Source organism: Pseudomonas brassicacearum, from assembly GCF_000585995.1.
GTDB classification, from domain to species: Bacteria; Pseudomonadota; Gammaproteobacteria; order Pseudomonadales; family Pseudomonadaceae; genus Aquipseudomonas; species Aquipseudomonas brassicacearum_A.
Map to the genome: position 1 here is coordinate 2,110,020 of NZ_CP007410.1, position 114,126 is coordinate 2,224,145.

102 protein-coding genes, 5 tRNA genes and 1 pseudogene (2 of these 108 running past the window's edge) are annotated in these 114,126 nt (G+C 60.5%); 58 read left to right on the forward strand and 50 right to left on the reverse strand.

The window, feature by feature from the left end; all coding sequences use genetic code 11:
* On the reverse strand, window positions 1-924 hold the 5' portion of the coding sequence (gene ccoG, locus CD58_RS09155; protein ID WP_025212722.1) for a cytochrome c oxidase accessory protein CcoG. 492 nt of this gene lie to the left of the window's left edge; 924 of the gene's 1,416 nt are visible here — the first part of the coding sequence; the start codon lies at window positions 922-924; the stop codon falls past the left edge of the window.
* A gap of 326 nt (window positions 925-1,250) precedes the next feature.
* On the opposite strand from ccoG, the gene CD58_RS31395 reads away from it, so the two are divergent.
* Window positions 1,251-1,424, forward strand: a complete 174-nt coding sequence (locus CD58_RS31395; RefSeq protein WP_235195296.1) for a hypothetical protein — start codon at window positions 1,251-1,253, stop codon at window positions 1,422-1,424.
* 162 nt (window positions 1,425-1,586) lie between these two features.
* On the opposite strand, the gene CD58_RS09160 is transcribed toward CD58_RS31395, so the two are convergent.
* From CD58_RS09160 to ccoN (CD58_RS09220), 13 genes are all read right to left on the reverse strand, one after another.
* Complete coding sequence (locus tag CD58_RS09160) at window positions 1,587-1,946, reverse strand: DUF6124 family protein (protein WP_025212723.1); 360 nt, start codon at window positions 1,944-1,946, stop codon at window positions 1,587-1,589.
* A gap of 665 nt (window positions 1,947-2,611) precedes the next feature.
* Entirely contained in the window at window positions 2,612-3,622 is a 1,011-nt protein-coding gene (locus tag CD58_RS09165; protein ID WP_025212724.1) for a hypothetical protein, read from the reverse strand.
* Between the two features lie 6 nt (window positions 3,623-3,628).
* Window positions 3,629-8,026, reverse strand: a complete 4,398-nt coding sequence (locus tag CD58_RS09170) for an RHS repeat-associated core domain-containing protein (protein ID WP_025212725.1) — start codon at window positions 8,024-8,026, stop codon at window positions 3,629-3,631.
* A gap of 85 nt (window positions 8,027-8,111) precedes the next feature.
* Complete coding sequence (locus CD58_RS09175; RefSeq protein ID WP_025212726.1) at window positions 8,112-8,522, reverse strand: type II toxin-antitoxin system VapC family toxin; 411 nt, start codon at window positions 8,520-8,522, stop codon at window positions 8,112-8,114.
* Complete coding sequence (locus CD58_RS09180) at window positions 8,522-8,776, reverse strand: type II toxin-antitoxin system Phd/YefM family antitoxin (RefSeq protein WP_025212727.1); 255 nt, start codon at window positions 8,774-8,776, stop codon at window positions 8,522-8,524. The genes CD58_RS09175 and CD58_RS09180 overlap by 1 nt, the downstream gene beginning before the upstream one ends.
* Window positions 8,777-8,924: 148 nt before the next feature.
* On the reverse strand, window positions 8,925-9,908 hold the full coding sequence (ccoP, locus tag CD58_RS09185; RefSeq protein ID WP_025212728.1) for a cytochrome-c oxidase, cbb3-type subunit III: 984 nt from the start codon (window positions 9,906-9,908) through the stop codon (window positions 8,925-8,927).
* Window positions 9,905-10,090, reverse strand: a complete 186-nt coding sequence (locus tag CD58_RS09190; RefSeq protein WP_003175465.1) for a CcoQ/FixQ family Cbb3-type cytochrome c oxidase assembly chaperone — start codon at window positions 10,088-10,090, stop codon at window positions 9,905-9,907. Before CD58_RS09190 ends, ccoP (CD58_RS09185) begins: the two co-directional genes overlap by 4 nt.
* Before the next feature lie 4 nt (window positions 10,091-10,094).
* A complete protein-coding gene (gene ccoO, locus CD58_RS09195; RefSeq protein ID WP_018925301.1) occupies window positions 10,095-10,703 on the reverse strand; it encodes a cytochrome-c oxidase, cbb3-type subunit II in 609 nt (202 codons plus the stop codon).
* Window positions 10,703-12,145, reverse strand: coding sequence for a cytochrome-c oxidase, cbb3-type subunit I (gene ccoN, locus CD58_RS09200; protein WP_025212729.1), 1,443 nt, complete (start codon window positions 12,143-12,145; stop codon window positions 10,703-10,705). Before ccoN (CD58_RS09200) ends, ccoO (CD58_RS09195) begins: the two co-directional genes overlap by 1 nt.
* A 495-nt stretch (window positions 12,146-12,640) precedes the next feature.
* Window positions 12,641-13,594 carry a cytochrome-c oxidase, cbb3-type subunit III gene (ccoP, locus tag CD58_RS09205; protein ID WP_025212730.1) on the reverse strand — a complete coding sequence of 318 codons (954 nt, stop codon included), beginning with the start codon at window positions 13,592-13,594 and terminating at the stop codon, window positions 12,641-12,643.
* Window positions 13,591-13,794, reverse strand: coding sequence for a cbb3-type cytochrome oxidase subunit 3 (locus CD58_RS09210; protein WP_025212731.1), 204 nt, complete (start codon window positions 13,792-13,794; stop codon window positions 13,591-13,593). Before CD58_RS09210 ends, ccoP (CD58_RS09205) begins: the two co-directional genes overlap by 4 nt.
* Before the next feature lie 3 nt (window positions 13,795-13,797).
* Window positions 13,798-14,406: a cytochrome-c oxidase, cbb3-type subunit II gene (ccoO, locus tag CD58_RS09215; protein ID WP_025212732.1), complete on the reverse strand. Its 609-nt coding sequence runs from the start codon at window positions 14,404-14,406 to the stop codon at window positions 13,798-13,800.
* Window positions 14,407-14,416: 10 nt separating this feature from the next.
* A complete protein-coding gene (gene ccoN / locus CD58_RS09220; RefSeq protein ID WP_025212733.1) occupies window positions 14,417-15,841 on the reverse strand; it encodes a cytochrome-c oxidase, cbb3-type subunit I in 1,425 nt (474 codons plus the stop codon).
* 96 nt (window positions 15,842-15,937) lie between these two features.
* Here ccoN (CD58_RS09220) and CD58_RS09225 point away from each other — a divergent pair, with 96 nt between their 5' ends.
* Window positions 15,938-16,624: an alpha/beta family hydrolase gene (locus CD58_RS09225; RefSeq protein ID WP_025212734.1), complete on the forward strand. Its 687-nt coding sequence runs from the start codon at window positions 15,938-15,940 to the stop codon at window positions 16,622-16,624.
* Window positions 16,625-16,799: 175 nt separating this feature from the next.
* Here CD58_RS09225 and CD58_RS09230 read toward each other — a convergent pair whose 3' ends face one another.
* From CD58_RS09230 to acnA, 3 genes are all read right to left on the reverse strand, one after another.
* Entirely contained in the window at window positions 16,800-18,365 is a 1,566-nt protein-coding gene (locus tag CD58_RS09230) for a methyl-accepting chemotaxis protein (protein WP_025212735.1), read from the reverse strand.
* Window positions 18,366-18,442: 77 nt separating this feature from the next.
* The gene (locus CD58_RS09235) at window positions 18,443-19,231 is read right to left on the reverse strand and encodes a CPBP family intramembrane glutamic endopeptidase (protein WP_025212736.1); all 789 of its coding nucleotides are present in this window, start codon (window positions 19,229-19,231) and stop codon (window positions 18,443-18,445) included.
* A 124-nt stretch (window positions 19,232-19,355) separates the two neighbouring features.
* Window positions 19,356-22,097 (reverse strand): aconitate hydratase AcnA, encoded by a 2,742-nt coding sequence (gene acnA, locus CD58_RS09240; RefSeq protein ID WP_025212737.1) that lies wholly within the window; start codon window positions 22,095-22,097, stop codon window positions 19,356-19,358.
* Window positions 22,098-22,269: 172 nt separating this feature from the next.
* On the opposite strand from acnA, the gene rlmM reads away from it, so the two are divergent.
* Both rlmM and tusA read left to right on the forward strand, forming a co-directional pair.
* Entirely contained in the window at window positions 22,270-23,343 is a 1,074-nt protein-coding gene (gene rlmM / locus CD58_RS09245; protein ID WP_025212738.1) for a 23S rRNA (cytidine(2498)-2'-O)-methyltransferase RlmM, read from the forward strand.
* Between the two features lie 186 nt (window positions 23,344-23,529).
* Window positions 23,530-23,781: a sulfurtransferase TusA gene (gene tusA / locus CD58_RS09250; protein WP_003183455.1), complete on the forward strand. Its 252-nt coding sequence runs from the start codon at window positions 23,530-23,532 to the stop codon at window positions 23,779-23,781.
* Here tusA and CD58_RS09255 read toward each other — a convergent pair.
* Window positions 23,778-25,181 (reverse strand): MATE family efflux transporter, encoded by a 1,404-nt coding sequence (locus CD58_RS09255; protein ID WP_025212739.1) that lies wholly within the window; start codon window positions 25,179-25,181, stop codon window positions 23,778-23,780. The two genes, tusA and CD58_RS09255, sit on opposite strands and share 4 nt — an antisense overlap.
* A 324-nt stretch (window positions 25,182-25,505) precedes the next feature.
* Between CD58_RS09255 and pdxB the strand changes: the two genes are divergently transcribed.
* A complete protein-coding gene (gene pdxB / locus CD58_RS09260; protein ID WP_025212740.1) occupies window positions 25,506-26,648 on the forward strand; it encodes a 4-phosphoerythronate dehydrogenase PdxB in 1,143 nt (380 codons plus the stop codon).
* A 191-nt stretch (window positions 26,649-26,839) separates the two neighbouring features.
* Here pdxB and CD58_RS09265 read toward each other — a convergent pair whose 3' ends face one another.
* Window positions 26,840-27,019: a PA1571 family protein gene (locus CD58_RS09265; RefSeq protein ID WP_003199629.1), complete on the reverse strand. Its 180-nt coding sequence runs from the start codon at window positions 27,017-27,019 to the stop codon at window positions 26,840-26,842.
* Between the two features lie 250 nt (window positions 27,020-27,269).
* Here CD58_RS09265 and CD58_RS09270 point away from each other — a divergent pair, with 250 nt between their 5' ends.
* Entirely contained in the window at window positions 27,270-29,051 is a 1,782-nt protein-coding gene (locus tag CD58_RS09270) for an ABC transporter transmembrane domain-containing protein (RefSeq protein ID WP_162178155.1), read from the forward strand.
* 169 nt (window positions 29,052-29,220) lie between these two features.
* On the opposite strand, the gene CD58_RS09275 is transcribed toward CD58_RS09270, so the two are convergent.
* Window positions 29,221-31,149, reverse strand: coding sequence for a transglycosylase SLT domain-containing protein (locus CD58_RS09275; RefSeq protein ID WP_025212742.1), 1,929 nt, complete (start codon window positions 31,147-31,149; stop codon window positions 29,221-29,223).
* A gap of 213 nt (window positions 31,150-31,362) precedes the next feature.
* Between CD58_RS09275 and CD58_RS09280 the strand changes: the two genes are divergently transcribed.
* Entirely contained in the window at window positions 31,363-33,276 is a 1,914-nt protein-coding gene (locus CD58_RS09280) for an ATP-binding cassette domain-containing protein (RefSeq protein ID WP_025212743.1), read from the forward strand.
* A gap of 133 nt (window positions 33,277-33,409) precedes the next feature.
* Here the strand turns inward: CD58_RS09280 and CD58_RS09285 are convergent, their stop codons facing one another.
* Window positions 33,410-33,850, reverse strand: coding sequence for a universal stress protein (locus tag CD58_RS09285; RefSeq protein WP_025212744.1), 441 nt, complete (start codon window positions 33,848-33,850; stop codon window positions 33,410-33,412).
* A gap of 102 nt (window positions 33,851-33,952) precedes the next feature.
* Here CD58_RS09285 and CD58_RS09290 point away from each other — a divergent pair, with 102 nt between their 5' ends.
* From CD58_RS09290 to CD58_RS29145, 7 genes are all read left to right on the forward strand, one after another.
* A complete protein-coding gene (locus CD58_RS09290; RefSeq protein ID WP_025212745.1) occupies window positions 33,953-34,390 on the forward strand; it encodes a hypothetical protein in 438 nt (145 codons plus the stop codon).
* A 488-nt stretch (window positions 34,391-34,878) separates the two neighbouring features.
* Window positions 34,879-37,026, forward strand: a complete 2,148-nt coding sequence (gene fadB / locus CD58_RS09295; protein WP_025212746.1) for a fatty acid oxidation complex subunit alpha FadB — start codon at window positions 34,879-34,881, stop codon at window positions 37,024-37,026.
* A gap of 30 nt (window positions 37,027-37,056) precedes the next feature.
* The gene (fadA, locus tag CD58_RS09300) at window positions 37,057-38,232 is read left to right on the forward strand and encodes an acetyl-CoA C-acyltransferase FadA (protein WP_025212747.1); all 1,176 of its coding nucleotides are present in this window, start codon (window positions 37,057-37,059) and stop codon (window positions 38,230-38,232) included.
* Window positions 38,233-38,339: 107 nt separating this feature from the next.
* On the forward strand, window positions 38,340-38,576 hold the full coding sequence (locus CD58_RS09305; RefSeq protein ID WP_025212748.1) for a DUF1653 domain-containing protein: 237 nt from the start codon (window positions 38,340-38,342) through the stop codon (window positions 38,574-38,576).
* A 115-nt stretch (window positions 38,577-38,691) separates the two neighbouring features.
* Window positions 38,692-41,304, forward strand: coding sequence for a type I DNA topoisomerase (gene topA, locus CD58_RS09310; RefSeq protein ID WP_025212749.1), 2,613 nt, complete (start codon window positions 38,692-38,694; stop codon window positions 41,302-41,304).
* A 237-nt stretch (window positions 41,305-41,541) separates the two neighbouring features.
* A complete protein-coding gene (locus CD58_RS09315; RefSeq protein ID WP_025212750.1) occupies window positions 41,542-42,066 on the forward strand; it encodes a DUF6586 family protein in 525 nt (174 codons plus the stop codon).
* Between the two features lie 106 nt (window positions 42,067-42,172).
* Window positions 42,173-42,406 carry a hypothetical protein gene (locus CD58_RS29145; RefSeq protein WP_003183419.1) on the forward strand — a complete coding sequence of 78 codons (234 nt, stop codon included), beginning with the start codon at window positions 42,173-42,175 and terminating at the stop codon, window positions 42,404-42,406.
* A gap of 73 nt (window positions 42,407-42,479) precedes the next feature.
* Here the strand turns inward: CD58_RS29145 and sulA are convergent, their stop codons facing one another.
* Both sulA and lexA read right to left on the reverse strand, forming a co-directional pair.
* Complete coding sequence (gene sulA / locus CD58_RS09325; protein WP_003199648.1) at window positions 42,480-42,953, reverse strand: SOS-induced cell division inhibitor SulA; 474 nt, start codon at window positions 42,951-42,953, stop codon at window positions 42,480-42,482.
* Between the two features lie 10 nt (window positions 42,954-42,963).
* Window positions 42,964-43,572, reverse strand: coding sequence for a transcriptional repressor LexA (gene lexA, locus CD58_RS09330; RefSeq protein WP_003199651.1), 609 nt, complete (start codon window positions 43,570-43,572; stop codon window positions 42,964-42,966).
* A gap of 241 nt (window positions 43,573-43,813) precedes the next feature.
* On the opposite strand from lexA, the gene CD58_RS09335 reads away from it, so the two are divergent.
* The 3 genes from CD58_RS09335 (at window position 43,814) to CD58_RS09345 (ending at window position 46,449) form a co-directional block, all read left to right on the forward strand.
* Entirely contained in the window at window positions 43,814-44,521 is a 708-nt protein-coding gene (locus CD58_RS09335) for a TetR/AcrR family transcriptional regulator (protein ID WP_025212751.1), read from the forward strand.
* Window positions 44,522-44,695: 174 nt separating this feature from the next.
* On the forward strand, window positions 44,696-45,694 hold the full coding sequence (nagZ, locus tag CD58_RS09340) for a beta-N-acetylhexosaminidase (protein WP_200868922.1): 999 nt from the start codon (window positions 44,696-44,698) through the stop codon (window positions 45,692-45,694).
* An 11-nt stretch (window positions 45,695-45,705) separates the two neighbouring features.
* Window positions 45,706-46,449, forward strand: coding sequence for an S-methyl-5'-thioinosine phosphorylase (locus CD58_RS09345; RefSeq protein WP_025212753.1), 744 nt, complete (start codon window positions 45,706-45,708; stop codon window positions 46,447-46,449).
* A 165-nt stretch (window positions 46,450-46,614) separates the two neighbouring features.
* Here the strand turns inward: CD58_RS09345 and CD58_RS09350 are convergent, their stop codons facing one another.
* Genes CD58_RS09350 through mfd form a run of 3 tightly spaced genes read right to left on the reverse strand, consistent with a single transcriptional unit; the run spans window position 46,615 to window position 53,346 of the window.
* Window positions 46,615-49,308 (reverse strand): DEAD/DEAH box helicase, encoded by a 2,694-nt coding sequence (locus tag CD58_RS09350; protein WP_025212754.1) that lies wholly within the window; start codon window positions 49,306-49,308, stop codon window positions 46,615-46,617.
* Between the two features lie 11 nt (window positions 49,309-49,319).
* Entirely contained in the window at window positions 49,320-49,886 is a 567-nt protein-coding gene (locus CD58_RS09355) for a CsiV family protein (RefSeq protein WP_025212755.1), read from the reverse strand.
* A 10-nt stretch (window positions 49,887-49,896) separates the two neighbouring features.
* Window positions 49,897-53,346 (reverse strand): transcription-repair coupling factor, encoded by a 3,450-nt coding sequence (gene mfd, locus CD58_RS09360; protein WP_025212756.1) that lies wholly within the window; start codon window positions 53,344-53,346, stop codon window positions 49,897-49,899.
* A 168-nt stretch (window positions 53,347-53,514) separates the two neighbouring features.
* Between mfd and CD58_RS09365 the strand changes: the two genes are divergently transcribed.
* Complete coding sequence (locus tag CD58_RS09365) at window positions 53,515-54,978, forward strand: glyceraldehyde-3-phosphate dehydrogenase (protein WP_025212757.1); 1,464 nt, start codon at window positions 53,515-53,517, stop codon at window positions 54,976-54,978.
* A gap of 154 nt (window positions 54,979-55,132) precedes the next feature.
* Here the strand turns inward: CD58_RS09365 and CD58_RS09370 are convergent, their stop codons facing one another.
* Window positions 55,133-56,431, reverse strand: a complete 1,299-nt coding sequence (locus tag CD58_RS09370; protein ID WP_025212758.1) for an MFS transporter — start codon at window positions 56,429-56,431, stop codon at window positions 55,133-55,135.
* Between the two features lie 225 nt (window positions 56,432-56,656).
* Between CD58_RS09370 and CD58_RS09375 the strand changes: the two genes are divergently transcribed.
* Window positions 56,657-57,646: an FAD:protein FMN transferase gene (locus CD58_RS09375; RefSeq protein WP_025212759.1), complete on the forward strand. Its 990-nt coding sequence runs from the start codon at window positions 56,657-56,659 to the stop codon at window positions 57,644-57,646.
* Between the two features lie 211 nt (window positions 57,647-57,857).
* Window positions 57,858-59,252: a Si-specific NAD(P)(+) transhydrogenase gene (gene sthA, locus CD58_RS09380; protein WP_003183399.1), complete on the forward strand. Its 1,395-nt coding sequence runs from the start codon at window positions 57,858-57,860 to the stop codon at window positions 59,250-59,252.
* A 42-nt stretch (window positions 59,253-59,294) separates the two neighbouring features.
* On the opposite strand, the gene CD58_RS09385 is transcribed toward sthA, so the two are convergent.
* Both CD58_RS09385 and CD58_RS09390 read right to left on the reverse strand, forming a co-directional pair.
* Window positions 59,295-60,017: a glycerophosphodiester phosphodiesterase gene (locus CD58_RS09385; protein ID WP_025212760.1), complete on the reverse strand. Its 723-nt coding sequence runs from the start codon at window positions 60,015-60,017 to the stop codon at window positions 59,295-59,297.
* Complete coding sequence (locus tag CD58_RS09390; RefSeq protein WP_025212761.1) at window positions 60,014-60,610, reverse strand: PilZ domain-containing protein; 597 nt, start codon at window positions 60,608-60,610, stop codon at window positions 60,014-60,016. Before CD58_RS09390 ends, CD58_RS09385 begins: the two co-directional genes overlap by 4 nt.
* Before the next feature lie 94 nt (window positions 60,611-60,704).
* On the opposite strand from CD58_RS09390, the gene CD58_RS09395 reads away from it, so the two are divergent.
* The 3 genes from CD58_RS09395 (at window position 60,705) to CD58_RS09405 (ending at window position 63,954) form a co-directional block, all read left to right on the forward strand.
* Window positions 60,705-61,955 (forward strand): lipoprotein-releasing ABC transporter permease subunit, encoded by a 1,251-nt coding sequence (locus CD58_RS09395; protein ID WP_025212762.1) that lies wholly within the window; start codon window positions 60,705-60,707, stop codon window positions 61,953-61,955.
* 7 nt (window positions 61,956-61,962) lie between these two features.
* A complete protein-coding gene (lolD, locus tag CD58_RS09400) occupies window positions 61,963-62,646 on the forward strand; it encodes a lipoprotein-releasing ABC transporter ATP-binding protein LolD (protein ID WP_200868909.1) in 684 nt (227 codons plus the stop codon).
* A 63-nt stretch (window positions 62,647-62,709) separates the two neighbouring features.
* Window positions 62,710-63,954, forward strand: a complete 1,245-nt coding sequence (locus CD58_RS09405; protein WP_025212764.1) for a lipoprotein-releasing ABC transporter permease subunit — start codon at window positions 62,710-62,712, stop codon at window positions 63,952-63,954.
* A gap of 161 nt (window positions 63,955-64,115) precedes the next feature.
* Here the strand turns inward: CD58_RS09405 and CD58_RS09410 are convergent, their stop codons facing one another.
* Both CD58_RS09410 and CD58_RS09415 read right to left on the reverse strand, forming a co-directional pair.
* A complete protein-coding gene (locus CD58_RS09410) occupies window positions 64,116-65,474 on the reverse strand; it encodes a heavy metal sensor histidine kinase (RefSeq protein ID WP_025212765.1) in 1,359 nt (452 codons plus the stop codon).
* Window positions 65,471-66,151, reverse strand: coding sequence for a heavy metal response regulator transcription factor (locus CD58_RS09415; RefSeq protein WP_025212766.1), 681 nt, complete (start codon window positions 66,149-66,151; stop codon window positions 65,471-65,473). Before CD58_RS09415 ends, CD58_RS09410 begins: the two co-directional genes overlap by 4 nt.
* A 157-nt stretch (window positions 66,152-66,308) precedes the next feature.
* Here CD58_RS09415 and CD58_RS09420 point away from each other — a divergent pair, with 157 nt between their 5' ends.
* Together CD58_RS09420 and queF are read left to right on the forward strand one after the other, a co-directional pair.
* Window positions 66,309-66,830, forward strand: coding sequence for a cupredoxin domain-containing protein (locus tag CD58_RS09420; protein WP_025212767.1), 522 nt, complete (start codon window positions 66,309-66,311; stop codon window positions 66,828-66,830).
* A 61-nt stretch (window positions 66,831-66,891) separates the two neighbouring features.
* Entirely contained in the window at window positions 66,892-67,722 is an 831-nt protein-coding gene (gene queF, locus CD58_RS09425) for an NADPH-dependent 7-cyano-7-deazaguanine reductase QueF (protein ID WP_025212768.1), read from the forward strand.
* Window positions 67,723-67,894: 172 nt separating this feature from the next.
* Here queF and CD58_RS09430 read toward each other — a convergent pair whose 3' ends face one another.
* The gene (locus CD58_RS09430; protein ID WP_025212769.1) at window positions 67,895-68,158 is read right to left on the reverse strand and encodes a DUF4404 family protein; all 264 of its coding nucleotides are present in this window, start codon (window positions 68,156-68,158) and stop codon (window positions 67,895-67,897) included.
* A 109-nt stretch (window positions 68,159-68,267) separates the two neighbouring features.
* A complete protein-coding gene (locus CD58_RS09435) occupies window positions 68,268-68,888 on the reverse strand; it encodes a hypothetical protein (protein WP_025212770.1) in 621 nt (206 codons plus the stop codon).
* Between the two features lie 203 nt (window positions 68,889-69,091).
* Between CD58_RS09435 and CD58_RS09440 the strand changes: the two genes are divergently transcribed.
* From CD58_RS09440 to rssC, 3 genes are all read left to right on the forward strand, one after another.
* Entirely contained in the window at window positions 69,092-69,781 is a 690-nt protein-coding gene (locus CD58_RS09440) for a VacJ family lipoprotein (RefSeq protein ID WP_025212771.1), read from the forward strand.
* Window positions 69,782-70,126: 345 nt separating this feature from the next.
* Complete coding sequence (gene rssB / locus CD58_RS09445; protein WP_025212772.1) at window positions 70,127-71,308, forward strand: two-component system response regulator RssB; 1,182 nt, start codon at window positions 70,127-70,129, stop codon at window positions 71,306-71,308.
* Window positions 71,308-71,790, forward strand: a complete 483-nt coding sequence (gene rssC / locus CD58_RS09450) for an anti-sigma factor antagonist RssC (RefSeq protein ID WP_025212773.1) — start codon at window positions 71,308-71,310, stop codon at window positions 71,788-71,790. The genes rssB and rssC overlap by 1 nt, the downstream gene beginning before the upstream one ends.
* A gap of 216 nt (window positions 71,791-72,006) precedes the next feature.
* Here the strand turns inward: rssC and tal are convergent, their stop codons facing one another.
* Both tal and dusA read right to left on the reverse strand, forming a co-directional pair.
* Window positions 72,007-72,933, reverse strand: coding sequence for a transaldolase (gene tal / locus CD58_RS09455; protein WP_025212774.1), 927 nt, complete (start codon window positions 72,931-72,933; stop codon window positions 72,007-72,009).
* 178 nt (window positions 72,934-73,111) lie between these two features.
* A complete protein-coding gene (gene dusA / locus CD58_RS09460) occupies window positions 73,112-74,107 on the reverse strand; it encodes a tRNA dihydrouridine(20/20a) synthase DusA (protein WP_025212775.1) in 996 nt (331 codons plus the stop codon).
* Window positions 74,108-74,381: 274 nt separating this feature from the next.
* On the opposite strand from dusA, the gene CD58_RS30165 reads away from it, so the two are divergent.
* The gene (locus CD58_RS30165; protein WP_144238530.1) at window positions 74,382-74,573 is read left to right on the forward strand and encodes a hypothetical protein; all 192 of its coding nucleotides are present in this window, start codon (window positions 74,382-74,384) and stop codon (window positions 74,571-74,573) included.
* A gap of 239 nt (window positions 74,574-74,812) precedes the next feature.
* Here CD58_RS30165 and CD58_RS09465 read toward each other — a convergent pair whose 3' ends face one another.
* The 3 genes from CD58_RS09465 to CD58_RS30170 all read right to left on the reverse strand — a co-directional run bounded on the left by CD58_RS09465 (window position 74,813) and on the right by CD58_RS30170 (window position 76,408).
* Window positions 74,813-75,547, reverse strand: a complete 735-nt coding sequence (locus tag CD58_RS09465) for a metallophosphoesterase (RefSeq protein ID WP_025212776.1) — start codon at window positions 75,545-75,547, stop codon at window positions 74,813-74,815.
* Between the two features lie 91 nt (window positions 75,548-75,638).
* A complete protein-coding gene (locus tag CD58_RS09470) occupies window positions 75,639-76,238 on the reverse strand; it encodes a putative adenosine monophosphate-protein transferase Fic (protein ID WP_025212777.1) in 600 nt (199 codons plus the stop codon).
* Complete coding sequence (locus CD58_RS30170) at window positions 76,238-76,408, reverse strand: YhfG family protein (protein WP_144238531.1); 171 nt, start codon at window positions 76,406-76,408, stop codon at window positions 76,238-76,240. The genes CD58_RS09470 and CD58_RS30170 overlap by 1 nt, the downstream gene beginning before the upstream one ends.
* 170 nt (window positions 76,409-76,578) lie before the next feature.
* Between CD58_RS30170 and CD58_RS09475 the strand changes: the two genes are divergently transcribed.
* Window positions 76,579-77,796 (forward strand): putative DNA modification/repair radical SAM protein, encoded by a 1,218-nt coding sequence (locus CD58_RS09475; protein WP_025212778.1) that lies wholly within the window; start codon window positions 76,579-76,581, stop codon window positions 77,794-77,796.
* Window positions 77,790-78,626: a TIGR03915 family putative DNA repair protein gene (locus CD58_RS09480; protein ID WP_025212779.1), complete on the forward strand. Its 837-nt coding sequence runs from the start codon at window positions 77,790-77,792 to the stop codon at window positions 78,624-78,626. Before CD58_RS09475 ends, CD58_RS09480 begins: the two co-directional genes overlap by 7 nt.
* A 15-nt stretch (window positions 78,627-78,641) precedes the next feature.
* Here the strand turns inward: CD58_RS09480 and CD58_RS09485 are convergent, their stop codons facing one another.
* Window positions 78,642-80,795, reverse strand: coding sequence for a WG repeat-containing protein (locus CD58_RS09485; protein WP_025212780.1), 2,154 nt, complete (start codon window positions 80,793-80,795; stop codon window positions 78,642-78,644).
* Window positions 80,796-81,055: 260 nt separating this feature from the next.
* Between CD58_RS09485 and CD58_RS09490 the strand changes: the two genes are divergently transcribed.
* The 5 genes from CD58_RS09490 (at window position 81,056) to CD58_RS09510 (ending at window position 84,940) form a co-directional block, all read left to right on the forward strand.
* Window positions 81,056-81,742 (forward strand): cysteine hydrolase family protein, encoded by a 687-nt coding sequence (locus tag CD58_RS09490; RefSeq protein WP_025212781.1) that lies wholly within the window; start codon window positions 81,056-81,058, stop codon window positions 81,740-81,742.
* A 6-nt stretch (window positions 81,743-81,748) separates the two neighbouring features.
* Window positions 81,749-82,636 (forward strand): LysR family transcriptional regulator, encoded by an 888-nt coding sequence (locus CD58_RS09495; RefSeq protein WP_025212782.1) that lies wholly within the window; start codon window positions 81,749-81,751, stop codon window positions 82,634-82,636.
* 644 nt (window positions 82,637-83,280) lie between these two features.
* The gene (locus tag CD58_RS09500) at window positions 83,281-83,556 is read left to right on the forward strand and encodes a hypothetical protein (protein ID WP_025212783.1); all 276 of its coding nucleotides are present in this window, start codon (window positions 83,281-83,283) and stop codon (window positions 83,554-83,556) included.
* 246 nt (window positions 83,557-83,802) lie between these two features.
* Window positions 83,803-84,090, forward strand: a complete 288-nt coding sequence (locus CD58_RS09505; protein WP_025212784.1) for a metal-sensing transcriptional repressor — start codon at window positions 83,803-83,805, stop codon at window positions 84,088-84,090.
* 7 nt (window positions 84,091-84,097) lie between these two features.
* Entirely contained in the window at window positions 84,098-84,940 is an 843-nt protein-coding gene (locus tag CD58_RS09510; protein ID WP_025212785.1) for a nickel/cobalt efflux protein RcnA, read from the forward strand.
* 12 nt (window positions 84,941-84,952) lie between these two features.
* On the opposite strand, the gene CD58_RS09515 is transcribed toward CD58_RS09510, so the two are convergent.
* Complete coding sequence (locus CD58_RS09515) at window positions 84,953-85,906, reverse strand: LysR substrate-binding domain-containing protein (protein ID WP_025212786.1); 954 nt, start codon at window positions 85,904-85,906, stop codon at window positions 84,953-84,955.
* A 226-nt stretch (window positions 85,907-86,132) separates the two neighbouring features.
* Here CD58_RS09515 and CD58_RS09520 point away from each other — a divergent pair, with 226 nt between their 5' ends.
* Window positions 86,133-87,428, forward strand: coding sequence for a dicarboxylate/amino acid:cation symporter (locus CD58_RS09520; protein WP_025212787.1), 1,296 nt, complete (start codon window positions 86,133-86,135; stop codon window positions 87,426-87,428).
* A 10-nt stretch (window positions 87,429-87,438) separates the two neighbouring features.
* The gene (locus CD58_RS09525; protein WP_025212788.1) at window positions 87,439-88,962 is read left to right on the forward strand and encodes an amino acid racemase; all 1,524 of its coding nucleotides are present in this window, start codon (window positions 87,439-87,441) and stop codon (window positions 88,960-88,962) included.
* 63 nt (window positions 88,963-89,025) lie between these two features.
* On the opposite strand, the gene codA is transcribed toward CD58_RS09525, so the two are convergent.
* The 5 genes from codA to CD58_RS09550 all read right to left on the reverse strand — a co-directional run bounded on the left by codA (window position 89,026) and on the right by CD58_RS09550 (window position 94,415).
* Window positions 89,026-90,273 (reverse strand): cytosine deaminase, encoded by a 1,248-nt coding sequence (gene codA, locus CD58_RS09530; protein ID WP_025212789.1) that lies wholly within the window; start codon window positions 90,271-90,273, stop codon window positions 89,026-89,028.
* A gap of 12 nt (window positions 90,274-90,285) precedes the next feature.
* On the reverse strand, window positions 90,286-91,557 hold the full coding sequence (gene codB / locus CD58_RS09535; protein ID WP_025212790.1) for a cytosine permease: 1,272 nt from the start codon (window positions 91,555-91,557) through the stop codon (window positions 90,286-90,288).
* Window positions 91,558-91,832: 275 nt separating this feature from the next.
* The gene (locus CD58_RS09540; RefSeq protein WP_025212791.1) at window positions 91,833-92,663 is read right to left on the reverse strand and encodes an alpha/beta fold hydrolase; all 831 of its coding nucleotides are present in this window, start codon (window positions 92,661-92,663) and stop codon (window positions 91,833-91,835) included.
* 232 nt (window positions 92,664-92,895) lie between these two features.
* Entirely contained in the window at window positions 92,896-93,252 is a 357-nt protein-coding gene (gene queD / locus CD58_RS09545) for a 6-carboxytetrahydropterin synthase QueD (protein WP_025212792.1), read from the reverse strand.
* Between the two features lie 83 nt (window positions 93,253-93,335).
* Window positions 93,336-94,415, reverse strand: coding sequence for a hypothetical protein (locus tag CD58_RS09550; RefSeq protein WP_025212793.1), 1,080 nt, complete (start codon window positions 94,413-94,415; stop codon window positions 93,336-93,338).
* Window positions 94,416-94,581: 166 nt separating this feature from the next.
* Here CD58_RS09550 and CD58_RS09555 point away from each other — a divergent pair, with 166 nt between their 5' ends.
* The 7 genes and pseudogenes from CD58_RS09555 to CD58_RS31810 all read left to right on the forward strand — a co-directional run bounded on the left by CD58_RS09555 (window position 94,582) and on the right by CD58_RS31810 (window position 100,641).
* The gene (locus tag CD58_RS09555) at window positions 94,582-94,890 is read left to right on the forward strand and encodes a PepSY domain-containing protein (RefSeq protein ID WP_025212794.1); all 309 of its coding nucleotides are present in this window, start codon (window positions 94,582-94,584) and stop codon (window positions 94,888-94,890) included.
* Complete coding sequence (locus CD58_RS09560; RefSeq protein ID WP_025212795.1) at window positions 94,890-95,201, forward strand: PepSY domain-containing protein; 312 nt, start codon at window positions 94,890-94,892, stop codon at window positions 95,199-95,201. The genes CD58_RS09555 and CD58_RS09560 overlap by 1 nt, the downstream gene beginning before the upstream one ends.
* Entirely contained in the window at window positions 95,201-95,869 is a 669-nt protein-coding gene (locus tag CD58_RS09565) for a response regulator transcription factor (protein ID WP_025212796.1), read from the forward strand. The genes CD58_RS09560 and CD58_RS09565 overlap by 1 nt, the downstream gene beginning before the upstream one ends.
* A complete protein-coding gene (locus tag CD58_RS09570) occupies window positions 95,866-97,179 on the forward strand; it encodes a sensor histidine kinase (protein ID WP_025212797.1) in 1,314 nt (437 codons plus the stop codon). Before CD58_RS09565 ends, CD58_RS09570 begins: the two co-directional genes overlap by 4 nt.
* Window positions 97,180-97,418: 239 nt before the next feature.
* Window positions 97,419-98,735 carry a Na+/H+ antiporter family protein gene (locus tag CD58_RS09575; RefSeq protein ID WP_162178166.1) on the forward strand — a complete coding sequence of 439 codons (1,317 nt, stop codon included), beginning with the start codon at window positions 97,419-97,421 and terminating at the stop codon, window positions 98,733-98,735.
* A 226-nt stretch (window positions 98,736-98,961) separates the two neighbouring features.
* Window positions 98,962-99,783 (forward strand): annotated as a pseudogene (locus CD58_RS31805) (cache domain-containing protein); the annotation flags it as partial.
* A gap of 102 nt (window positions 99,784-99,885) precedes the next feature.
* On the forward strand, window positions 99,886-100,641 hold the full coding sequence (locus tag CD58_RS31810; protein WP_405045646.1) for a methyl-accepting chemotaxis protein: 756 nt from the start codon (window positions 99,886-99,888) through the stop codon (window positions 100,639-100,641).
* A gap of 172 nt (window positions 100,642-100,813) precedes the next feature.
* Here CD58_RS31810 and yegQ read toward each other — a convergent pair whose 3' ends face one another.
* A complete protein-coding gene (gene yegQ / locus CD58_RS09585) occupies window positions 100,814-102,139 on the reverse strand; it encodes a tRNA 5-hydroxyuridine modification protein YegQ (protein WP_025212800.1) in 1,326 nt (441 codons plus the stop codon).
* A gap of 146 nt (window positions 102,140-102,285) precedes the next feature.
* Between yegQ and CD58_RS09590 the strand changes: the two genes are divergently transcribed.
* Entirely contained in the window at window positions 102,286-103,347 is a 1,062-nt protein-coding gene (locus tag CD58_RS09590; RefSeq protein ID WP_025212801.1) for an AI-2E family transporter, read from the forward strand.
* Here the strand turns inward: CD58_RS09590 and CD58_RS09595 are convergent.
* From CD58_RS09595 to CD58_RS09605, 3 genes are all read right to left on the reverse strand, one after another.
* The gene (locus CD58_RS09595) at window positions 103,344-103,526 is read right to left on the reverse strand and encodes a hypothetical protein (protein ID WP_025212802.1); all 183 of its coding nucleotides are present in this window, start codon (window positions 103,524-103,526) and stop codon (window positions 103,344-103,346) included. The genes CD58_RS09590 and CD58_RS09595 overlap by 4 nt on opposite strands.
* Window positions 103,527-103,614: 88 nt before the next feature.
* Entirely contained in the window at window positions 103,615-103,809 is a 195-nt protein-coding gene (locus CD58_RS09600; protein ID WP_025212803.1) for a hypothetical protein, read from the reverse strand.
* A 245-nt stretch (window positions 103,810-104,054) separates the two neighbouring features.
* Window positions 104,055-104,130: transfer RNA gene (locus CD58_RS09605), tRNA-Asn, on the reverse strand.
* Between the two features lie 233 nt (window positions 104,131-104,363).
* Here CD58_RS09605 and CD58_RS09610 point away from each other — a divergent pair.
* The gene (locus CD58_RS09610) at window positions 104,364-104,591 is read left to right on the forward strand and encodes a hypothetical protein (protein WP_025212804.1); all 228 of its coding nucleotides are present in this window, start codon (window positions 104,364-104,366) and stop codon (window positions 104,589-104,591) included.
* A 214-nt stretch (window positions 104,592-104,805) separates the two neighbouring features.
* On the opposite strand, the gene CD58_RS09615 is transcribed toward CD58_RS09610, so the two are convergent.
* Entirely contained in the window at window positions 104,806-106,002 is a 1,197-nt protein-coding gene (locus CD58_RS09615) for an amino acid aminotransferase (RefSeq protein WP_025212805.1), read from the reverse strand.
* A gap of 332 nt (window positions 106,003-106,334) precedes the next feature.
* Between CD58_RS09615 and uvrB the strand changes: the two genes are divergently transcribed.
* The 11 genes from uvrB to CD58_RS09670 all read left to right on the forward strand — a co-directional run.
* Window positions 106,335-108,350, forward strand: coding sequence for an excinuclease ABC subunit UvrB (gene uvrB, locus CD58_RS09620; protein WP_025212806.1), 2,016 nt, complete (start codon window positions 106,335-106,337; stop codon window positions 108,348-108,350).
* A gap of 224 nt (window positions 108,351-108,574) precedes the next feature.
* On the forward strand, window positions 108,575-110,056 hold the full coding sequence (gltX, locus tag CD58_RS09625) for a glutamate--tRNA ligase (protein ID WP_025212807.1): 1,482 nt from the start codon (window positions 108,575-108,577) through the stop codon (window positions 110,054-110,056).
* Window positions 110,057-110,202: 146 nt separating this feature from the next.
* Window positions 110,203-110,278, forward strand: a tRNA-Ala gene (locus CD58_RS09630).
* A gap of 79 nt (window positions 110,279-110,357) precedes the next feature.
* Window positions 110,358-110,433, forward strand: a tRNA-Glu gene (locus tag CD58_RS09635).
* 53 nt (window positions 110,434-110,486) lie between these two features.
* Window positions 110,487-110,562 (forward strand) — tRNA-Ala (locus tag CD58_RS09640).
* A gap of 77 nt (window positions 110,563-110,639) precedes the next feature.
* A tRNA-Glu gene (locus CD58_RS09645) sits at window positions 110,640-110,715 on the forward strand.
* Window positions 110,716-110,897: 182 nt separating this feature from the next.
* Window positions 110,898-111,437 (forward strand): TetR/AcrR family transcriptional regulator, encoded by a 540-nt coding sequence (locus tag CD58_RS09650; protein WP_025212808.1) that lies wholly within the window; start codon window positions 110,898-110,900, stop codon window positions 111,435-111,437.
* A gap of 28 nt (window positions 111,438-111,465) precedes the next feature.
* Window positions 111,466-112,299 carry an alpha/beta fold hydrolase gene (locus CD58_RS09655; protein ID WP_025212809.1) on the forward strand — a complete coding sequence of 278 codons (834 nt, stop codon included), beginning with the start codon at window positions 111,466-111,468 and terminating at the stop codon, window positions 112,297-112,299.
* A gap of 45 nt (window positions 112,300-112,344) precedes the next feature.
* Entirely contained in the window at window positions 112,345-112,794 is a 450-nt protein-coding gene (locus CD58_RS09660) for an acyl-CoA thioesterase (protein WP_025212810.1), read from the forward strand.
* 244 nt (window positions 112,795-113,038) lie between these two features.
* On the forward strand, window positions 113,039-113,998 hold the full coding sequence (locus CD58_RS09665; protein WP_025212811.1) for a tRNA dihydrouridine synthase: 960 nt from the start codon (window positions 113,039-113,041) through the stop codon (window positions 113,996-113,998).
* Between the two features lie 117 nt (window positions 113,999-114,115).
* Window positions 114,116-114,126, forward strand: the beginning of a protein-coding gene (locus tag CD58_RS09670) for an Hsp20 family protein (protein WP_025212812.1). The gene runs 442 nt beyond the window's last position; the window shows 11 of its 453 coding nt (coding positions 1-11); its start codon is at window positions 114,116-114,118; the stop codon falls past the right edge of the window.

Consider the following 114,126-nt stretch of genomic DNA (forward strand, 5'->3'; position numbering starts at 1 on the left):
CATGATGTTGTCGCACGCGTCGATGCAGGCTGCGCAACCGATGCATTCGATCTGCAGGCCATCGCGAATGTCGATGCCGGTAGGGCAGACCTGGACGCACATGGTGCAGTCGATGCAATCGCCCAGGCCCAGGGCTTTGTAGTCAACGCCCTTCTTGCGCGGGCCACGGCTTTCGCCGCGACGCGGATCATAGGACACGATCAGCGTGTCTTTGTCGAACATGACGCTCTGGAAGCGGGCGTAAGGGCACATGTAGATGCACACCTGCTCACGCAGCCAGCCAGCGTTGCCGTAGGTGGCGAGGGTGAAGAAACCGACCCAGAAATACGACCAACCGTCGGCCTGGCCAGTGAAGAACTCGAACACCAGTTCGCGGATCGGTGTGAAGTAACCGACAAAGGTCATGCCGGTGACGAAACCGATCAGCAGCCACAGGCTGTGCTTGGCGAGCTTGCGCAGGAGCTTGTTGGCGCCCATGGGCGCCTTGTCGAGCTTGATGCGCTGGTTGCGGTCGCCTTCGGTGACTTTCTCGCACCACATGAAGATCCAGGTCCACACGCTTTGCGGACAGGTGTAGCCGCACCATACCCGCCCGGCATAGACCGTAATGAAAAACAGGCCGAAGGCTGCAATGATCAACAGCCCGGACAGCAGGATGAAGTCCTGGGGCCAGAAGGTCGCGCCGAAAATAAAGAATTTACGCTCCGGCAGGTTCCACCAGACGGCTTGATGGCCGCCCCAGTTCAACCAGACCGTACCGAAATACAGCAGGAACAATAACCCGCCGCCTACCATCCGCAGGTTGCGGAACAGGCCGGTGAAGGCGCGGGTGTAGATTTTTTCCCGAGAGGCATAAAGGTCGACGGTTTTGTTCGCGTCCTTGGCAGGCGGGGTAACGTCATGTACCGGAATCTGGTTACTCATCAATTGCATCCCACGGCAGTGGAAAGTGCCAAGGCCAGTACGTGCCGACCACGGTCACAAGGGTTGTTGCAGTGGCGCAATGATACGCCTGTCGCTCTAACTCAAGGGTGCGACCTTTGGTCGCGTTGGGGGTAAGGGCACAATGGTGTAGTGGGATGTAACAAGTCTTGACCCAAGTCAATTGACTATAGACATTCCATGCGCTGGAGGACAAATGTGAGGGCGTGCTGACTGATTCCGCGCGCCCTTTTAGGCCAGATCAATCACACATCCAGGAAAGCCACAGGCCCCAACGCGTCAGCTTTATGGAGTAGAGGCGGTTCCAATTGGCCATCGGGCAGTTGGGTCTGGATCAGGTGGCCGAGTTCGTCGTAGTGGTGCTGCAGGCTGTCGATGGCACTGTTTTCGGCGAGCAACTGGCCGAGGGCGTCGTAGGCGAAGCTCAGGGTTTGCGCGTTGCTTTGCCGGTTGGTAAAGGCGGGTTACACGCCTGCTTTTGAGGTGTAGGCGATCCGTGGCGAGGGAGCTTGCTCCCGCTCGGCGGCGCAGCCGTCGTAAACCGGCTGATGCGGTTTATCTGGAGAATGCGTCAGCCTGTTTTGGGGCGGCTTCGCCACCCAGCGGGAGCAAGCTCCCTCACCACGGGATTGATGCTGTAGCGGCTAACGTGGGTCGACGTTATCGAGCACTCGGTTGGCCAGCAATGAACTCAGTTCAATCAGTTGCTGGATGCCGAGGGCGATGTGGCGGCGGGGGCCTTCCAGGTCGAAGGCCAGGTTGCTGATCATCGCGTCCGCGGATGCCAGGTTTTCGCTGAGGTTGGCGAGCAGGCATTCGTTGTCGGCGTTTTTTGCCACGGTGAAGAGCTGGTCCGGTTTGGATGCATCTTCGGACTTTTCCGGTTTGGGTAGCAGGTAGTGATCCAAGACGCGTTTGGTGGTTTCGTCGTGCTTTTTGGCTTTGGATTTGGTTTGCGAGGAAGTGTTGTCTGTTTCCGGAGGGTTTGGAGTTACTTTGAACATAAGCTGGAATCCTCGAGTTAGGCCGCGACCCATTCCCTACTAAAAGAAGGGTGGCGGCTGTACGCAGGTTAGTAGACCGGGGATTCCAGCATTGCCGGCGCGCCGAAGCGCCCTGCGCACAGCCACCATCAAGGACAGGAATTGGAACACCTGCCTGAGTGGAGAGCTCATGCATCTTGCGGAAAACCTCGGGCTACTAAACCCGACCACTGATGGGCAGTGGCAGGGAAACGATAGAACCCATGGGCAAGGCGCACAAGCGGGCGGATTCTGGCGTAGTTGTAGGCAATGGCGCAAGGATTCGTAGCTGGGTGGAAGTGTTGCGGAGGGAGAATAAACAAGCCTTTGTAATGCCCCAGGATCCGTGGCGAGGGAGCTTGCTCCCGCTCGGCGGCGCAGCCGTCGTAAATCGGCTGATGCGGTTTGTCTGTAGGAATGCGCCGGCCGTTTTGGGGCGGCTTCGCCACCCGGCGGGAGCAAGCTCCCTCGCCACGGGGATTTGTACTTAGCCTGCGCCTGGTCATGTGTTCGCAGGCGCCAGGTGGAATGGCTTGTTGCCAATTTGATCTAGCTGCCAGGGTTTTCCTGAGCACAGCCGAATCCAGGCTCTGATTATTTTTGTGCGCTGCAAGAAGAGGTGTCAGGACCACGCATGCATCAAGTTTCTACTGGCTGTACAAGATGTTGTAGAACGAGGTTTGCTCATCGTTGATCAAGGCAAGATCCTGCCCCGTGGTAATTTTTTTGAACAGCGCTTTGTCGACCACCATCCGACGCCTGATGATCACCTCCAGCAATTGGCCGAACAACGCTTCATCACGGACGTGTTTTTTCAGTTTTAGAACGTCGCGAGGTTTGTCTTTCAGGATGTGAAAGGCGTAATTCATCACAACCATATTGGAGACGAACAGGTTTGCCGTTGACTGAAGCGGATTGACCGCGTCGATCAAAGCGTCAAATATTTTTTTTCGGTCATGAGCGTACACGAGCAGAAATACATCGGGGTACATAAGCTCGCTGTGACGATCATTGATCGCGAAGCGGTAATGAGTCTCGTCGGGCTCGGTGAGTAATCTGACGGTGCTTGTTTGAAAGGTTTTCAACGTACTGAGCAGCTCATGCTCTTTCCTGCTGTCGGCCTTGATCGTTTTGTAGACCCGATCAATCACATCCAGAAAAGCCACGGGCCCCAGCCCGTCGGTCGCCATCATCAGTTGATTACCTTCGATGCTGAACCGGCAATAAGCCTCGTCATCAATGCTCAATTCAAAAAGCAGAAACCTGAGCATGTAGTTCCTCAGGTGCGCATGCGCATCCAGGGCGCAGTTCTTCAAGCTGATCAGCTGGATCAGGTAGAAGAAAATAAAGTATTGCTTGTTGGTTCGTTGGCGGTTATCGATTTCAAGCAGGTAGCCAAAACGCGACAGGACCAGCAGGAGGGCGTAGCAGTCGGGTTCCGTGAAGCCGTTCTTCAACATGGCTTTTTCGAAGGCGCTGACGGAAAACAAATCATGCCAGCGGCTAACGCTGAAGGGAGCGCCATTGCGTTTTCTGGCGACAACGGTCAGCAGCGCAGGCTCGTCTTCTTCGTAAAAAACAGCACCCAACGCCTTCGGATACGGCCGGGCGTTCAGGAAGTTCTCAAGCTTGTAGGAGAGAAGATCGAATATGTCCATCTGGTGTTATCCGCAGGTCTTCCATTTTCCGTTCGGGCCTTTCTTCTCGACACGAAATGACGTAATGGTTTTATTGAATTTATCCAACATTCGGAAACCGATGCCTCTGGCCTTGGGCTCATTCGTCTTGGACAGCACACCATCTTTCAGGCCCGTCTCTTTATAGTCAACGGTTGAGATGTCCTTGTGATTGTTTAGCATGCTCACACCTTCGTTATTGACGGTGGCCACTACCCGATACTTTTCATTGCCTGGGTTGAATCCCGGGTTACTGTCCTGGTTGACCCAGACCGCTTTCTCTCCTCGGATATTCGGAACCAGGCCACCTTTGCCTCCGTTGGCAGCCTTGGACGAGACGGTTTCGCTCTCGCCCATGTACCGGATAATCTCATTCTCTTTGAGCCCCAGCGGGTCGATCCAGGTAAATGGATTCGGTGCGTAGCGATAAAGATTCAGGCTTGCGGCCAGGCCCAACGGGTCGGGCGTGGTAAAGCGGCCTATGTCGGGATCATAGAAGCGGAAGGTGCTGTAGTGCAGGCCCGTTTCCCGGTCCAGGTACTGCCCCTGAAACCGCAGGTTCTGTTCTTCGATGTAGTACGGTTCACGGACTTCATCGGCGGTGTTGCCCCATACATGGTAGAGAGCGTGCCATAGCGGATGGCCGTCACTTTCCGTCAAGGCTTGTGGCAAACCATTGGGGTCGTTGTGGTAATAGCGGATGCGTTGATGTTCATCGATGCCGTCGACGCGGGCCAAGGGCTCGTGACTGTCGCCGATGTAAAGGTACAGGCTGGTCAGGCTATTTTTATGTTCCTTGAGTAATTGCAGGCCATCCCAGTCGAAACGCGTGCAGGTGATGAGACGTCCGTTGTCATCGTGTTCGGTTTTCTCGATCCTTCGACCCAACGGGTCATAGCGCATCCTGACGATGCTTTCACCGTCGGATTTGTGTGTTCGAACTTCAACCAACCGATGATCCGAGTCGTAGCTGAAACGCTGCAGGCCATGCCGGCTGCTGCGCTTTTCAATCATTCGGCCAAAGCCATCGTAGCGATAGTGCTTGTTCTGATAGCGCTTGAGTTGGTTGTGCGTAACCCGCCCACCTGTACCCGGTGAACTGTCGAGGAGATTGGCGGCGGCATCGAAGGAAAATGTTTCATTCTGGCCTTGTCGAGTGCTCTGACTTGCCAGGATCCGGCCCGTCACATCGTAGTGCAGCAATTGGCGTTGTTGACCTTTTGGCAGCCGCTCAAGGCGCCCCACCAGGTGGTCACCAAGATCAAACTCGAAATGGGTCTGATCGGCTGCCGGGATCAACGCTGGTTGGCTGGTATGCCGACGTTGGCGGCTGCGTAAGCGCCCGCTACGGTCATACTCACTCCGTGTGCTGATTTGGCCTTGGGTGCGCAGTACCTCTCGATGCAGCCTATCGCGTTCGAAGTCGCTGATGACCTGTCCATCGAGGTTGATTTGGTGCAGATGACCACTGCCGTAGTACAGACGGTTGACCCAACGGCCATCGGGTAGGTGGGTCTGGATCAAGTTGCCGAGTTCATCGTAGTGATGCTTCAGAACACCTGCTGAACTCTGCTCCTCAATCAGATAACCCAGAGCGTCATAGGCAAAGCCCAGTCGTTGTTCGTTGCCGTCGTTATCGATGACCGTGGCTTCGATTAGCTGATTCAACGGGCTATAGCTGTACCGAGACTGTCCATCAGGGGTGATTCGGGTTGTCAGCCGGCCGATGGCATCACGTTCTAACTGATGAACAAGGGGCTTTTCACTGGGCTGATAATCACCTCGCGGCGCGGCGACGGTTTCGACTCGTTTTACGTTGTTGAGGGCGTCGTATGTGTAGCCCTTGGCGCTGCCATCAAGGTTGCGCTGTTCGGCCAACCGATCCCCGGCATCCCAGGCAAACCGATAACTCTCGCCATTCTCGTTGGTCAGCGCCTGCAGCCGGCCGAAGCTGTCGTAGGCGAACTGCACCTGCCGGCCCTGGGCGTCGGTGCGTTGGCGGACCTGGCCGCGGCGGTTGTGCTGGTAACGGGTGGTATGTCCGGCCGGGTCGGTGTAGCCGATCAACTGGCCGGCGACGTCGCGCTGGTACTGCTCTGTGCGACCGTCCGGCAACTGGCTGCTGAGCAGCCGGCCTTGGGCGTCGTAGCTGAACTGGGTGCGCTCGCCGAGGGCGTCGGTGATGGTTTGCAGGTAGCCGCGCGGGTCATAGCTGAACCGGGTCGGGTAACCCGAGCAATCGACGTGCTCCACCAATTGCCCGAACGGGTTCCAGCGCAGCTGCTTGCTTTTGCCGGTGGCGTCGATGATTTCGATGACCTGGCCGTGGGCGTCGTAGCGGTAGCGGGTGACGTGGCCCAGCGGGTCGGTCTCGGCGATGCAGTTGCCGCGTTGATCGTAGCGGTACTTCCAGCTATTGCCGACGGCGTCAGTGTCCACCAGCGGTAAGGACCAATGCTCGAGCCAGAGGGTGGAATCGCTGCGGCCCAGGGGGTCGGTTTCGCTGATCAGGTTGCCGGCTTCGTCGTAGCTGTAGGCGTAGCGTCCGCCCTGTGGGTCGGTGGCGTTGAGCAACTGGCGTTCGTCATTCCACTCGAACAGCCAGGTCTGGCCGACGTTGTCAGTGTATTGGGTGATCTGGTGCTGGTGGTTCCACTGCCGTGTGCTGACGCGTTGCAGGCTGTCGGTGATACGCGTGGTGCCGGCCTTGAGGTCGTAGTCGAACTGGTAGGCGTCGCCCTCGTCGGTCCAGTGGCGAACCACGCGCCATTCCTGATCCTCGATCAAGGCCCAGTCATAAAAGCAGCGCAGGCCGGTGGGCAATTGGTGTTCGACCATGCGCCGCCCGGCGTCGTAGCTGAAGCGCCGTTGCACCTGGCCGCTGGCGTCGCGTACTTCGGCGAGATTGCCGGCGGAGTCGTAGGCATAACTGACCAGCACTTCGCGCGGTTGGTCCGGGTAGAGGCGTTCGATCTGGCTGACGTGGTCGTGCTCGCGGACCAACTCGACTTGCACCAGATCGAAGGTATCGCGCAGCCGCACCAAGCGTCCGGCCTCGTCGTAGTCGAGGTAGATGCGGTTGTCGTTGCGGTCACCCAGTTGGCCCAGGCGCAAATGCGAGGGGTTGGCCGGCGTGGGCTCGAACAAACGGTACAGGCCGTCGTCGCTTTCGATCAGCAACTGTCCGTTGACGTGGCGGCGCACGGCCAGGCCTTCACCGGCACTGAACACCGCACCGCCCAAGGGGATCGACCCCATATCGATGGGCCGGCCCTGTTCATCGGTGTACACCAGCGTTTCGCCGCCCTCGGGATGGGGCAGGATTTGCACCTGGACTTCGTAGGCCACGCTCCAGCCAGCCCCGAACAAGCTGTCGCGGCGTTCGTCGCGGCTGTTGTAGACGCGTTGCCAATCGATGGGCAGCAAGCCCGGCAAGACGAAGTCCAGTTCTTCATTGCCGCCCAGCACCTTGGCGCCGGTGGCGGCGTGCACCGGGTTCGACGATCCCAGCGCCGCGTTGGCCGCGGCGTTCGCGGCACTGCTGGCAGCCATGGACACCGCGCCGCCGACCAGCATGCACGGCAGCTTGCTGAAGAATTTGCCCTTGCCACCCTTGAGCATCAGCAGCGCGGTGACCGCCAGGCCCACGCCTGGGGTCTTGCCGCTGCGGATCTCGCGCACCACCACCGAACCGCCGCCGATGATCACGTTTGGGGAGATCAGTCCGGCCGATACCACCGTCGCATCGCAGGTGCTACGGTCGCCGCTGCGCACGGCGGGCTGGCCGTTGATGGTGACCTTGTCCGAGCCTTCAGCCAGGAACTGCGGCGGCATCGGCGGGTGTTTCATGCAGACGATCATGTCCAGCGGCTTGGGCACGGCGCCGGGGGCAGGCGTGGCGACGGTGGGGCGCCACATCTGCGAGAAGAAGTTTTCGGCCATGTCCAGGTAGCTGGGCTCGGCTTCCGGCTCGGGTGCCTCAAGCTCGGTGCCGGCCGGGGCGACATGGGATTCAATCGCCCCGGCGGCGCGGGCCGCGGGGATGTTGTTGGTGAGGGTGTTGGTGGAGCCGGTGAGAATGTTGGCCTGCACCGTGGGCGGAAAGAGGGCGTTGCCGATGCCCTCGCATAAATTACTTAAACCTTTGTCGGCTCCGGTCTTGCTCATGGCCAGGCCGACAATGGTGCCGACCACCAGGCCAAGCACGACGCAGCCCAAGCCGCCGGTGACGACAGTGATGCCAGTGGCGGCTACGACGGCAGCGGTGGCCACGGCGGTGATCGCGATATTCGCCGCCACCTCCAGCACGCCGCCAAGGATGTCGGCCATCATCGAGGTGTGGTTGAGTGCATCGCCCAGGCGGGCCGCCCAGAGCGCGTCAGACATGGCGGGGGCTCATGCCGGCAGATGTGTTGCCTTCCATTGCGCCTATCTCCTTGGCAATGTATTGAGGAACTGTCGCTAGGATGTCTCAGCTAGACCACGGATCAAGCAACGCCACGCCGCAGCCCTGGAAATCCGTCACATTGCGGGTGACTACGGTCAGTCCATGAACCAGCGCGGTGGCAGCAACCAATGCATCGCATTCATTGCTGCGATCCGGAACGTGCAGGCGAGCGCAGCGTAGCGCGACGGCGCGGTCGACCGCCAGGATTCTTCCGGCGAATGCGGGCATGACATGGTTGTCCAGCCATGCGCGCAGACGGCTGCCTTGCGCCGGGTCCTTGCGTTCGAAGCGCAACACGCCTGTTTCCAGTTCCAATACGGTAATTGCCGAGAGGTAAAGGCTGGGGGCGGGCACGCTACGCGCCCAGGCCTGTACGTTCTTATCGGCTTGAGGCTTGCGCAGTTCCGAAATGACGTTGGTGTCGAGCAGGTACATCAGGACAGGTCCACCGATCGAGGAGAGATGACGGCACGTTCGGTATCGAAATCAATATCCGGCGTGTCGGGCATGACCAGCAACTCGACAATGCTGGTGCCGATGCCGGTCAGTTTCTGGTACTCCTCAATGCTTAGCAGCACATGGGACGGCTTGCCACGGTCGGTGATGATGACCGGCCCCTGGCGGGTGGCTTTTTTGGCACCACTTGTGTCGTGGTTGAATTCGCGGCTGGAAATGGTGGTGATGGACATGGCGGCGTCCTCGATAAAACTAAATGTAGGCACGTTACTACCGCTGCTGATTGCGGGCAAAGATAAAACCATTGCCCTGTCGCACCGGCAAATAAAAAGGCCCCGTCAACGTTGGTTGACGGGGCCTTTGGTACATCAGGCGTTGGCTTTACTGGGCGTCAGCCGCAGGAGCCTTTTCTCCGTGAGACAGGCTGTAGACATAGGCGGCCAGCAAGTGGACCTTGTCGTTGCCTTGCAGATCGGCCTGGGCAGGCATCTGGCCCTGGCGACCGTAGCGGATGGTCTGCTGCAGCTGGGCGAAACTCGAGCCGTAGATGAACGCAGCCGGGTGCGTCAGGTCAGGTGCGCCCATGGCTGGCGTGCCTTTGCCGGCAGGGCCGTGGCAGGCCACGCAGTTGGCGGCAAACAGTTTCTGGCCATTGGCTGGATCGGCCTTGGCGCCTTCCGGCAGTTTGCGGCTGTGCAGGCCGGTCACCAGGTAGGCGGCCACGTCGGCAACGCCTTGCTCGCCGACCACGGCAGCCCAGCCTGGCATCACGGCGTGACGACCGCCCATGATGGTGGTCTTGATGGTTTCCGGCTCACCGCCCCAGCGCCAGTCGGCATCGGTCAGGTTGGGGAAACCATAGGCACCCTTGGCGTCGGAACCGTGGCAGACCGAGCAGTTGGAGGCGAACAGGCGGCCACCCATCTTCAGGGCCTGCGGGTCCTTGGCGACTTCTTCAATCGGCATGGAAGCGAATTTGGCGAAGATCGGGCCGAACTTGGCGTCCGAGCGAGCCATTTCCTTTTCCCACTCGTGGACGCCCGTCCAGCCGGTCTGGCCGTTGGCGAAGGCGGTCTGCTTTTCGTTGTCCAGATAGTTGTAGCCCGGCAGCAGGCCTTTCCAGTTGCCCAGGCCAGGGTAGAGCACCAGGTAACCGAGAGCGAACACAATGGTGCCCACGAACAGCATGAACCACCATTTCGGCAGCGGGTTGTCGTACTCTTCGATGCCATCGAACGAGTGACCAACGGTCTCGTCCGTTTGTTCGGCGCGCTGGCCCTTGCGGGTCGACAGCAGCAGCCAGGTCAGGGCGAAGATCGTACCCAGACTGAGGACTGTGACGTACAGACTCCAGAACGTAGTCATTCTTTGTTACTCCTAGAAGCTTGCTCGACGTGCTTGATGGCTTCGGGATCATCCGCGAACGGCAGCAAGGTCGCGTCTTCAAACTCCGACTTGCGCTTGGGGCTGAACACCCACAGGGCCAGACCGATAAAGGCCACCATCACGACGACGGTGCCCAGGCCACGAATCATCCCGATATCCATCAGATCACCGTTTGCTTTTGATGATGGTGCCCAGGCCTTGCAAATAGGCCACCAGCGCGTCCATTTCAGTCTTGCCCTTCACGGCATCCTTGGCACCGGCGATGTCTTCGTCGGTGTAAGGCACGCCCAGGGTGCGCAAGACTTCCATTTTCTTGGCGGTGTCTTTGCCGTCGAGCTTGTTTTCTACGAGGAACGGGTAGGCCGGCATTTTCGACTCAGGCACCACGTTGCGCGGGTTGTACAGGTGCGCACGCTGCCAATCGTCGGAGTAGCGGCCGCCAACGCGGGCCAGGTCCGGGCCGGTACGTTTGGAACCCCACAGGAACGGGTGGTCCCAGACGCTTTCACCGGCGACCGAGTAGTGGCCGTAGCGTTCGGTCTCGGCGCGGAACGGACGGATCATCTGCGAGTGGCAGCCGACACAACCGTTGGCGATATAGATGTCGCGGCCTTCCAGTTCAAGGGCGGTACGCGGCTTCATGCCTTCGACCGGCTTGTTGGTCACGTCTTGGAAAAACAGCGGAACGATCTGGGTCAGGCCGCCGATACTGACGGCGATGACCATGAAGAAGGCCAGCAGGCCGATATTCTTCTCTACTGCTTCGTGCTTCATCAGTGAGCTCCAACTACGGCGATCTTGGCGGCGGCTTCAGCTTCAGCCGGGTCAGAGGCACGAACGGTGCGATACACGTTGTAGGCCATGAACAGCATGCCGCTGGCGAAGAACGCGCCGCCCAGGGCACGCACGATGAAGCCAGGATGGCTGGCTTGCAGCGCTTCGACGAACGAGTAGGTCAGGGTGCCGTCGTCGTTGATCGCACGCCACATCAGGCCCTGGGTGATGCCGTTGACCCACATCGAGGCGATGTAGAGCACGGTACCGATGGTCGCGAGCCAGAAATGCGCGTTGATCAGGCCGGTGCTGTGCATCTGCGCACGACCGAACAGTTTCGGGATCATGTGGTAGATGGCGCCGATGGAAATCATCGCGACCCAGCCGAGTGCACCGGCGTGTACGTGGCCGATGGTCCAGTCGGTGTAGTGGCTCAAGGAGTTGACGGTCTTGATGGCCATCATCGGGCCTTCGAAGGTCGACATGCCGTAGAACGCCAGGGAAACCACCAAAAAGCGCAGGATCGGGTCGGTGCGCAGCTTATGCCAGGCGCCCGACAGGGTCATCATGCCGTTGATCATGCCGCCCCAGCTCGGGGCCAGCAGGATGATCGACATCGCCATGCCCAGGGACTGCGCCCAGTCCGGCAGTGCGGTGTAGTGCAGGTGGTGCGGGCCAGCCCAGATGTACAGGGTGATCAGCGCCCAGAAGTGCACGATGGACAGGCGATAGGAATAGATCGGACGCTCGGCCTGTTTCGGCACGAAGTAGTACATCATCCCCAGGAAGCCAGTGGTCAGGAAGAAGCCCACGGCGTTGTGGCCGTACCACCACTGGATCATCGCATCGGTCGCGCCCGAGTAGGCCGAGTACGACTTGAAGAAGCTGACCGGCAGGGAGGCGTGGTTGACGATGTGCAGCATGGCGGTCACGACGATGAAGGCACCGTAGAACCAGTTACCGACATAGATGTGCTTGGTGTTGCGCTTGACGATGGTGCCGAAGAACACCAGACCGTAGGTCACCCAGACGATGGCCAGCAGGATAGCCAGGGGCCATTCCAGCTCTGCGTATTCCTTGGTGGTGGTGTAACCCAGCGGCAAGGTAACGATGGCGCCGACGATAACCGCTTGCCAACCCCAGAAGGTGAAGGCCGCGAGGCTGTCGGAAATCAGTCGCGTTTGGCAGGTTCGCTGCACGACGTAATAGGAAGTGGCAAACAATGCACAACCACCGAAGGCGAAGATCACCAGGTTGGTGTGCAGCGGGCGCAAGCGTCCAAACGTCGTCCATGGCAGACCGAAATTCAACTCCGGCCAGACCAGTTGCGAGGCGATGAAGACACCGAGCCCCATGCCAAGGATCCCCCAGACCACCGTCATGATGGCGAACTGGCGGACTACCTTATAGTTATAAGCAGTCGGACTGATTGCTGTGCTCATTCTAAGGTTCCACGGTTTGGGTGTTTTATTAGGATAAAAATCGGTCGCAAGTATGGAGAAAGCGGGGGGTCATTGCAACGCGCCATGACCTGAGTCAATGCTTTCTAAAGCTGATTCTGCGGCCTTTCCATGTTCCGTGTAGGGACAAAATTGGCCCTCGGCAAAATGTCGCAACGAAGGAAAGCGGCGAGGGGGTCGGGTCGGTTGTAACGGGGTGTGTTCGAACACGACGTTCGGGAGATGCCAGGCGATTGTCACAACACCCGGTATCTACCTGCCTTTGCGGCCTTTTTTGCCGAACGGATTGTCGAACACAACGGGTCGGGTCGACCTCAGACCGGCAATCGCCAGTGCACGAAGGGTCAGCTTAGACCCGATTCCGGAGAACCGAAAGGAGAGGGGGCAGAGGGTGCGACAATGCGTCGCAAAGGGGCAGCTACGAGCTTCAAGCTGCAAGCTACAAGGGGTACTCGTCGCTTGCAGCTTTTGCTTTGACTAGCGGCTCACAGCTTGCGGCTTGCCGCTCAACTGCTCATCACTTTTCGAAAGGCTGTACACGTACGCAGCGAGAAGTTGCACCTTGTCATTGCCAAGCAGTTCATTCTGCGCCGGCATATGCCCCTGGCGGCCATGGCGAATGGTCTGCTGCAACTGGGCCAGGCTGGTGCCGTAGATGAAGCCGGCCGGTTGCGTCAGGTTCGGCGCACCCATGGCTTCAGTGCCCTGGCCGTTGGCGCCGTGGCAGGCGACGCAGGTGGTGTTGAACGCTTGCTGACCGGCTTGCAGGTCGGCACCGCTGTCTGCCGGCAGCGGCAGGCCGGCCAGGTCGTGGCGTACATAGGCGGCTACGTTCTTGACCCCAGCGTCCCCCAGTACTTCGCCCCAGGCTGGCATCGCCGCCATGCGGCCGCCCAGGATGGTGGTCTTGATGGTGTCGGCAGCACCGCCCCAACGCCAGTTGCTGTCGGCCAGGTTCGGGAAGCCAAAGGCACCCTTGGCGTCCGAGCCATGGCAGACCGAGCAGTTGGAGGCAAACAAGCGGCCGCCCATCTTCAGCGCCTGTGGATCCTTGGCGACTTCTTCCACTGGCATGGCGGCGAATTTGGCGAAGATCGGTCCGAACTTGGCATCGGCCTTGGCCATTTCCTTTTCCCATTCATGGGCGCCGGTCCAGCCGTTCTCGTAGCCCGGCAGGATGCCTTTCCAGTTGCCCAGGCCCGGATACAGGACCAGGTAGCCGACGGAAAACACCAGGGTGCCGGCGAACAACAGGAACCACCACTGCGGCAGCGGGTTGTCGTACTCCTCGATGCCGTCGAAGCTGTGGCCCATGGTCTGGTCGACGCTGCCCTTGGTTTCGCCCTTGCGGGTAGCAATCAGCAGCCAGGTCAGGCCGATCAGGCTGCCGATGGTCAGTACGCAGATCCACGTACTCCAGAAGGTGGTCATGGCCGGGTACTCCTTGTTGCAGGGTCTTGGGGGGTGGCGATGTCGGCGGGAGGCTCGTCGGCGAACGGCAGCAGGCGCGCTTCGGCGAACTCCGAACGGCGCTTGCTGCTGAATACCCACAGGGTCAGGCCGATGAAGGCCACGAACACCACGACCGTGCCCAGGCCGCGGATCATTCCAGTACTCATTTCAAGAACCATGGCTCACCTCTTGCTCTTGATGGCAGTGCCGAGCACTTGCAGGTAGGCCACCAGGGCGTCCATTTCGGTCTTGCCCTTGAGCGAGGCCACGCTGCCGGTGATGTCGTCGTCGGTGTACGGCACGCCCAGGGTGCGCATGGTGCGCAGCTTGGTTTCGGTGTGGCTGCTGTCTACCGCCTGGGTCACCAGCCATGGATAGGCCGGCATTTTCGACTCGGGCACGACGTTGCGCGGGTTGTACAAGTGGGCGCGGTGCCAGTCATCGGAGTAACGCGCGCCAACTCGGGCCAGATCCGGCCCGGTACGTTTGGAACCCCACAGGAACGGGTGGTCCCAGACGCTTTCACCGGCGACGGAGTAGTGGCCGTAACGCTCGGTCTCGGCACGGAACGGACGGATCATCTGCGAATGGCAACCAACGCAGCCTTCGCGGATGTAGATGTCGCGGCCTTCCAGTTGCAGGGCGGTATAAGGCTTCATGCCGTCCACCGGTTTATTGGTCACGTCCTGGAAGAACAGCGGCACGATCTGGGTCAGGCCGCCAATGCTCACGGCCAGGACCATCAGCAGCATCAACAGGCCGACGTTTTTTTCGATTGTTTCGTGTTTCATGGTGGACTCCTCAGGCCATCTGCGCAGCAGCGGCGGCTTCGGCAGGCTGGTAGACCCGCACGGTGCGCCAGGTGTTGTAGGCCATCAGCAGCATGCCCAGAAGGAAGATCGACCCGCCCGCGAGCCGCACGACGAAGCCCGGGTGGCTGGCCGCCAGGGTTTCGACGAAGGAGTAGGTGAGCGTGCCGTCCTCGTTCACCGCACGCCACATCAGGCCCTGGGCGATGCCGTTGACCCACATGGAGGCGATGTACAGCACGGTGCCGATGGTCGCGAGCCAGAAGTGCGCGTTGATCAGGCCGATGCTGTGCATCTGTGGCCGGCCGAAGACTTTCGGGATCATGTGATAAAGCGCGCCGATGGAAATCATCGCCACCCAGCCGAGGGCGCCGGCGTGTACGTGGCCGATGGTCCAGTCGGTGTAGTGGGAGAGGGCGTTGACGGTCTTGATCGCCATCATCGGACCTTCGAAGGTCGACATGCCGTAGAACGCCAGGGACACCACCAAAAAGCGCAGGATCGGGTCGCTGCGCAGCTTATGCCAGGCGCCCGAGAGGGTCATCATGCCGTTGATCATGCCGCCCCAGCTTGGCGCCAGGAGGATCAGCGACATCACCATGCCCAGCGACTGCGCCCAGTCCGGCAGCGCGGTGTAGTGCAGGTGGTGGGGACCGGCCCAGATGTACAGGGTGATCAGCGCCCAGAAGTGCACGATGGACAGGCGATAGGAATACACCGGACGCTCGGCTTGCTTGGGCACGAAGTAGTACATCATCCCCAGGAAGCCTGCGGTGAGGAAGAAGCCCACGGCGTTGTGGCCGTACCACCACTGCACCATCGCGTCCGTGGCCCCGGCGTAGACCGAGTAGGACTTGGTGAAGCTCACGGGCAATTCCAGGTTGTTGACGATGTGCAGGATCGCCACGGTGAGGATGAACCCGCCGAAGAACCAGTTACCGACGTAGATGTGCTTGGTGTTGCGTTTGGCCACGGTGCCGAAGAACACGATGGCGTAGGCGACCCAGACGATGGTGATGAGAATGTCGATCGGCCATTCCAGCTCGGCGTACTCCTTGGAACTGGTGTAGCCCAGCGGCAGGCTGATGGCCGCCAGCAGGATCACCAATTGCCAGCCCCAGAAGCAGAACGCCGCCAGTTTCGGGGCGAACAATTGAGTCTGGCAGGTGCGTTGCACCGAATAGAACGAACTGGCGAACAATGCGCAGCCGCCAAAGGCGAAGATCACCGCGTTGGTGTGCAGTGGGCGCAGACGGCCGAAGCTGGTCCATGGCAAATCGAAGTTGAGTTGTGGCCAGACCAATTGGGCGGCGAGAAAAACCCCGAGCCCCATGCCGACGATGCCCCACACCACCGTCATAATGGCGAATTGGCGGACCACCTTGTAGTTGTAGGCGGTACTGATAGAAGTGTTCATGGTTCCCCATCCACGGTTCAGCCGAAGTGAGCGCCTGCGCAAGGCAGTGCGGCGTCCTTCGCCTGGAGTTATAGGCAGACTAAAAGCGAGGTCAGCATGGACAAACAGCACAAGGCCAGTATTGATAGAGATCAATGGGCGCGATGTGTGGCCGAACACGGCTGGCTCTGGACCGCCGGGCAATCGGGCGTTGGCACCGAGCCACCGACCCTGATCCTGGCCCACGGCGCGGGTGCGCCGATGGACAGCGGCTTCATGGAGGAAATGGCCGCGCGCCTTGCCGCGCATGGCATCAACGTGTTGCGCTTCGAGTTTCCCTACATGGCTCAACGACGTTTGGATGGGGGCAAGCGCCCACCCAACCCGGCGCCGAAGCTGCTGGAGTGCTGGCGTGAGGTGTACGCCACGGTGCGGCCTTATGTCGCTGGGCGGCTGGCCATTGGCGGCAAGTCCATGGGCGGGCGCATGGCGAGCCTGGTAGCCGATGAGTTGAGCGTCGATGCGCTGGTGTGCCTGGGCTATCCCTTCTATGCGGTGGGCAAGCCAGAGAAGCCACGGGTCGAGCACTTGGCGGGACTGAGGACTCGAACCTTGATCGTCCAGGGCGAGCGCGATGCGTTGGGCAACCGGGAAGCGGTGCAGGGGTATGATTTGTCACCGGAAATCGAGGTGATGTGGCTGGTGGCGGGGGATCATGATTTGAAACCGCTGAAGGCTTCGGGGTTTAGTCATGAGCAGCATTTGGAGGCTGCGGCGCAGAAAGTGGCCGGGTTTCTTCTGTAGAACGATGTTGTTTGACCGGGCCTCTTCGCGGGCAAGCCCGCTCCCACATGGGAATGCATTCGCGTGAACGCCTACGGTCCCCTGTGGGAGCGAGCTTGCTCGCGATAGCGGTCTCTCAAGCAATAAAAAACCCGGAAGCTTTCGCTGTCCGGGTTTTTTATGAGGCAGGCATCTGTCAGCGGTTAAACCGCTCCACCAACGAATACTGGGTATTGGCCGTTCGGGTCAGTTCTTCGCTCAGCAGCGCCGAGCTGTGGGCCTGCCCCGAGGTCTGGTCAGCCAGTGCCGAGATGTTGCTGATGTTGCGGCTGATCTCCTCGGCCACTGAGCTTTGTTCCTCGGTGGCAGCGGCGATCTGTGTGGTCATGTCGGTGATGTGGGCCACCGCTTCGCTGATCCCCACCAATGCCTGGTCCGCTTCCATGACCCGCGCCACGCCTTCTTCAGCTTGGCGATGGCCGGCGTCCATGGTCTGCACGGCGTTGGTGGCGGTTTGCTGGAGCTTGGCGATCAGGGCATGGATCTGCCCGGTGGATTCGCTGGTGCGTTGCGCCAGTTGCCGCACTTCGTCGGCCACCACGGCGAAGCCGCGGCCCATTTCCCCGGCGCGGGCCGCTTCGATGGCGGCATTGAGGGCCAGCAGGTTGGTCTGGTCGGCGATGCCTTTGATCACATCTACCACGCCACCGATCTCGTCGCTGTCTTTGGCCAACTGGGTCACGGTCTGGCCGGTTTCGCCGACCACTACTGAAAGGCGCTCGATGGCTTCGCGGGTTTCCCCAGCGATGTCGCGGCCGCGACGGGTCAGGCGATTGGCTTCCTGGGTGGCATCGGCCGTGCGCTGCACGTGACTGGCGACTTCCTGGGTGGTCGCGGCCATCTGGTTGACCGCAGTGGCGACCTGTTCGGTTTCTATCCGCTGGCGCTCCAGGCCACTGGAGCTGTTGTGGGCCAGGGTGTTGGACTGGCGGGCCTGGTCGTTAAGGTGCTCGGCGGTGTCCTGCAGGCGGGTCAGGCAGGTTTTCAGGCGCGCTTCCTGGCTGAGGATCGACATCTCCAGGCGTGCCTGGGCGCCGCGACTGTCGGTGTACATTTGGGCGATCAGCGGGTCGGAGGTGGTTTGCTCGGCCAGGCGCAGCAGGCGCTTGACTCCGCGTTGCTGCCATTGCAGGCCCATCAGGCCCAACGGCACCGATAACACAGCAGCCAGGGCAAAGCCCCAATGGGAGTTGAAGAAGGCTCCCACGACGAAACTCAACTGGCTGACCAGGATAAACGGCAGCCAGTCCTGCAGCATCGGCAACCATTTGTCGCTGCTGGGGACCGCGGATTTGCCCTTGTTGATACGTTGATAAAGCGCTTCGGCCCGGGCGATCTGCTCGGCGGAAGGCTTGACTCGCACCGATTCGTAGCCGACCACCTGATTGCCTTCGAACACTGGCGTGACGTAGGCGTTGACCCAGTAATGGTCACCGTTCTTGCTGCGATTCTTGACGATGCCCATCCATGGCAAGTCTTGTTTCAGCGTGCTCCACATGTGCGCAAACACGGCAGGCGGGACATCGGGGTGACGCACGAGATTGTGCGGTGAACGGATCAGCTCTTCCTTTGAATACCCACTGATTTCAACGAACGCGTCGTTGCAGTAGGTGATCACGCCCTTGGCATCGGTGGTGGAAATCAATCGTTGCTGGGCCGGGAAGGTCCTTTCTCGTTGTGTGACGGGCTGGTTGTTACGCATGGTGTGGTCAATCCGCAAGGCTTTGAAAGGTTGTCGGCGCCGTCAGGTTTTTATTGAAGTTATTTTTCCCGTCGCTATCACGCCAGCATTGGGTAGGTAAATAGGGCGAAATGAAGCAGGTTGAGGCCGAAGTGGGTGGCAATCGCCGCACCCAGACCGCCAAAGCGATAGGCAAGGCCGTAACCGATACCCGCCAGGCCCGACAGCAGCACCCACTCCCAGCCAGCCCCGACGTGCACCAGGCCGAACAGCAGCGAAGCCAGCAGTAACGCCAGATTGTCGCCGTAGCCCAGATGTTTGAAGTATCGGCTCAGGCCTCCTTGAATGTAGCCACGAAACAGTGCTTCCTCCACCAGGGTGACCAATAAAAGATTATTAAATACCCACAACCAGGCGTGATCCGGCCACTTCGGCGCCCAATGGATCATGCCCAGCAGCAGCGCCCCGCCGAGGGCCAGCACCGCGCTCAGCGCCAGCCCCAGGGCCGTGGCGTAGACCGCCAAACGCAACGAGCGCCGGCCGACGATCCAGGGGCAGGCCAGCAGCAGCCAGAAGCCGATCAGCGCCTTGTCCTGGTTCAGGTACATGGCAAACGGCACAGCGTCATCGGTCAAGCGTTGCGCCGGGATCGCTCGCCCATTGAAGAAGCCCGGCATCCAGTGCAGGGCCAGCGCCAGCGCCATCACCACGAACAGGACATGGCCGAGAAACCGCCCTACCGGCATCTGCTGTTGACGAACGGCATACCCGGCGAGTAGCAACAGTGCTATCGAAATGACCGCGGTCCAGGCCAAATGGCCGAAGATCAGGGCCAGGCCATAGCCGATGGAGAGGAGGGCCAGGTAGGGCCAGGGTAGGGCAGGCATATCACATCCTTTTGAGGCGGGTGAGCGGTTGAGGCGGGCAGGCAGGCTGAGTCGGCGGGATTATAGGCAGGCTGATACAAAAACACCGCCCTTAAGCGGCGGTGTTTTCGTAGGACGGGTCTTTTTAAGCTGCAATCAATTGCCGTAGGACATAGTGAAGGATCCCGCCGGCCTTGAAGTACTCCACTTCATTCAAGGTATCGATCCGGCACAACACTTCAATCCGCTCCTGGCGGCCGTCCTCCCGGGTGATCACCAGCGGCAGGTTCATGCGGGGTGTCAGTTCGACGTTGTCCAGTCCGAGGATGTCCAGGGTTTCCTTGCCCGTGAGGTTCAGGCTCTTGCGGTTCTGGTCGAGCTTGAACTGCAAGGGCAGCACGCCCATCCCCACCAGGTTGGAGCGATGGATACGCTCGAAGCTTTCCGCGATCACTGCCTTGACCCCCAGCAGGTTGGTGCCCTTGGCCGCCCAGTCCCGGCTGGAGCCGGTGCCGTATTCCTGGCCCGCGATCACCACCAACGGCGTGCCTGCAGCCTGATACAACATGGCGGCATCGTAGATCGGCATTTTTTCGCCACTGGGAATGTAGAGCGTATTGCCGCCTTCTTCACCGCCGAGCATTTCGTTGCGGATACGGATATTGGCGAAGGTGCCGCGCATCATCACCTGGTGGTTGCCGCGCCTTGAGCCGTAGGAGTTGAAGTCCCGGGGCTCCACGCCCTGCTCGCGCAGGTAGCGGCCGGCCGGGCTGTCGGTCTTGATGTTGCCGGCCGGGGAGATGTGGTCGGTGGTCACCGAGTCCCCCAGCAGGGCCAGGACGCGGGCGCCCTTGACGTTTGTGACGGCCGGTGGCGGACCGGCGATATCATCGAAAAACGGCGGATGCTGGATGTAAGTCGAGTCGGACTGCCATATATAAGTCGCCGCCTGCGGCACCTCGATGGCCTGCCATTGCTCGTCACCGGCAAACACGGCGGCGTACTCCTTGTGGAACATGCTGGTGTTCACCTGGGCCACGGCATTGGCCACTTCCTGGCTGCTGGGCCAGATGTCCCGCAAGTACACCGGGTTGCCGTCGCGGTCGTTGCCCAGCGGCTCGCTGCTGATGTCGATGCGCACCGTGCCGGCCAGGGCATAGGCGACCACCAGGGGCGGCGAAGCCAGCCAGTTGGTCTTCACCAGTGGATGGACCCGGCCTTCGAAGTTGCGGTTGCCCGACAAGACGGAGGCTACGGTCAGGTCGGCTTTCTGGATGGCTTTTTCGATCGGCTCCGGCAGCGGTCCGGAGTTACCGATGCACGTCGTGCAACCGTAGCCCACCAAGTCGAAACCGAGTTTGTCCAAGTACTCGGTCAGGCCGGCGGCCTTGTAGTAATCGGTGACCACCTTGGAGCCCGGCGCCAGGGAGCTCTTGACCCACGGCTTGCGAGTCAGGCCTTTTTCCACGGCTTTTTTGGCCAATAGTCCGGCGGCCATCATCACGCTGGGATTGGAGGTGTTGGTGCACGAGGTGATGGCGGCGATCACCACCGCGCCGTTTTTCAGGCGATGGGTGTGGCCTTCGAATTCGTACTCGGTTTCCCCCACCTGATCGGCATTACCCACCGCGACGCCACCGCCACCTTCGCTTTCCAGGCGACCTTCTTCTTTGCTGGTGGGTTTGACTTGCAGCCCCAGGAAGTCACTGAAGGCCTGGCCAACGTTGGGCAGCGAAACCCGGTCCTGGGGGCGTTTCGGCCCGGCAAGGCTGGCTTCGACACTGCCCATGTCCAGCTCCAGGGTATCGGTGAACACCGGTTCCTGGCCGGGCAAGCGCCACAGGCCCTGGGCTTTGCAATAGGCTTCCACCAGCTTCACGGTTTCCGCCGGGCGTCCGGACAGACGCAAGTAGTCCAGGGTCACGTCGTCCACCGGGAAGAAGCCGCAGGTGGCGCCGTACTCCGGAGCCATATTGGCGATGGTGGCGCGGTCGGCCAGGGGCAGGTCGGCAAGGCCGTCGCCATAGAACTCGACGAATTTGCCCACCACGCCTTTTTTTCGCAGCATTTGCGTGACCGTCAGCACCAGGTCGGTGGCCGTGATGCCTTCGCGCAGTTTGCCGATGAGCTTGAAGCCGATGACTTCGGGAATCAGCATCGACACCGGCTGGCCGAGCATTGCCGCCTCTGCCTCGATCCCGCCGACACCCCAGCCCAGCACGCCGAGCCCGTTGATCATGGTGGTGTGGGAGTCGGTGCCCACCAGCGTGTCGGGGAACGCGTAGGTGCGGCCGTCCTCTTCGCGGGTCCACACGGTGCGGCCCAGGTATTCGAGGTTGACCTGGTGGCAGATGCCGGTGCCCGGCGGTACCACGCTGAAGTTGTCAAAGGCGCTCTGGCCCCAGCGCAGGAAGGCGTAGCGTTCGCCGTTGCGCTGCATTTCGATGTCGACGTTCTGCTCGAACGCCTGGCTGCTGGCGAATTTGTCCACCATCACCGAATGGTCGATGACCAGGTCCACGGGCGACAGCGGGTTGATCCGTTGGGGATCGCCGCCGGCCTTTTCCACGGCGGCGCGCATGGCGGCCAAGTCGACCACGGCGGGGACACCGGTGAAGTCCTGCATCAACACCCGTGCCGGGCGGTATTGAATCTCGCGGTCGGAACGACGGTCCTTCAGCCAACCGGCCAGGGCCTTGAGGTCGGTGCCGGTAACGGTTTTTTCATCTTCCCAGCGCAGCAGGTTTTCCAGCAGCACTTTCAGGGACATGGGCAGCTTGTCCAGGTCTCCCAGGCTTCGGGCGGCTTCCGGCAGGCTGAAATAGTGGTAGGTCCTGGCGTCGATTTGCAGCGTTTTAAGGGTTCTCAGGCTATCGAGAGACGGCATTGAAATAACTCCTTTGAGTCCGCACGGCTACGGACTGACGGGACGGGCAGAGCCTTTAACCTAGCCCTGTTTTAAGCGTATGACTAATCACTGGACTCTATGGGCAGGTCCGGGGTTCCGAACTCCGCTATCATGCGGCGGTTTTCGTGACAGGCTTTGCTACGGAGTTTCAATGAACACGCTTTTTATGCACTGTCGGCCGGGCTTCGAAGGCGAGGTCTGTTCCGAGATCGCCGAGCACGCCGCGCGGCTCAACGTGGCCGGCTACGCCAAGGCCAAATCGGCCAGTGCCTGCGCCGAATTTGTCTGCACCGAAGACGACGGCGCCGAACGGTTGATGCGCGGCCAGCGTTTCGCCGAGTTGATTTTTCCGCGCCAGTGGGCCCGCGGTACCTTCATTGATTTGCCGGAAACCGACCGCATCAGTGTCATTTTGGCCCACATGGCCGATTTCCCGACCTGCGGCAGCCTGTGGCTGGAAGTCGTGGACACCAACGACGGCAAGGAGCTGTCGAACTTCTGCAAAAAGTTCGAAGGGCCGCTGCGCAAAGCGCTGAGCGCTGCCGGCAAGCTGCTGGACGACCCACGCAAGCCGCGTCTGCTGCTGACGTTCAAGAGTGGCCGCGAAGTGTTCCTGGGCCTGGCAGACCCTGATAATTCGGCGATGTGGCCGATGGGCATTCCTCGCCTGAAATTCCCCCGGGAGGCGCCGAGCCGCTCCACCCTCAAACTCGAGGAAGCCTGGCACCATTTCATCCCGCGGGACCAATGGGACGAGCGCCTGCACGGTGACATGACTGGCGTGGACCTCGGCGCGGCACCCGGTGGCTGGACCTGGCAACTGGTGAACCGTGGGATGCTGGTGACCGCCATCGACAACGGTCCGATGGCTGAAAGCCTGATGGACACCGGCCTGGTGCAGCACCTGATGGCGGACGGCTTTACCTTCAAGCCGAAACAACCGGTGGACTGGATGGTCTGCGACATCGTCGAGAAGCCGGCGCGTAACGCGGCGATGCTGGAAGAGTGGATCGGCGAGGGCCATTGTCGCGAAGCGGTGGTCAATCTCAAGCTGCCGATGAAGCAACGGTACGCCGAGGTCAAGCGCCTGCTCGAACGCATTGCCGACGGTTTCAAGGCCCGGGGCATCAAGGTCGAGATCGGTTGCAAGCAGCTGTACCACGACCGTGAGGAAGTGACCTGCCATTTGCGGCGGTTGGACACGAAGAAGCCGAAGTCCCGTTGATGCTGCCTTGGGCAGTTTTGTGGCGAGGGAGCTTGCTCCCGCTGGGTTGCGAAGCAACCCCGATCCAAAGAGCGACGACTGCTGCGCAGCCGAGCGGGAGCAAGCTCCCTCGCCACAGGTATGGATACAGGTCTGTTAAGGGCGCCGACATTGCGCGACAATGCCGGCCAGTTTCAGGAGTAGAACATGAGTGAAATGAACGACACGCCGGTCGACGGCACGCTGGATGCCACCGGCCTCAATTGCCCGGAGCCGGTGATGATGCTGCACCAGCATATCCGTGACCTGGCTCCCGGTGGCCTGCTGAAAGTCATCGCCACCGACCCCTCGACCCGCCGCGACATCCCCAAGTTTTGCGTGTTCCTGGACCACGAACTGGTGGCCCAGCAGGAAGAGGCGGGCACCTACCTCTACTGGATCCGCAAGAAGCTCGCTTAACCCGTCGAGCGGCTGATGCGGATCTGCTTGCGCGCGCTGCGGGCCAGGCGAATCGACAGCATCAGCGCCGCGCAGCTCAGGCCCACGATCAAGCCTTGCCACAACCCGCTCGGGCCGCTGGCCGCGCCGAGCCAATCGGTCAGACCCAGGGCATAACCCACTGGCAGGCCGATGCCCCAATACGCGAACAGCGTCAGGATCATCGTCACCCGGGTGTCCTGATAGCCGCGCAACGCGCCCGCCGCCGTGACCTGGATCGCATCGGAAAACTGAAACAGCGCCGCATAGACGATCAGCATCGACGCCACCTCGATCACCACCGGATCGGCGGTATAGATCGCCGCGATGGGCCCGCGCAGTGCGAACATCAGGCTCGCCGACAGGCAGGCGTAGGCCAACGCCGTGCCCATGCCCACACCCGCGGCGAAACGCGCTTCACGGGGCTGAGCGCGCCCCAGGGCCTGGCCGACCCGCACCGTCACGGCCATGCCCAGGGAGTAGGGGATCATGAACACCAGGGAACTGAAGTTCAGCGCGATCTGGTGCCCGGCAACCACGGTGGCGCCGAGGCTGCCGATCAGCAGGGCAATCACTGCGAAAATACTCGACTCGGCAAACACCGCGATGCCAATCGGCAGGCCGATGCCCAGCAGGCGCTTGATGACCGCCCACTGCGGCCAGTCGAAACGCCTGAACAACCGGCTCGATTGATAGGCCGGTGCCCAGCGGGCCCAACCCGCCATGCCCAGGGCCATGACCCACATCACGATGGCCGTGGCCCAGCCGCAACCGACGCCGCCCATGGCCGGCACGCCGAGGTGGCCGTAGATGAAGATGTAATTGAGTGGAATGTTCAGTGCCAGCCCGCACAAGCCCAACACCATTGCCGGACGCGTACGACCCAGGCCGTCGCTGAAGCAGCGCAGCACGTGATACAGCGCCACGGCCGGCAGGCCGGTGCCGATACCCCGCAGGTATTCCATGCACGGACCGATCAGTTCAGGGTCGACCTTCATGATGTGCAGGATCGGCTCGGCACTGAACAGCGCCAGCGTGGCGATCAACCCCACCACCAGCGCCAGCCACAGCGCCTGGCGTACCAATGGACCGATCTGGTCGAACGTGCCGGCGCCGAAGCGCTGGGCGACTTTCGGGGTGGTGGCCAGCAGCGTGCCGGTCATCAACAGGAACACCGGCACCCAGATCGAGTTGCCCAGCGCCACCGCCGCCAAGTCCCGCGGGCCGACGCGCCCCGCCATCACGGCATCGACAAAGCCCATGGCGGTGGTCGCCAATTGCGCCACCATGATCGGCAATGCCAAGGCCAGCAGCGTTCTGAGCTCCAGGCGTACCCGGGCTGGGCGGGAGAGGGGGGTGGGGGTGTCGATCACAGGGTTCACAGGCGAAGCGTCCGAAAAGATTAAGCGCGAGGCGGCGGATTCTACGCCTTGACGCAGTGGTCAGGAAAAAACCTGTGTTGTGGATTTGTAATCGCTTGCTCCCGCGTGTCCAGCCTGTACTGTTTGGACCGGGGACAGGGTGACCCGTGGCGAGGGAGCTTGCTCCCGCTCGGCTGCGAAGCAGTCGTCGCTCTTTGGATTGGGGTTGCTGCGCAACCCAGCGGGAGCAAGCTCCCTCGCCACAACATCGTCCACTGAAGTAATGCGCTGGCCCATCAAGGCGCGTAGCGCCTACACTGCCTACCCCGCCAAAGGAGCTCTGCCATGCTGATCGTCGCTGACGAAAACATCCCCCTGCTTGATGCGTTTTTCCAAGGTTTCGGCGAAATCCGCCGGGTGCCCGGGCGGGGCATCGACCGGGCGACGGTCGAGCAGGCCGACGTGTTGCTGGTGCGCTCGGTCAGCCAAGTCAATCGGGCGCTGCTGGAAGGCAGCAAGGTGCGCTTCGTCGGTACCTGCACCATCGGCACCGATCACCTGGACCTGGATTATTTCGCCGAGGCCGGTATCCGCTGGGCCAGCGCGCCGGGCTGCAATGCCCGTGGCGTGGTGGACTATGTGCTGGGCAGCCTGATGACCCTGGCTGAAATCGAAGGCGCGGACCTCCAGCAGCGGACCTTCGGCGTGGTGGGTGCCGGCCAGGTAGGCGGGCGGTTGATCGAGGTGCTCAAGGGGCTTGGCTGGACCGTGAAGGTCTGCGATCCGCCACGCCAAGTCGCCCAAGGGGGCGAGTATGTGAGCCTGGAACAGATCATCGAGCAGTGCGATGTGATCAGCCTGCACACACCGTTGACCCGCGACGGTGAACACCCGACCTGGCACCTGTTTGACGAAACACGTCTGAACCAGCTCAAGCCCGGCACCTGGTTGATCAACGCGGCCCGAGGCCCGGTGATCGATAACGCCGCGCTGCGCGAGGTGTTGCTGGAGCGGGAGGACTTGCAAGCGGTGCTGGATGTCTGGGAGCAGGAGCCGACCGTGGACGTTGACCTGGCCGACCTGTGCGTGGTCGCCACACCGCACATTGCCGGTTACAGCCTCGATGGTCGCCAGCGCGGCACGGCGCAGATCTACGAAGCCTTGTGCGTTTTCCTGGAACGACCGGTTGAAGTGCGCCTGAGTGACCTGTTGCCTCGGCCTTGGCTGGCGGGCATCACCCTCGACGCCGAAACCGATCCGGCCTGGGCCCTGGCAGCGCTGTGCCGGAGTGTGTACGACCCACGTCGCGACGACGCGGATTTTCGCCGCAGCCTGGTGGGAACGGCCAGTGAGCAACGCAGTGCGTTTGATGCCCTGCGCAAGCACTATCCACCACGCCGGGAAATCGACAGCCTGAAGGTTCGCATCGTAGGAGAGGCCCCGGCTTTGCAACAGATCGTGACAGCGCTGGGTGCCACTGCCCTTTAAGGGGGATGCGTTCTTGTGGCGAGGGAGCTTGCTCCCGCTCGGCTGCGCAGCAGTCGTCGCTTCTGGGCCCGCAGGAATGGGGTTGCTTCGCAACCCAGCGGGAGCAAGCTCCCTCGCCACGGAATTTCGGCCAGACGGACAGGCATAAAAAACCCGACATCAGCGTCGGGTCCAATTGAAGACGGGCTGTATCACTTTTGTTCGGCAGGTTTGACCAGGCGTTTTTCCAGTTCGCTGCACGCCTTCTGGATCATGTCTTCAGTGATCGGTACTTCGCGCCCTTGGGCGTCGATAAACGAGCAGCCCAGGGACTGGTCCGGTTGCGTGCGGATCACTTGAATCTTGTCGTCGCTGCTGTGTTGCAAGGACATGGCCTGTCTCCTCATCAGGTTGTGTGCCTACTTTAATGTCGCCAGGTGACCGAGCCATGACACTCCTTGTAGGTTCATGGCGACACCTCCACTCAATCAGAAACACCGTTGCGTTTCCAGCCAGACTTTAGACCGATAACATCTATACGCTAGTCGCTGCGGTCATATTTAACCTGACTCATTCTGATTCAACCCTGGTTGCGCTGCGTTTCGGTACCGCTGGCCGGTTTTTTTCCTGTTGTTTTATCGGATGCTCCTGATGCTTTCTTCCCAGCAACGCCGCGCCATACGCCTGGCCAGCGGTTTCATCGCCCCTTATCGCAAGCAGGTTGTCGGCGCTTTACTGGCCCTGATTGTCACCGCCGGTATTACCTTGTCCATGGGGCAAGGCATCCGGTTGTTGGTGGACCAGGGGTTCATGACCCGCTCACCGCACCTGCTCAATCAATCCATCGGCCTGTTCATGGTGCTGGTGGTGGGGTTGGCGATCGGTACCTTTGCCCGTTTCTACCTGGTGTCGTGGATCGGCGAGCGGGTGGTGGCCGATATCCGGCGGCAGGTCTTCAACCATCTGGTGTACTTGCACCCCGGTTTCTACGAAAACAACCGCAGTTCGGAAATCCAGTCGCGACTGACCACCGACACAACCTTGTTGCAGTCAGTGATCGGTTCGTCGCTGTCGTTGTTTTTGCGCAACGCCTTGATGGTCATTGGCGGCATCGTGCTGCTGTTCATCACCAATCCCAAACTCACCAGCATCGTGGTGATCGCATTGCCGCTGGTGCTGGCGCCGATCCTGATCTTCGGCCGGCGGGTGCGCAGCCTGTCGCGTCAGAGCCAGGACCGTATCGCCGACGTTGGCAGCTACGTCTCCGAAACCCTCGGCCAGATCAAGACCGTGCAGGCCTACAACCATCAGGTCCAGGATGAACAGCGTTTTTCCGTGACTGTGGAGCAGGCCTTCGACACCGCCCGCAAGCGTATCGCCCAGCGGGCCTGGCTGATCACGCTGGTGATCGTGTTGGTGCTGGGGGCGGTGGGTGTGATGCTCTGGGTCGGCGGCATGGATGTGATCGCCGGGCGAATTTCCGGCGGTGAACTGGCGGCTTTTGTGTTCTACAGCCTGATCGTCGGTAGCGCCTTTGGCACCCTGAGCGAAGTGATCGGTGAGTTGCAACGTGCGGCCGGTGCGGCGGAGCGCATTGCCGAGTTGCTGCGTTCGGAGAACATCATCCAGCCGCCGGTTTCAGGCCTGGTGACGTTGCCGGAGCGGGTTCGCGGCGATTTGCGCCTCGAAGGCGTGCGGTTTTCCTATCCTACCCGACCGGAAAGCTATGCGGTCGACGGCCTTGACCTGACCATCCACGCGGGTGAAACCCTCGCCCTGGTCGGGCCCTCCGGCGCCGGAAAATCAACGGTGTATGACCTGCTGCTGCGTTTCTACGACCCGGTGCAAGGGCAGATTCTCATCGACGATGTGCCGTTGACCCAGCTCGATCCGCTGGACCTGCGCCGTCATTTCGCCCTGGTTTCGCAAAACCCGGCGCTGTTTTTCGGCACGGTCGAAGAGAACATTCGCTACGGTAATCCTGAAGCGACTTCCGAGCAGGTGCGCGAGGCCGCACAGATCGCCCATGCCCACGACTTCATCGAAAAAATGCCCGATGGCTACCAGACCCATCTGGGCGATGGCGGCCTGGGGTTGTCCGGCGGCCAGCGCCAACGCCTGGCCATCGCCCGGGCCCTGCTAGTGGACGCACCGATCCTGCTACTGGACGAAGCCACCAGTGCCCTCGACGCGCAAAGCGAACACCTGATTCAGCAAGCCCTGCCCAGCCTGATGAAAAACCGCACCACCCTGGTCATCGCCCACCGCCTGGCGACGGTGAAAAACGCCGACCGGATCGCGGTGATGGACCAGGGCAAGGTGGTTGCCGTGGGTACCCATCAGGAGCTGGTCGCCAGCAATGCGCTGTATGCGCGGTTGGCGGCGTTGCAGTTCAATGTGGGTCGGGGCGCGGAAATCGACTAATACAGCGCCCGCATGGGATGTTCAGTAGATAAGGATTTTGTGTTTGATGCATGCCCCTGTGGGAGCGAGCTCGCGATAGCGGTGAGTCAGCTTGCATTCATGTTGCAGGTTCCGACGCCATCGCGAGCAAGCTCGCTCCCACAGTAAGAGGGCTTTGTGGGAGAGTTAATCACTGATCATCGAAATACCGCTCATGCCAGTCCACCAACGGCTGCGGCGAGTTGAGTTTCTGGCCGTAGATCACCGAATATGACAATACGTTCTGCACGTATTGGCGGGTTTCGTCGAAGGGAATGCTCTCGACCCAGACGTCGAAGCTCAAGTGGTCGGCGCCGCGCAGCCACTGGCGCACGCGACCGGGGCCGGCGTTGTAGGCGGCGGAGGCCAGGACGCGGTTGCCGTTGAACTGGCTGTGGACCTGGCTCAGGTAGGCCGCGCCGAGCTGGATGTTCTTGTCCGGGTTCAACACTTGCTGCGGCGAGGCCAGGGGAATGCTGAACTTGCGCGCGGTTTCCTTGGCAGTGCCTGGCATCAATTGCATCAGGCCGGCGGCACCGACGCCAGAGCGGGCATCATCCATGAAGGCACTTTCCTGGCGGGTGATGGCGAACGCCCAACTTGGATGCAAGCCGCGGATCTTGGCTTCGCGCACCAGGGTGTCGCGGTGGGCCATTGGGAAACGGATGTCCAAGTCGTCCCAGTACTTGGCCTGGCTGATGGTACGGATCGCCGGGAAATACCACTTCAGGTCGTAGGCCAGTTTCGCCTGGGCGACCATCTCGTCCCGACTGAAATGCCGGCTGACGTGATACCACTCGCGGCGTCCGTCGACAATGTCGCCGCGGGCGTGAAACTCCAGGGCCCGACGCACGCCGGGGGTGTTGCGCACCTTGTTGACCAGCGCCTGGCTCATCACCAGCGGCTTGTTGACCAGCGAGTACGGCGACTGGGAGCGGTCGGCGGCGAGGAAGCCATAGAAGTCTCGCTCACGGGCCAGATGCTTGTAGAGCGTCAGCGCCTCGGGGTTCTGCGGCTGTGCCAGCTCGAGCGTACGGGCCTGCCAGTAGCGCCAGCGGTTGGTGCTGGCCAGCGTCTCGGGCAGGCGGCGGGTCAGCTGGTAGGCGTCGTCCCAACGAGCCAGGCGCAGCAGTAGGCGCAAGCGCCATTCCGAAACGGTGTCGTCCCGCAGTTCCGGGTCGTATTTGGTCATGACGTCGAGCGCGCGGCTGTCGAAGCGCTTGGCCAGGGTCAGGCCGATTTCCCGGGCAATCGCGACTTTTTCATCCCGGGAAAAATGCATGGTGCTGGCGTAGCCGTCCAGCAGCGCCATGGCTTTTTCCGGGTCTTGGCGGGCCAGCCGGCGCAGGCCGAGGCTGACGATATCGGACATCGGTTCATCGGCCGGGGTGAAGCGCGAGGGTTGGTTGAGCAGTTCGGGCTTTTGCGCCACGTCCACCAGCAATTGGCCACGAGGGGCGAGGGAGGTCAGGCCGCTGACCAGGCTGTTGGCCAGCGGGTAATTGCGTGCCTGGGCAGCCAACTTGGCGCGCTCCCAGCGCTTCTGTTCGGTCAACTGACCCTGGGAAGCCCATAGGCCAAACAGTGCGTCACACGCTGTCGGCTGGGACTTGCCGGTAAGCCAGAGTTTCTCGGTGTTGGCGTAACCCTCGGCCTTGAGGCCGTGGCTGAGCTGATATTGGGCGTTGAGGCAGTCCAGTTCGGTGAAATTGAGCTTGGGGTCGTAATACTTGACGAAGGTTTCCCAGTCGCCGCGCTCGGTCAGCCAACGCAGCCAGCGCAGTTTCATCCAGTTGGCCTGGGGCAGATCACCGTGTTCGGCGAGGAATTTCTCGATTTCGGCGTTACTGGCGCTCTTGAGGCGAGCGGTCAGTTCGTCATAAGCGAGGTACGGCTCCAGCGGATAATCGCGAAGGGCCTGGCTGTAGCGAAAATAGGGACCGGAATCACCCTTGGCCAAGGCGCGCTTGGCCTCATCGTAATACTGACGCTGGGTGGAAATATCCACCGCCTGAGCGGTTTGAAAGGCAGTGGCACACACGAAAAGACAAGACAAGACACTAAAAAGGCGACTGCGCATGATACGTCCGGGCAGAAAAAACATGACAAGCCCAAGGGTTAACCCAGGGTAACTGTCTGTAGCTTAGCCTTTTGCCAGCAACCGGCGAAAGCTTTGCGGGGCCGCAGGTGCAAGTTCGCAACATTTGTTGTGCAGAGTGCTTCCATGGCGAAATTGGCGGACTCTTGAAGCCTCATCTCAGGTAGAATGCGCGCCCGGTTTTTGGAGAAGCTCATGACCCTGCTCAAATTCAGCGATGTGTCCCTTGCTTTCGGCGCTATGCCGTTGTTGGACAAGGTGTCCTGGCAGATCGCCCGTGGTGAGCGGGTGTGCATCATCGGCCGCAACGGCACTGGCAAGTCCAGCATGATGAAGCTGGTCAAGGGCGACCAGAAGCCCGATGACGGCTCGGTCTGGCGCGCGCCAGGCCTGAAAATCGGCGAATTGCCCCAGGAACTGCCGGTGGCCGACGAGCGGACCGTGTTCGACGTGGTTGCCGAAGGCCTGGACGGTGTTGGCGCGCTGCTGGCCGAGTATCACCACCTGAGCCAGAACATCGTCACCGACGCTGACCTGGACAAGTTGATGCACGTGCAGCACGACCTTGAAGCCCGTGATGGCTGGCGGTTACAGCAACTGGTCGACAGCACCCTGAGCCGCCTGCAACTGCCGGCCGACAAGACCCTCGCCGAGTTGTCCGGCGGCTGGCGTCGCCGTGTCCTGCTGGCCCAGGCCCTGGTGTCCGAGCCGGACTTGCTGCTGCTCGACGAACCGACCAACCACCTGGACATCGGCGCCATCGCCTGGCTTGAAGAGGCCTTGAAGGACTTTCAGGGCGCGGTGCTGTTCATCACCCACGACCGTTCTTTCCTGCAAAACCTGGCAACGCGCATCCTCGAACTGGACCGCGGCGGCCTGATCGACTGGAACGGCGACTACGCCAGCTTCCTGGTGCACAAGGAAGCGGCGCTGGCAGCTGAAGAAACCGCTAACGCGCTGTTCGATAAGAAGCTGGCCCAGGAAGAAGTCTGGATTCGCCAGGGAATCAAGGCCCGTCGCACCCGCAACGAAGGTCGTGTGCGGGCGCTGAAAGCCTTGCGCATGGAACGCAGTGAGCGTCGCGAGCGCACCGGCAAGGCCAACATTCAGTTGGATACCGCTGACAAGTCCGGCAAGCAGGTGATGGTCCTGGAGAACGTGAGTTTCGCGCACCCTGGCGGCCCGTTCCTGATCAAGGACTTCTCCATGGTGCTGCAGCGTGGTGATCGCATTGGTCTCCTGGGTGCCAACGGTACCGGCAAGACCACCTTGCTCAAGTTGATGCTCGGCGGCCTGGTGCCGACCAGTGGCAAGGTGGAAGAGGGCACGAAGATCGACGTTGCCTACTTCGACCAGCTGCGCCATCAACTGGATCTGGAAAAGACCGTGATCGATAACGTGGCCGAAGGCCGCGATTTCATCGATATCGATGGCCAGAGCCGGCATGTGCTGAGCTACCTGGGCGATTTCCTGTTCAGCCCTCAGCGCGCTCGTACGCCAGTCAAGGCGCTGTCCGGCGGTGAACGTGCCCGTCTGTTGCTGGCCAAGCTGTTTAGCAAGCCGGCGAACCTGCTGGTGCTCGACGAACCGACCAACGACCTGGACGTGGAAACCCTCGAATTGCTGGAAGAGGTGTTGTTGACCTTCAACGGCACCGTACTGATGGTCAGTCACGACCGGGCATTCCTCGATAACGTGGTCACCAGTACCTTGGTATTCGAAGGCGAAGGCCTGGTGCGCGAATACGTCGGTGGTTATCAGGACTGGCTGCGCCAGGGCGGCTCGCCGCGTCTGCTGGGCGTGACCGAGAGCAAGTCCGGCAAGGCCGACCTGAATTCGGCAGTGGTCAAGGCCGAGCCTGTCCCGGTCGCCGCAGCAGCAGCGCCAGCGAAGAAAAAGCTCAGCTACAAGCTGCAGCGCGAGCTGGAAGCGCTGCCGGGTGATATCGACGCCAAGGAAAAGCAGATCGCCGCGGTGGAAGCTGAAATGGCCGACGCTGGGTTCTACCAGCGGCCTGCTGCCGAGACCGCCAAGGTGATTGCTCACCTGGAGCAGTTGCAGGCCGAGCTGGATGCACTGGTCGAGCGCTGGGCTGAACTGGACGCTTGAGCCCGCACGCTCAATGACTGTGGCGAGGGAGCTTGCTCCCGCTGGGCTGCGAAGCGGCCCCTGGCGGTGAGTGCTTCGCACTCAAGCGGGAGCAAGCTCCCTCGCCACAGGTTCAGTGAGTTCCTTGGGGGAATCAGCTGCGCTTGACCAGGTGCACCGCCAGCACATCGCAAGGCGCGCCATGCAGCACGTCGTTGGCGGTCGAACCCAGCAACAGCGCCAGGCCATGGCGGCCATGGCTGCCGACGATGATCAGGTCGCAACCCTGTTCCTTGGCCAGGTGATGGATCTCCTGGCGCGGCTGGCCGTAGGTCAGGTGGCAGTTCTCCTTTTTCAGGTCCGGGTACTTCACGATCAGTCGGTCAAGGCGTTCCTTGGCTTGATCGAATTGCTGCTGCTGCAACTGGGAAAGGTCCATTGGCACATCACCACCAAAGGCCATGGCCATCGGCTCGACGATATGCACCAGCGACAGTTTGGTGTCTCTGCCGTCGCACAGGGCGCGGGCGCGTTTGACGACGGGATCGCATTCTTCAGTGAGGTCGACGGCGACCAGGACGTTTGTGTAGTACATGGAAAGCACTCCAGAGAATTGCGATACGGTAAGTATGGCTGGTTTCAAGCGCATTGAAGGTGAGGTGGCTCAATGGGCTCATCAGAATTCGGGAGTACAGATATGACGGTCTGGATAGTGGTGTCAATCCTATTAGTGGTGTTAAGCCCCTTGGCATGGTTGCGGCCGTCCCGTGTTCAGAGCGGTCGCATGGCCCTGCGCATGGAGGCGCGACGCCTGGGATTGGCCATGCAGCTGGCGCCGCAGGAGTGGCCGCACTGGCTCGGCCAGCAGCCGCCAAACCCCTGTGCCCAGTACCACCGACCCCGGCGCGGCAAGCAGCCGGCTGTCTGGAGTTATTGGCAAACTGCGCCGGGCGTCTGGGTCAACCAATGGCGGGAAGTCTGCCAGGATGAGGCGTTGCTCAATCATTTCGAAAAACTGCCGGCCAACGTCTACAAAATCGAAGCCGACCGGCAAATGATCGCCTTGTACTGGGGCGAGAAGGGCGAAGCCAGTGTTTTGCAGGACATTACCGACGTGCTCAAGGCGCTGGCCTGAGGCGTAAAAAAGCCCGACAGTCTCATCGGGCGGGTTGGCCAGGCAGGCCGGTAATCAATCTCATGTCAGGGCGTGCGTTCGTAACGTCCTTCGTTCCCAAATATTCATTCGCGCTTCCGACAGCGTAGTCGGCTGGATCCGGTATGTCTGGAATTAGGGCGATTTTTCTAATTATTGATTCTATGAATAGCTGCTCATGCGGTGCGGTGTTGTGGATCCGTATGGTTCGGAAATGACCGTAAAGTCGTGCTCAGCCCCCTGTTTAGGGCGATTGACAATTGTCGGAAATTCCGTGAAGGTGACGTACCCAAATCAAACGGGCGTATGAATTGAGCGTTTGTATTTTCAGAATGCTCCTACAGAACCCGACTATCGCGTTGACGGGTGTGCCCGGCGGATTGGCGTAGCATCGACGGTAACGTCAATGCCGAACCAGCAGCCAGCGTCCAACGTGTACTGTTCAGCTTCCATATCGTGGAGATCAGTTGATGATTTACGAAGGTAAAGCCATCACGGTTAAGGCTCTTGAAAGTGGCATCGTCGAACTGAAGTTCGATCTCAAGGGTGAGTCCGTCAACAAGTTCAACCGTCTAACCCTGAATGAATTGCGTCAGGCCGTGGACACTATCAAGGCAGATGCTTCGATCAAGGGTGTGATCGTCAGCAGCGGCAAGGACGTCTTCATCGTCGGCGCCGATATCACCGAATTCGTCGATAACTTCAAGCTGCCCGATGCCGAACTGATCGCTGGCAACCTCGAAGCCAACCGTATTTTCAGCGACTTCGAAGACCTCAACGTACCGACCGTCGCGGCCATCAACGGTATCGCCCTGGGCGGCGGCCTGGAAATGTGCCTGGCCGCGGACTACCGCGTCATGTCCACCGTCGCCAAGATCGGCCTGCCGGAAGTCAAGCTGGGCATCTACCCAGGCTTCGGCGGTACCGTGCGCCTGCCGCGCCTGATCGGTGCCGACAACGCCATCGAGTGGATTGCCGCTGGCAAGGAAAACCGTGCTGAAGACGCCCTGAAAGTCGGCGCGGTGGATGCCGTGGTCGAGCCTGGCAAACTCCAGGAAGCGGCCCTTGAAATGATCAAACGCGCCATCAGCGGCGAGTTTGACTACAAGGCCAAGCGTCAGCCGAAGCTGGAAAAGCTCAAGCTCAACGCGATCGAGCAAATGATGGCCTTCGAGACCGCCAAGGGTTTCGTCGCCGGTCAGGCAGGCCCGAACTACCCGGCGCCGGTCGAAGCGATCAAGACCATCCAGAAAGCCGCGAACTTCGGTCGCGACAAGGCCCTGGAAGTCGAGGCCGCAGGCTTCGTCAAGCTGGCCAAGACCTCGGCTGCGCAAAGCCTGATCGGTCTGTTCCTCAATGACCAGGAGCTGAAGAAAAAGGCCAAGGTCTACGACGAAATCGCCCGTGACGTGAAGCAGGCCGCGGTACTCGGTGCCGGCATCATGGGTGGCGGTATCGCCTACCAGTCGGCGTCCAAAGGCACGCCGATCCTGATGAAAGACATCAACGAACACGGTATCGAGCAAGGCCTGGCCGAAGCGGCCAAGCTGCTGGTCGGCCGCGTTGATAAAGGTCGCATGACTGCGGCGAAGATGGCCGAAGTGCTCAACGGCATTCGTCCAACCCTGTCCTACGGCGATTTTGGCCATGTCGACCTGGTGGTCGAAGCGGTTGTCGAGAACCCGAAGGTCAAGCAGGCGGTACTGGCTGAAGTCGAAGACAAGGTTAAAGAGGACACTATCCTCGCCTCGAACACCTCGACCATTTCCATTTCGCTGCTGGCCAAGGCCCTCAAGCGTCCGGAAAACTTCGTCGGCATGCACTTCTTCAACCCGGTGCACATGATGCCGCTGGTGGAAGTGATCCGGGGTGAGAAGTCCAGCGAACTGGCCGTAGCCACCACCGTGGCCTACGCCAAGAAAATGGGCAAGAACCCGATCGTCGTCAATGACTGCCCGGGCTTTTTGGTCAACCGCGTGCTGTTCCCTTACTTCGGCGGTTTCGCCAAGTTGGTCAGCGCTGGCGTGGATTTCGTGCGCATCGACAAGATCATGGAGAAATTCGGCTGGCCCATGGGCCCGGCGTACCTGATGGACGTGGTCGGCATCGACACCGGCCACCACGGTCGCGACGTCATGGCTGAAGGCTTCCCGGACCGCATGAAGGACGACCGTCGTTCGGCTATCGATGTGCTCTACGAAGCCAAGCGCCTGGGTCAGAAGAACGGCAAGGGCTTCTACGCCTACGAGACCGACAAGCGCGGCAAGCAAAAGAAAGTCGCCGATTCGTCGGTGCTGGAAGTGCTCAAGCCGATCATCTACGAGCAGCGTGAAGTCACCGACGAAGACATTATCAACTGGATGATGATCCCGCTGTGCCTCGAGACCGTTCGTTGCCTGGAAGACGGCATTGTCGAAACCGCCGCCGAAGCCGACATGGGTCTGGTCTACGGTATCGGTTTCCCTCCATTCCGTGGCGGTGCGCTGCGTTACATCGATTCGATCGGTGTGGCCGAGTTCGTTGCCCTGGCTGACCAGTACGCTGATCTGGGCGCGCTGTACCACCCGACCGCGAAGCTGCGTGAGATGGCCAAGAACGGCCAGCGTTTCTTCGGTTAAGCGCCCAACGACTAGAGCGAGAGAACATTTATGAGCTTGAATCCTAGAGACGTCGTGATTGTCGACTTCGGTCGTACGCCGATGGGCCGCTCCAAGGGCGGCATGCACCGCAATACCCGCGCCGAAGACATGTCGGCGCACCTGATCAGCAAACTGTTGGAACGCAACGTCAAGGTCGACCCCAACGAAGTCGAGGACGTGATCTGGGGCTGTGTGAACCAGACCCTGGAGCAGGGCTGGAACATCGCCCGCATGGCTTCGCTGATGACCCAGATCCCCCACACTGCGGCCGGCCAGACCGTCAGCCGCCTGTGTGGTTCGTCCATGAGCGCGCTGCACACCGCCGCCCAGGCGATCATGACTGGCAACGGTGATGTATTCGTCGTCGGTGGTGTCGAGCACATGGGCCACGTGAGCATGATGCACGGTGTCGATCCGAACCCGCACATGTCGCTGTACGCGGCAAAAGCCTCGGGCATGATGGGCCTGACTGCGGAAATGCTCGGCAAAATGCACGGCATTACTCGCGAACAGCAGGACGCCTTTGGCGTGCGCTCCCACCAGCTCGCCCACAAGGCGACCGTGGAAGGCAAGTTCAAGGACGAGATCATCCCGATGCAGGGCTACGACGAGAACGGCTTCCTGAAGCTGTTCGACTACGACGAAACCATTCGTCCGGAAACCACCCTGGAAAGCCTGGCGGCCCTCAAGCCGGCATTCAATCCGAAGGGCGGCACCGTGACAGCTGGTACTTCGTCGCAGATCACCGACGGTGCCTCGTGCATGATCGTGATGTCGGCCCAGCGTGCCCAGGACCTGGGCATCCAGCCGATGGCGGTGATTCGTTCGATGGCCGTGGCAGGTGTGGACCCGGCGATCATGGGCTATGGTCCAGTACCGGCTACGCAGAAAGCCTTGAAGCGTGCAGGCCTGAGCATTTCCGATATCGACTTCTTCGAACTCAACGAAGCTTTCGCCGCACAGGCCCTGCCAGTGCTGAAAGATTTGAAAGTGCTCGACAAGATGAACGAGAAGGTTAACCTGCACGGCGGCGCGATCGCCTTGGGTCACCCGTTCGGTTGCTCCGGCGCGCGCATCTCTGGCACCCTGCTCAACGTCATGAAGCAGAACGGCGGCACCTTTGGGGTGTCCACCATGTGCATTGGCCTTGGCCAAGGCATCGCCACTGTCTTCGAACGCGTCTAAGCGTTACGTCGATGGAAGCCGGGGCCAAGTGCCCCGGTTTTTGTTTTTTCCGGGTTTAGTAAAAAAAATTGTTTTTATTTTGAAAAGATTTGAGAGAGGGCCAAGACATGCCGATACAACCTGGGCTCTACCAACATTACAAAGGTCCGCAGTACCGCGTATTCAGCATCGCGCGGCATTCCGAGACCGAGGAAGAAGTGGTCTTCTATCAAGCCCTGTATGGCGATTACGGCTTTTGGGTGCGTCCCTTGAGCATGTTCCAGGAGTCCGTCGAGGTTGACGGCGAACAGGTGCCACGCTTTGCTTTGGTGCAGGCCGAGGAGAGCATTTTTTCCAAGCCTTGAGGCCAACATGTGGGTAACCCTGCGCTTGACCTCACCTTGCAGCCACTATATATAGCGGTGCCGCGTCAGGCGCCAACCGCCTTTCACTTTTTAGAATTCAGGAATTTTCTGATCCATGGGCAAATCGCTGGTCATTGTGGAATCCCCGGCTAAGGCCAAGACCATCAACAAGTATCTGGGCAACCAATACGTGGTGAAGTCGAGTATCGGCCATATCCGAGACCTGCCCACCAGCGGTTCGGCTAGCGCCAGCAAGGAGCCTGCCGCCAAGCGCGGCAAGGCTGCGGCTGGTGAAGCGCCGGCGCTGTCGCCGAAAGACAAGGCGCGCAAGCAGCTGGTCTCGCGCATGGGGGTCGATCCGGAACACGGCTGGAAAGCCAAGTACGAGATCCTCCCAGGCAAGGAAAAGGTCATCGAAGAGCTGCGCCGGCTCGCCAAGGATGCCGACACCATCTATCTCGCGACGGACTTGGACCGCGAAGGGGAAGCCATTGCCTGGCACCTGCGCGAAGCCATTGGTGGGGATGACAGCCGCTACAAGCGCGTGGTGTTCAACGAAATCACCAAGAAGGCCATCCAGGAAGCCTTCTCCCAGCCAGGCGAGCTGGACATCGATCGGGTCAACGCCCAGCAGGCGCGCCGCTTCCTTGACCGCGTGGTGGGCTACATGGTCTCGCCACTGCTGTGGGCCAAGATCGCCCGCGGCCTGTCTGCCGGTCGCGTGCAGTCGGTTGCGGTGAAGCTGGTGGTGGAGCGCGAGCGCGAGATCCGCGCATTCATTCCTGAAGAGTACTGGGAAGTCCATGCCGACCTCGGCACCGCGAAGGGCGCCACCGTGCGCTTCGACGTGGCGCGGGAAAAGGGCGAAGCCTTCAAGCCGCTCAACGAAGCCCAGGCCATGGCGGCGCTGGAAAAGCTCAAGGCTTCCAGCTACAGCATCGTCAAGCGCGAAGACAAGCCGACCAGCAGCAAGCCGTCGGCGCCGTTCATTACTTCTACCCTGCAACAGGCCGCGAGCAACCGCCTGGGCTTTGGTGTGAAGAAAACCATGATGATGGCCCAGCGTCTGTACGAAGCCGGCTACATCACCTATATGCGTACCGACTCGACCAACCTTTCGGTCGATGCCGTGGCGATGGCGCGCACTTATATAGAAAGCGAGTTCGGCAAGAAATACCTGCCGGAAACGCCGAACGTCTACAGCAGCAAGGAAGGCGCGCAAGAGGCGCACGAAGCGATTCGTCCGTCCGACGCCAACACCGAGCCAAGTAAGTTGTCGGGCATGGAACGCGATGCCGAGCGTCTCTACGAGCTGATCTGGCGCCAGTTCCTGGCCTGCCAGATGCTGCCGGCGCAATACCTGTCGACCACGGTCAGCGTCGGTGCCGGCGACTTCGAGTTGCGCGCCAAGGGCCGCATCCTGAAGTTCGACGGCTACACCCGTGTCATGCCGCAAATCACCAAGCCTGGGGATGACGACGTCCTGCCGGACATGGCCCAGGGCGATGTGATGAAGCTGATCAAGCTTGATCCGACGCAGCACTTCACCAAGCCGCCGGCCCGTTATTCGGAAGCCAGCCTGGTCAAGGAAATGGAAAAGCGTGGCATCGGTCGTCCTTCGACCTACGCGGCGATCATTTCCACCATCCAGGATCGTGGCTACGTGGCGCTGCACAACCGTCGTTTCTATTCGGAAAAGATGGGGGACATTGTTACCGAGCGTTTGTCCGAGAGCTTCTCGAACCTGATGGACTACGGCTTCACCGCCGGCATGGAAGAGAACCTCGACGATGTGGCCCAGGGTGAGCGGGACTGGAAAAACGTCCTCGACGAGTTCTACGGCGATTTCAAGAAAAAACTCGAAGTGGCCGAAAGCCCGGACAACGGCATGCGGGCCAACCAGCCGGTCATGACCGACATTCCGTGCCTGACCTGCGGACGTCCGATGCAAATCCGCACCGCCTCGACCGGTGTCTTCCTCGGTTGCTCGGGCTACAGCCTGCCACCCAAGGAACGCTGCAAGGCGACGGTCAACCTCGTGCCGGGCGATGAAATCGCAGCCGACGACGAGGGCGAGTCGGAATCCCTGGTATTGCGCGGCAAGCATCGCTGCCCGATCTGCAGCACGGCGATGGATGCCTACCTGCTGGATGAAAAGCGCAAGCTGCACATCTGCGGTAACAATCCGGATTGCGCCGGTTACGAGATCGAAGAAGGCACCTACCGCATCAAGGGCTACGAAGGTCCGAGCCTGGAATGCGACAAGTGCGGCAGCGAGATGCAGCTCAAGACCGGTCGTTTCGGCAAGTTCTTCGGTTGCACCAACCCAACCTGCAAGAACACCCGCAAACTGCTCAAGAGCGGTGATGCGGCGCCGCCGAAGATGGATCCGGTGAAGATGCCGGAGCTCAAGTGCGAGAAGGTCAATGACACCTACATCTTGCGCGACGGTGCTTCCGGCCTGTTCCTGGCGGCCAGTCAGTTCCCGAAAAACCGCGAGACCCGTGCACCGTTGGTGATGGAGATCCTGCCGCATAAGAGCGAGATCGATCCGAAGTACCATTTCCTCTGTGAAGCGCCGCAAAAAGATCCGGAGGGGCGCCCGGCGGTGATTCGCTACAGCCGCAAGACCAAGGAGCAGTATGTGCAGACCGAAGTCGACGGCAAGCCTACCGGCTGGAAGGCGTACTACGATGGCGGTAAATGGACCGTTGAAGACAAGCGCTGATCGCCAGGGCTTGTCTGGAGGGCGGGGTTGAGGCTCTTGTAGCGAGGGAGCTTGCTCCCGCTGGCGGCGCAGCCGCCCTCTACAATCGCTAAATCCGCATAGACCTAACAAAAAGGCCGCATGATCACCCAAGGGTTTTCATGCGGCCTTTTTGTTTTTGGCTTGCAGTGGCCTCGGTTGATCCACGACACTGTCGCCCTTGCATGAAGCTTTTATTTCGTTGGGGAGAATGCCGCCATGGCCCACGAACTCTACACCCGCACCAACCAGAAGATTTATTTCGCCGGCCTGTCGCTCGAAGCGCTCGCCAAGGCGGAGGACGGGCGTGCGATGAATTCCCCGGCGCTGATCCAGGCAGGACGCGAATCAGCGTTGTTTCATTTGTACGGTGCGTTGTTGGGACTGTGTCATGAAATTGCAGGTTTCTATCGCCTGCCACAAGCGAATGCGCCCCGGGCCGAACTGCTGCTGACCCACGAAGTGCTGGACACCATCGCCATCCCGGAGTTGGCCGAGATGGTGGAGCTGGCCCATAACCCGGAAACCTGGCTGGCCCAGCTGTTGGCAGCCCACGCGGCGCTGTTCCAGCCGCCACGGGCTCCTCGCAAGCCCAAGGGGGACGTGACTCAACCGTTGATCGTTGCGGTCAACCTGGACGAGCAAGACCCTGAACAGGAGCTGAGCCAGGAGGAGCTGGAGAGCTGGCGCCAGAACTTGAAAAGCCTGGCGATCCGCTTTCGCGAAGGTTTGAACGAGTGCTGAATTTTCCTTCAGCCCGGTCTGTTTGTTGATAACGCTTGGTCAAGATCCCGAGCGAAGCCTGGCCGATGACTATATAATCCTCGCCTTTCGTGGAGAACAGACTTTTATGCCTACGTCCTTTCTAGAAATTGTCGAACTTCCTGATGGCCGCATCGAGCTGCGCAGGGCTGAGGACGAAGGTTCTCTGGTTACCCTGAACTTCTCCGAAGATGCCAAGGTATTCCTTCAAGGCCAACACGTCGAAGTCGCGAAGGCGATGCTGAGTGTGGGCGTTCAGATGGCGGGTCGCCTGGTTGAAGGCGAATTCAACAAGGAAGAGGGGCCGCGGGTTCTTCATTGATTCCGTCGGTCGGTTTCTTCGGAAGTTTGCATGACTGGCCGGCTTCTCTGCCCTGGAGAAGCCCTGCGTTTGTTTAGCCCAATCGAATATTCAGGCTTTGTGCGTCCCCGGTGCGGGCGGCGCTGATCAATTGTTGCCGCGCGGTCGCGGTCAACGGATTGAGCCAGCTGACCACCGTATGACTGCGGCCCAGGCGCAAGGCTTCACAAGTCAGTTGTTGGGCGCTTTGGGTGCCCCGTGGTTGCAGCAGCAGGATGCGTTCACGGTTCAGGCCGGCGTCTCGCAGCCAGGCCTGGGTCACGCTGGCCGGCGGTGCAATCAGGGTCAACCAGCGAGCGTCCTGGTCCTGGCTGAGCTCTCGCAGAATCGGCGCCAGCAGGTTCAGGCAGTTCCCGGCCGCACCACGTAACGACAGTTCACTGAAAGCCTCGGGTTCGACGCCCCAGGGTGACTCGATCACTTCTTTCAGGACTGGAACCAGCGGTTGGGCCATGAACGCCTCGAACAGCGGAAGTTGCGTGTGCTGTGGTGTGTGTGGGAACTGCATAAAGCCTCCTTTAGCGGCGAATGACGCCAACACTCAAGCCTTCGATGACCAGGTCCTGATCTTTCAGGTTCACTTCGATAGGGGCGAACTCGGGGTTCTCGGCGATCAGCCAGACTTTGCTGCCGTCGCGCTTGAAGCGCTTGACGGTGACTTCATCACCAATTCGTGCCACCACGATCTGGCCGTTGCGAGCCTCGCGAGTGGTGTGGACCGCCAGCAGATCGCCGTCGAAGATGCCGATGTCCTTCATGCTCATGCCATGCACGCGAAGCAGATAATCAGCCCGTGGATGAAAGAATGAAGGATTGATGTTGCATGACTCCTCGACGTGCTGCTGAGCGAGGATCGGGGCGCCTGCTGCTACCCGGCCGATGATCGGAAGGGTGGTCTCGTCGGCCTTGGCTTCGAAGCCAGGAATACGAATGCCACGGGACGCGCCCGGGGTCATTTCGATCGCGCCCTTGCGGGCCAGCGCCTTAAGGTGTTCTTCAGCCGCGTTGGGCGACTTGAAACCCAGTTCCTGAGCGATTTCCGCGCGGGTCGGCGGGTAGCCGTTGTCTTCGAGGCAGCGTTTGATGAAGGCCAGAATCTCTGCTTGGCGTGGCGTCAGCTTTAGCATAATGATCGCTCTGTCTTTTTATACAGTGACTGGGATTATATACAGTGGACGCTACTTGGCAATCCTCCTTTTTTCTCTGGCCGCTCGACGGTCGGTCGGCTGCTGGAAACGGGGATGACTACAGCCTGTTTAAAGGTGTGGTTAAATAGGTGACCGGGCGTTCGCAAAACGTCCCGGCAGGCTTGACAACCCCAAGGCTGAAACGTATGTTTCAAACAAGTGTTTGTCAGGCGGAGTAGCCATGGCCCAGTCGGAAACCGTTGAACGCATTCTCGATGCTGCCGAGCAATTGTTCGCGGAAAAAGGTTTCGCCGAAACCTCGTTGCGTCTGATCACCAGTAAGGCCGGGGTCAACCTGGCGGCGGTGAATTACCACTTCGGTTCGAAAAAAGCCCTGATCCAGGCGGTTTTCTCGCGCTTCCTCGGGCCATTCTGCCTCAGCCTCGATCGCGAGCTGGAGCGTCGCCAGGCCAAGCCTGACGTCAAACCCACCCTGGAAGAATTGCTGGAAATGCTGGTGGAGCAAGCGCTTGCCGTGCAGCCACGCAGTGGTAACGACCTTTCCATTTTCATGCGCCTGCTGGGCTTGGCATTCAGCCAGAGCCAGGGTCACTTGCGACGTTATCTGGAAGACATGTACGGCAAGGTGTTCCGCCGCTACATGCTGCTGGTCAATGAGGCTGCGCCGCGCATTCCACCGATCGAGCTGTTCTGGCGCGTGCACTTCATGCTCGGCGCCGCTGCGTTCAGCATGTCCGGTATCAAGGCGCTGCGGGCCATCGCAGAAACCGATTTCGGTGTGAACACTTCGATTGAGCAGGTGATGCGCCTGATGGTGCCGTTCCTGGCGGCCGGCATGCGTGCCGAAAGCGGTGTCACTGATGAGGCCATGGCCGCCGCGCAGTTGCGTCCGCGCAGCAAATCAGCCCCGGCGCTCGCCAAGGCTTGAGTACACGGGTGGGCGCGGTTGCCCACATCCGCTAAGCTAGCCGCCCATGCCGACTCTCGTTTCGAACCCGCTTTATATTTCATTGCATAACCGCGGCCTGCCGGGCCTGGAGCCCGGCGGCGCGGTTGTGCATGTGGGGTTCATCGTTATTAAGGAAATGCTATGACTGCTGGCCTGCAAGGCTCGTTGATGGTGGACGTCGCCGGTACCTGGCTGACGGCCGAAGATCGCCACCTGTTGCGCCAACCCGAAGTGGGCGGCCTGATTATATTTGCGCGCAACATTGAGCATCCACGGCAGGTGCGCGAGCTGAGTGCCTCGATCCGTGCCATCCGTCCCGACCTTTTGCTGGCGGTCGATCAGGAAGGGGGGCGGGTGCAGCGCTTGCGCCAGGGGTTTGTGCGTTTGCCGGCGATGCGGGCAATTGCCGACAATCCGAATGCAGAATACCTGGCCGAACAGTGCGGCTGGATCATGGCCACGGAAGTGCTGGCGGTCGGCCTCGACTTGAGCTTTGCCCCGGTGCTGGACCTCGATTACCAGCGCAGCGCGGTGGTTGGCAGCCGTGCCTTCGAGGGTGACCCCGAGCGTGCGGCAGTGTTGGCCGGTGCATTTATTCGTGGCATGAACGCCGCCGGAATGGCCGCAACCGGCAAGCATTTTCCTGGGCATGGCTGGGCTGAGGCTGATTCCCACGTGGCCATTCCCAACGATGAGCGCAGTCTCGAGCAGATCCGCGCCAACGACCTGGTACCGTTTGCCAAGCTGAGCAAGCAACTGGCGGCGGTCATGCCCGCCCATGTTATTTATCCGCAGGTTGATGCCAATCCGGCGGGTTTTTCCCGGCGCTGGCTGCAGGAGATCCTGCGAGGCGAGCTGCAATTCGATGGCGTGATTTTCAGCGACGATTTGTCGATGGCCGGCGCCCACGTGGTCGGTGATGCGGCCAGTCGGATTGAGGCTGCCTTGTCGGCCGGTTGCGACATGGGCCTGGTGTGCAACGACCGCGCTGCCGCTGAACTGGCCCTGGGCGCCGCCCAGCGCCTGAAGGTCAAGCCATCGGCGCGGATTGCCCGCATGCGCGGCCAGGCGTTCGCCTCCACTGAATACCGTCAGGATCCCCGTTGGCTGACGGCGATCGGCGCGCTGAAAGCCGCCCAACTGATCGATTAAGGACCCCTTTTATGACCGTTTACGCAATTATCGGCGGCACCGGCCTGACCCAGCTCGAAGGCCTGACGATTCGTCAGTCTCTGGCGGTGGATACACCCTATGGCGCGCCATCGGCCGAGGTGCAGATCGGCGACTACGCCGGGCGCGAAGTGCTGTTTTTGGCTCGTCATGGTCATCCCCATCGTTTTCCGCCCCATCAGGTGAACTATCGCGCCAATCTCTGGGCCCTCAAGCAGGCCGGCGCTGAGGCGATCCTGGCGGTCAACGCCGTGGGCGGGATTCATGCCGGGATGGGGACCGGGCATTTCTGCGTGCCCCATCAGTTGATCGATTACACCAGCGGCCGTCAGCACACCTATTTTGCCGATGACCTGGAAGCGGTTACCCACATCGATTTCAGCTACCCCTACAGTGAGTCGCTGCGCCAGCAGTTGATCGCGGCCCTGGCCGCCGAAGGGTGTGGCTACAGCAGTCACGGCGTGTATGCCTGCACCCAGGGACCACGCCTGGAAACGGTGGCCGAAATCGCCCGCCTGGAGCGCGACGGTTGCGACATCGTCGGCATGACCGGCATGCCGGAAGCGGCGCTGGCCCGTGAATTGGAGCTGGATTACGCCTGCCTGGCCCTGGTGGTGAATCCCGCGGCGGGCAAGTCCACGGCCGTGATCACCATGGCCGAGATCGAGCAGGCGCTGCATGATGGGATGGGGAAGGTGAAGTCGACGCTGGCGCGGGTGTTGATGGCGGGTCAGTAAGGTTTCTTACCCGGTTTGTTGAGGCGCGCAGTCATCCTGTGGCGAGGGAGCTTGCTCCCGCTGGGCAGCGTAGCGGCCCCAACCCATTAGCGGTCGCTGCGCAACCGAGCGGGAGCAAGCTCCCTCGCCACATGGCCCGGTGCCAATCTCCGGCATCGCTAAGCCTCAGCGCTTCTCCAGCTTGTCCGGCAGCGGCGCAAACAGAGCCTCGATATCGTCGCTCTGCAGTTTCCAGTCTCCGGCCACGCGCCCATCCAGCACGCCGGCCGCCAGATCGGATTTTTCCTTCTGCAGCAGCTGAATTTTCTCTTCCACCGTGCCCCGGGCAATCAGTTTGTAGACGAACACCGGCTTTTCCTGGCCGATGCGGTAGGCACGGTCGGTAGCCTGGTTTTCGGTGGCCGGGTTCCACCACGGGTCGTAGTGAATCACGGTGTCGGCCTCGGTCAGGTTCAGGCCTACACCGCCAGCCTTCAAGCTGATCAGAAAGATCTGACGCTTGCCGCTCTGGAACTCCTTGACGGGTGTGCGTCGGTCCCGGGTTTGGCCGGTCAGGATCGCATACTCGACGCCGCGCTTTTTCAGCTCATCTTCAATCAGCGCCAACATGGACGTGAACTGAGAAAACAGCAGCACCCGACGGTCTTCTTCAAACAGCTCTTCGAGCATTTCCATCAGGCTGTCGAGCTTGCCTGAGGTACTGCCGCGGGTGGGGAGGGTGGCGTCGTTGATCAGGCGCAAGTCGCAACACACCTGGCGGAGCTTGAGCAGTGCCTCGAGAATAATGATCTGGCTGCGGGCCACGCCTTTGCGGGTGATCTCATCGCGGACTTTTTTGTCCATGGCCAGGCGCATGGTTTCGTAAACGTCGCGCTGGGCGTCGCTGAGTTCGACCCAATGGATGATCTCGGTCTTGGGTGGCAGCTCCGTCGCCACTTGTTCTTTAGTCCTGCGCAGCAGGAAGGGTTTAATCCGACCGTTGAGGTGTTGCAGTCGTACGTCGCTGCCGCGCTTTTCAATCGGTACACGGTAATCGCGGTTGAAACTCTTGACGTCCCCAAGCCACCCCGGCAGCAGGAAATGGAACAGCGACCACAGTTCCCCCAGGTGGTTTTCCAGCGGCGTACCGGACAGGCACAGTCGCTGCCGGGCGTTGAGTTCGCGGGCGGCCTGGGCGGCTTTGCTGGTGGGGTTCTTGATGTACTGGGCTTCGTCGAGGATCAGCACGTGCAACGGCTGCACCGCCAAGCGCTCGACATCCTTGGGCAGCAGTGCATAGGTAGTGAGGACCAGGTCGTATTCGGCCAGTCGTTCGAAATGTTTCTTGCGCCCGGCGCCATACAGGGCCAGTACCTTGAGCTGCGGTGTGAAGTGAGCCGCTTCGTCGAGCCAGTTGGGGATCAGGCTGGTGGGCATCACCACCATGCACGGCCGATCGAGACGCCCGGCGTTTTTTTCGCTGAGAATGTGCGCCAGGGTCTGTAGGGTTTTGCCCAGGCCCATGTCGTCCGCGAGGATGCCGCCGACTTCCAGCTGTCGCAGCGATTGCATCCAGCTCAAGCCTTCGAGTTGATAAGGCCGCAGTGTTGCGTTCAGGCCGTCCGGCGCGGTGGCGGTGTAATCCTTGATGTCCCGCAGGCGTTGGGCCAGGCCGCGAAGGTGTTCGCCACCTTCCCAGGTCAGTGGCATGTCTTGCAGCGGGTTCAGGCGCAAGGCGTCCGCGCTGTTGAGGCGCAGTTTGGTGGTGCCCGGCTCTTGCAGGTAAAACTCACCCAGGGTCGCCAGCACCGGTTTCAGGCGGCCATAGGGAAGGGCCACTTGCTGCGGGCCGAATTCAGAGTTCGGGCGGTTGGGCAAGTTGACCAGAATGAGCTCATCGTCGCGACGTCTGGCCAGGCGTTCCGGGTTGAACAATTCGATGTGCGAGCGCATCAGGTTCAGCAGGATCGGCAGCAGGCTCAGACGCTCGCCATTGACGATGATTCCCAGTTCCAGGTCGAACCAGTCCCGTTCCGGCGTTTCCTCGACCGTGGCGTACCACTCGTCCACGGCCGTCAGGTCGAAGCCGAAATCCTCATCGATCTGTAACTCCCAGCCCTGATCACGCAGTTTGGGCAGGTCGTTGAGGGTGAACGTCAGCCAGGCACTGTCGTTGACCATTTCGTACAGCTCGCCGGCACTTTCCGGCAGGGCCTTGCTTTGCCGTGTCGCGATCTTGAAACCGAGGATGCGTAGCTGTTCGCGGTAGGACTGTTCCACATCGGTATGGCGTTTTATCCGCAACGTCTGTGTTTCCTGACGAATCAGCACGTCAGTGTTGCGCTGGCCGCTGACGTATTCGTCCAGGTAACTGAAGGACAGCGCGGCCCGGTGCTGAATGTAACGCTGCATCTTGCCGTTGCGCGGTTCGAAGGCGCTGAACTCGATACTGGCCAGCCACAGGCGTGGCATCGGTTGCACGTTCTCCACCAGCACTTGCGGCGGGGCCTTGGGGCTGCGGTTGTCCAGCACCGCCTGGAGTTTCTCCAGCAACTGCGCGTCTTTCTCGGCGGCCGGGTACGCCAGGGTTTCCTGGACCTGCAGCAATACCGCCGCGCAGTGCTTGCAGTTGATGCGCACCGGGCAGGTACAAGCCGCCTCGAGCAGAATCAACGCGCCCTTGGCTGACTCTTTAAGGCGAATGGTCTGACGATAGACGTTGCCGCCAGAACCTTCGCAACTGGCCGTGATGGTGCTGTCGCCGGCCTCGACAATCCTGACGCGGTTTTCCAGCGCATAACGGCGCCCACGCTCCAGGCTCTGTTCCTTGAATCGATTGACCCAGGAAGGTGCCAGAGGTTTGCTCAGGGGCGAAGGCATAGGTACGCCGATCAGTCCGGAATGACTTCAGGCGCCTGCCGTGGCGCGGGCGCGGTCAGCGAGGTGAGCTTGATCAGCAGGCCCAAATGGCCGTTGTCGAGGAAGTTCAACTGGCCATTCTTGGTATGGCTCTGCTGTTTAAGGCGTTCGCTGGACGTCACCAGGCCATTGGTGTCGATCTGGTTGATCCAGAAGTCGGCATCCACATCGGTGAAACGCCCCAGTTTCAGTTCCAGGGTGCCTTCGATAGGGAATTGACCGAACTGTTCGGTGCCGTCGCTGATGGCGACTTTGCTGCCCTGTTCGCCCAGCTTTTGCTGCCAGGCCTTGTGCATCAATACGGTGTACTGGCCGCTGGCATTGAGTTTCTCCACGATGCCGCCCAGCGCCGGCGTGCGCTGGCTATCTGCGTCCAGGCGATGCGCTCCGGCGTCCCAGTCCTCCGGCGCGGCACGGCTGACAATCACCGGCTCCGCGTTCTGCCGGACCAGAATCATTTCAACCTGATACAGGTCGTCGGCAAACGCCAGGGGAGCGACCAGGGTCATCAACAAGGTCAGTGAGCGAAACAGGCGCATGTGGCGTCCTTCAAGCAGTGGTCGGAGTGAGGCGCTCGAACAGCGCTTCTACGGTATTGAAACGCTCTTCCGGGCGTTCCATGGGCACCATGAATTTGAACATCGTGGCACCTTCGAACTTGTAGCGTTTGGGCTGGCCCTGGATCAGTTTGATCAGCACCAGCGGATCGACCGGGGTCTGGGCCTCGAACTCGATACGACCGCCGTTGGGGCCGCCGTCGACTTTCTTGATGCCCAGTTGTTCGGCCTTGAGCTTGAGCAGCGTCGTGCGCACCAGGTTCTTGGTCGGCTCCGGCAGCAGGCCGAAGCGGTCGATCATTTCCACTTGCAGGTCCTTGAGGCCTTCTTCGTCGCTGGCCGAGGCGATGCGTTTGTAGAGAATCAGTCGCGCGTGGACATCCGGCAGATAGTCTTCCGGGATCAGCGCAGGTACCCGCAGGTTGATTTCCGGCCCGCCGCCCAGGGGCTGGTCGAGGTTCGGTTGTTCGCCCTTGCGGATTGACTTGACCGCCCGTTCGAGCATTTCCATGTACAGGGTGAAGCCGACGGCCTGGATCTGGCCGCTCTGGCCGTCGCCCAGCAATTCGCCGGCGCCACGGATTTCCAGGTCATTGGTGGCCAGCACGAACCCGGCGCCGAGGTCCTGGGTATTGGCGATGGCCTCCAGGCGCTTCTCGGCATCCGGGGTGATCTGCTGGCGCGGCGGCGTCAACAGGTAGGCATAGGCTTGGTGGTGACTGCGCCCGACCCGGCCGCGCAACTGGTGCAACTGGGCCAGGCCGAACTTGTCGGCACGCTCGATGATGATGGTGTTGGCGCTCGGCACGTCGATGCCGGTCTCGATGATGGTCGAGGCAATCAACACGTTGAAGCGCTTGTGGTAGAAGTCGCTCATGACCTGTTCGAGTTCACGTTCGCGCATCTGCCCGTGGCCGATGCCAATGCGGGCCTCCGGCACCAGTTCGGCCAGGTCGGCGGCGCATTTTTCGATGGTCTTCACGTCGTTGTGCAGGTAGTAGACCTGACCGCCACGCAGCAGCTCGCGCAACAAGGCTTCCTTGATCGTGCTTTTGTTCTGCTCCATGACGAACGTGCGCACCGACAGGCGCCGGGCCGGCGGCGTGGCGATGATCGACAGGTCGCGCATGCCCGACACCGCCATGTTCAGCGTGCGCGGGATCGGCGTGGCGGTCAGGGTCAGGATATCGACTTCGCTGCGCAGGGCCTTGAGCTGTTCTTTCTGGCGCACGCCAAAGCGGTGCTCTTCGTCGATGATCACCAGCCCCAGGCTCTTGAATTTCACGTCGTCCTGCAGCAGCTTGTGCGTACCGATGACGATGTCGATCTTGCCCTCGGCCAGGTCGGCCACGGCGGCGTTCACTTCCTTGGTGGACTTGAAGCGGCTCATCACTTCCACGGTCACCGGCCAGTCGGCAAAGCGGTCGCGGAAACTATTGTAGTGTTGCTGGGCGAGCAGGGTGGTCGGGACAAGAATCGCGACCTGCTTGCCACCGTGCACGGCAATGAACGCGGCGCGCATCGCCACTTCGGTCTTGCCGAAGCCCACGTCGCCGCACACCAGTCGGTCCATCGGCTTGGGCGCGAGCATGTCGGCGCGCACGGCTTCGATGGTGGTCTGCTGGTCGACGGTTTCTTCGAACGGGAAACCGGCGCTGAAGGTTTCGTAGTCGGCTTTCGGGTCGGCGAAGGCGTAACCCTCGCGGGCGGCGCGGCGGGCATAGATGTCCAGCAGTTCGGCGGCGACGTCGCGCACTTGTTCGGCGGCCTTGCGCTTGGCTTTCTGCCAGGTTTCCGAGCCCAGGCGATGCAGCGGGGCCAGGGCGTCGTCGCTGCCGGTGTAGCGGGCGATCAGGTGCAGGTTCGCCACCGGCACGTAGAGCTTGGCGCCCTCGGCGTATTCCAGGGTCAGGAACTCGGCGGCCTGATTGTCGATTTCCAGGGTCGCCAGGCCCAGGTAGCGACCCACGCCGTGGTCGATGTGCACCACTGGCGCGCCTTCGCGCAACTCGGTGAGGTTTTTGATGACTGCGTCGTTGGCGGCGTCTGCACGTTTCTCGCGACGGCGACGCTGCATGACGCGCTGGCCGAACAGCGGGCTTTCCGCCACCAGGGCAAGGGCCGGATCATCCAAGACGAGGCCGTCGTTCAGTGGCGCGATGGTAATCGCCAGTCGATCCTTGCTCGCGACGAAGTCCGGCCAGCTGTCGACTGTCTTGGGTCGCAGCTTCAGGCGTTCGAGCAGCTCCAGCAGCACTTCGCGACGGCCGGCGGATTCGGCGGTGAACAGGACACGACCGGGGAACGCGTCGAGGAAGCCGGCAAGTGCCGCCAAGGGTTGCGTGGCCTTGGCTTCGATCGCCAGGTCCGGCAGTGCCCTGGCCGGAAAACGCTCACGGCCGACGCCGGTTTCCACGTCCTGCTGGCTCGCCACCACCCGTGGCCAACTCTTGAGGCGGGCAAAGCAGTCTTCCACCGGCAGGAACAGCTCGGCGGGTGGCAATAAAGGACGGGCAGGATCGACGCGACGCTCTTCGTAGCGATTGCGCACGTCGTTCCAGAAATTTTCCGCCGCCTGTTCGATGCCCGGCAGGGAAAACACCTGGGTGTCCTGGGGCAGGTAATCGAACAGGGTGGAGGTTTCTTCGAAAAACAGCGGCAGGTAGTACTCGATACCCGCGGGGGTAATCCCGCTGCTCAGGTCCTGGAAGATCGGGCAGCGGCGGAAATCCACATCGAAGCGCTCGCGAAAGCGCGCCTTGAAGCGGGTCACGGCGTCTTTTTGCAGCGGGAATTCCTTGGCCGGCAACAGGCGGATCGACTGTACTTTGTCGATGGAGCGCTGGTTGTCCGGGTCGAAGGTACGCAGGGTCTCGATTTCGTCGTCGAACAGGTCGATGCGATAAGGCAGTTTGCTGCCCATCGGGAACAGGTCGATCAGGGCGCCGCGCACGGCGAACTCGCCATGCTCGTACACCGTGTCGACGCAGCGATAGCCACTGGCTTCCAGGCGGCTGCGCATTTGCTCGACATCGAGCTTCTGGCCGATGTCCAGCACCAGGCTGCTACCGAGCAGAAATTGGGTCGGAGCCAGGCGATGTAGGGCCGTGGTGATCGGCACTACCAAAACGCCATGACTGAGCTCCGGCAGCCGATAAAGGCTGGCGATTCGCTGGGAAATGATGTCCTGGTGGGGTGAAAACAGATCGTAGGGCAGGGTTTCCCAGTCCGGGAAATGCAGCACGGGCAAGTCCGGGGCGAAGAAACTCAGCTCCTGTTCCAGCCGTTCAGCGCTTTGGCTGTCGGCGGTCAGTAGCAGGGTGAAACGCTTTGCAGCGCTGGCAGCCTCGGCGATGGCCAGGCTCAGGGCGGCACCGGGCAGGTTGCCCCAGTGCTGTTTACCTGCCGCGGCAGGGAGTAGCGGAAGACGCAGAACGGGCACGGAAGGTTGAGCTCCAGCGTTGCGACAAAGTCGACAATTGTAGCGGGGGAAGGGGGCGGCTGTCAGTCGCAGACTACCTTGGCAGACAGGAAAACCACGGTGCGACGGGCGCGCATTGCTCCGCGATGGACTCGGCGGCATAATGTAGCCCCTTTTTTCAGCCCCTACATGTGGAAGGTTACCGTGACTCAGAAGCCCGACCAGTGTCTTGGTGAATGGATTGATCGTGAAGCTCTCGCAGAAGCGATGATCCCTCTCATCGGTCAGCTCTACCGCAATAACAACGTGGTGAGCTCGATCTATGGCCGCAGCCTGATCAACCAGTCTGTCATCGCGATCCTCAAAGCCCACCGCTTTGCTCGCCACCGTTCTTCCGACGACAGCGAACTCTCCGTCCACGAAACATTCCCCCTGCTCAAAGCCATGAGCGAGCTCAAGCTCGGCGCGGCTTCGGTGGATCTGGGCAAGTTGGCGTTCAAGTTCCGCAACGAAGGCAATGGCCGTAGCGCCGAGCAGTTCGTGCGTGAAGAAATGGCCGATGTGGTTGGCCAGCAGAACGCTTCGCCTCGCAAAGGCACTGACGTGGTCCTGTACGGCTTCGGTCGTATCGGCCGTCTGCTGGCGCGTATCCTGATCGAAAAAACCGGTGGCGGCGACGGCCTGCGCCTGCGGGCGATCGTGGTGCGTAAAGGCGCCGAGAACGACCTGACCAAGCGCGCCAGCCTGCTGCGTCGTGATTCGGTCCATGGTTCGTTCAACGGCACCATCATCATCGATGAAGAAAACAACACCATTCTCGCCAACGGTAACCTGATCCAGGTGATCTACGCGAAGAGCCCGACCGAGGTGGACTACACCCAGTACGGTATCAAGGACGCATTGCTGGTGGACAACACCGGCGTATGGCGTGATGCCGAGGGCCTGGGCCAGCACCTGGCCTGCCCGGGCATCGACCGCGTCGTTCTGACCGCGCCTGGCAAGGGCAAGCTGAAGAACATCGTCCACGGCATCAACCACGGCGAAATCACCGCTGACGACAAGATCGTCTCCGCCGCCTCTTGCACCACCAACGCCATCGTGCCGGTGCTCAAGGCTGTGAACGACAAGTTCGGCATCGTCAACGGTCACGTCGAAACGGTTCACTCGTACACCAACGACCAGAACCTGATCGACAACTTCCACAAGGGTGACCGTCGTGGCCGCAGCGCCGCGCTGAACATGGTCATCACCGAGACCGGTGCTGCCACCGCCGCTGCCAAGGCCCTGCCTGAACTGGCTGGCAAGCTGACCGGTAACGCGATCCGTGTGCCGACGCCGAACGTGTCGATGGCCATTCTCAACCTGAACCTTGAGAAAGCCACCACTCGTGAAGAGATGAACGAGTACCTGCGCTACATGGCGCTGCACTCCGATCTGCACAAGCAGATCGATTTCGTTAACTCGCAGGAAGTGGTGTCCACCGACTTCGTGGGCTCGCGCCACGCCGGTGTAGTGGACGCTGAAGCAACCATCTGCCAAGACAACCGCGTTGTTCTGTACGTCTGGTACGACAACGAGTTCGGTTACAGCTGCCAGGTGGTTCGCGTGATGGAAGACATGGCCGGGGTAAACCCGCCAGCATTCCCGCGCTAAGCCTTAGCCGCACATGAAAACGCCCCGACTTGTCGGGGCGTTTTTTTTGTCCGGGTTTTGTGGCGCCTGTGCTGGCCTCATCGCGAGCAAGCTCGCTCCCACAGTTTGATCGTGTACATCCTGTGGGAGCGAGCTTGCTCGCGATGGCGATCTGTCAGGCGCCGCCGATGACTGAAGCCTGTGCGGTCCGCAGTTCATGCCGATTGCCCTTGAACAACACCAGGGTCGCAATCAACCCCAGCACCGCCGCCCCACTGAGCCATATCCCCGGTGCAGCCTTGTTGTCGAGCACATGGATCAGATAAGTACACGCCGCTGGCGTAAACCCGCCGAACGTTGCTGTCGCCAAGCTGTAGGCCAGGGAGAAACCAGTGGTGCGCACTTCAACCGGCATGATTTCCGTCAAGGCCACCACCATGGCACCGTTGTACGATCCATACAGGAACGACAGCCACAGCTCGACGATCAGCAAATGGCTGAAGCTGGGGTTCGCCACCAACCAGGACAGCGCCGGGTACGCCGTCAGGATCGCCAGGATAGTCGCACCGAGCAGTAGGGGTTTGCGTCCGATCTTGTCGGAGAACGCCCCCATCACGGGTAGCCAGAAGAAATTCGACAGGCCGATGCACACCGTGACCAGCAGCGCGTCCAGGTCCGACAGGTTCAATTCGGCCTTGCCGAAGGTCGGCGTGTAAGCGGTGATCAGGTAGAACGACACCGTGGTCATCACCACCAGCGCCATGCCAGCCAAGACGACGCCGAAATTCTGACCGATCGAACGGACGACTTCCGACAGGGTAGGGCGATGCTTTCTCGCCTGGAATTCAGGTGTTTCCTCCAGTGAGCGACGGATCACGAATATCGCCGGCACGATCATGCAACCCACCAGGAACGGCACGCGCCAGCCCCAATCGCCCATTTCCTGGGGGCTCAGCCAGTGATTGAGGCCAACCCCCAACAGGCCGGCAAACACCACGGCAGCCTGTTGGCTGGCGGACTGCCAACTGACAAAGAAGCCCTTGCGCCCTGGCGTGGAGATTTCCGCCAGGTACACCGATACACCGCCCAGTTCCACACCCGCGGAGAAGCCTTGCAGCAATCGGCCCAGCAGCACCAGCAAGGGCGCCGCCACGCCGAGGACGGCGTAGCCCGGCACGCAGGCGATCAGTATGGTGCCCAGGGCCATCATCGCCAGGGTGATGATCAAGCCTTTGCGGCGGCCGTGGCGGTCGATGTAGGCACCGAGAAAAATTGCCCCCAGGGGGCGCATCAGGAACCCGGCACCGAACGTGGCCAGGGACAGCATCAGCGAGGCGAAAGCACTGTCGGTAGGGAAGAACGTCTTGGCAATGGCCGTGGCATAGAAGCCGTAGACCATGAAGTCGAACATCTCCAGGAAGTTGCCGCTGACAACGCGAAAAATCGCCTTGCCGTTGCTCGTGGTGGAAGACATGGGTAGGTACTCACTCTGACAAATCTTGTATGAAAGCGCTGCACCCTGTGGGAGCGAGCTTGCTTGCGATAGCGGTGGATCAACCAGCATCGATGTGGCTGACGCACCGCCATCGCGAGCAAGCTCGCTCCCACAGGTTCGCGCATGCACGCGCTGAAGCCCATAATGGCGGGCGCGGTTTTGAGGGGAGATGAAGATTTGTTAACTGGACGGTGGGGAAGGCTTGTGGTCCTGGTCGGTGTTTTGTCCGGCTGCGGCAATGGCGACACCCTGGAGCGCTTCGACGGCCCGACCATGGGCAGTCATTATTCCATTCAATACGTCAGGCATTCCGCCACGCCCGGTCCGAAAGCGGTGCAGGCCGAGGTGGAAAACATCCTTGCCGAAGTGGATCGGCAATTCTCGACCTATCGCAGCGACTCGGACATCGAGCGTTTCAATGCATTGCCGGCCAATAGCTGCCAGGTCATGCCGGGCCCGGTCCTCGAGTTGATCCGGGTTGGTGAACAGTTATCCATTCAAAGCGACGGCTCGTTCGACCTGACGGTGCAGCCGCTGCTCAACCTGTGGGGCTTCGGTCCCCAATCCCGAGAAGAGAAAGTGCCGACCACGCAAGCCTTGGCCCAGGTGCGCCAGCGCGTGGGGCAGGGTCATTTGCGCATCGACGGCGACCGGCTGTGCAAGGACGCCGCGGTGGAAGTCGACTTCAATAGCATCGCTGCGGGCTATGCCGTCGACCGGATCGCCGCCAGGCTCCAGGCCTTGGGCATCGACAGTTATCTGGCCGAAGCCACCGGTGAGCTCAAGGCTGCCGGACGTAAACCCGATGGTTCGGCCTGGCGCATTGCTCTGGAGGAGCCTCGGGACGACCGGCAAGTGGCCGAGCGTGTCATCGAAGTCAATGGCTACGGAGTTTCGACCTCCGGCGACTACCGGCGTTATTTCGAGCAGGACGGGACGCGTTATTCCCACACCTTTGATGCACGCACTGGTGCACCAGTCCTACACAACCTGGCGTCAGTGACGGTGATTCATCCTTCGGCGTTGATGGCCGATGGACTATCGACGCTGTTGCTGATTCTCGGTCCTGAACGGGGTTGGGACTATGCCGAAAAGCACGGTATCGGGGTATTTTTCGTGCTGCGCGATGGCAATGGCTTTGTCACCCGTACTAACGATGCGTTTGAACGGATTAGTAACGGAAAAAACCAATGATGACAGCGTATTGAAAGGCCCCCTGTGGCGAAATAGCGCAGGCAAAACTAGCCTACGACGCGACCAAGGGGTAATGTGCGCGGCGTTGACGCTTCTATAGACTGTGGCCGGGCTCGTGAACCGGCCTCAAATTGTTCCTTCATGCCGCAGGCCGGCATGATTTAGCCGTATGTGCCAAATGAGGTACTGCGGCCTGTTCTGAGGAGTACGCATGGCTGTCTACAACTACGACGTGGTGGTACTGGGTTCCGGCCCGGCGGGGGAAGGCGCGGCAATGAACGCCGCCAAGGCAGGGCGCAAGGTGGCGATGGTCGACAGCCGTCGGCAAGTCGGCGGCAACTGCACCCACTTGGGCACCATCCCGTCCAAGGCCTTGCGTCACTCGGTCCGGCAGATCATGCAGTTCAACACCAACCCGATGTTCCGGGCCATCGGTGAGCCGCGCTGGTTCTCCTTCCCGGACGTGCTCAAGAGCGCCGAGAAGGTGATTTCCAAGCAGGTGGCTTCGCGCACCGGCTACTACGCCCGCAACCGTGTCGACGTGTTCTTCGGCACCGGCAGCTTTGCCGACGAGCAGACTGTGGAAGTGGTCTGCGGCAATGGCGTGGTCGAGAAACTGGTGGCCAAGCACATCATCATCGCCACGGGTTCGCGCCCGTATCGCCCGGCCGACATCGATTTCAACCACGCGCGTATCTATGACAGCGACACCATCCTGAGCCTGGGCCACACCCCGCGTAAGCTCATCGTCTACGGTGCCGGCGTGATCGGGTGCGAATACGCGTCGATCTTCAGTGGCCTGGGTGTGCTGGTGGAGTTGGTGGATAACCGTGGCCAGTTGCTGAGCTTCCTGGACTCGGAGATCTCCCAGGCCCTGAGCTATCACTTCAGCAACAACAACATCACGGTCCGCCACAACGAAGACTACGACCGCGTCGAAGGCGTGGACAACGGCGTGATCCTGCACCTCAAGTCCGGCAAGAAAATCAAGGCCGACGCCTTGCTCTGGTGCAACGGTCGTACCGGCAACACCGACACCCTGGGCCTGGAAAACATCGGTGTGAAGGTCAACAGCCGCGGCCAGATCGAAGTCGATGAGAACTACCGCACCTGTGTGCCGAACATCTACGGCGCCGGTGACGTGATCGGCTGGCCGAGCCTGGCCAGTGCCGCCCACGACCAGGGTCGTTCGGCCGCCGGCAGCATCGTCGACAACGGCAGCTGGCGCTTCGTCAATGATGTGCCGACCGGCATCTACACCATTCCGGAGATCAGCTCGATCGGCAAGAACGAGCAAGAGCTGACCCAGGCCAAGGTGCCCTATGAAGTGGGCAAGGCCTTCTTCAAGAGCATGGCGCGGGCGCAGATCGCCGGTGAGCCGCAAGGCATGCTGAAGATCCTGTTCCACCGCGAGACCCTGGAAGTGCTGGGCGTGCACTGCTTCGGCTACCAGGCTTCGGAGATCGTGCACATCGGCCAGGCGATCATGAACCAGCCGGGCGAGCTGAACACGCTGAAGTACTTCGTCAACACCACGTTCAACTACCCGACCATGGCCGAAGCCTATCGGGTAGCGGCGTACGACGGACTCAACCGGCTTTTTTGAGCGGCTCCGGCCGGTGGCCTGAGCCGGCCGGGGAGACCGATTTCAGCCATTCCCGAGGGTGGCAGTGGCCAAACCGGGAAAGTCTGTAATCAGGCTGTCAACGCCAAAATCGGCGAGCCTGCGCATCAGCGCGGGCTCGTTGACGGTCCACACCGACACATGCAGGCCTTGACGCTGCGCCTTGATCAGGCGTTCCGGCGTGCACAAGGTCCAGTTCAACGCCAGAATCTCACAGCCGTAACTCTGGGCGACCTTCAACGGGTCGAGCCAGGCGTATTCGGCCACCAGGCCGCGGGAGATATCCGGCGTCAAGTCCAGGGCAGCCTTGAGCACCTCCCGGGAGCTGGAGGTAATAGTGATTTTGTCCAGCAGCCCGAACCGCTGGGCCATTTCGCGGATCCCCAGCACGGTGGCGGCGGCACGGGTGCGTGAGGCGCTCTTGACCTCCAGCTGCCAATGCTCGAAATCACACTTCTCGAACAGCTCTTCCAGGCGCGGAATCGGGCACGGCTTGATCCAGCCCGGTCCACCCTTGCGCGCATCGTAGGTCACCAGTTCGGCGGCCGAATGCTCCACCACCTTGCCGCGGCGATCGGTGGTGCGCTTGAGGGTCGGGTCGTGGATCACCATCAACTCGCCGTCCATGGACAGGTGCAGGTCCAGCTCGCAACGGCGTACGCCGTGCTTTAGGCACTCCTGAAAGCCGGTCAGGGTGTTTTCCGGTGCTTCGCCCTTGGCGCCGCGGTGGCCATAAATGAGGGTCACGGTTCTTCCTTATTGATACCTGATTCGTTCAGTTCCCGGGCCAGGCGCCGTTCTTGCGCCTGTTTCTGCAGGATGTAGCGGGCCAGCAACTGGCGCTGGGCGTCGGTCGGGCGCTCGAACTCGGTGCCGACGTCGTAGCCGTCGCCCTTGGGGTCGCAGTGGGTGACCCGTGCCCGAAGCAGCAGGCCCAGCGCCTGCGGCATCAGCACCAGTTTGACCGACAAATGCGTACCGACGGCGATGGCGCTGGGGTACTGGAAGTCGATGCCGCCTTCGGAAATGATCACCGGTTGCGGTTCGCCGATTTCGCCGAGCACGGTCAGGGCAATGACCTGGCTGAGCAGGTCGATGCGCTTGTTCATTGCTTTGAGGTACGCCGCGACGCTGCGCTCGCGCTCGCTGATCTGGCGCAGCAGATGCTGGGATTCGAATTCGCTCAGGTGCAGTTCACTGAGCAGGTTGAACAGTGGAGAAGCATCCTGCAACACTTCCTGGCCAGCAGCTTCAGGAATGGAGAGGGGCCGAATTTCCAGTGCGATCGTGTCCTCGATACGGTAGTATTCGCGGCGATCTTCTTCATCTAATGTCGACATGGCGAACCCATGGTAGCGGCGGTGGTCTGAGTGTAAAGCTGGTTTGTGACCCCCGCCACAAGGACGTTCCTTTTCCCTCCGAACAAGCCCCGACATGTTCAGACCTCTCTTCGTATTTATCGGCACGCGTTATACCCGTGCAAAGCGTCGCAATCATTTTGTATCGTTCATTTCCCTGACTTCCATCATCGGACTGGCCCTTGGCGTGGTCGTGATGATTGTCGTGCTGTCGGTGATGAACGGCTTCGATCATGAGATGCGCACCCGCGTGCTGGGCATGGTGCCTCACGCGACCCTCGAAACCGGCGAGGCCATCAGCGATTGGCCGAGCCTGGCCGCCAAGGTCAAGCAGAACCCGCAGGTACTGGCCGTTGCGCCCTTCACTCAGATGCAGGGGCTGCTGACCAACAACGGCAAGGTCTCCAAGGTGTTGCTCAATGGCATCGACCCCGGGCTTGAGCGGCAGGTGTCGATCATCGACAACTTCATGCAGCAGGGAAAACTCGACGACCTGGCGCCAGGCAGCTTCGGGATAGTCATCGGCGACAAGGCCGCGGCCAAGCTTGGCGTGGCCATTGGCGACAAGCTGACCTTCGTCGCGCCGGAAGTCACCGTGACCCCGGGCGGGATGTTCCCACGTATGAAACGCTTTACCGTGGTTGGCATTTTCCATGTTGGCGCTGGTGAGCTGGACGGTTACCTGGGCGTCACCAATCTCCAAGACCTGGCGCGCCTGCATCGCTGGAAACCGGATCAGGTCCAGGGCCTGCGGTTGAAATTCGACGACCTGTTCCAGGCGCCGCGTGTGGCGTGGACCCTCGCCCAGCAACTCGGCGAAGACCGCTACTACGCCCGGGACTGGACCCGTACCCACGGCAACCTTTACCAGGCGATCCGCATGGAAAAAGCCATGATCGGCCTGTTGTTGCTGCTGATCGTCGCCGTGGCGGCGTTCAACATCATCTCCACGCTGGTGATGGTGGTGAACGACAAGAAGGGCGACATCGCCATCCTGCGTACCCTCGGCGCCACGCCGGGGCAGATCATGCGGATCTTCATGGTCCAGGGCACCGTCATCGGCGTGATTGGCACTATTGTTGGCGCCTTGGTCGGGATGTTCGCCGCGCTGAACGTCCGCGCCGCGATTGCCGCCCTCGAAGGCCTGATCGGGCACAAGTTTCTCAACGCCGACGTGTACTTCATCGACTACCTGCCGTCGCAATTGCAGGCAGATGACGTGTTGATGGTCTGCGGCGCGGCGTTGGTCCTGAGTTTCCTCGCCACCCTGTATCCAGCCTGGCGTGCCGCGCGCACCCAGCCTGCGGAGGCGTTACGTTATGAGTGAGTCGGGCATGAGTGAAAAAGCAATCTTGAGCTGCCGCAACCTGGGTAAATCCTACGAGGAAGGCCCGGAGTCGGTGGTGGTGTTGTCGGGCCTGCAACTGGAGCTGCACCCTGGCGAGCGCGTGGCGATTGTCGGCACCTCCGGGTCGGGCAAAAGTACCTTGCTCAACCTGCTGGGCGGCCTCGATACGCCGTCCTCCGGCAGTGTCTGGTTGGCAGGCGAAGAACTCTCGGCGCTGAACGAAAAGGCCCGCGGCCTGCTGCGCAACCGTTCCCTGGGGTTCGTTTACCAGTTCCACCATTTGCTGCCCGAGTTCACCGCGTTGGAAAACGTCTGCATGCCGCTGTTGATCGGCCGCACCGCGATTCCTGAAGCCCGTCAGCGCGCTACGGCCTTGCTGGAGCGGGTCGGGCTGGGTCATCGCCTGGAGCACAAACCGGCCGAACTGTCCGGTGGTGAGCGCCAGCGCGTGGCGATTGCCCGGGCGCTGGTCAACAAGCCTGGCCTGGTGATGCTCGATGAGCCGACCGGCAACCTCGACTCCCACACCGCCCAAGGCATTCAGGATTTGATGCTGGAACTCAGCACGTCGATGCGCACCGCGTTCCTGGTGGTGACCCACGACATGAACCTGGCCCGGCAGATGGACCGCGTCCTGCACTTGCAGGAAGGTTGCCTGACGCCCATCTGACCGACCGAAACCCGGTGTTTGTGACGAACGCCGGGTCTTTTATTTTTATACGGTGCCCCGCGAATGTTCAGACCGTTATCGATCTTTATCGGCACGCGCTATACCCGCGCCAAGCGCCGCAATCGCTTTGTTTCGTTCATCTCCATGACCTCGATGATCGGCCTCGCCCTGGGTGTGCTGGCGATGATCGTGGTGCTGTCGGTGATGAACGGCTTCCAGCGCGAAATGAGCTCACGCATCCTTGGCATGGTGCCCCACGCCACCATCGTCGGTGTGAATCCGATCGACGACTGGCAGCCGGTGGCCGCCGCGGCGCTGAAAAATCCCGAAGTCACCGCTGCCGTGCCGTTCACTGAGATGGAAGGCATGCTCAGCCATAAGGGTTCGATGCAGCCGATCCAGATCAGCGGCATTGACCCGGCCCAGGAAGGCAAGGTGTCCATCGTGGCCCAGCATATCGTCCAGGGCCGCCTCGATGCGTTGAAGCCGGGCGAATATGGCGTGGTGATCGGCGAAATCACCGCCCGGCGTTTTCGTCTGAACGTCGGCGACAAAATCACCCTGATCGTGCCGGAAGTCAGCACCGCACCCGGCGGAATTACCCCGCGGATGCAGCGGTTGAACGTGGTGGGCGTGTTCAAGGTCGGCGCCGAGCTGGACGGCTCCATGGCGTTGATCCACCTGGCCGACGCCGCGCAGATGCAGCATTGGCAGCCAAACCAGGTGCAGAGCGTACGCCTGGCGGTGAAAGACCTGTATGCCGCGCCGCAAGTCTCTGGCGACATTGCCACCGGACTCGGCGCAGACTTCAAGGCCGACGACTGGACCCACACTCAGGGCAGTCTGTTCAGTGCCATGAAAATGGAAAAAACCATGATTGGCTTGCTGTTGTTGATGATCGTCGCGGTGGCGGCGTTCAACATCATTGCCACCCTGATCATGGTCGTGAACGACAAGGGCGCGGATATCGCGATCCTGCGCACCATCGGCGCCACGCCGCGGCAGATCATGGCGATCTTCATGGTTCAGGGCACGGTGATCGGTGTGGTCGGCACGCTGATTGGCGGCGTGCTTGGGGTGATTGCGGCATTGAACGTCAGCGCCCTGGTGGGTTGGCTGGAGCGGGTCAGTGGGCAGCACATCTTCAGCTCCGATGTGTACTTCGTCAGCAACCTGCCGTCGGAGCTTCAGCGCGGCGATGTGCTGCTGATCTGTTCCGCCGGGTTCATCCTGAGCTTCCTCGCCACCGTGTACCCGGCGTGGCGTGCGGCGAAGATCGAGCCGGCGCAGGCGTTGCGGTATTCGTAAGGCTTTCGCAACCCTCTGTGGCGAGGGAGCTTGCTCCCGCTGGGCTGCGCAGCAGCCCCAAAAGGCGACGGGCTTATTCTGGATGATGTGCAGGCTTTGAGATTTTTTGGGAGCGCTTCGCACTCCAGCGGGAGCAAGCTCCCTCGCCACAGGGGTTTGTGTCAGGGCTGGCCGGCTTTGGGCAACTCAATCAAGAACCGCGTCCAGCCATCGGCTGATTCACAGCGGATCTGCCCGCCATGGGCGCGGATGATCGAGCGGGTAATCGCAAGTCCCAACCCTGCATGTTCGCTGCTGCCTTCCTGGCGGGCCGGGTCGGCGCGGTAGAAACGGTCGAACAGGCGCGGCAACAGGTCCGCTGCAATCCCTTCGCCACTGTTCTCCACGCTGACGCACACCACCTGAGCCTCATCGACAATCCGCACCCGCACTTCGCCGCCGCTGGGGGTGAAGCGCAGGGCGTTGTCCAGCAGGTTGGACAGGGCCCGGCGCAACATGCTGCGGTCACCCTCGATGGGGCCTTCGCCCTCACGGCTCAAGCGAACGCTGGCGTCTTCGGCCAGGGGCGCGAAGAACTCCAGCAGCGCGTCGACTTCCGCTGCCAACGCCAGGGGTTCGCGGTTGGGCGCCAGCAGGCCGTGGTCGGCCTTGGCCAGGTAGAGCATGTCGTTGACCAGCTGCGCCATCCATTGCAGTTCTTCGAGGTTACTGTGCAAGGCCTCGCGGTAATCCTCCAGCGGGCGCTCACGGGTGAGGGTGACCTGGGTGTGGGTCAACAGGTTCGACAGTGGCGTGCGCAACTCATGGGCGATGTCGGCTGAGAACGCCGAGAGTCGTTGAAAGGCATCGTCGAGGCGTCCGAGCATGGCATTGATGCTGTGGGCCAGTTCCGCCAGTTCCGCAGGCATTTGCTCCTCAGGCAGTCGGGCGTTGAGGGAACGGGCCGAGACGCTGCCGGCGATTGCACCCATGCGGCGCAACGGCCGCAAGGCACGTCGAGCGGCCCATGCGCCGAGCAAGGCGGTGGCCAGGGCCGAGAGACCCACGGTCAACCAGATCAGGCGCTGCATGCGTTGCAGGAAGTGCTGGTGATGGGTGATGTCCAGCAACAGCGTCAGTTGCGGCGAACTGGGTTGGTCGGGATACAGCGGTGCGTTCAACACGCGGTAAGCGTTGTCGCCATCGTTGAGGGTGGACAAGCCGGGACGCTCCGGCAGTTGAGCAGGAATCCGGATCGAGCTGTCGTACCAGCGCACGCCATCGCGGCCTTTGATGCGCAGCGCCAGGTCGGCCTGACGGCTCAGTTCATCTTCCAGGCGGCCCTGGGCCTGTTCGGCGTCGAAGTCTTGCAGGGCGTGGCGCAGGCCGATCAGCTTGCCTTCCAGCAGTTGCTGGTCCAGCTCGACGAAGTGCGCCTCGCTGCCCCGGCTGAACAACACCCCGGCAAACAACGACACCACGGCGGTGCAGGCGGCGAACAGCAGGGCCAGGCGGCTGCTCAGCGACCACTGGCCCCTCACAGGCTGCGCTCTTCAAGCACATAACCCATGCCGCGCACGGTGTGGATCAGCTTGCTGGGGAAGTCATCGTCAATCTTGATGCGCAGGCGCCGGATCGCCACTTCGATGACATTGGTGTCACTGTCGAAATTCATGTCCCAGACTTGGGACGCGATCAGGGATTTGGGCAGCACTTCGCCCTGGCGGCGCAGGAGCATTTCCAGCAAGGCGAACTCCTTGGCGGTGAGGTCGATGCGCCGACCGCTGCGTTCGACGCGGCGGCGGATCAGGTCCAGGCGCAGGTCCGCCAGCTGCAGGCTGGTTTCCTGGGGCGTCGAGCTGCCCCGGCGCAGCAGGCTGCGCACCCGCGCCAGCAGTTCGGAAAAAGCGAAAGGCTTGACCAGGTAATCATCGGCACCCAACTCCAGGCCGTGCACTCGGTCCTGTACCGCATCCCGCGCCGTGAGAAACAGCACGGGTGTATCCAGCCCAGCCCCGCGCACCGCTTGCAGAATCTGCCAGCCATCGCGGCCGGGCAGCATCACGTCGAGGATCAGCAAGGCATATTCACCGCTCAATGCCAGCTGCTGGCCAGTGATGCCGTCGGCCACCAGGTCGGCGTTGAACCCGGCTTCGCTCAGGCCCTGGCGCAGGTATTGGCCAGTTTTCGTTTGGTCTTCGACGATCAGCAGTTTCATGGGCAGCTCAAGGCAGGGTTTGAACGTGGGCGTTATACCGTGGCCGGTGGGGCCGTGGTGCAACCTGACAAAGTTGTAATCGAGCTGTCAGCCGATTGGCAGGCGTACAGCGATAGAGTTCTCCACAAGCTGAACCTTATCCGCTTGGAGTATGAACATGTTAATGGGAAACCGCTTGATCCTGGCCGCTTGCGCATTGCTTCTCGGTGCGCCGTCGTGGGCATCGCCGGGCCATGTTGATTTCGGCCAGCCTGCACCGGCGGCCAAGGCCAGTCGCAGTATCGAGGTGGTGATGAGCGACATGACGTTCAATCCTGGCGCGCTCGATATCAAGGCTGGGGAGACCGTTCGGTTCGTGTTGATCAATAAAGGCCAGTTGCTCCACGAATTCAACTTGGGCAACGCCGCGATGCACGTCGAACATCAGCAGGAAATGCTGAAGATGCAGCAGAGCGGACAGATGACGCCGACCGCGATGAAGCCGGGGATGGATCATGGCGCCATGAACCACGACCAGGCCGGCATGAAACATGACGACCCCAACAGCGTGCTGGTGGAGCCGGGTAAAACCGCCGAACTGACCTGGACATTCACCAAGGCCACGCGCCTGGAGTTTGCCTGCAATGTCCCCGGCCATTACCAGGCCGGGATGAAGGGCGACCTGACAGTCAGTCAGTAAGCACTCAAAGGCTGCGGTAAAGGCTGATAGAATCCGCTGATTCTTCAGTCAGGTTTCCGTCATGCATCCCGCAGCCGAACATTCGCCGCTGGGCAAATCCAGCGAATACATCGCCACGTACACGCCGTCACTGCTGTTTCCGATCCCGCGCGCCGCGAAATGGGCGGAATTGGGCCTGACGGCCGAGACCTTGCCGTACAAGGGCGTGGATTTCTGGAACTGTTTCGAACTGTCGTGGCTGTTGCCGTCCGGCAAGCCGGTGGTGGCCATTGGTGAATTCTCGATCCCGGCGGATTCGCCGAATATCATCGAGTCCAAATCCTTCAAGCTGTACCTCAACTCCCTGAACCAGACTCCGTTCACCGATACCGCAAGTCTGGAAGCCACCCTGCGCCAGGACCTGTCGGCGGCGGCCGGGAAACCAGTGGGCGTGCGAGTTCGCAGCCTCAAGGATGTGGAAAGCGAAGGCATCGTGGCGCTGCCCGGTGCGTGCATCGACGATCTGGACATCAGCGTCGACTCGTACGAGCACCCGCGCCCGGAACTGCTGCGTTGCGATGATTCACGCATCGTCGAGGAAAGTTTGCACAGCCATCTGCTCAAGTCCAACTGCCCGGTGACCAGCCAACCGGACTGGGGCAGCGTGGCGGTGGAATATCGCGGCGCGGCCCTGGATCACGCCAGTCTGCTGGCCTACATCGTCAGCTTCCGCCAGCATTCGGATTTCCATGAGCAATGCGTGGAGCGGATCTTTCTCGACCTGCAGCGCTTGCTCAAGCCGGAGAAGTTGACGGTGTATGCGCGGTATGTGCGTCGTGGTGGGCTGGATATCAATCCGTATCGCAGTACCGAAGCGGTGCAATTGCCGAATCACCGATTGGTCCGCCAATGAGTCTCTAATGTGGGAGCGGGCTTGCTCGCGAAGGCGGTATGTCAGCCAAATGGATATCGACTGATACACCGCTTTCGCGAGCAAGCCCGCTCCCACAGTGGATTGCATTTCAAATTGCAGAGGTTAAAAAGCCCCGCTATCGACAGCAGGGCTTTTTTGCATTTGGCGGGGGTCAGATTCCCATATTGCCCAAGGCCTGCACGATGTTGCGCAAGGTCCCGGCAAGGGTGGGATGTTCCAGTTCGAAGCGTTCGACGGCCAGGTTCACATTGTCGGCGAGGTTGGTGTCCGGTGTTTGGGTTTCCAACTCAAGCTCAAGTTCGATCTGTTGCATCAGCGCGTGCAGGTCATCGCGCTCGACTTCGGTAAGCGGTGGATTCTGGTCCAATTGCTCGCGCAGTGTGTTGAGCTGTTCTTGCAATTCGCGGGCAGGCATTGGCGTACTCCCTTTATTGATAGGCACAGCCATGGACCGCGACGGTGCGTCAAAAGTCCATGGCTTGCCTTAAGAGTAATCCACCCTCACGCACCCTGCATGATCCCGGTCATGGCTTCTCGCCTTTGAGTCGGCGCAGGCTGATATCGGCCAGGCAGGTTTCGAGTTCGCCCAGGTGATCGATCACCGAATGCACGCCCAGGCTGAACAATTGCACGGTGGCCTTGGCGCGCTTGGTTTCCCGTTGCTGTTGGCTCAGCGCCTGCCATTCGACAGGCGCCAGGCCACACAATGAGCCACAAGACGCCAACCCGATGGTCCATAAACCGGCGTTGAGCCCCGACTGCAACAGCTTGGGCTCGCCACTCACCAACACGCAGCCGTCCAACTGCTGGACGTTCAGTGCCATCAAGGCCTGCCAACAGGCATGGGGCGCCGGCCATGGATTATTTGTTGCTGGAAGTTGCGGCGGTTTGATCCAGCTCGGCAACGAAGCCGCCAGGGCATGGCCGGTGGCGGGTGGCAGTTCGTCAAGCCAGGCGCAGGGAATTTCCTGACGTTGTAAGTGGTGTAAACATTCGAGGGCGCCAAGCGTTGGTTGCGCATGCTCGACCGGTGCTGCCCCAGGCTGGCGAATGCGCGCCCCAAAATCCACCAGGCATCCGCTAAGGCCAAACAGTACGGCGGTCAGGCTGGGAGCAGGGAGGGGCAGGGCTTCGGCGCGGGGCATGGGAACGTCCTTGAAATAACCAGCAGCCTAACGGCCCCCCATGACAGTCCGGTGACAGTGAAATGAAGGCGCTGGGTGGCAGAAGTGTCCTAGAATCTGCTTCTTCTTTTGAATGCTGCCAGTAGGACTTTTCCGCCTTATACTAGCCAGCTTACCGCCTGGGCTCGGCGCCCTTGCCTGAACAATCCAAGGAGTTTTCCCCTATGCGCTGGAGCCATCGTCTAGCTCAGCTGTGTCTTTCCGCCGGCGTCCTGCTGGTTCCGTTCGCCGCCCAGGCCGCTACGGAAGAAGATCCTTGGGAAAGCATCAACCGTCCGATCTTCACCTTCAACGACACCCTCGATACCTATGCGCTCAAGCCATTGGCCCAGGGTTATCAGTACGTGACGCCGCAGTTTCTCGAAGACGGCATCCATAACATGTTCCGCAACATCGGTGACGTGGGCAACCTCGCCAACAACGTGCTGCAGGCCAAGCCGGCCGCTGCCGGGGTCGACACGGCCCGATTGATCTTCAACACCACCTTCGGCCTGCTGGGCTTCTTCGACGTGGGCACCCAGATGGGTCTACAGCGCAGCGATGAAGATTTCGGCCAGACCCTCGGCTACTGGGGCTTGGGCAGCGGGCCGTATGTGATGCTGCCACTGCTGGGCCCAAGCACCTTGCGCGACGCGCCGGCCAAGCTGGTCGATGATTACACGGCCCCGTATCGCTATATCGATAATGTCTCGGTGCGTAACTCAATTCGCGGCCTGAACGTCGTCGACACCCGCGCCAGCCTGTTGTCGGCCGAGAAGATGGTGAGCGGCGACAAGTATGTCTTCATCCGCAACGCCTACCTGCAAAACCGCGAATTCAAGGTCAAGGATGGCCAAGTCGAAGATGATTTTTGATTTCGACTCATAAACCAGGAAGGCGGCCCAAAAGGCCGCCTTCTGTGCTTTGAGGCGGTGTTTGAGCCGGTTTGATCCTTCCATTGAGTTACGCTTCGCTCGGTTCTTATAACTCTCTGTGCTTTGACAAATAAAGACGGCAAGCGGCTATCTGCCTGAGCTTGAAACGCCCCGCGGATGGGAGTACCGTCTGCGCCTTAGAAGGGCACCTCTGATGTAACTGTGTGTAGGGCAAAGACCTGAAGCTGGTACGACAGAGAGGCTAGAAAGCGAATCCAGTAGTGCGTGCCAGGTCAAGTTGCCCCAGCCCGCTACGCCAACCTAATTCTGGCGCCGTTTGCCCACATGCCAAAAACCAGTGCCACGCTGCTGATAATCGATGATGACGAAGTGGTGCGAGCCAGTCTCGCAGCCTACTTGGAAGACAGTGGTTTCAGCGTCCTGCAGGCCAGCAATGGCCAACAGGGTCTTCAGGTATTCGAGCAAGATAAGCCCGACCTGGTCATCTGCGACCTGCGCATGCCGCAGATGGGCGGACTCGAACTCATTCGCCAGGTCACCGAGATTTCCTCGCAGACCCCGGTGATCGTGGTTTCGGGCGCGGGCGTGATGAACGACGCGGTCGAGGCGTTGCGCCTGGGCGCGGCGGATTACCTGATCAAGCCCCTCGAAGACCTGGCTGTGCTCGAGCACTCGGTGCGCCGGGCCCTGGACCGTTCGCGCCTGTTGGTGGAAAACCAGCGCTACCGCGAAAAACTGGAAACTGCCAACCGCGAGCTGGAAGCCAGCCTGAACCTGTTGCAGGAAGACCAGAACGCCGGGCGCCAGGTGCAGATGAACATGCTGCCGGTCAGCCCTTGGACCGTCGACGATTTCCGTTTTGCCCACCAAATCATCCCGTCGTTGTACCTGTCGGGGGATTTCGTGGACTATTTCCGGGTCGATGAGCGACGAGTGGCGTTCTATCTGGCGGACGTTTCCGGCCATGGCGCTTCCTCGGCGTTCGTGACGGTGCTGTTGAAGTTCATGACCACGCGTCTGCTGTTCGAATCCAAGCGCAACGGCACGTTGCCAGAATTCAAGCCATCAGAAGTCCTTGGGCATATCAACCGAGGCCTGATCAGTTGTAAGCTGGGCAAACACGTCACCATGGTCGGTGGGGTCATCGACGAGGAGACAGGTTTGTTGACCTATAGCATCGGCGGTCACCTGCCGTTGCCGGTGTTGTATACACCAGACAGTGTTCGTTATCTGGAAGGGCGTGGTTTGCCGGTGGGCCTGTTCAATGAGGCCACCTACGAAGACCACGTGCTGGAGTTGCCGCCGGTATTCAGCTTGACGCTGATGTCTGATGGCATTTTGGACCTTTTGACAGAACCTACACTCAAAGAGAAAGAAGCGGCCTTGCCTGAACGGGTGAGAGCAGCGGGCGGCAGCCTGGAAGGCTTGCGTCAAGTGTTTGGATTAGCCACGCTAGGGGAGATGCCGGATGATATCGCCCTGTTAGTGTTGAGCAGGAAACTTTGATGAGTACTGGTAGAATCCAGTTCGCCGAGCAGGATGGCACCTTTGTCCTGAAGTTTGTCGGTGAAGTGCGCCTGACCCTGTGTTCGGCGCTGGATGCGACTATTGAGCGGATCTTCACCGCGCTGAACTTCAGCGCCATCGTGATCGATCTGACCGAAACCCGCAGCATTGACAGCACCACCCTGGGCCTGCTGGCCAAGCTGTCGATCCTGTCGCGGCAAAAGGTCGGCCTGCTGCCGACCGTCGTCACCACCCATAACGACATCACCCGTCTTCTGCAGTCCATGGGCTTCGACCAGGTGTTCAACATCGTTGGCGATCCCGTGCCATGCCCTGAGTGCCTGGACGACCTGCCTGACCAGGACCAGTCTGAAGAGGAAGTGCGGATCAAGGTGCTCGAAGCCCACAAGATCCTGATGGGGCTCAACGACTCCAATCGTGAAGCGTTCCATGACCTGGTGAATGCGCTGGAGCGGCCTTGAGCCTTGGGCTTGTGTAGGCTGCACCGGCCTCATCGCGAGCAAGCTCGCTCCCACAGGTTTTATGGCATTCTCTTAATCGAGCCCAACCGACAACCCCTGCGGGAGCGAGCTTGCTCGCGATGGCGTTTTTCGACCCGCCACCTCTCTTAAGTCAAGCGGCATAAAAAAGGGCGAACCCAACCAGGTTCGCCCTTTTTGCATGCCGGCTGAATCAGCTCAAAGCTTGGCTTGCAGCAACGCCTCCAGCTTCTCCTGGTCGCGGGCAAACTGACGAATACCTTCGGCCAGTTTCTCAGTCGCCATGGCATCTTCGTTGGATAACCAACGGAATTGCGCCTCATTGAGGATCAAGCGTGCTTCCCCAGCTTGCCCTGGCGCCAGTTTGCGCTCCAGCTTGCCTTCATCGGCGGCCAGTTTTTCCAGCAGCTCAGGGCTGACGGTCAAACGGTCACAGCCGGCCAGTTGCTCGATCTGATTGAGGTTACGGAAGCTCGCGCCCATGACCACGGTCTTGTAGTCATTGGCCTTGTAGTAGTTGTAGATGCGCGTCACCGACTGCACGCCCGGATCATCGGCACCGGTGTAGTCGTTGCCATTGGCTTTCTTGTACCAGTCGTAGATACGGCCCACGAACGGCGAAATCAGGAACACCCCGGCATCGGCACAGGCCGCGGCCTGGGCGAAGGAGAACAGCAAGGTCAGGTTGCACTGGATGCCTTCACGCTCCAGCTGCTCGGCGGCGCGAATACCTTCCCAGGTAGAAGCGATCTTGATCAGTACGCGATCCCGGCCAACGCCGGCCTTTTCGTACAGATCGATCAGACGATGCGCCCGCTTCAGCATGGCCTCGGTGTCGAACGACAGGCGCGCATCCACTTCAGTGGAAATACGCCCTGGAATCACCTTCAGGATTTCTTGCCCGACCGCCACGCCAAAACGGTCGCTGGCCAGGCCAACGTCACCCTTGCAGTCCGCGACGCAGGCGTTCAGCAGCTCGGCGTAGCCGTGGATGGCCGAAGCCTTGAGCAGCAGGGAAGGGTTGGTGGTGGCATCCACGGGTTTAACGCGGGCGATGGCTTCGAAGTCGCCGGTATCGGCCACGACGGTAGTGAATTGTTTGAGTTGTTCCAGCTTGGAAGTCATGAGCGTGCTCTGTCCTATGGGTCTGTTGACATTACCCGAGGGCCGGCAGCCACTCAAGGGCGTGAAGAGGTATCAACGGTCCCGGCGGCAACAACCTGAAAACGGCTGTTTGAAAGGCCGGGGCGGGTATCGGTAGATACGATGCCAAAACCGGCCGCAGGTTCAAAGCAAGTGACGGTTAACGTCCCTCCAGCAATTGCCCCGCCTGGTCGAGCAACGCCAACGGATCCTTGGTCTTGTGGATATCCACCGACAACAACTGCCGAAACCGTCGCGCGCCCGGGAAACCGGTACCCAGCCCGAGTACATGACGGGTGATGTGATGCATGGCCCCGCCAGCGGCCAGGTGATTGGCGATATAAGGTCGCAACTGCGCCAGCGCCTCGGCCCGGGTGATCACCGGCGCCGTGCTGCCGAACAGCTGCTGATCCACCTCGGCCAGCAGGTACGGGTTGTGATAGGCCTCGCGTCCCAGCATCACGCCGTCGAAGGTCTGTAGATGCTCGTGGCACGCCTCCAGCGTCTTGATCCCGCCGTTGAGCACAATCTCCAGCTCGGGAAAGTCCGCCTTCAACCGCGCGGCAACGTCATACCGCAGGGGCGGGATGTCGCGATTCTCCTTCGGCGATAACCCCTCCAGAATCGCAATCCGCGCATGCACGGTGAAACTCGTGCAACCGGCCTCGCGCACCGTCCCGACGAATTCACACAATTGCTCGTAACTGTCCCGCCCATTGATCCCGATACGGTGCTTGACCGTCACCGGGATCGACACCGCATCGCGCATCGCCTTTACACAATCGGCCACCAAATCCGGATGCCCCATCAGGCAAGCGCCGATCATATTGTTCTGCACCCGGTCGCTGGGGCAGCCGACGTTGAGGTTGACCTCGTCGTAGCCGTGTTCCTGGGCCATCCGTGCGCAGGCGGCCAGGTCGGCAGGCACACTGCCGCCCAGTTGCAGGGCCAGTGGATGTTCGGACGGGTGGTGGCGCAGGAAGCGTTCATGGTCGCCGTTGAGTAGTGCGCCGGTGGTGACCATTTCGGTGTAGAGCAGGGCGTGTTTGGAGAGGATGCGTAGGAAGAACCGGCAGTGGGGGTCGGTCCAATCCATCATCGGGGCAACGGAGAAGCGGCGGGACAGCAGTTGGGGTGAGGCGGCGTCTAGAGGCATCGAATATCTGGATGGGGTTGCTAAAAGGTAGGCAGTTTACCAGAAGGCGGTTAAATACTGTGTTTTGTTTGGGGACGTTGAGGTGTGCAGCGTAAAATAGCAAGTTGGAATAATTCAAAAATTATTTATTCTTGATACGTATAAGAATAAAGGATTTTCAGCGTTTGCCTGTTATTTCTGACAGTAGACAGTGATTTTGTTTACCTCCAATCTCTATTGTGCCGCCAATGAGGGCGATGGGAAATGTCAATTAGGTTAATTTGAGGAGATTGCCATGAGTCAAGATACTGAATATAAGCAATATGTTATCCGCGAATATTCTCCTAGCGATCCGGACTATCCGGGCCGGCCATTCCAGGGGTTCAGTCAAACGGGTGGGAGCCTCACGTTGCCTCAAAATAGCGCTGACGAGGTGAAGAGGCTTCTTGATGCTCAGTCAAATCCCGATGATCATGCTAAATATTAAGTCGTAGAGGAATAAGTTTCGAGATGTTCTGTGCGCCTTTTCTCGAAAGTTATGCGGAAAAAGGGGGCAGGCTACAAACTCTCCTGAAGTACTGTAGGCTGCTCCTCTCTTGACGTATTGTTGAGTTTCTTTTGAAGGGCCGGGTCCGAATGACCGTGCTGCTTCGGTTTTGTCTTTCCGAATTCGGAATATCTGCCTATATATATTTCTCAAGGGCCGCTTCGCTAGATTTAACAAGACTATCCCTTTCTCCACTCGCTCATGCTTATACGAGTGATTGTTTCAGTCTGGATGTTTACCACGCTAAGCGCTCCATCAGAAAATGCGCAGCCAGTATCAATATATAAGACATTGCCCAAGCGCCTAACGCCAGGCACTGTTGAATGCCCAACATAGAGCCGGTCAATGCCTTTAATAGGCGTATGGTCTTGCTGCTCGATTTTCTCTCTTGCATACAGCGCTGTTTTCAAGGCTTGCCGCTGATGCTGCTCCCCCGATTTTCCAGCGATAGCGTCTTTAGCTTCTTGCCAGCCATCGTTACTCCTTATGACAGGCGCTTCGGCATGAACTATTCCAATTGTTTGATCGCTTGATAAATTGATTTCAATCATCAATGGAAGTTTTTGTAAGGCTTTTGATAGTTCTTGCTGAATGTCTGGCTGTAAGTCGTAGAGCCAAGCCCCACCATTTCGAATATGCCTGGGTATGTCACCGTGGCCAGAGATGCATTCAATAAGCATATGTTCATGATTGCCGCGTACGGCGTGGAACCACGGTTTTTCAAGCCAGTTCAATGCGTCTATAGAGTCGGGGCCTCGGTCGATGAGGTCGCCCACAGAGAAAATCCGGTCCACTTCGGTATTGAAATCCACTTTATCCAGGGCTTTTGTTAGAAGCTTGAAGTGCCCGTGAATGTCGCCCACCGCAAAATCGCGACCTTCCTTGTTGGGTGGGAATGACGTCGTCCTGTACATTTTTTTGTGCTTTAGCAGATTTTAGTTGATGGCAACTGTATCACTTGGCGGAATGAGCGCGTAACGCGATGAACGGGGTGAGGCCCTGTGATCAAGGTTGAATCGCCTGCCCGATGCACTTCTCGAAAACCTGCTCCATTGGCGCCAGAACGCAGTTGTAAGCCGCAATATTGGCAATGATCCACTCGTCCTTTTCGATCCCCCACCAGCTGATTTCAAACCCGGCATTCATGATCAGGTGTTCAAAAAGAATGCGCTGCGCACGGCCATTGCCCTCGCGGAAGGGGTGGACGACGTTGATATCGGAATAGACTTCGGCGACAGCGACGATCAGGTCCGCACGGTTCAGCCCCTCGAACCAGTTCGCCGCCGCCATGTTGGCGAAGATCTTGTTGGCCTCCTTTTCCATGTACTCGGGTTGGCAGAAGCGGGTGGCTTGTTTGGACATGCCAACGGTGCGCAGCTCCCCGGCCCACTCAAACAGGTCCGAGAACAGAATGCGATGAATGTTCTGCAGGTAAGCAAGGCTGTAGGGAGGAGAGCTGAATTCGACGTTGTCCGCCGCGATGGCCGAAAGCTGTTGTTCGGCTTCGCTTAATGTCGATTCATCGCGGATATCGAGTTTATTGCGCAAGACTCTGGAGCCGGGATAGCAATAAGCGTCTTCGCCGACTCCATATTTGTCTGGCATCAGGCCTTGGTCTTGGCGAAAGTCTTCAAGACCTCTTCACGGGTCGGCATTTTTTCTTCGCCGTCCGCCAAGGTCATTTTGAAGCCTTCCAGGCGCAGGCTGGCCGCATAGTTTGAACGGCGGGTCCGGGCTGCGTAGGCTTTTTTGGTTTCAAGGCTGATATTGCCCATGGGGCTGGACCTCAATCGCGTTGGTGTGCCGATTATAGCCCATCCCGCTGGCATGGCCTATGTCGCGGCTTGGAGGAACCGGCTTCCTCTGCTCAGAATTGACCAATGGTGCTTGCATCGCCGTGCGTCTCAAAATACTGTGCATATATCCAGTATAGAGAAGCACCTCCATGCAACTGATCGCCAAGCTTGGCATTCTCGCCGACGCTGCCAAATACGATGCCTCTTGCGCCAGCAGTGGTGCCCCCAAGCGCAGCTCTCGAGGCCGCGAGGGGCTGGGCGCTACCGATGGGATGGGGATCTGTCACAGCTACACGCCGGATGGGCGCTGTGTCTCGTTGCTGAAGGTGTTGCTGACCAACTTCTGCCTGTACGACTGCCAGTACTGTGTCAACCGGCGTTCCAGTAACGTGCCGAGGGCGCGCTTCACGCCGGAGGAGGTGGTGCGGCTGACCCTGGATTTCTATCGCCGCAACTGCATCAGCGGCCTGTTTCTGAGCTCTGGCATCATTCGTTCGGCCGATTACACCATGGAGCAGTTGATACGAGTGGCGCGGTTGCTGCGAGAAGAGCACCAGTTTCGTGGCTACATCCATCTCAAGACCATTCCCGATGCCGACCCGATGTTGATTGAAGAGGCAGGACGGTTGGCCGATCGATTGAGCGTGAACATCGAGTTGTCCTCCGAGGTGAGCCTCAAGCGACTGGCTCCGGAAAAACAACTGACAACCATTCGCCAAGCTATGGGCACCATCCACCTGGGTCAACAAGCGGTGGCTGGGGAGGCGAGGGCGCCTCGTTTTGCTCCGCCGGGGGCAGAGCACCCAGGTGATCGTGGGGCGGATGCCACCGACGACCACGCCATCCTGAGCAACGCCGAGTCGCTCTACCAGGGGTACGGCTTGCGGCGGGTCTACTACTCGGCATTCAGTCCGATTCCCGACAGTCCTGCCAGCGTGCCCTTGGCGGCACCTCCATTACTGCGCGAGCACCGGCTCTACCAGGCCGACTTTCTCATGCGCGGTTACGGTTACACGGCGGGTGAGCTTTTGAGCAAAACCGGTAACCTGGACCTGGACATCGACCCCAAGCTGGCCTGGGCGCTGGCCAACCGTGAGGTTTTTCCACTGGACGTCAATCGTGCCGAGCCTGCGTTGCTGGCGCGTATTCCGGGGATTGGGTTGCGTAGCGTCCAACGTCTGGTTGCCCTGCGCAGGGAGCGGCGGGTTCGTTATGACGACTTGGTGCAGTTGCGTTGCGTGCTGGAGAAGGCGCGGCCGTTCATCGTCACCAGCGACTACCGGCCACCTGATGCGCAGGTGCGGAGCGGCCTGCTGCGGGCGCGTTTGCGCGATCCCCAGAGGCCGGTGCAGATGGGGCTGTGGTAATGATTGCCTTGGAGTGTGATGACGATTTCTCTACCTGGCGCGATCAGGCACGGACGCTGCTCAGCCATGGAATAGACCCAAGCGACGTTACATGGACCCAAGGCCCTATGGCCGACTTGTTGGCCGTGCCGACGTCGCTGCCCCGAGATCCGGGGCCGTTCCGCACGCGAGTGCCGGCGGCTTTGTTGGCGCTACTTGAACAGGCTGGACGCTACCAGGGTGAGCAACGTTGGAACCTGCTTTACGAAGTGCTCTGGCGCGTCGCCCATGGCGACCGTACGGCCATGCTGGCCGGCGATCGCCTGGGCAGTGAATTGCAGCGCAGGATCAAGCAGGTCCAGCGCGAGGCTCATCACCTGCACGCCTTCGTGCGCTTCATCCCGTTGCCGCAGGCAATAGCCGAGTCATTACAGCTGGACCTGGTTTCCTTTCACCAGCCGGCCCATGACATCCTCGAAAGCGCGAGTGGGCATTTTGCCGAACGACTTGGCAAACAACGCTGGCTGATCGCAACGCCCCGTGACGGCATCCGCTTCGATGGTCAGACGTTGAATTACCAACGCCAGTGCCCGGAGCAGTGGCGACAATGGGCGCGTCACGCCGAAGATCCTGGCGCCGAGCTGTGGCGGACCTATTACCGACACATCTTCAACCCAGCGCGACTCAACCCCCAGGCGCTGCGCCAGCACATGCCCGGGCGCTTCTGGCGGCACCTGCCGGAGGGAGACCTGATTCCTCAACTGGTGGGCCAGGCGCGGCAGGGTAAGCAGCGGGATGGGCAGGCGCTGGAGGTGAGGGAGAGGAAAGGCAAGCGGATAATGAGCCCCTGAGTTTTGAGGCATCCCTTATTCTTCTTCCTTCACAAGATTGCCATCGGCGTCATAGACCAGGTACTCGTCAGAGTTGTTCGGATCCCTCACGCTGTAACGGGCTTCGTTGCCGTTATCAGGAACGGTCATGCTGGTGTAAGAGCCGAGCTTCTTGAATTGTTCGTTGCGTTGACTGATCAGCACCAGCCCCGTTCCACTGCCGGCCGGGATGGCGGCGGCGTAGCGGGTTTGGAACGCACTGATCCTGTTGTACTCCAGCGGAATCCGCAATCTGCCGGTCAGGTCGATGGCACCATAGCTTTGGTCACGGCCGACCACTGCCATACCGTTGGAGAACGGCTCCACCTCGTCATAGGGGAGTTTGATGGTAAGCGGCGTGCCCTGGCGGTTGATAAAAGCAAACTTCTTACTTTTAGCGTCCTGCACCAACAGCGGTTGCTCGCCAAAAAAACGACCGATCACGTTGTAGCCCGGGGCGTTGATTCGCTTGCCTTCCAGGTCGAAGACGTCCTGGCGACTCTGGTCGGCTGAGTGGGTGTAGAGGTACTCACCGCTTTGCTCAATGTTGGAGAACTGCGGTGGCAGAATCTCCTTGCCGGCCAGGGTATAAGCGCCGTAGTGGCCTTCCGTGGCATAGGTTCTAGTGCCGAGACGGGCAATGAACACGTTGCCGGTGACCGTGGGATTGACGAACTTCATCGGCAGCGTGAAGCGGTGCGCCTTGGCGTCGTAAATCCCATAGGGGCCGTTGGTTTCACGCTCTACCAGCAGCAGGTCATTGTCCAATGTTTGCGAGATGTATTCGAACGGCAGGTTTATGAGTTTATTGCTGCCGGGGGCGAAGTAAGCGAGTTGGCTCCGCACTTCCTGCACGTCCCGTTGCGGCTCGCTGGATTTTTCCAGCGTAAACAACGTGTAGGTATCCGCCACTCCGCCATCCTGCACTTCTGTCCAGCGCGGTTTGATCAACCACTGTCCGGCCTGATCGATGAAGCCGTAAAGACCGGATTTCCGCTCGCGGGCGATGTAACGCGATTGCTCTGCCAGGACGTTATGCACCTCGTCAATAACGGCGGTGTGATCTTCCATCGGATCGAGCACATGAATGACGATACGCTGCGGCGTGGCCTCGAACTGGTAGTCGACCTCGGTGTTTTTCAGCGGCCCCGCCTGAGTGGAAAGATTGCTGGCCAGTTGCTCCACGTGGTGTTGCACCGCCTGACTGGTCTTGAGCCGATCGAGATCATTCTTGGTTTGCAGTAGGGCTTTGTAAAAAGTATGCATCGCCGCAATATCGCCGTCCGAAGGGAAGGAGCGGGTGCTGTTGCCGTTGCTGTAAAGCGCCTTGTCCGAGTCGGTCAAACCCTGCACGACGAAGGTCGACATTTTGGGCGTACTCAGCCGTATCGAGGCGCTGGCGTCACCCAGGGCCGTGAGCTGAAAAGATTGGCCGTCGTCCAGGGTCACTCGCGGATGGTCCTTGTCCAAGACCACTTTTTTGAACGCCGGATAGCTGCGGTAAGCGATCGTCAGGCTGAGGCTGGCCAAGGGTTTGTTGACCGCCAGCGTGATAGGGGCATCGAGCGACTCATCATCATCCGGGCCTGACTTGGAGGACACCTTGAGATCGGCGAACGCTTTCTCACTGCCGTCTCGAAAACGCAGGCGTTCTGGGCGGTACTGTTCGGCCGCCGGCTCATCCGGCGTGGCAGCACGCTTCCACAGAGGGTCAAGGCTGCTGGTGTCGAACCTCACTTCGGAACTGTCAGCAAAAAGCCGCTGAACAAAACGCAGGTCCTGGTTCGCTGCCAGTGCCGTTTTCACCTGTGCACTGGTGAAGGGAACAAACAGCTCCTCGTATTGCAGTTCTTGCTGGCTGCCCGACTCGGTTTTTTCGACGGTGAGGCTAAATTCCGAGTCAATGACCAAGTCCAAGGCTCTGAGGGTTTCACCGGTGTCATGGATCAGGTAATTCAGACGCTTTTGCGCCTCAGGCAGTGTCAGAGTGCCGATGTCCTCTATGCCCCCTTCGTTCATGTCCTCGGCGGTGAAGCTTTCATCTGCCCACGTAGTGCTCTGGCGAAACAGGTAGTAGGACGTGCCGCCCACCACTAACAGGATCGCGCTCAGTATCAACAGCAATCTCAAACGAGGCTGGGTAAGGTTCATTTTTGGCTTCGGCGGCTAAAGGACGGGGAAAGTGCAGGTAGCTAACCACACCGCATTGCGGCCTGCCAATGGTCTGGATGGCTTTAATTGCTGGATGAAGTCCAGGTGTGCTGTGCCGTTATCGTTGGAAGCAAGGGGTTAGATCGCGGCTTCGTATTTGTGCTAAAACCAGACAAGCCCTGTACCTTCCGCGCTGTGTTTCAGCAGGCGGTAACCCCTTAGCATTCCTTCACTCAGTTACCCCACAGAAGGAATTTCTCATGCAACGTTTCACCCGCCGCTTCCTCGCCGCCTGTGCATTTTCCGGCATTGTCGCCAGCACTGGCGCATTGGCCGAAGCCCATCCAACCATTCGAGCCATGTCCGGTGCACAGCCGACCAGCGAATTGCCTGCCGGTAAAACCGCGTTACTGGTGATCGATTTTCAGAACGAATACTTCACCGGTAAGATGCTGATCCCCGATGGCGCTGCGGCGCTGGCCAATGCCCGGGAGCTGATTAAGTTCGCAGATGAACACAAGATGCCGGTCTACCATGTCCAGCACATTGCACCTGCAGGTTCGCCTGTGTTCGCGAAGGATGGCCAAACCGTGAAGTTCCACCCAGACATGCAACCCAGGGCTCAGGATGTGGTGTTGCAGAAAACCACCGTCAGCGTCTTCGACAGCACCGATCTGGACAAGCGCCTGAAGAGCGCAGGTATCGAGAACCTGATCATCTCGGGCCTCATGACCCATGCGTGTGTGGCCGGTGCTGCCCGTGATGCGGCGCCTCTGGGCTACAACGTACTGGTCGCTTCCGATGCATCGGCGACCCGCGCGATTACCCGGGTCAACGGTGACGCAATAGACAAGGATTCTTTGCACAAAGCCGCGTTGGCTGAAGTCGAGGACACTTTCGGTGATGTGATGGCTACCAACCAGATCATCCAGTTACCGGTGCGCTAAAACGCTATGAACCAGATGCTCGCCATGCGTGTGTTCCGCTGCATTGTAGAAGCCCAGGGGTTTTCGGCTGCGGCTGAGCGGCTCAATACCACCCACTCTTCAGTGTCGCGACACTTGCAGCAACTGGAGTCTGCGCTAGGCGTGCGTCTGGTCAATCGTAATACCCGGAGCATGAGCCCCACGGCGGCTGGCGAACGGTATTACGCGGCTTGCGTGGATATTCTCGATCGTGTTGATGCAGCATCCCAAGCGGTATCCCTTGAGCAGCAACGTCCCTCGGGATTGCTTCGAATCAGCGTGCCGCTGGCGGTGGGCACCTTGGAATTGGCTCGTTGGCTGCCGGCTTTCCAGCAGCGTTATCCAGACATCCAGGTCGATCTGTCCTGTTCTGATCCTCTTGTCGATCTGGTGGCCGAAGGGTTTGATGTGGCGTTACGGATTTGTGGGCCGCTGGCCGATAGCAGTCTTGTCGCGCGCTTGCTCAGTGTTTCGCCGCTGGTCCTGGTAGCGGCGCCGTCCTATGTATTCAAGGCGGGGCTGGCTCGCCATGTCGTTGATCTCAACGAGCACCGCCTGTTGACGTATGCATCGGCTACCCAGTGGTCGCTGGTCAATGAAGGGGGTGAGTCGATCACCCTGGACTGTCACAGCGCCTTTCATACGGACACCATCACCGCCTTGCATGCCTGTGCCCTGGCGGGTGGGGGCATTGCTGCGTTCACCCTGGCGACGGTGCAGGATGACCTGCTGACAGGGCGGCTGGTTCGGATTCTGCCTGATTACACCCTTGGGGTGCGGCATTACTACGCGCTTTTTCCTAATGCCCGAAACTTGCCTGCCAAGGTCCGAGCGTTTGTCGATTTCATGGCTCAGTACTACCAGGACCAGGGCTGACTGTGTCGAGGCCGTGGACACCTTGACGCTACCGAATAACGCTCGCAGGCAACCGCAACGAAGCCTCCCAACGTTAAAGAGTTGAACGCCCATTCGTTTCGAGATTAGTCCTTGCGCTCATTAGCGGCGCGGCACAATCCATCGCCGGACACTCTCATCGGAAATTTCCCTCAATGCACGTCGCTCCCCGCTGACTGTTCACCCGATCGCTCCACACGCTACATTCCCTCCGTCGCTGCAAATTCAGCGGCAGGGTGTGGAAGCCCTTACTCACTAAGGCGCGTAGCGTCGCAAAATTTAAATCAGGCGCTTTTCTTATGTCTGCTGTTAAATTATGGCGGCTGTACGCGGGGCGTCTTCGGACGCGCCGAGATCCTTAGTGCTCGGACCTTCCACACCCGCGTACAGCTGCCACCCATCATGTGGAAGTGATGCCGGCAGATTTTTTCTCACTAAGGAATCAGCCAATGAAAAAGCTCACCCCCAACCCTCCGAAAACCACAGCCAATCCAAGGTGGCTTTCGTCTAGCGTCACCCAAGAATATCTCCTGCTAAATATCCGAATCTCGATCCTGGATTCGCTCCCTTTGCCAGTGGCATCCCAATCCGCCACTGATCTCCCATCCCCGCAGGAGTAACCCCTCATGTCCCGCTACATGCCCATTACCGGTATCGAAAACAATTTCCACGCACTCCTGATCGACACAGAAGCGCCTCTGGACGTACTGCACGACACCGCCGCCTACCGCATCGCCGCTGTCACCCAGTTACTGGAAAACCTCGCCATGCGTTCCGACATCAGTACGGACGCCGTGGTACTGCATGATTTTGCCCAAGTGCTAGCGATCCCCCTGCGCGACGGTTGTGATCTGCTGGATGTGATCGGGCGGCGATTGCAGGCGCAGGTTCTGGCGTCGTAAGGGAAGTGGGCGGCCTCGCAAGGTCGCCTGCACAGCCTCGCTCATTGCCCCGCGCAGTCTGCAACCCTGTGGGAGCGAGCTTGCTCGCGATAGCGGTGGATCATTTGATGGAAATGTTGGATGTGATGCCGTCATCGCGAGCAAGCTCGCTCCCACGGGTTAATCAGGGTTTCGATGTGTTTGCTTATATCCCCCCTGGGGGGATAATGTGGCGACGTAAACTCACCGAAACCCAGGGTTCAAGTCATGAATGCGCACGATCATGAACATCCCCACCAAAGCCATGCAGCGATCATCAAGCGCCTCAAGCGGGCGGACGGCCACTTGCGCAGCATTATCACGATGATCGAAGAGGGCCGTGAGTGCGTGGATATCGCCCAGCAGTTACATGCGGTGGAAAAAGCGGTGTGCCAGGCCAAGCGAACGTTGATCCAGGATCACATCGATCATTGCCTGGAGGACACCGTTGCGTCGCTGAATAACGGCGAGCGCGCTCCGCTGGAAGCCTTCAAACAAATCACCAAGTACCTCTAGGCCCGACATGCCCAATTTTGCTGAACTGCTGCAACAGGGGGGCGCTCACGCCTGGCTGTATTTCCCCAGCGCTATCTTGCTGGGCGCGCTACATGGTCTTGAGCCGGGCCATTCCAAAACCATGATGGCGGCGTTTATCGTGGCCATCCGGGGCTCGGTCAAGCAGGCGGTGTTGTTGGGTTTGGCGGCGACGCTTTCCCACACCGCCGTGGTGTGGTTGGTTGCTATCGGCGGCATGTACCTCGGCCAGGGGCTGGATGCCGAAACCACAGAGCCTTATTTCCAACTGGCGTCTTCTGCGCTGATCATTGCCATCGCGTTGTGGATGTTGTGGCGTACCTGGCGCGGTGAGCGGGTGTTCAGGTTCGAGCATGAGCATGAGCACCACCATCATCACGATCACGATCACGATCACGATCACGACCATGCCCATTCGGAACCCGAAGGTCTGGCGCTGCCGCTGGAAGGCTACCAGGATGCCCATGAGCAGGCGCATGCCAGCGACATCCGCAAGCGCTTCACCAACCGGGAGGTCACCACGGGCCAGATCATCATGTTCGGCCTGACGGGCGGCCTGATTCCGTGCCCCGCGGCCATTACCGTCCTGCTGTTGTGCCTCCAGGTCAAAGAGGTCGCGCTGGGCGGCCTGCTCGTCCTGTGCTTCAGCATCGGCCTGGCGATTACCCTGGTCACGGTGGGTGCCGCCGCGGCCATTGGCGCAAGGCAGGCCTCCAATCGCTGGCCTTGGCTGGGCACCGTTGCCCGACGCGCACCGTACCTGTCCAGCGTGTTGATCATCGGTGTCGGTCTATACGTGGGTATCCACGGCTGGATCGGCTTGAATGCATAGCCTCGCCACGGATCATTGATCAGTTCGCATCTTCCAGCGCAATGGGTGCGCTGCCTGGCCGATACAACGAAGCCCCTCCAACGTCTTCCAAAGCTTACGCATCGTCGGATTGCGATTGGCAATCGCGCAATATGATCGAATCTCCAATCGGGTGCTCCATTGCTCATCCCCAGCCCGCACCAATAGCCCGCGCTCCAACTCGTCGACCACTGCGCTTTGTGGCAACCAGGCTACGCCGTAGCCTTCGATGGCCATGCGCATGAGCAGCATCGCCATGTCGGCTTCATAGCAGCGCTCCAGGGCGGTGGGGGCGGGGCCGTTCTTGATGACGATGTCCGCCACGCGCCCCAGAAAAGTCGTGGCGGTGTACGCCAGGTAAGGGACGGGTTTGCCGGAGCGGCCGGGCAGGCGGAACAGCGGTTCGCCTTTAGAGTTGGGCGCACACAAGGGGATGAACGCGTCATGACCAAGAATCAGGCTGCCGAAGCGTTCGGCGTCCAGCAGGATCGGGGCGAGTGGATGGTGGTAGACCATCATCAAATCGCAGCTGCCTTCTTCCAACGCAATGACGGCGTCGTGGATGTTGGCGGCCACCACGCGAGCATTGAACTGCTCGTTGTGTTGCTGGAACTGGGTGAGCCATTTCGGCAGGAAGGTCATCGACAGGCTGTGACCGGCGGTGATCTGGATGGAGCGCCCCGGCATTCGTTCAACGTCGCGCAATGTCGAACGCAACCGGAGTAAACCGGCGAGCGCCTCTCTGCTTTCATCACAGAAGGTGATGCCCGCGGCCGTGAGCTGGACGGGGTAGGTACCTCGGTCCACCAGCTTGACCCCCACCCATTCCTCGAGGGATTGGATTCGGCGTGACAGGGCCGACTGCGTCACGCAACGAACTTCGGCCGCGCGGGAGAAGTTCTTCCATTCGGCAATCGCCAGAAGATCGTCCAGCCATTTGAGTTGCATCGCGAATCTCCCGCAGTGAGTGCGCCATTTTACTGCGCAATCGCCCGGCCTATAGCGGTATTTGAGCAACTATTCCAAAAGCGCATGGGCTGATCTGGATTACTCATCATGTCTCTGAAACCGCTCCTTAGAATTGTCTTCGTAGTCCCTGTGCCACGTAGGCATCGGTACCGCCACTTGATTCCTGCCAAGTAAAAAAATCCAAGAACTACTTGAGGACAGCACCGTGAAGAAGAATAAGCTCCCACGTCGAATTGCAATGGGCATTGCCCTGGGCGTGCTGGTGGGTTGGGCGTGTCACCATTTCGCAGGGAGCGAGCAAAGTGCCAAAGAGATAGCCGCTTATTTCTCGATGGTCACCGACATTTTCCTGCGCATGATCAAGATGATCATCGCGCCCCTGGTTTTCGCGACGCTGGTCGGTGGTATCGCCAGCATGGGCAATTCCCGTTCCGTAGGAAGAATTGGTGCCCGGGCGATGGCCTGGTTCGTCACTGCTTCAGTTGTGTCGCTGCTGATTGGGATGGGCCTGGTCAATCTGTTTCAACCCGGCGCCGGGCTGAATATGGACGTGGCCCAGCATGCAACGGCTGCCGTTCCAGTCAACACTGGCGATTTCAGTCTCAAGGCGTTCATTGGCCACGTGTTTCCTCGCAGCATTGCCGAGGCGATGGCCAACAATGAGATCCTTCAGATCGTGGTGTTCTCGCTGTTCTTCGGCTTCGCCCTGGCCGCTGTGAAACGGGCCGGTTATACCCGGATCACGGATTCCATCGAAGAGTTGGCGAAGGTGATGTTCAAGATCACCGACTACGTGATGGCCTTCGCACCGATTGGGGTGTTTGCCGCCATCGCCTCGGCCATCACTACCCAGGGGCTTGGCTTGCTGGTGGATTACGGCAAGCTGATTGCCGAGTTCTATCTCGGGATCCTGATCCTGTGGGCGTTGTTGTTCGGTGCCGGCTACCTGTTTCTCGGGCGCTCCGTTTTCCACCTGGGCAAGCTCATTCGCGAGCCGATTCTCCTGGCCTTTTCGACCGCCAGCAGCGAGTCCGCCTACCCGAAAACCATTGAAGCGCTGGAGAAGTTCGGTGCACCAAAGCGCATCTCCAGCTTCGTGTTGCCCCTGGGTTATTCGTTCAACCTGGACGGCTCGATGATGTACCAGGCGTTCGCTATCCTGTTCATCGCCCAGGCCTACAACATTGACCTGAGTTTCACCCAGCAACTGCTGATTCTCCTGACGCTGATGATCACCAGCAAGGGCATGGCCGGTGTTGCTCGCGCTTCGGTCGTCGTGGTCGCGGCCACGCTGCCGATGTTCAATCTTCCCGAGGCGGGGCTGTTGTTGATCATCGGTATCGACCAGTTCCTGGACATGGCTCGCACGGCCACCAACGTGGTGGGCAACAGCATCGCGACGGCTGTGGTCGCCAAGTCCGAACCTCTGGAAGAAGCCGTTGAGGACGACGACGTACATTCCCCCGTTCGGCCTCGATCCGAACCGGTTCCGGTTGCTTGAGGAGAGGCTCATGAAGGTGAAAGCGAAGTCGAGCCGCCAGGCTTCTGTTGTCCGCAAGCTGGGCATCGTCGGTGGGCTTGGGTCACTGGCCGGGGGCGATCTGTTCTACAAGTTGGTCAAGTCCCGAGCGGTACTCGAGGATCAAGGTCGCTACCACTTCCTCTTCGAGCAGCACCCGTTCAAGGACGTGCTGCTGCCCCTGGATCAAGGCGCGAACATGACGTCGCGCAAGTTCTATGTGTTCCAGGTGTGCAAGTCGTTCGAGGCAAGCGGTTTCGATGCGGTGATGCTGCCGTGCTTCGCCAGCCATACCTTTCGCGCTGAGATCCAGGAGGAACTGGGCATTCCGGTACTGGACATGATGGCCGCCTTGACCCGGCACGTCCGCCATACGGTAGCGCCGCAGACGACGCTGGGGGTCATCGCCTCCGACTTCGTGCGCCATTGCGGCTTGTTCGAACGGCATCTCGGGCAACACTTCAAGATTGTCTACCCCGACGCTGATGCTCAATCGGGTTTGATGGAGGCCATGTACGGCCTCAACGGGATCAAGGACGGCCACTTGGAAGGCGTACCGCTTGAAGCGGTCTACCAGGCTTGCCTCTCGCTGCAGGCCCAAGGCGCAACGGTGATCCTGCCCGGCATGACCGAACTTTCCCTCGTCTGTGCCGACTTGCAGCGGCGCGGCATCACCGTGCTGGACATCAATGAGATTTACGCTGACTTCGCGACGCTGGATCATCATCAGCCCAGACGCCCGCCCTTCAAACTGGGCATCGTCGGCGGCATCGGGCCTGCCGCCACGGTGGATTTCATGGCCAAGGTGGTAGCCAATACGCCAGCGGGAAAGGATCAGGACCACATCAAGATGGTGGTCGAGCAAAATCCGCAGATACCGGACCGAACGGCCAACCTGCTTCGGGATGAAACCGATCCGACCCTGGCGCTGTACGCCACCTGCAAACGCCTTGAAAGCGCGGGTGCCAACGCCATCGCGATGCCCTGCAATACCGCCCATGCGTTCGTCGAGCGCATCCAGGCGCACCTGCGGGTGCCCATCGTGAACATGCTGACCGAGACGGTGGAGTGGATCGTGCACAGGTATGGTTCGGGCAAGACGATAGGGCTGCTGGCGACATCCGGTACTGTGCAAAGCCAGGTCTATCACCAGGCCGCGCGCCGCGCCGGACTCCAGATACTTACGCCCGGCGTCGATTATCAGGCGATAGTCATGGAGGCCATCTACGGGCCGCGCGGTATCAAGGCCGGTTTCACTCAAGGACTCTGCAAGGAGCAACTGTTGCTGGCGGCCGAGCACCTGTGTGAGCTGGGGGCGGGAGTCCTGATTCTGGGGTGTACGGAGTTACCGCTGGTGCTCGACCATTGCGAGGCGTTCGATATTAATGGGCATACCGTGGCCCTGGTCGACCCGACGACGATCCTGGCCCTGAAGTGCATCGCGTTGGCCGAGAAAACCGCAAAACCAACGGACGTTCCGAAAGCCCTTTCGAGCGTTGCAACGCTTTCAATCTAAGGAAACGAACCCTGTGGCGAGAGCGCTTACAAAAAACGCGCCGCGGCTCCCACAGGGTTTGTATCAGCCCAACTGCGGGGCAAACTCCACGACCGGCATTTGTCGCTTCATCAGCACTTCACCGTTGCGAATCGAGTAGAGCGGCAACCCCTGGCTGCGGATCACTTCGTAATCACTGTCGGCCGACAGGATCAGCAGGTTCGCCGGGCGCCCGGGTTCCAGGCCATAGCGCTCGCCCAGGGCCATGGCCTTGGCGCTGTTGTCGGTGACCAGGTCGAGGGCGCTTTGCAGGTTGCGGTAGCCGAGCATGTGACAGATATGCAGCCCGGCTTCCAATACTCGCAGGATGTTGCCGTTGCCCAGCGGATACCACGGATCGACGATGGAGTCCTGGCCAAAGCATACGTTCATGCCGGCTTCGAGCAGTTCATTGACCCGGGTGACGCCGCGGCGTTTGGGGAAGTTATCGAAGCGGCCTTGCAAGTGAATGCTTTCGGTGGGGCAGGAGACGAAGCTGATGCCCGAGTGGCCGAGCAAGCGAAACAGCTTGGCGCAGTAGGCGTTGTCGTAGGAGCCCATGGCCGTGGTGTGGCTGGCGGTGACCCTTGCGCCCATGTCGCGACTGCGGGCTTCTTCGGCGAGTACTTCGAGGAAGCGCGAATGCGGATCGTCGGTTTCGTCGCAATGCACATCCACCAGGCAACCGGTGCGTTCGGCCAGGTCCATCAGGAACTTCACCGAGCTGACGCCCTGGTCGCGGGTGTACTCGAAATGCGGAATGCCGCCCACCACGTCGGCGCCCATGCGGATCGCTTCTTCCATCAGCTCGCGGCCGTTGCGGTAAGACTCGATGCCTTCCTGGGGAAACGCGACGATCTGCATGTCGACCAGGTGACGGCTTTCCTCGCGCACTTCCAGCATCGCCTTGAGGGCCGTGAGTTCAGGGTCGGTCACGTCGATGTGGGTGCGCACATGCTGGATGCCGTGGGCGGCGAGGGCCTGGATGGTTTTTTTTGCGCGCGTCTTGGTGTCTTCCTGGGTGATGGTGGCCTTGCGTTCGCCCCAGCACTCGATGCCTTCGAACAGCGTGCCGCTCATGTTCCAGCGCGGTTCGCCGGCGGTGAGGGTCGCGTCCAGGTGGATGTGCGGCTCGACGAAGGGCGGCACCACCAGATTACCGCCGGCATCGAGGTCTTCCGGGCCCAGGCTGGGGGCCTCGGTCTGGCGGGCGATGTTGGCGATCAGGCCGTTTTCCAGGTGCAGTTCATGCAAGCCTTCGCGGTTGCGCAGGCGGGCGTTGATGATGTGCATCAGGCGAGTCCTTTATAGGTCTTGTAGTGGTGCGTCGGCGGTGCGAGTACCCATTACGCCGATCAATAGCACATACGTTAGCGCGCCAGTGGCGATTCCTACCAGTGGTGCGACCCATGGCGAATTGAACGCGGCGACGGTGCCAAGCCCATAGGCCAGCAGCCCAGGCCAGTTGAACGCCGGCAGCTGTGCTTCGGCCAGGCGTGGATAGCGACCGCGCCAGCGGAAAAAGAAATCGGCCATGATCACGCCACCAATGGGCGGGATCACGGTGCCCAGCAGAATCAGGTACGGCACCAGCAGATCGTACATGCCCAGCAGGGCCAGCAGCGTGCCGATCACGGCGCCACCGAGGGTCACGGTTTTGCGTCGACGGGTACGCAGCAGGTTGCAACCGGCCACGGCGAAGTTGTAGATGGTGTTGTCCTGGGTGCTCCAGATGTTGAGCAGCAGCATGGCCATCGCCGCCATGGCGAAACCCTGCAACAGCAACACTTCGACCACGTCCGGTTGTTGATAGACGATGGCCCCGTAGGCGCCGATCAGCACCATCAGGCCGTTGCCGACGAAGAAGCCGATCAGGCTCGCCAGCACCGCGACCTTCGCCGAACGGGAGAAGCGCGTCCAATTGGTGGCCTGGGTCGCGCCGCTGACGAAGGTGCCGAACACCAGCGTGATGGCGGTGGACCAGTCGAGGCTGCCCGTCGGCACCACCGCCAGCAAGCCGTCGAGGCCGCCGACCTTCACCGTCGCCACCCACATCGACAGCATCAGCAGCAACATCATGGCTGGCACGGCGATGTACGAAAGGATTTCCAGCCCGCGATAACCCACGTAGGCCGTGGCGCAGAATCCCAGGCCGAACAGCACCATCAGGCCCAGCACGGTGCCCTGGTCCAATTCGAAATACTTGCCCAGCACCACGGCGGCAGTCGCCGTGCCCCAGGCGTACCAGCCGATCTGGGTGAAGCCCAGGATCAAGTCGCTGAGCTTGCTGCCCACCTCGCCAAAGCAGAAGCGCCCCATCAGCACCGAATTGAGCCCGCTCTTGAACGCGATGTAGCCCAGGCCCGCGGCATAGAGGCCCAGCAGCAGGTTGCCGATGATGATGACCGTGAGCATTTCGGCAAAACCGAACGCCACCCCCAGCTTGCCCCCGGCAAACATCGTGGCGGTGAAAAAGGTGAAACCCAGCAGCACCATGGCCGTGGAGGCCAGGCCCTTGCGGGCATGCATCGGGACTTCGCTCAAGGGATAGTCGTTGCCCGGATCGTTCTGAGTCATGTGGCGGTCCTTGCGGATGAGGGGAATATCGCAAGCGTGCAGTGGCCGTGCCAAGCGAGAGATCGCGAGGTTATTTATAGACAATCCTGGGGATTGAGTGGGCGCAGGGATCGAAAGCGGTGCGGCAGTGATTCAAGTTGGAACACAGATCTCATTAGCGACGCAGATCCCCCTGTGGGAGCGGGCTTGCTCGCGAATGCGGTGAGTCAGGTAGGAATATTTGGCTGACACACCCACTTCGCGAGCAAGCCCGCTCCCACAGGGATGCGGTTTCTTCAGGTGCAAGGGGGCAACGCCAGAAACCGCAACACCGCCGCCACGATGGCTTCCGGTGCGTCCTCCTGAACCAAGTGCCCGGCATTCGGAACGGGGTGCAATTGTGCCCCCGGGATCAACCGTTGCAGAGCCCGGCCGCGCTCGATGGGGATCCACTGGTCATCCTCCCCCCAAAGGATCTGGGTCGGGCAGCGCACGTTCGGATACAGGCCCTCGGCTTCACGGGTATAGCGTTCGTCCATCTGCGCGATCTGCCGATAGAACGCCGCTTGGCCGGTCTCGCCCAGCCACGGCTGCACGTAGGGCGCCAACTCTTCGTCGGGGATGTTCCGTTTGATCGCGCCGCGGATATAGGTGGGCACGATGGCCCGCTGAATATAGTCGGGCAGGCCGCTGAAGGCCGCTTCATGCTGGCGTACATGCTGCACGAAAGGTGAGCCCCAAGGCGACAGCGCCACCGGGTCGATCAGCGTCAGGCTGCGGTAATTCTTGCCGTTGAGCAGATGCGTGCGCAGGGCGGTGGCGCCGCCAAAGTCATGGGCCACCACGTCCGGGCAGTCCAGGCCCCAGTGCTCCAGCAGTTGCGTGAGCAGCTGGTTTTGCACGCCGAGGGACACGTCGGCATCCGGTTGCGCGGACTGGCCATAACCCAGCAGATCGAAGTAATGCACCCTGTGGGTGGCGAAGAACAGCGGGGCGATTCGGTGCCACACGTAGGAAGAAAAGGGCGTGCCGTGGACAAACACCAACGGCGGGCCATCGCCGTGGATGGCGTAGCGAATGCAGTGCCCGTTGAAGTCGAATTCCTGATCCAGCGGCCAGTTGGTCATGATCGGCGCTCCCCTGAAAATGGCTCAGGGAATAGAGCATAGGCCAACGCAATTCACTTGGGAGAAACACAGTTGTGGCGAGGGAGCTTGCTCCCGCTGGGCTGCGAAGCGGCCCTCAAGCCTTAGATTGCGATGTATCAGGTTGAATCGAGTCGCTGCTTTTGGGGCTGTTGTGCAGCCCAGCGGGAGCAAGCTCCCTCGCCACAGAACTCCCTTGCCACAAGGAAAGGGTTTATTCGCCGTGATAGATGCAACCGCTGGTGCAGGTCTCATGGATACGAATGGCGCTGAGCTCCGGCAGCAACGGCTTCAACTCGTTCCAGATCCACTTGGCCAGGACTTCGCTGGTGGGGTTTTCCAGGCCGGGGATGTCGTTGAGGTAGTTGTGGTCCAGGCGCTCGTAGAGCGGCTTGAAGATCGCCTTGATCTCCGAGAAGTCACGAATCCAGCCGGTGTGCGGGTCGATGTCACCGCTCAGGTGGATCGCCACCTTGAACGAGTGGCCATGAAGGCGGCCGCACTTATGGCCTTCCGGCACGTGGGGCAGGCGGTGGGCGGATTCGAAGGTAAATTCTTTGAAGATTTCCACAGGTTCGGGCTCTTTAAGGTAGCGGTCGCGAGGCAGGCGGCGGAGTTTATCAGTTTGATCCCTGCGTTGCGCGAGCGTGCTGACTAAAGGGTCAGCAAACGCTCGCCCAGCCCACCGTTGGCCGCCAGTTCGAGGAACTCGTCGCCGAGCCGGCGGCTCTCGTCCATTGCCGTGCGCCAGTATTTGCGGCGGCTCGGGTCATCGCCCATGAAACGCTTGAAGTCGTTGCGGTCCGGCAGTTTGCCGTAGGGCAGGCGCGCCAGGTATTCACGGGACGGCGCCAGCAACAGTACGTCTTGCAGACGTTCGACGTTACCCCGGCGCCATGGCAGACCTTTGTCGAACCAGCCGGGAATGACCCGGTCGGTGAAGTGCGGGTACAGCACGATGTCCTCGCCGTTGTAGGGCAGGTCAAGGTGGTAGTCCAGCAAACCGCCGTCGCGGTAGGTGCCGGCACCGGCGCCCGGCAGGTCGCGCACGCCTTCCATCACCATCGGGATCGAGCCCGACGCCAGCAGGGCCTGACGCAGGTTGCCGGCCTCCAACGGCACGAAACGTGACGGAAAGTCATTCAACGGATGCAGCGGTGGGGCCAGGCGCGGGTCATGGATGATCAGTCGTTCGAAATGCCGCGACAACCGCGCACGGCCGCGCAGGTTGTCGGCGATCACCGACGACAAGCCCAGGCCCAGCCGCCCGCGATGGTCCAGGGCCAGCAGGCCGTGGCTCTTGACCACCATGATGTTGAGCCGGTAATACGGGTTGTCGAGGATCGTGGTGTCGCGACCTTCGAGCAAATCATCGAGCATGCGCTGCGAGCTCTGGCTGACCCCGGCCATGGTCACGCCTTTGGCGAAGCTTTGCTCGTTGTATAAGGTGCCCAGGCGCCGGATCCCCTCGGCGGCATCCGGCAGGCAGGCGCTGGCGAAGCGCCAGGAACCCACCGAAGCGCCGATCAGCGAGCGCTCCCGGGGCGCGGCGGGCAGCCATTCACCAAACAGTGCCAGGTCCAGTCCCTGGATGCCCAAGGCCTTGGGGCCGCCAGCGGCGCCGGGCAAAATGCCGACGTCGGCAGCGTTCAGGCCGGCCTCGCGGATTCGCGCAAAGGCACGGGGGCCGGCCTTGAGGGTGAGGGCGGGAAACTTGATGTGGATGGCGGTCATACCGGTCTCGAATACGGGTAGGCGGCTGATTATAACGACACAAAACCCTGTGGGAGCGAGCAAGCTCGCACCCACATTGATGTGGGTTCCATGATGGCAATTCAGTTTCAGTTAAGTTCACCCCGATACAGTCGCCCCCGGTAAAGAATATAAAAGGAGACAAACCATGAACCGCCTGACTGCCTTGTTCCTCGCGACCTTCATGGCCCTCAGCACTGGCCTGGCTCACGCCCGAGACCTCAACGACGACGAAGCCCGCAAACTGCAAGACGCTGGTACCATTCTGTCCGTTGAAAAACTCAATGCCATTGCCCTGGCCGAACACCCTGGCGCCACCTTGACCGATACCGAGCTGGAAGAAGAGTACGGCCGGTACATTTATCAAGTGGACATGCGCGATACCCAGGGCATTGACTGGGATCTGGAAGTGGACGCCGTCACCGGCAAGGTGCTCAAGAATCATCAGGATACGTAATGAAGCTTAATCTATGCGCCCGCAGCCGATGGACGCTGGCGCTGCTGGTGTTTTGTTCCCTGGCCATGGCTCGGGACCTGGACCAGGACGAAGCGCTGCAACTGCGCCAGCAGGGTGTGATCCTGCCACTGGAGCACTTGCTGCAACAGGCGCTGGACCTGCATCCCGGCGCCAAACTGCTGGAGGCCGAGCTGGAGGAAAAGCACGGCGTCTATATTTATGAGGTCGAGCTGCTGGATACCGACGGCGTCGTGCGCGAACTGGACTTGGAGGCCGCGACCGGCCGCTTACTCAAAGATAAGGAAGACTGATGCGCCTGCTTCTGGTGGAAGATCACGTTCCCCTGGCCGACGAACTGATGGCCGGGCTGACACGACAGGGTTACGCCGTCGATTGGCTCGCCGATGGTCGCGACGCGGTGTATCAAGGCAGCATCGAGCCCTATGACCTGATCATCCTCGACCTCGGCCTGCCGGGGGTGCCGGGGCTTGAGGTACTGGCCCAGTGGCGCGCCGGCGGCCTGGCGACCCCGGTGCTGATCCTGACCGCCCGCGGCTCCTGGGCCGAACGCATTGAAGGCCTGAAGGCCGGTGCCGACGATTACCTGACCAAACCTTTTCACCCTGAAGAACTGCACCTGCGGGTCCAGGCGTTGTTGCGCCGTTCCCATGGCCAGGCCAACCAGCCGACACTCAAGGCGGCGGGGCTGCATCTGGATGAAGGTCGCCAATGCGTGATCCGCGACGGCACGGACATCCAACTGACCGCCGCTGAGTTTCGCCTGCTGCGCTACTTCATGCTTCATCCCGAGCAAATTCTTTCCAAGAGCCATCTCGCTGAACATCTGTATGACGGTGAAACCGAGCGCGATTCCAATGTGCTGGAAGTCCACGTCAATCACCTGCGGCGCAAGTTGGGACGCAGTGTGATCGAAACCCGTCGCGGCCAGGGTTACCTGTTCGGCGGGCAGGCGCAGTGATCTCCATCCAGCGGCGCCTGAGCCTGGGCCTGATTGGTGTGATGGTGGTGGTCGGGTTGGTTCTGGCGCAGACCAGTTTGTGGCTGTTCGAGCTGGGCTTGCAGCGTTACCTGGAAGCCGGGCTGCGCAACGACAGCGAGAACCTGCTGGTGGCCCTGGTGCGTGGGCCGCAGGGTTTGCAGCTGGATGAGCGACGCTTGTCGCCGGCCTATCAGCGGCCGTTTTCCGGGCATTACTTTCGCATTGATTTTGCCGATGTGCACTGGCGCTCCCGCTCCCTGTGGGACCAGGAACTGCCCCGGCTCGACCATCCGGGCCTGCACAGTAACCTGCAATTGGGGCCTGAGGGACAGAAGCTGTTGGTGCTGCGCACCGACTATCGGCGCCTGGGCCAGGCGATTTCCATCAGCGTGGCCCAGGACTACACGCCGGTGCGTGACAGTTTCCGGCGGATGCAGCAGATCGGCCTCGGCCTCGGCTTGGCGGGGTTGCTGTTGATTCTGTTATTGCAACGCATCACCGTGCACCGCGCCTTGCGCCCACTGGACCGGGCCCGTGAGCAAATCGCCCAGTTGCAGCGCGGGCAGCGCTCGCAACTTGACGAGCAGGTACCGCGGGAACTGGAACCTCTGGTGGCGCAAATCAACCATTTATTGGCCCACACCGAAGACAGCCTCAAGCGTTCGCGCAACGCGCTGGGCAACCTGGGCCATGCCCTGAAAACCCCGCTGGCGGTGCTGCAAAGCGTGGCCTCGAACGAAAAGCTCGATCCTTATCCTGAGTTGCGCAAGCTGTTGCTCGAGCAACTGGAGCAGGTCAGGCAGCGCCTGAACCGCGAACTCAATCGTGCCCGACTGTCAGGCGATGCACTGCCCGGCGCACACCTGGACTGCGATGCGGAACTGCCAGGGCTGCTGGCTACGCTGAACATGATCCACGGTGAACACCTGCATTTGAGTTACGTCGCATCACCGGGCTTGCACTTGCCCTGGGACCGGGAGGATCTGCTGGAACTGCTGGGCAATCTGCTGGACAACGCCTGCAAATGGGCAGACGCCGAAGTGCGCCTGACGGTGAGCGAAACGGCCGGGGGTTTCAGCCTGGCGGTGGAAGACGACGGCCCAGGCATTCCCGCGGATCGTCGCGAACAGGTATTCAGCCGCGGCACGCGACTGGATGAGCAGACCGATGGCCATGGCCTGGGGCTGGGCATCGTGCGGGACATCGTCGACACCTGGGGCGGGACGCTGGCGCTGGCCGACAGTGAGTGGGGCGGATTGAAGGTTGTGATCGAACTGCCTAAACGCTGAAATCTGCCCCAATCCTGTGGGAGCGGGCTTGCTCGCGAAGACGGCGGCACATCCAACATCACCGTCTCAGGCAGACCGCATTCGCGAGCAAGCTCGCTCCCACAGTGGACGGTGGTGGCTGCAAATACTGCGAGACTGGAAAACCCGCCGCATGACGCTTGCAGCTTGCCGCCGCTTCCTGCAAAGTCGCGACCTTTTTGTCCGGTGGCTCTCCATCGCTGTGCTTTGAGGTAACGATGATAAATGCAGTAATTGCCGCGGTTGGCGTCATGCTGGTGCTCAGCCTGTCCCGCGTGCATGTGGTGATCGCGCTGATTGTCGGCGCGTTGGTGGGTGGCCTGACGGGTGGCCTGGGCATCGAGGCGACACTCAAGGCGTTCAACGCCGGCCTCGGCGGCGGCGCGACGGTGGCGTTGTCCTACGCCTTGCTCGGCGCTTTCGCGGTGGCGATTGCCAAGTCCGGCATGGCCCACGCCCTAGCAGACAAAGCCCTGGCGCTGGTGGATCGCCAGGACGCCGCCGGTGGCACAGGCGTCAAATGGGTCCTGATCGGCCTGCTGGGAACGGTCGCGGTCGCCTCCCAGAACATTCTGCCGATCCATATCGCCTTCATCCCGCTGCTGGTGCCGCCACTTCTCTATGTGCTGACCAAGTTGCAGTTGGACCGCCGGTTGGTCGCCTGCGTCATGACCTTCGGCTTGATCACGCCCTACATGTTCCTGCCGGTGGGCTTTGGCAACATCTTCCTCAACGAAATCCTGCTGGCCAACATCGCCCGCAGTGGTGTGGACGTCAGTGGCATCAACGTCACCCACGCCATGGGCATCCCCGCGTTGGGCATGGTGTTTGGCCTGCTGCTGTCGTTGTTCAGCTACCGCAAGAAACGGGTCTACGACCTGAAAAAAATCGCCCGGGCCGAGCAAGTGGCGGTGCGCTACAACCCCATGACCCTGCTGGTTGCCGGGCTGGCGATTGTGGCGGCGTTCGCCGTCCAGCTATTGGTGGACTCGATGATCATTGGCGCCCTGGTCGGGTTCCTGATTTTCTCGGCGTCGGGCGTGGTGCGCTGGCGTGAAACCGACGACCTGTTCACCGAAGGCATGAAGATGATGGCGATGATCGGCTTCATCATGATCGCCGCCTCGGGCTTTGCCGAGGTGATGAAGGCCACCGGTGAAGTCCAGAGCCTGGTGGAAACCTCGGCGGCCTGGATCGGCCACAACAAGGGCATTGGTGCGTTGCTGATGTTGTTGGTGGGCCTGCTGGTGACCATGGGTATTGGCTCTTCGTTTTCCACGGTGCCGATCCTGGCGACGATTTTCGTGCCGCTGTGCCTGCAACTGGGCTTCAGCCCGTTGGCGATCGTCTGCATCGTCGGCACCGCGGGTGCCTTGGGCGACGCCGGCTCGCCCGCCTCGGATTCGACCCTGGGCCCGACCTCCGGCCTGAACATCGACGGCCAGCACCACCACATCTGGGACACCGTGGTCCCGACCTTCATCCACTACAACCTGCCGCTATTGGCGTTTGGTTGGGTGGCGGCGATGGTGTTGTAACGCAAGACCGAGTCGCCTGCATCGCGAGCAAGCTCGCTCCCACAGTGGACCGGCGTGAACACAAGCGCTGTGGACACCGCCGAACCCTGTGGGAGCGAGCTTGCTAGCGATGAGGCCCCTGAATTCAGCGACTCTGCCGACGAACCGTTCACCTTGCCCTACAGTTTTACCGCGCCGTGCCGTTAATACAGTTAACCACGCCATAAAACCAACAAGAGTGAACAGCATGCGCCTGAGCCTGAAGGCTAAAGTCCTGTCCCTGGCAATACTGCCCGTATTGTTGTCCGCGGTGATCATCAGTCTGACCACGGCGTTCATCTTGAAGGAACAAGCCCGCAACGAGGTGCAGCAGACCCGCGAGCGCCTGCTGGCCGATGCCAAGGCCACTTTGCAGAACTACGTGGCGGTGGGCCTAACCGCCATTAAGCCGCTCTACGATGCCGCCGCCGCCGGCGATAACGAGGCGCGCGCCCAGGCAATCAAGCTGCTGTCGAACGTCAGCTACGGCAAGGACGGCTACTTCTTCGGCTACGATTCCGAAACCGTGCGCCTGTTCAAGGCCAACAGCCCCGACGGCGTGGGCAAGAGTTTCAAGGACAACCGCGATCCGAACGGTGTCTACGTCAACCGCGACCTGGTGAAGGTCGCCAAGGACGGCACCCATTACCTCGAATACAGCTCGCCATTGCCCAACAGCAAAGACCTGGTGCCGAAACTCGGTTACACCGAATACCTGGCCAAGTGGGACATGGCCGTCGGCAGTTCGGTCAACCTGGACGGTATCGAGGCCCAGGTGGCCCTGGTGGAAACCAAGGTTCATGATCGTGTACAAGGCGTGATATTGAGCATTGTCGGGATCGCCGCCGTGGTGTTGCTGGTAATTGCGGTGGTGGGCCTGTTGCTGGCCAATACCATCCTGCGGCCGCTGCACCTGATGAAAGACAACCTCGATGACATCGCGGCAGGCGAGGGTGACCTGACGCGCCGCCTGGCGATCACCAGCCAGGATGAACTGGGTCAACTGGCCGGTTCGTTCAACCGCTTCGTCGACAAGATCCATGGCCTGGTGCGGCAGATCACCGACATGACCTCGCAACTGACCGGCCTGGTGACGCAAGTTTCCGAGCAGGCCCAGCGCTCCGAGCAGGCCATGGAGCGCCAGCGTCACGAAACCGACCAGGTCGCCACGGCGATCAACGAGATGTCTTCGGCCGCCCAGGAAGTGGCTCGCAGTGCCCAGGGCGCCGCCGTTGCAGCTCAGCAGACCGACGAGGAAGGCCAGTCCGCCAAGCGCGTGGTGGCCGGCAGCATTCAGCAGATTCATGCGTTGGTGAACGATATTCGCAGCAGCGGTGTGTCCCTGGACAGCCTGCAGCAGGACGTGGCCTCGATTGTCAGTGTGCTCGGGGTGATTCGTTCGATCGCCGAGCAGACCAACCTGCTGGCCCTCAACGCCGCCATCGAGGCTGCGCGTGCCGGGGAAGCAGGACGAGGGTTCGCGGTGGTGGCCGATGAAGTGCGGGCCTTGGCCAGCCGGACCCAGCAAAGCACCCAGGAAATCCAGGGCATGATCGATCGCCTGCAATCAGGCACCCATGCGGCGGTGGAAGCGATGCGTCGCTCCAGCGAGGCGGGCGATGGCACGTCGGCGAAAGCCAACGAGGCCGGGGCGTCCCTGGACACCATGGCGCAGTTGATCGGCACCATCAACTCGATGAACGCCCAGATCGCCAGCGCCGCTGAAGAGCAGACCGCCGTGGCCGAGGAAATCAACCGCAGCGTGCATCAGATCGCCGTGGCGGTGGACAGCGTCGCCGACGAAACCCAACTCGGCGCCCAGACCTCCCGCAGCCTGGCTGATCTGGGCCAGCGCCTGGGCAAACTGGTGGGGCAATTCCGGATCTGACGTCCAGGAGCTGCCGAAGGCTGCGATCTTTTGCTCTCGATCCAGATGTTTTCACCTGGGCAACCGGGTCTTATCGGGAAAGAAGGATCGCAGCCTTCGGCAGTTCCTGCCGGGCTCAGCAGGTGCAAACACAACAAAACCTGTGGGAGCGGAACCTGGATCAGCGCCAGTGCTACGGCTCACGTAGATCCCGCATCAACAACCCAAACCGCAGGTCCACCGCATCCGGAATCGGCACATACACCACATGCCCATCTCCCGGTGCCACGTCGATGCTCTGACCCTTGATGTTCTGCAACTGATGCAGATCGAAGTGAAAGTTGCCCTTGGGCGTCATCAACTCCATGTGATCCCCCAGACTGAAGCGATTCTTCACTCGCACTTCGGCCAGACGTTCGCGCCGTTCGCCGGTCAGTTCGCCGACGAACTGCTGGCGCTCCGACACCGAGCTGCCGTTCTGGTAGTTCTGATATTCATCGTGCACATGGCGCCGTAGAAAACCTTCGGTGTAGCCGCGCTGGGCCAGGGACTCCAGGTCGGTCATCAGGCTGCGGTCAAACTCACGGCCCGCCACCGCGTCATCGATGGCCCGGCGATACACCTGGGTGGTGCGGGCGCAATAGAAGTGCGACTTGGTCCGGCCTTCGATCTTCAAGGAATGCACGCCCATGCGCGCCAGTCGTTCCACGTGCTGCACCGCCCGTAGATCCTTGGCATTCATGATGTAGGTGCCATGCTCGTCCTCGAAGGCCGGCATCAACTCCCCAGGGCGGTTCGCTTCCTGAAGCAGGAACACCTCATCGGTGGGGGCGCCGAGGCCAAGGGTCGGTTCCGGCTCAAAGGTTTGCACGATATCGCCCGCTGCGTTTTCCATTGCCGGCTGCGCCGAGTACTTCCAGCGACAGGCGTTGGTGCAACTGCCCTGGTTGGCGTCGCGCTTGTTCAGGTAGCCCGAGAGCAGGCAGCGCCCGGAATAGGCCATGCACAGTGCACCGTGGACGAATACCTCCAGTTCCATGGCCGGCACCTGTTCGCGAATCTCGGCGATTTCCTCCAGGGACAGTTCCCGGGACAGGATGATTCGGCTCAAGCCCTGCTGCTGCCAGAACTCGACGCTCGCCCAGTTCACGGCGTTGGCCTGCACCGACAGGTGAATCGGCATCTGCGGGAAGTGCCGGCGCACCAGCATGATCAGCCCCGGGTCGGACATGATCAGCGCGTCCGGCGCCATGGCAATCACCGGTTCCAGGTCTTTGAGGAAGGTGCGCAGCTTCGCGTTGTGGGGGGCGATGTTCACCACCACATAGAACCGCTTGCCCATGGCCTGGGCTTCGCCAATGCCCAGCGCCAGGTTGGCGTGGTCGAACTCATTGTTGCGCACCCGCAGGCTGTAGCGCGGCTGGCCGGCGTACACCGCGTCGGCACCGTAGGCGAAGGCGTAGCGCATGTTCTTCAGGGTGCCGGCGGGAGCAAGCAGTTCGGGAGCGGCGAGGGTCATGGTGGTCTGGTCGCAAAAAGCGGCGAGGGTACCCCATGGTCGACCCCGACTTATTGATCTGAATCAAATACACAGCGCAAACGCGAAGGCACTCCGGCGAGTCCTGGCTGACTAATGTTTATCCCGCCTTTGGACATGGAAAGCTGATGAATCGAAAGATGTTGCAAAACAGATCCCAGATGCTGCTGTTGATCCTGGTGACCATCGCCTTCATCTGGATATTGCTGCCCTTCTACGGCGCGGTGTTCTGGGCGGTGATCCTGGGCATCGTCTTTGCGCCTATGCAGCGCCGCCTGCAGTTGAAGTTCGGCTGGCACCGCAACGTCACCTCGCTGTTCACCTTGAGCATCTGTACGGTCAGCGCGATTTTACCGGTGATCATCATCAGCGCCTTGCTGGTCCAGGAGGGCGCGGCGTTGTACAAGAGCCTGGAGAGTGGGGAGCTGGATATCGCCGATTACCTGGCCCGTTTCAAGGATGCCTTGCCACCGTACTTCCAGCACCTGCTGGACCGTTTCGGCCTGGGCAACCTGAACGGATTGCGTGACAAGATCGTCAAGAGTGCGATGCAGGGCAGCGAATTCTTTGCCACCCAGGCCTTCAGCTTCGGCCAGGGGACCTTTCAGTTCCTGGTCAGCTTCTTCGTGATGCTCTACCTGCTGTTCTTCTTTTTGCGCGACGGCGCGGAGCTGGTGCGCAAAGTGCGCATGGCCGTTCCCTTGGCTGAACATCAAAAACGTCGCCTGCAGTTGAAATTCAATCGGGTGGTGCGAGCCACCGTGAAAGGCAACCTGCTCGTCGCCATCAGCCAAGGCGCGCTGGGCGGACTGATCTTCTGGATCCTGGGGATTCCGACGGTGTTGCCCTGGGCGGTGCTGATGGCGTTCCTGTCGCTGTTGCCGGCCGTGGGGGCGGGGCTCGTCTGGGCGCCGGTGGCAGTGTATTTCCTGCTGTCCGGGGCGATCTGGCAAGGGGTGGTGCTGACGCTGTTCGGGGTGTTCGTGATCGGTCTGGTGGACAACTTCCTGCGTCCGATCCTGGTGGGCAAAGACACGAAGATGCCCGACTACATGGTGTTGGTCTCGACGCTTGGCGGCCTGGCGGTGTTCGGGTTGAACGGCTTCGTCATCGGGCCGCTGATCGCCGCGCTGTTCATGTCGAGTTGGGCGCTGTTCGTCGAAGCCAAGCCTCGGGTGCAGCTGCCTTAGGCGCTCAGCAGGTAAGGGCCGATACGTTGTGACAGGGCCTGGGCGTCGGGCAGGGAAGTCAACGGGCCGCTGATGGTCACGCCGTCTTGCACCAAGTACCAGCAGGCCAGCAACCCGCGTGCCCTGAGTGAAGCGGGGACGGCACTGCCAATGACAGACATGATTTGAACCTTGGGCATGGGAACCTCCATCAATCGATGGGGTTACCTTACGACTCAGCCGGGGAGAGGAAAAATCAACAGCCTCGATAATAGGAATCGATGCCGCTCAATCGACGACCAAGTCGAGCATATGCACCACTTCCTGCTCATTGAGCAGGCCCTTGCGAACCAGGTTTTCCGCCAGCAATGAAAGGAACTTGGCACTGCGATGACCTTCCAGATGCCTGAGTTCAGTCAGTACGTTGTACACCTTGCTGGAGGTGCACAGGCCGACAATGCGGTGGGGATTTTGCGTGGGCATAGCTTCGTCCTTGTTGTTATGAAGCTGCTATTGACGGACACCACCCGTTAGCGGCGATGCCATGACACTCACGTGACAGCTTGGGTTGTCGGAAAAGAAAGCAGGATTCAGACCATAATGCCTTTTTGACGCCGGATTATTGTTCCGGCAGCGACCTCGACAGGCTTTTTCAACCTGCAACGCTTTTTTTTGCCCACAAAAAAGCCCCTGAACCTTTCGATTCAGGGGCTTTATTTGTCGCTATCTGGCTCCACGACCTGGACTCGAACCAGGGACCCAGTGATTAACAGTCACTTGCTCTACCAACTGAGCTATCGCGGAATGACGCGTATGTTACTGATTGGAAAAGAGAAGTCAAGCCTCTGCTGCCAAATGGTGCAGTCCAGATGACCATTGAGGGGCCGGCAACGATTGGCAGTTACCGCGACGGCGAGAGAGGACTACCATGGTCGCCCGGAAGTGGCAGGACGCACTGCCGGCCATTCGCCGACGAAGGTACGCGCCATGAACCATCTGTTACCGCTTCACCCAGCCAGCTACACCGAGGTGTCGCTATGAGCACCACGCAGATCAGCTTGCCCAAGGGGGTGGGGCCGCACGCCGAGAAGCTTTACGACGCCATCGCCCAGGCGAGCACGGCCGAAGAACTGAACCGCGCCGGGGGCAAGGCCGAAGGGTTTGTCCTGGGACTGGAAAGCACCAAGGCCATCAAGAGCCAGGTCGCTGAGTCGCTGTATGTCGTATACGACGATGCGGCGAGCCAGCGGGCGAGTGAGTTGTAGGCATCGATCGCATTTCCGTGGCGAGGGAGCTTGCTCCCGCTGGGCTGCCTAGCAGCCCCAAAACAGTCAGCGCATTCGGCCTGGCACACCGCGCAGCTTGGTTTAGGGGCGCTTCGCGCCCCAGCGGGAGCAAGCTCCCTCGCCACGGGGCGGTGTGCACGCTCAAAAAAACGGGAAGCTCAATGGCTTCCCGTTTTTTTCATCCCAACGACCTTCAGATCACCTGAACGATGGCCTTGGTCACTGCATCGATGTTGTTCTGATTCAGTGCGGCCACGCAGATGCGGCCGGTGTCCAAGGCATAGATGCCGAACTCGTTGCGCAGGCGCGTTACTTGTTCAACGGTCAGGCCGGAGTAGGAGAACATCCCGCTCTGGCGTGCGACGAAGCTGAAGTCGTGCTGCGGCGCGGCCTTGGCCAGCATGTCCACCATCTGGTTGCGCATGCCGCGAATGCGCAGGCGCATTTCGGCCAGTTCCGCTTCCCACTGGGCCCGCAGCTCAGGGCTGTTGAGCACGGCGGCGACGATGCTGGCGCCATGGGTCGGCGGGTTGGAGTAGTTGGTGCGGATCACGCGCTTGACCTGGGACAGCACGCGGGCACTTTCTTCTTTCGATTCGCTGACGATCGACAGGGCGCCAACGCGCTCGCCGTACAGGGAGAACGACTTGGAGAACGAGCTGGACGCAAAGAAGGTCAGGCCCGACTCGGCGAACAGGCGCACGGCCGCGGCGTCTTCGTCGATGCCTTCGCCAAAGCCCTGGTAGGCCATGTCCAGGAAGGGAACGTGGTTCTTGGCCTTGACCACGGCCAGCACGTTTTTCCAGTCTTGCGGGCTCAGGTCCACGCCGGTCGGGTTGTGGCAGCAGGCGTGCAGCACAACGATCGAACGGTCGGGCAGGGCGTTGAGGTCTTCCAGCAGGCCGCTGCGGTTCACGTCATGGGTGGCAGCGTCGTAGTAGCGGTAGTTCTGCACCGGGAAGCCGGCGGTTTCGAACAGGGCGCGGTGGTTTTCCCAGCTCGGGTCGCTGATGGCCACGACGGCGTCAGGCAGCAGTTGCTTGAGGAAGTCGGCACCGATCTTCAGTGCACCGGTGCCGCCCACGGCCTGGGTGGTGATGACGCGACCGGAGGCGATCAGCGGGCTGTCCTTGCCAAACAACAAGGTCTGGACCGCCTGGTCGTAGGCGGCAATGCCATCGATGGGCAGGTAGCCACGGGATACGTGCTGAGCCACGCGAGTCGTCTCGGCTTCGACAACGGCGCGCAGGAGTGGAATGCGCCCCTCCTCGTTGCAGTAAACACCCACGCCCAGGTTGACCTTATTGGTACGGGTGTCGGCGTTGAATGCTTCGTTGAGGCCCAGGATGGGGTCGCGGGGTGCCAATTCGACAGCGGAAAACAGGCTCATTATTGCGCGGCTCTGAATGGAGTGTGGGGGGACGTGTCGCGCTCCAGCCGGATGCACTAGAGCGGTGCACAAACGGGGAGCTAGTATAGAGGCCATCACTGGACAGGGCGACAGGCGATTCGGCTTTTACGGTAAGTATTTTCGTTTTTTTTCGACCGTTAGTCCCTTCGCCGCGTCAAAGTCTTCAAGGCGTGTAGGACGTTCGTCTTGAAAGCGAAGGCATTCACCTCCACATTGTGTGCATCCCAGCTTTTTCCTCGGACGACAGCAGTCGTTTCGGTCTTTCTCGTTCCTGTCGGCTGGCCGACAGGAACGAACCCAGAGGTTATGTTATGTCTGAATTCCAGCTAGTCACCCGATTCGAGCCCGCCGGCGACCAGCCGGAAGCGATCCGCCTGATGGTCGAAGGCATCGAGGCCGGGTTGGCGCACCAGACGCTGCTCGGTGTGACCGGCTCGGGCAAGACCTTCAGCATTGCCAATGTAATCGCCCAGGTCCAGCGCCCGACCCTGGTGCTGGCGCCGAACAAAACCCTGGCGGCGCAGTTGTACGGTGAGTTCAAGGCGTTCTTCCCGAATAACGCGGTGGAATATTTCGTCTCTTATTACGACTACTACCAGCCCGAGGCCTACGTGCCGTCGTCGGACACCTTCATTGAGAAGGATGCCTCGATCAACGACCACATCGAGCAGATGCGGCTGTCGGCGACCAAGGCTTTGCTGGAGCGCAAGGACGCCATCATCGTCACCACGGTGTCGTGCATCTACGGCCTGGGCAGCCCGGAAACCTATTTGAAGATGGTGCTGCATGTGGATCGCGGCGATAAACTCGACCAGCGCGCCTTGCTCCGGCGCCTGGCGGATTTGCAGTACACCCGCAACGACATGGATTTCGCCCGGGCGACGTTCCGGGTGCGTGGCGATGTGATCGACATCTACCCGGCAGAGTCGGACTTGGAAGCGATCCGCATCGAGCTGTTCGACGATGAGGTGGAAAGTCTTTCGGCGTTCGACCCGTTGACCGGCGAGGTCATCCGCAAGCTGCCACGCTTCACTTTCTACCCCAAGAGCCACTACGTGACGCCGCGGGAAACCCTGTTGGATGCCATCGAAGGGATCAAGGTCGAGCTGCAGGAGCGCTTGGAATACCTGCGCTCGAACAACAAACTGGTGGAAGCCCAGCGCCTGGAGCAGCGGACTCGCTTCGACCTGGAGATGATCCTGGAACTGGGCTACTGCAACGGCATCGAAAACTACTCGCGCTACCTGTCGGGCCGCCCGGCGGGTGCGCCGCCGCCCACCTTGTATGACTATCTGCCGGCCGATGCCTTGCTGGTGATCGACGAGTCCCACGTCAGCGTGCCCCAGGTCGGCGCCATGTACAAAGGCGACCGATCACGCAAGGAAACCCTGGTGGAGTACGGTTTCCGCCTGCCCTCAGCCCTGGACAACCGGCCGATGCGCTTCGACGAATGGGAAAGCGTCAGCCCGCAGACGATCTTTGTCTCGGCCACCCCCGGCAACTACGAGGCCGAGCATGCCGGCCGGGTGATCGAGCAATTGGTGCGGCCGACCGGGCTGGTGGACCCGCAGATCGAAGTGCGCCCGGCGCTGACCCAGGTCGACGACCTGCTCTCGGAAATCACCAAGCGCGTGGCGTTGGAGGAGCGGGTGCTGGTCACCACGCTGACCAAGCGCATGTCCGAGGACCTCACCGATTACCTGGCCGACCATGGCGTGCGGGTGCGTTACCTGCACTCGGACATCGATACGGTGGAGCGGGTCGAGATTATTCGCGATCTGCGCCTGGGCACCTTCGATGTGCTGGTGGGCATCAACTTGCTGCGCGAAGGCCTGGACATGCCGGAAGTGTCGCTGGTGGCGATTCTCGACGCCGACAAGGAAGGTTTCCTGCGCTCCGAGCGCTCGTTGATCCAGACCATCGGTCGCGCGGCGCGTAACCTCAATGGCCGGGCGATTCTTTATGCCGACCGCATGACCGGCTCCATGGAGCGGGCCATCGGCGAGACCGAGCGCCGTCGCGATAAACAGATCGCGTTCAACCTGGCCAATGGCATCACGCCCAAAGGGGTGTTCAAGGACGTCGCCGACATCATGGAAGGCGCCACCGTGCCCGGCTCGCGCAGTAAAAAGCGCAAGGGCATGGCCAAGGCCGCCGAAGAGAGCGCCCGCTACGAAGCCGAACTGCGCTCGCCGAGCGAAATCGCCAAGCGTATCCGGCAGTTGGAAGAGAAAATGTACCAACTGGCCCGGGATCTGGAGTTCGAAGCAGCGGCGCAAATGCGCGATGAGATTGGCAAGTTGCGGGAGCGGTTGCTGACTGTCTGAGGTTTTGTGGCCATTTCAAGGGCGCCATCGCGAGCAAGCTCGCTCCCACAGGTTGATTGAGTCGCCCAATGATCCCTTGTGGGAGCGAGCTTGCTCGCGATGGGCGCGACTCGGTCTGACGGCTGGCCACTCAAATCCCGCTCTCACTGGAGCCCGCCCGCCATCGCCTGTTACCATTCGCCCCCTGTTGGATCTTCGCTTTTATATTCATTCCGAGACATGCCATGACCACCGTCCGCACCCGCATCGCGCCTTCGCCTACTGGCGATCCCCATGTCGGCACCGCTTACATCGCTTTGTTCAACTATTGCTTTGCCAAGCAACATGGCGGCGAATTCATCCTGCGGATCGAGGACACCGACCAGTTGCGTTCGACCCGCGAGTCCGAGCAGCAGATTTTCGACGCATTGCGCTGGCTGGGTATCGATTGGAGTGAAGGCCCGGATGTCGGCGGCCCCCATGGTCCATATCGCCAGAGCGAGCGCGGCGATATCTACAAGCAGTACTGCCAGCAGTTGGTGGACATGGGGCATGCGTTCCCCTGCTTCTGCACCGCCGAAGAGCTGGACCAGATGCGCGCCGAGCAGATGGCCCGTGGCGAAACCCCGCGCTACGACGGCCGTGCATTGCTGCTGTCCAAGGAAGAAGTCGCCCGTCGCCTGGCAGCTGGCGAGCCCCATGTGATCCGCATGAAGGTGCCCACCGAGGGCGTCTGCGTGGTGCCAGACATGCTGCGTGGCGACGTCGAGATCCCGTGGGATCGCATGGACATGCAAGTGCTGATGAAGACCGACGGCCTGCCGACGTACTTCCTGGCCAACGTGGTCGACGATCACCTGATGGGCATCACCCATGTGTTGCGCGGTGAGGAATGGCTGCCGTCGGCACCGAAACTGATCCTGCTCTACGAATACTTCGGCTGGGAACAACCGCAGCTGTGCTACATGCCGCTGCTGCGTAACCCGGACAAGAGCAAGCTGTCCAAGCGCAAGAACCCGACCTCGGTGACGTTCTACGAGCGCATGGGCTTCATGCCCGAAGCGATGCTCAATTACCTGGGCCGCATGGGCTGGTCGATGCCGGACGAGCGCGAGAAGTTCTCGCTGCAGGAAATGGTCGAGCACTTCGATCTGTCGCGCGTCTCCCTGGGTGGGCCGATCTTCGACGTCGAGAAGCTGTCGTGGCTCAACGGCCAGTGGCTGCGGGACCTGCCGGTGGAGGAGTTCGCCGCACGGGTGCAGAAGTGGGCGTTGAACCCTGAGTACATGATGAAGATCGCTCCCCATGTGCAGGGCCGGGTAGAGACCTTCAGCCAGATCGCACCGCTGGCCGGTTTCTTCTTTGCCGGTGGCGTGACGCCGGATGCGAAGCTGTTCGAATCCAAGAAGCTGTCGGGCGATCAGGTCCGCCAGTTGATGCAGTTGATCCTGTGGAAACTCGAAAGCCTGCGGCAGTGGGAAAAAGACAGCATCACCGCCACCATCCAGGCGGTTGTCGAACATCTGGAGTTGAAGCTGCGTGACGCCATGCCGCTGATGTTCGCCGCGATTACCGGCCAGGCCAGCTCGGTGTCGGTGCTCGATGCCATGGAAATTCTCGGCCCGGACCTGACCCGCTTCCGCCTGCGCCAGGCCATCGACTTGCTCGGTGGCGTGTCGAAGAAGGAAAACAAGGAGTGGGAAAAACTGTTGGGCGCGATTGCCTAAGCGGTCGATGGAGCAGGGCATACCCCGGTTTTCCGGGGTTTGTCGGTAAGTGATTGTTATCCCGGCAAAAAACTTTCAAATTTGTTGAAAATAAATTTGACAGCCCTCTGATACGCCCTTAAGATTCGCCCCGTCCTCAGCGATGAGGGGCTATAGCTCAGCTGGGAGAGCGCTTGCATGGCATGCAAGAGGTCGACGGTTCGATCCCGTCTAGCTCCACCAATTTACACTTCAAGGCCTGGCCACACGGGGCTTGAAGCGATCAACACTCAGCGTTGATCAGTTGTATAGAAGGGTTTGCGTCCCCTTCGTCTAGTGGCCTAGGACACCGCCCTTTCACGGCGGTAACAGGGGTTCGAGTCCCCTAGGGGACGCCAGTTTTACAGAAGCGATGTTGCAAGATATCGCTCCGCCGCGAGGCGAAAAATCCGGGGCTATAGCTCAGCTGGGAGAGCGCTTGCATGGCATGCAAGAGGTCGACGGTTCGATCCCGTCTAGCTCCACCAATTTACAGGTTCAAGGTCTGGCCACACCGGCCTTGAGTCGATCAGTTCTCAGCGCTGATCATGTTCAGAAGGTTTGTGTCCCCTTCGTCTAGTGGCCTAGGACACCGCCCTTTCACGGCGGTAACAGGGGTTCGAGTCCCCTAGGGGACGCCACGATTACCCGCTCTGCGGGATTTTATAAGGGTCATTCAATTCTTGAATGGCCCTTTTGTTTGCCTGGCGTTCGGCCAACTCTTCTATTTCTCGAAAAGATGCTTCTGATCAGCGGTCAGAATTTCCGCTTGCATAAAATTATTATGTGGATAATATTTCAATCGTAATATTCGGAGGTGGCGATGAGCGATAAAAAGGCACAAACCCGTGAGCGCATTCTCAAGGCCGCCAGCGATGCGCTGATCCAGCGTGGCCCGGCAGAGCCGAGCGTGGGCGAGGTGATGGGCGCGGCCGGGCTGACAGTGGGTGGCTTCTATGCCCATTTCGAAAGCAAGGATGCCCTGATGCTGGAGGCGTTCAAGAGCCTGCTCAGCCGGCGGCGTGGCTTGATTGCCGACATGGATGCCGAGCTGACCGGTGAAGAGCGGCGCGCTTTGGTCGCGGCGTTCTATCTGTCGCGCAAGCACCGCGACTCCACCGAAAACGCTTGCCCGATCCCAGCGTCGGTCGGTGAGCTCGGACGGCTGCCGGATGCGTTCCGTGAGGTCCTCAATGAGCATATCGAGCTGATGACCGCGCAGTTGGCGGCCAGCCCGGAAGACGCCGACAAAGTCTTGGCCGACATCGCCCTGATGGTCGGTGGCCTGGCCTTGGCACGGGCATTGGGCCCCGGAGAGTTGTCGGATCGTTTGCTGCGCGCCGCAAAGTCGGCGGTGCGATGAGCTAAGGCGCAAGCCCTGGAGATGAGCGATGAACAGGTTGAGCTGGATTCGTGGCGTCAATGGCACACTTGGCCGGCTGGCTCCGCGCCTGGTAGCGAAAAAGATGCGCGGGGTGTTCATGCACCCCCGGAACCTGCCGCCGCGTGACTGGGAATTGCCGCTGCTGGCCAGTTCTGAGCGCATCACCTTGCGTTTCGGTCTGTCGGCCTTGCGTTGGGGCAGGGGTCCGGTCGTTCTGCTGATGCACGGCTGGGAAGGGCGGCCCACTCAGTTCGGGGCGTTGATCACTGCGTTGGTGGACGCCGGCTATATGGTGGTGGCGCTGGACGGCCCGGCCCATGGTCGCTCTCCTGGTCGCGAGGCGAATGTCTTGCTGTTCGCCAGGGCCATGCTTGAAGCCGCGGCTGAATTGCCGCCGCTGCAAGCCGTGATCGGGCATTCCATGGGCGGTGCCAGTGCCATGCTGGCGGTTCAATTGGGGTTGCGTACCCAGACGCTGGTCAGCGTTGCCGCGCCCGCGCGCATTCTTGGCGTGTTGCGCGGGTTCGCCCGGATCATGGGGTTGCCACCCAAGGCGCGTTCGGCCTTCATTCGCGAAGTGGAGCGTGACGTCGGCATGCGGGCCTCGAAGATGGACGTCTCCCACTACCAGCTGGACCTGCCCGGGCTGATCGTCCATGCCGAGGACGACACATTCGTCTCGGTCAAGGAATCGCAACTGATCCACGAAGCCTGGTTCGACAGCCGCTTGCTGCGATTGCCAGAGGGTGGACACCAGCGGGTGCTGGCCGATCCTCGTGTCATTGATGGTGTGTTATCACTGCTGGCCGGGCGCAGCCTGCAAGCGCGGCAATCGGCTTGATCATCCGTTACACTGCCCCGATCCACATTCAACCGGGAGAGGGGCATGGGCTGGGATCGGGCAACGCCGTTCATCATTGATCTTCAAGTAAATGCCGAAGACATCGACGGGCTGGGCCACGCCAACAACGCGGTATACGTCACCTGGCTCGAGCGTTGTGCCTGGCGCCATTCCCAGCGCCTGGGACTGGACCTGGTGGAATATCGGCGACTGGACCGGGCCATGGCGGTGGTGCGGCATGAAATCGATTACCTGGCGGCGGCCTACGAAGGCGACGAGCTGCAACTGGCGACCTGGATCGTCGACTGGGACCAGCGGTTGAAAATGACCCGGCATTTCCAGCTGATCCGCCCCAGTGACAACACCACCTTGCTGCGCGCCCAGACCACATTCGTCTGCATCGAACTGTCCACCGGCAGGCCCAAGCGCATGCCGCCGGAATTCATCGAAGGCTATGGCGTGGCGCTGAATCCATCTGGCATCTTCACCGACTGATCCACCGCCATCGCGAGCAAGCTCGCTCCCACACAGATTGTGGTGGACTCCGATGCTGTGGGTGTCCCCAACCCCCTGTGGGAGCGAGCTTGCTCGCGAAAGCGGCGGCACATTCAACATTCCCGCAAGCTGACCCACCGCCATCGCGAGCAAGCTCGCTCCCACAGGGATTGGCGGGGAATTCCGATGTTGGGAGCAAAATCCGGTAAACTGCTGCACGTTTTTTCGTTGAGTGTGTTTTTCCATGCAAATTGCCCTGGCGCCCATGGAGGGGTTGGTCGACAACATCCTGCGGGACGTCCTGACTCGGGTTGGCGGTATCGACTGGTGCGTCACCGAGTTCATCCGCATCAATGACCGCCTGCTCACGCCTGCCTATTTCCATAAGCTCGCCCCTGAACTGCTGACCGATGCCCGGACCGCTGCCGGCGTGCCATTGCGGGTGCAGTTGCTCGGCTCCGATCCGGTGTGCCTGGCGGAAAACGCGGCGTTGGCTTGCGAGTTGGGCTCAGAGGTCATTGACCTGAACTTTGGCTGCCCGGCCAAGACCGTGAACAAATCCCGGGGCGGGGCAGTGCTGCTTAAAGAGCCGGAACTGCTCAACCAAATCGTCGAGCACGTGCGTCGCGCGGTGCCCAGGCACATCCCCGTCACCGCCAAGATGCGCTTGGGTTTCGACAGCCCTGACGGCGCGCTGGTTTGTGCCACGGCGCTGGCCGAAGGCGGCGCGGCGCACATCGTGGTGCATGCGCGGACCAAGGCCGATGGCTACAAACCGCCGGCTCACTGGGAATGGATCCCCAGGGTTCAGGACGTGGTCAAGGTGCCGGTGTTCGCCAACGGCGATATCTGGAGCGTGGAAGACTGGCGTCGGTGCCGCGAGATCAGCGGCGTCGAAGACATCATGCTCGGACGCGGCCTCGTTTCCCGCCCTGACCTGGCCCGGCAGATCGCAGCGGCGCGGGCCGGTGAAGAGGTGGTCGAGATGTCCTGGGCTGAGTTGCAACCGATGCTCCAGGATTTCTGGGTGCAGGTGGTCGAGCAACTGACACCCCGTCAGGCGCCCGGTCGGTTGAAGCAATGGCTGGCAATGCTGACCCGCAATTACCCTGAAGCAGTGGCGTTGTTCACTGCCCTTCGGCGGGAAACCGAGCTGGACGCGGTGGGCCGTTTGCTGGGTGTACAGCGCACCGAAGCGGCCTGAAAAAATTTCAAAAAAAGCTCTTGAAAAGTATTTGGCGGACCCTAGATAGGGGTTACGCGATGCCGAATTCGGGTCGCGGAGACAAAAAAACTTGCTGAATTTCAGGAGATTTGAATCATGAGTACTGC

Coding starts and splice junctions, on each gene's coding strand:
- ccoP (WP_025212728.1), bottom strand. CDS start 9,908: ATGACTACGTTCTGGAGTCTGTACGTCACAGTCCTCAGTCTGGGTACG.
- CD58_RS09510 (WP_025212785.1), top strand. CDS start 84,098: ATGCCCAATTTTGCTGAACTGCTGCAACAGGGGGGCGCTCACGCCTGG.
- CD58_RS09290 (WP_025212745.1), top strand. CDS start 33,953: ATGACGGTCTGGATAGTGGTGTCAATCCTATTAGTGGTGTTAAGCCCC.
- sthA (WP_003183399.1), top strand. CDS start 57,858: ATGGCTGTCTACAACTACGACGTGGTGGTACTGGGTTCCGGCCCGGCG.
- CD58_RS09210 (WP_025212731.1), bottom strand. CDS start 13,794: ATGGTTCTTGAAATGAGTACTGGAATGATCCGCGGCCTGGGCACGGTC.
- rssB (WP_025212772.1), top strand. CDS start 70,127: ATGCCAAAAACCAGTGCCACGCTGCTGATAATCGATGATGACGAAGTG.
- CD58_RS09610 (WP_025212804.1), top strand. CDS start 104,364: ATGAGCACCACGCAGATCAGCTTGCCCAAGGGGGTGGGGCCGCACGCC.
- CD58_RS09660 (WP_025212810.1), top strand. CDS start 112,345: ATGGGCTGGGATCGGGCAACGCCGTTCATCATTGATCTTCAAGTAAAT.
- CD58_RS09190 (WP_003175465.1), bottom strand. CDS start 10,090: ATGGATATCGGGATGATTCGTGGCCTGGGCACCGTCGTCGTGATGGTG.
- ccoP (WP_025212730.1), bottom strand. CDS start 13,594: ATGACCACCTTCTGGAGTACGTGGATCTGCGTACTGACCATCGGCAGC.
- ccoN (WP_025212733.1), bottom strand. CDS start 15,841: ATGAACACTTCTATCAGTACCGCCTACAACTACAAGGTGGTCCGCCAA.
- codB (WP_025212790.1), bottom strand. CDS start 91,557: ATGACTCAGAACGATCCGGGCAACGACTATCCCTTGAGCGAAGTCCCG.
- CD58_RS09595 (WP_025212802.1), bottom strand. CDS start 103,526: ATGCCCAAGGTTCAAATCATGTCTGTCATTGGCAGTGCCGTCCCCGCT.
- tusA (WP_003183455.1), top strand. CDS start 23,530: ATGAGTGAAATGAACGACACGCCGGTCGACGGCACGCTGGATGCCACC.
- CD58_RS09225 (WP_025212734.1), top strand. CDS start 15,938: ATGGACAAACAGCACAAGGCCAGTATTGATAGAGATCAATGGGCGCGA.
- CD58_RS30170 (WP_144238531.1), bottom strand. CDS start 76,408: ATGGGCAATATCAGCCTTGAAACCAAAAAAGCCTACGCAGCCCGGACC.
- sulA (WP_003199648.1), bottom strand. CDS start 42,953: ATGCAGTTCCCACACACACCACAGCACACGCAACTTCCGCTGTTCGAG.
- CD58_RS09170 (WP_025212725.1), bottom strand. CDS start 8,026: ATGTCTGACGCGCTCTGGGCGGCCCGCCTGGGCGATGCACTCAACCAC.
- uvrB (WP_025212806.1), top strand. CDS start 106,335: ATGTCTGAATTCCAGCTAGTCACCCGATTCGAGCCCGCCGGCGACCAG.
- CD58_RS09665 (WP_025212811.1), top strand. CDS start 113,039: ATGCAAATTGCCCTGGCGCCCATGGAGGGGTTGGTCGACAACATCCTG.
- CD58_RS09500 (WP_025212783.1), top strand. CDS start 83,281: ATGTCCCGCTACATGCCCATTACCGGTATCGAAAACAATTTCCACGCA.
- CD58_RS09485 (WP_025212780.1), bottom strand. CDS start 80,795: ATGAACCTTACCCAGCCTCGTTTGAGATTGCTGTTGATACTGAGCGCG.
- CD58_RS09285 (WP_025212744.1), bottom strand. CDS start 33,850: ATGTACTACACAAACGTCCTGGTCGCCGTCGACCTCACTGAAGAATGC.
- CD58_RS09440 (WP_025212771.1), top strand. CDS start 69,092: ATGCGCTGGAGCCATCGTCTAGCTCAGCTGTGTCTTTCCGCCGGCGTC.
- acnA (WP_025212737.1), bottom strand. CDS start 22,097: ATGCCGTCTCTCGATAGCCTGAGAACCCTTAAAACGCTGCAAATCGAC.
- yegQ (WP_025212800.1), bottom strand. CDS start 102,139: ATGACCCTCGCCGCTCCCGAACTGCTTGCTCCCGCCGGCACCCTGAAG.
- CD58_RS31810 (WP_405045646.1), top strand. CDS start 99,886: ATGGAGCGCCAGCGTCACGAAACCGACCAGGTCGCCACGGCGATCAAC.
- CD58_RS09335 (WP_025212751.1), top strand. CDS start 43,814: ATGGCCCAGTCGGAAACCGTTGAACGCATTCTCGATGCTGCCGAGCAA.
- CD58_RS09270 (WP_162178155.1), top strand. CDS start 27,270: ATGCTCCTGATGCTTTCTTCCCAGCAACGCCGCGCCATACGCCTGGCC.
- rlmM (WP_025212738.1), top strand. CDS start 22,270: ATGAACACGCTTTTTATGCACTGTCGGCCGGGCTTCGAAGGCGAGGTC.
- topA (WP_025212749.1), top strand. CDS start 38,692: ATGGGCAAATCGCTGGTCATTGTGGAATCCCCGGCTAAGGCCAAGACC.
- pdxB (WP_025212740.1), top strand. CDS start 25,506: ATGCTGATCGTCGCTGACGAAAACATCCCCCTGCTTGATGCGTTTTTC.
- CD58_RS30165 (WP_144238530.1), top strand. CDS start 74,382: ATGAGTCAAGATACTGAATATAAGCAATATGTTATCCGCGAATATTCT.
- CD58_RS09365 (WP_025212757.1), top strand. CDS start 53,515: ATGTGGAAGGTTACCGTGACTCAGAAGCCCGACCAGTGTCTTGGTGAA.
- rssC (WP_025212773.1), top strand. CDS start 71,308: ATGAGTACTGGTAGAATCCAGTTCGCCGAGCAGGATGGCACCTTTGTC.
- CD58_RS09395 (WP_025212762.1), top strand. CDS start 60,705: ATGTTCAGACCTCTCTTCGTATTTATCGGCACGCGTTATACCCGTGCA.
- CD58_RS09415 (WP_025212766.1), bottom strand. CDS start 66,151: ATGAAACTGCTGATCGTCGAAGACCAAACGAAAACTGGCCAATACCTG.
- ccoO (WP_025212732.1), bottom strand. CDS start 14,406: ATGAAACACGAAACAATCGAAAAAAACGTCGGCCTGTTGATGCTGCTG.
- CD58_RS09550 (WP_025212793.1), bottom strand. CDS start 94,415: ATGACCGCCATCCACATCAAGTTTCCCGCCCTCACCCTCAAGGCCGGC.
- gltX (WP_025212807.1), top strand. CDS start 108,575: ATGACCACCGTCCGCACCCGCATCGCGCCTTCGCCTACTGGCGATCCC.
- CD58_RS09235 (WP_025212736.1), bottom strand. CDS start 19,231: ATGCCTGCCCTACCCTGGCCCTACCTGGCCCTCCTCTCCATCGGCTAT.
- lexA (WP_003199651.1), bottom strand. CDS start 43,572: ATGCTAAAGCTGACGCCACGCCAAGCAGAGATTCTGGCCTTCATCAAA.
- CD58_RS09615 (WP_025212805.1), bottom strand. CDS start 106,002: ATGAGCCTGTTTTCCGCTGTCGAATTGGCACCCCGCGACCCCATCCTG.
- CD58_RS09495 (WP_025212782.1), top strand. CDS start 81,749: ATGAACCAGATGCTCGCCATGCGTGTGTTCCGCTGCATTGTAGAAGCC.
- CD58_RS09560 (WP_025212795.1), top strand. CDS start 94,890: ATGAAGCTTAATCTATGCGCCCGCAGCCGATGGACGCTGGCGCTGCTG.
- lolD (WP_200868909.1), top strand. CDS start 61,963: ATGAGTGAAAAAGCAATCTTGAGCTGCCGCAACCTGGGTAAATCCTAC.
- CD58_RS09165 (WP_025212724.1), bottom strand. CDS start 3,622: ATGGACATATTCGATCTTCTCTCCTACAAGCTTGAGAACTTCCTGAAC.
- CD58_RS09160 (WP_025212723.1), bottom strand. CDS start 1,946: ATGTTCAAAGTAACTCCAAACCCTCCGGAAACAGACAACACTTCCTCG.
- CD58_RS09265 (WP_003199629.1), bottom strand. CDS start 27,019: ATGTCCTTGCAACACAGCAGCGACGACAAGATTCAAGTGATCCGCACG.
- CD58_RS09650 (WP_025212808.1), top strand. CDS start 110,898: ATGAGCGATAAAAAGGCACAAACCCGTGAGCGCATTCTCAAGGCCGCC.
- CD58_RS09525 (WP_025212788.1), top strand. CDS start 87,439: ATGAAGGTGAAAGCGAAGTCGAGCCGCCAGGCTTCTGTTGTCCGCAAG.
- CD58_RS09390 (WP_025212761.1), bottom strand. CDS start 60,610: ATGTCGACATTAGATGAAGAAGATCGCCGCGAATACTACCGTATCGAG.
- fadB (WP_025212746.1), top strand. CDS start 34,879: ATGATTTACGAAGGTAAAGCCATCACGGTTAAGGCTCTTGAAAGTGGC.
- CD58_RS09180 (WP_025212727.1), bottom strand. CDS start 8,776: ATGTCCATCACCACCATTTCCAGCCGCGAATTCAACCACGACACAAGT.
- CD58_RS29145 (WP_003183419.1), top strand. CDS start 42,173: ATGCCTACGTCCTTTCTAGAAATTGTCGAACTTCCTGATGGCCGCATC.
- CD58_RS09435 (WP_025212770.1), bottom strand. CDS start 68,888: ATGCCCCGCGCCGAAGCCCTGCCCCTCCCTGCTCCCAGCCTGACCGCC.
- CD58_RS09350 (WP_025212754.1), bottom strand. CDS start 49,308: ATGCCTTCGCCCCTGAGCAAACCTCTGGCACCTTCCTGGGTCAATCGA.
- dusA (WP_025212775.1), bottom strand. CDS start 74,107: ATGCCTCTAGACGCCGCCTCACCCCAACTGCTGTCCCGCCGCTTCTCC.
- CD58_RS09655 (WP_025212809.1), top strand. CDS start 111,466: ATGAACAGGTTGAGCTGGATTCGTGGCGTCAATGGCACACTTGGCCGG.
- CD58_RS09515 (WP_025212786.1), bottom strand. CDS start 85,906: ATGCAACTCAAATGGCTGGACGATCTTCTGGCGATTGCCGAATGGAAG.
- CD58_RS09490 (WP_025212781.1), top strand. CDS start 81,056: ATGCAACGTTTCACCCGCCGCTTCCTCGCCGCCTGTGCATTTTCCGGC.
- CD58_RS09565 (WP_025212796.1), top strand. CDS start 95,201: ATGCGCCTGCTTCTGGTGGAAGATCACGTTCCCCTGGCCGACGAACTG.
- tal (WP_025212774.1), bottom strand. CDS start 72,933: ATGACTTCCAAGCTGGAACAACTCAAACAATTCACTACCGTCGTGGCC.
- CD58_RS09315 (WP_025212750.1), top strand. CDS start 41,542: ATGGCCCACGAACTCTACACCCGCACCAACCAGAAGATTTATTTCGCC.
- CD58_RS09370 (WP_025212758.1), bottom strand. CDS start 56,431: ATGTCTTCCACCACGAGCAACGGCAAGGCGATTTTTCGCGTTGTCAGC.
- CD58_RS09465 (WP_025212776.1), bottom strand. CDS start 75,547: ATGTACAGGACGACGTCATTCCCACCCAACAAGGAAGGTCGCGATTTT.
- CD58_RS09475 (WP_025212778.1), top strand. CDS start 76,579: ATGCAACTGATCGCCAAGCTTGGCATTCTCGCCGACGCTGCCAAATAC.
- codA (WP_025212789.1), bottom strand. CDS start 90,273: ATGCACATCATCAACGCCCGCCTGCGCAACCGCGAAGGCTTGCATGAA.
- CD58_RS09590 (WP_025212801.1), top strand. CDS start 102,286: ATGAATCGAAAGATGTTGCAAAACAGATCCCAGATGCTGCTGTTGATC.
- CD58_RS09505 (WP_025212784.1), top strand. CDS start 83,803: ATGAATGCGCACGATCATGAACATCCCCACCAAAGCCATGCAGCGATC.
- CD58_RS09345 (WP_025212753.1), top strand. CDS start 45,706: ATGACCGTTTACGCAATTATCGGCGGCACCGGCCTGACCCAGCTCGAA.
- CD58_RS09600 (WP_025212803.1), bottom strand. CDS start 103,809: ATGCCCACGCAAAATCCCCACCGCATTGTCGGCCTGTGCACCTCCAGC.
- CD58_RS09470 (WP_025212777.1), bottom strand. CDS start 76,238: ATGCCAGACAAATATGGAGTCGGCGAAGACGCTTATTGCTATCCCGGC.
- CD58_RS09420 (WP_025212767.1), top strand. CDS start 66,309: ATGTTAATGGGAAACCGCTTGATCCTGGCCGCTTGCGCATTGCTTCTC.
- CD58_RS09405 (WP_025212764.1), top strand. CDS start 62,710: ATGTTCAGACCGTTATCGATCTTTATCGGCACGCGCTATACCCGCGCC.
- CD58_RS09555 (WP_025212794.1), top strand. CDS start 94,582: ATGAACCGCCTGACTGCCTTGTTCCTCGCGACCTTCATGGCCCTCAGC.
- CD58_RS09175 (WP_025212726.1), bottom strand. CDS start 8,522: ATGTACCTGCTCGACACCAACGTCATTTCGGAACTGCGCAAGCCTCAA.
- CD58_RS09275 (WP_025212742.1), bottom strand. CDS start 31,149: ATGCGCAGTCGCCTTTTTAGTGTCTTGTCTTGTCTTTTCGTGTGTGCC.
- fadA (WP_025212747.1), top strand. CDS start 37,057: ATGAGCTTGAATCCTAGAGACGTCGTGATTGTCGACTTCGGTCGTACG.
- ccoO (WP_018925301.1), bottom strand. CDS start 10,703: ATGAAGCACGAAGCAGTAGAGAAGAATATCGGCCTGCTGGCCTTCTTC.
- CD58_RS09305 (WP_025212748.1), top strand. CDS start 38,340: ATGCCGATACAACCTGGGCTCTACCAACATTACAAAGGTCCGCAGTAC.
- CD58_RS09230 (WP_025212735.1), bottom strand. CDS start 18,365: ATGCGTAACAACCAGCCCGTCACACAACGAGAAAGGACCTTCCCGGCC.
- CD58_RS09540 (WP_025212791.1), bottom strand. CDS start 92,663: ATGACCAACTGGCCGCTGGATCAGGAATTCGACTTCAACGGGCACTGC.
- CD58_RS09355 (WP_025212755.1), bottom strand. CDS start 49,886: ATGCGCCTGTTTCGCTCACTGACCTTGTTGATGACCCTGGTCGCTCCC.
- queF (WP_025212768.1), top strand. CDS start 66,892: ATGCATCCCGCAGCCGAACATTCGCCGCTGGGCAAATCCAGCGAATAC.
- CD58_RS09430 (WP_025212769.1), bottom strand. CDS start 68,158: ATGCCTGCCCGCGAATTGCAAGAACAGCTCAACACACTGCGCGAGCAA.
- CD58_RS09280 (WP_025212743.1), top strand. CDS start 31,363: ATGACCCTGCTCAAATTCAGCGATGTGTCCCTTGCTTTCGGCGCTATG.
- ccoN (WP_025212729.1), bottom strand. CDS start 12,145: ATGAGCACAGCAATCAGTCCGACTGCTTATAACTATAAGGTAGTCCGC.